This window comes from Salinimicrobium oceani (genome assembly GCF_012037645.1).
Window position 1 is genome coordinate 57,672 of record NZ_JAAVJR010000002.1, and the last position, 115,343, is coordinate 173,014.

Below are 115,343 nucleotides of genomic sequence, written 5' to 3' on the forward strand. Positions count from 1 at the left end.
CCAGCTTTGTGTCTTCATAACTAAACCAGGAGCCGCTCTTTTTGATGATCTCGTAATCAACCCCAATGTCAATGATCTCGCCAATTTTTGACACACCTTCTCCGTACATAATATCGAACTCGGCGGTCTTAAATGGTGGCGCAACTTTGTTCTTTACTACCTTCACTCGTGTTTTATTTCCCTGAACTTCGCTATTGCTGTCCTTGATCTGAGTTGAACGACGAATGTCAAGACGTATAGAAGCATAGAATTTTAATGCATTCCCACCGGTAGTAGTTTCAGGATTTCCGAACATTACTCCTATCTTTTCTCTCAATTGGTTGATGAAGATCACAGTACAATGGGTTTTGCTAATTGAAGCAGTAAGCTTTCTTAGGGCTTGTGACATAAGGCGGGCGTGTAATCCCATTTTTGAGTCCCCCATTTCTCCTTCGATCTCACTCTTTGGAGTCAAAGCAGCAACAGAGTCCACAACTATAATATCAATGGCTCCCGAACGGATAAGGTTATCTGCGATCTCCAGCGCCTGCTCTCCATTGTCGGGTTGAGAGATGATTAGGTTTTCAAGGTCGATCCCTAATTTTTCAGCATAAAAACGGTCGAAAGCGTGTTCTGCATCAATAAAGGCTGCGATTCCACCTGCTTTCTGTGCTTCGGCTATAGCGTGTAAGGTAAGTGTGGTTTTTCCTGAAGATTCTGGTCCATAGATCTCTATTACCCTTCCTCTTGGATATCCTCCCACTCCCAGGGCAAGATCAAGACCCAAAGATCCGCTTGGTATAACATCTACATCGATGACGCTCTGGTCACTCATCTTCATCACGGTGCCCTTTCCATAGGTTTTATCCATTTTGTCAAGGGTGAGTTTGAGGGCTTTTAATTTAGCTTCTCTTTCTTTCTCGTTGCTCATTTAATTCGGCTTCTTTTATATGATAGTGCTGCTAAAATACTATAAGTTTTTATATGTGCTAAATTAAATACGCAACCTTTTCAGCTTTTGTGCATCTACTTAGTAAACCAACTATTACTATATGAAATTTTTAAAGCGAAATATTATTTTGAGTATTTCCGGTAGTTCTGCGGTAGTCAATTTGAGCTGCAGCTGCCGAATGGACGGCGGCTAACGTTATTCTTATTTTTAGTTGAAGAATTAAAAGTATTAATAACGAATTAGCCGTTCGAAAAAAATGCCCCGATATTACATCCGGGCATTTTTTCATTTAAAGCTTTATCTTTGCGCAAAATTCTTTAACCTTAAATCATTAGTATAGCATGCAACTGTACAATAAATTAAGCGCTAAAGAAAGGGAAGCATTACTTGAGGAAGCTGGGGAAGACCGGCTTACGCTCTCTTTCTACCAATACGCAAAAATTGGAAATCCGGAACTTTTCCGCAATCACCTCTTTATAGCCTGGGATCAAATGGAAGTTCTGGGAAGGATCTACGTTGCCCATGAAGGGATCAATGCCCAGCTCTCGGTTCCTGCCAGGAACTTTGGAAGATTCAAGAACTTTCTTGACGGCATTTATTTTCTTGAAAATGTTAGGCTTAATATTGCCATCGAACATGATATCAAGTCCTTCCTTAAACTGAAGGTCAAGGTTCGGGATAAGATCCTGGCCGATGGTCTTAACGATGCAACTTTTGATGTGACCAACAAAGGAGTTCATGTCGATGCTCAAAAGTTCAATGAGCTTATAGAGGATCCAAACACTATTCTGGTAGACATGCGTAATCATTATGAGAGCGAAATCGGCCATTTTAAAGGCGCCATGACTCCCGATGTGGATACGTTTAGAGATAGTCTTGACATCATTGAAAAGGATATAAAGGATCACAAGGAAGACAAAAACCTCGTGATGTACTGTACCGGCGGAATTCGTTGTGAAAAAGCCAGTGCGTATTATAAGCACAAAGGTTTTAAGAAAGTGTATCAGCTAAAAGGCGGGATCATTGAGTATGCCAGGCAGGTAGAAAACCTTAAACTTGAAAATAAATTTCTGGGCAAGAACTTTGTTTTTGATCACCGCAGGGGAGAACGAATAAGTGAAGATATTGTTTCTAACTGTCACCAGTGTGGAAAGCCCTGTGATACCCATGTGAATTGTGCAAATGAAGCCTGTCACCTTTTGTTTATACAATGTGAGGAATGTTCACAGGAGATGAACACCTGTTGCTCAGCCCAGTGTAAGGAAATAGCCGCCTTGCCGTATGAGGAGCAAAAGGCACTGCGCAAGGGCAAAGGAAACAGCAATAAGATCTTTAAAAAAGGCAGATCTGAAGTACTTAAGTACAAGAATTGACAATTAGTTTCTCAAGAGTGCGTTCCATAAATAATGGTATATTTACCTCAATTGATTTAATTAAGACACAATTCGGGAACAGAGTTTTCTGCGCCTAGAATTTCAATATATATAATATGGGATGTAGTAGTTGTGCTACCGGCAAGGACGGTCAGCCAAAAGGATGTAAGAATAATGGAACCTGCGGGACCGATGGCTGTAACAAGCTTTCTGTCTTTGACTGGTTATCGAATATGGAACTTCCGCAGGGAATGGAGCCATTTAATATAGTGGAAGTGCGTTTTAAGAACGGGCGGAAACAATTTTTTAGAAATACAGAAAATCTTAGCCTTAGCATTGGAGACGTAGTTGCGACTGAGGCTGCTCCTGGGCATGACGTAGGTGTGATCTCACTGGTGGGTGAACTTGTGCGGGTGCAAATGAAGAAGAAAAAGGTACGCCAGGACAGTGCCGAAGTACTTAAGATCTATCGGAAAGCAACCCAACGAGATATAGATATCTGGCAGGAAGCCAGAGATCGTGAGGACAAAATGAAAGTCCGTGCCCGTGAAATTGCCATTCGTCTCAATCTTCAAATGAAGATAAGTGATATCGAATTTCAAGGCGACGCATCTAAAGCTACCTTTTATTATACTGCTGAAGAGCGGGTAGATTTCAGGCAGCTCATCAAAGAATTTGCGAGAGAGTTCAATACCCGAATTGAAATGCGTCAAATTGGCTTCAGGCAGGAGGCGGCACGTCTTGGCGGAATTGGTTCCTGCGGAAGAGAATTATGTTGTTCCACCTGGCTCACCGACTTCCGAAGTGTAAATACTTCCGCAGCAAGGTATCAGCAACTTTCACTTAATCCTCAGAAACTTGCCGGCCAATGTGGAAAATTGAAGTGCTGCCTTAATTATGAGCTGGATACGTACCTGGATGCTTTAAAGGATTTCCCGAAAACAGAGGTGAAACTTTACACTAAAAAGGGTACGGCCGTTTGTCAGAAGACCGATATTTTTAAAGGTTTACTTTGGTATGCCTACGAAGGTGACTGGAGCAACTGGCACACCCTTACAGTAGAACAGGCCAATAAGATCATAAAAGCGAATTCCAAAAAGGAACCTGTAAACAGTCTAGAGGAATTTGCGGTAGAATTACAGCAGGAGTCAAAACCAGATTATCACAATGTAGTGGGGCAGGACAGTCTTACCCGATTTGATAATAAAGGAAGCGGGAAGAAAAAGAAAAAGAACAAGCGCAAAAAGAAAAAGCCACAGAAGAATGGATAAGAGGTCTCTGTTTTTCCTCTTTTTGGGAGTCCTGTGTTTGATGTCTTGCGATGAAACGAGGGTTTATGATGATTACAGATCGTTGCCTGGAGAATGGCATCGGGATTCGCTGGTGCAGTTCAAATTTAATGCGCCAGACACTGTGAAGCCGTATAACCTCTTTCTTAATGTAAGGAACAATTTCAATTACGATTTCAGCAATATTTATTTGATCACAGAACTTAATTTTCCAAATGGAAAAGTAATAAGTGATACCCTGCAGTATCAAATGGCTGCACCTTCCGGAGAATGGCTTGGCACAGGCTTTGGTGATGTTAAGGAAAGCAAGCTCTGGTATAAGGAGCAAATTAAATTTACCGAAGAGGGAGAGTACATGGTTACAGTGCAGCAGGCTATGAGGAAGCGCGACAGTATTCATGGGATTACAAGTTTAGAGGGAATTACCGAAGTAGGTTTTAGAATAGAAGACATTAAACAACAGGAATAGTAGATGGCAAAAACATCTGATAAAACAAAAAAAGAGGCCGAAAAAAGAAGAGATTACGGCCGTTATAAATCTTGGTTCTGGACCGTTTTCGCGCTGGGAATTTCAGCTATTGTGCTCCTCTTCTTATTAGCGAGCTGGGGAGTTTTTGGAACCATGCCTACCTTTGAAGAACTGGAAAATCCTGAGACGAATCTCGCAACAGAGATCTTTTCATCAGATGGTGAGACCCTGGGAAAATATTACAATGAGAACAGAACTCCGGTAAAATATGAGGACTTGCCTCAACATTTGATAGAGGCGCTTATTGCCACAGAGGATGAGCGTTTTTATGAACATTCGGGAATTGATGCGAAAGGTACAGTTCGTGCCGCCGTTTACCTGGGGAAAAGAGGAGGGGCGAGTACTATTACACAACAGCTTGCCAAGCTTCTTTTTACCGAGAACGCCTCTAAAAATCCGGCTGCGAGGGTACTTCAGAAATTTAAGGAATGGATCATTGCCACCCGATTGGAGCGGCAGTATACTAAAGAGGAGATCATTACCATGTACCTCAATAAATACGACTTCCTTTACCAGGCAGTGGGGGTTAGATCGGCTGCCAAGATCTATTTCGATAAAGAGCCTAAAGATCTCAATGTGGAAGAGGCAGCAGTACTTGTAGCCATGTTGAAAAATCCTATTTTGTACAACCCCCAAAAAGAGCAATTTAAAGACAATGCTTTACAGCGTCGTAATGTTGTGCTTAGCCAGATGGAGGTCAATGATTACATTACTGAAGAAGAAAAGGATTCTTTACAGCAGCTGCCTTTAAATATCGAATTTTCTCCTCAGGGCCACGACGAAGGAGTAGCAACCTACTTCCGGGTGTATTTACAGGGCTTTATGAAAGACTGGATCGAAAAAAATCCGAAGCCAGATGGTGGTAAATACAACATCTACCGCGACGGACTTAAGATCTACACAAGCATAGACAGCAGAATGCAACAATATGCAGAAGAAGCTGTTGAAATGCACATCTCTCACCTTCAGAAAGAATTTGACAGGCAGAACAAGAATAATAAGACGGCTCCCTTTAGAGACATCACTGCTGAAGAACGCAACAATATCATCAATGATGCGATGCGCCGAAGTGAACGCTGGAGGATCCTTAAGGAACAGGGACTCTCAAATGAAGAGATTGCTGAATCTTTCAATAAAAAGACCCAGATGCAGGTCTTTTCATGGAAAGGGAATAAGGATACGATCATGACGCCTCGGGATTCCATTATTTATTATAAGTCCTTTCTACAGGCAGGAATGATGTCCATGACCCCGCAAACAGGAGAAGTAAAGGCCTGGGTGGGAGGTACCAACTTTAAACACTTTAAATACGATCACGTTAAGCAAGGAAAAAGACAGGTGGGATCCACCTTTAAGCCTTTTGTTTATGCTACTGCCATAGACCAGTTACACCTTTCTCCCTGCGATACTTTGCCACGAAGTCTGCACACCATAGAGGCGGGCAAACACGGCAACCAGAATGACTGGACACCTAAGAACAGTGATGGAGAATACAATGGCATGGTGAGTCTAAAGAAAGGTTTAGCCGAATCTGTAAATACGGTTACGGCGCGTCTTATAGATCGCACCGGGCCAAAACCGGTAATTGACCTGATAGGAAAGCTGGGAATTGATACCAGGAACATACCCGAGGTGCCTTCTATTGCACTTGGTACGGCAGACCTGAGCGTGTTTGAAATGGTTTCAGCTTATAGCACTTTTGTAAATGAAGGAGTTTATGTGAAACCAGTAATTGTGAACAGGATAGAAGATAAGAATGGCACGATCCTTTACCAGCATGTGCCCGAAACCAGAGATGTGCTCAGCAAGGAGGCAGCCTATGTAACCGTAAATCTTCTGGAAGGAGTGACTCAGTACGGTTCTGGTCAGCGTCTTCGTGGAACCTGGGCAACCGGGGCAGACCATTATAAGCGCGCTGTCACTGGTTATCCATACGATTTTGACCGAAATGAGATCCCTATTGCGGGTAAAACCGGAACAACCCAAAATCAAAGTGATGGTTGGTTCATGGGAATGGTGCCTAATCTAACAACGGGAGTCTGGGTTGGTGCCGAAGATCGATCTGTACACTTTCCAAACATCACTTATGGCCAGGGAGCAACAATGGCTTTACCCATTTGGGGTATTTATATGAAAAAGGTATACGCCGATAAGCAGTTGAATGTTGCGAAAGGAGCTTTCCCAAGACCTGAAGTAGTGACTATAAAAACAGATTGCAGCTCATATGGTAAAGCCGGCATGGATGGTGAAAACGATCTTCCCGACGAACTTGACTTCTAAAATCAGGTTTTAAAAGAAATTCCACGGCCCTTTGCATTGCATAGGGCCTTTATTTTTTTGTATTTTTCGGAATAAAACTACCAACAATGATCAACAAAACTGTAAAGGATGTTTCTGAGGCCCTGGAAGGGGTGCATGACGGCATGACCTTCATGCTGGGAGGCTTCGGATTGAGCGGAATACCCGAAAATGCCATTTCTGAACTTGTTCGTCTTAACCTGAGAAATCTTACTTGTATCTCAAATAATGCCGGAGTAGACGACTTTGGGCTGGGCCTGTTACTTCAGAAGAAACAGATCGATAAAATGGTATCTTCCTATGTAGGAGAAAATGCCGAATTCGAGCGGCAAATGCTTAGCGGAGAGCTGGAGGTGGAACTTACACCCCAGGGAACATTGGCAGCCAAATGCCAGGCAGCACAACAAGGTTTTCCTGCTATTTACACTCCGGCAGGTTATGGTACAGAGGTAGCAGAAGGCAAGGAAACGCGTGAATTCAATGGAAAAATGTACGTCCTGGAAGAAGCATACAAGGCAGATTTTGCCTTTGTCAAAGCTTGGAAAGGAGACAAAGCAGGAAACCTTATTTTTAAAGGTACAGCTCGTAATTTTAATCCTGTGATGTGTGGTGCGGCGACAATTACAGTAGCCGAAGTAGAAGAGCTGGTGGAGCCGGGGGAACTAGATCCCAATCAAATTCATATCCCGGGAATATTTGTACAGAGGATCTTTCAGGGGAAAGATTATGAAAAGAGAATTGAACAGAGAACAGTAAGACAAAAGAACCAATAGATGGCACTCGACAAAAACGGAATCGCAAAACGCATTGCACAAGAAGTAAAGGATGGCTACTACGTCAATCTTGGAATAGGTATACCAACGCTTGTTGCCAATTTCGTCCGCGATGATATAGAAGTTGAATTTCAAAGCGAGAATGGGATCCTGGGCATGGGGCCCTTTCCTTTTGACGGAGAAGAAGATCCTGACCTCATAAATGCCGGGAAACAGACGATTACTGCTCTTCCGGGAGCCAGCTTTTTTGATTCAGCAATGAGCTTCGGGATGATAAGAGGTCAGCATGTGGATCTCACTATTCTTGGCGCCATGGAAGTGGCAGAAAACGGAGATATCGCTAACTGGAAGATTCCCGGGAAAATGGTAAAAGGTATGGGCGGAGCCATGGATCTTGTGGCAAGTGCAGAAAATATTATTGTAGCCATGATGCATACTAACAGGGAAGGAGAATCAAAATTGCTTAAGCGGTGTACTCTGCCTTTGACCGGCGTTGGCTGTGTAACAAAGATCGTTACTAATCTTGCTGTTCTTGAAGTTACCGAAAAAGGTTTTAAGCTGCTAGAAAGAGCTCCCGGAGTAAGCGTGGAAGAAATAAAAGAAGCTACCGAGGGTACCTTGATCGTAGAAGGAGAAATTCCTGAAATGAAACTATAAAAGAAAGACCTCCAAGGTTTTCAAAACCTTGGAGGTCTATTTTTTCATATATGCTTCAGACCTACAAGATCTACAAAAGAACTTGCAGGGCCCGAATTAATCCAGGATCGAAGTGGAATTCTTTTCAAGGTTCACCAGGAAATCCAGGGCTTCATTGAGAGGGATGACCTTCCCCCGGGAATTGACCTGTGAAAAATATTTATGCCATCCCGCTTCGTCGATTCCTTTTTCAAATTCCTCAACCGCTTCAAGCGATGGCAGTTTCCAGATCGCCATATATCTGTAATCACTTCTGTAAGGAGTATGTTCATCGTTCATGGCCCAGCCTACGTTCTCAATGCCGCCACGGCTCATTTCTGTAATCGCATTATTCACTTTGTTCATATAGGCACGGCGATCTTCTTTAGAAAGATCCATCCATTCTTTAGTCACGTTCCATTGTTCAACATATAAATACATAACTGGCTTATTTTGTTAGACATTGATGCTTCAAAAAGGTCATTTTTAGCTGATATTTTTGATGCTCTTTTAATAAATATACTAAAATTTTGAAAAGCAGCAGGATAAATAACAATTCCTTAAGGAAGCTTAGACAGATCTTATCTCTTCCTGTTCCAGTAACGGTTCCTGTCTTAGTCTCAACACTACTTGTGCGATAGCAACAACATCACGTTCACAGTATTTGATGATACGATCAAGATCATTTTCTTCATAGAAAACATTCCTGACTTCACTCCCGTCAATGTCCTCTTTAGGAGAAGGCACACCTAATACTTTACAAAGGAGTTTTAGGGAAGTAAAATGTTTGTAGTCGCCGAATTTCCACAGTTCCAATGTATCGAGATGAGGTATTTCCCATGGTTTTTTTCCGAAGAAGTTAAGTTTGTTGGGGAGCTCGATGCTGTGAATAAGCATTCTGCGGGCGATGTATGGAAAATCAAATTCTTTTCCATTGTGGGCACAGAGCAAATGCTGCGGTCGACCAAAATGAGTATCCAGAAGATCCTTGAATTGCTGCAAAAGGCTCTTCTCATCTCCGTGAAAAGTGGTGGTTCTAAATGTTCTTTTTTCACCGGAATAAGCAAAATGCCCTACAGAGATACATACGATCTTACCAAACTCTGCCCAAATGCCGGCTCTGTCATAAAATTCGGCAGCGGTCAACTGCTCTTTTCGCTGATACTGCGTCTTAGCTTCCCAGAGCTTTTGCATTTCGTCTGAAAGATCATTAAAATCTGAATTTTCAGGAACTGTTTCAATGTCGAGAAACAGCACGTTCTTTAGAGCTATTTTTTTAATCATCCTTCCGAAGCATTTTTAACACCTCCTCAATGTAGAAATAAAAATCTTTGGGATGCTCCTTGTCCCCCGGAATTTTGCCTCCTTCATGTCCCAGCCTCACAATGATCACCTCTTCCTGCGGAAGTACAATGACATATTGGCCTAAGATCCCCCGGAAGTAGAAAACATCTCTTCCCTTTACTTTTTCCAGCCATATTCCCAGTCCGTAATGTGGATAATCTTCAAGTTGAGGCCTTTTCGATGCCTCGATAAAAGCAGAATCCAGTAGTTGTCGGCCGTTCCATTTCCCGTGATCTTTGTAAAGTTTTCCGAGACGTGCGAAATCCCGGGCATTTGAAGCAATACAGCAATAAGCCTTTTCCATTCCGCTTTCTTCACTATCCAGCTGCCACAGCGCATTGTTCTCCATGCCCATTGGTTTCCAGAAGCCTGTGCTCAGATATTCAGAAATGCTCTGTCCGGTAGCTTTTTCCAGAACCATTGCCAACAGCTGACTGTTCCCGCTCAGGTATTCGAATTCTTCACCGGGTTGATCTACTACTTCCAGATCCAAAATAAGTTCCCTGATATCGTCATCCAGATAGGCCCGAACGGTCATCGAAAAGGGATTGTAATAATTCTCATCCCAGTTGAGTCCCGAAGACATCGAGGCCAGGTGGCGAAGGCTAAGACGTTCATCGAACTGCGGAAAATAATGTGCGACTGGTTGATCAAGATCGGTAATATAACCTTCAAAAATGGCTTTTCCGAGGAGCATTGCCACCACGCTCTTGGCCATTGAAAAGGAGTTGGTAAGGGAATGAGGGCCGTAATCTTCGGCATAATTCTCATACCAGATACTGTCATTTTTAATAATAAGAAATGCAACCGTTCCTGCTGCTTTATTTTTTTTCTGAAGTGCCTGGGGTATCTCTGCTAAATTATAGTCTGAATGTTTTGGCCAGGGCTGAGGCTCTCCGGCTTCAATAGTGCGGGTGTCGAAATTCACATGATCGTCGATGTGAGCAGTAGTGTATCCCTGAAGATAAGTGGTACGTATTCCCTTAAAAATATAATCGAAATCAAAAAGAAAGATCAGCGTAACAGCCAGAGCTAAAAATATAATGGTTCCAAAAATGCCTTTTTTGACACCTCTCATAGCGCAAGGCTTTGTTGTTTTTCCATTTGCTCGTGTTCAAGCAGCCATTTCTTACGCCACAAGCCACCGGCATACCCCGTAAGGGAGCCATCGCTGCCAATAATTCTATGGCAGGGAATGAGGATCCATAACGGATTCTTTCCATTTGCTGCGGCGACAGCTCTTATCGCTAACGGATTCCCGAAGTCGTTAGAAAGTTCCTTGTATGAGCTGGTTCTTCCGTAGGTAACTTTCTGTAGCAACTGCCACACTTTTTTTTGAAAATCTGTTCCTTCTGGATTGAGTCTAAGATCGAACTCTTTTCGTTCCCCTTTAAAATATTGCTCCAGCTGGGCTATTGCTTCAGTAAGTTGCGGCGCTGGATGAGGTGTGGGTTCCAAGGCTTCATCAGTAAGGGTTAACCTGGAGATCCCCAGATCATTCCCTTCTAAAATAGCATTTCCAAGAGGAGTTTTTATTATTACCCTATTCGTTTTCATCTTCCTTATCCTGTTTTAAAAGGCCTAATTTCTGAGCTCTTTTTTCCCAGTTGCGGCGAGCGAGGATCTGCATATCTTCCACATTGTCACTTTCATCCATGATCTCCAGTCCCATCAAAGTTTCAATAATATCTTCCATGGTGACAAGACCTACGGTGTTACCATATTGGTCAATTACCATTGCCAAATGTGTTCTTTGCTGAATAAACTTTTCGAAGAGCTCGGGGATTGGAGTTTCTTCAGAAGTCATTAGGATCTCTCTTTTCAGAGTTTTTAATTGTTCAGGCCCTTTTTCGTCCAGCATTTCTTCAAGCACTTCATCTTTCAGAATAAAGCCGGTGATATTGTTGTGTTTTTTGTCATAGAGGGGAATTCTGGAAAATTTGAGATTTCGGTTTTCCCTGTAGAATTCTTCAATGGTGGTATTTTCATTTTCAGTAACCGCGACAGAAAAAGGGGTCATTACGTCTTTCGTTTTTACCTTTTTAAAGAGCAGCATATTTTTGATGACCGTTGTTTCTTGCTCTTCAAATACTCCTTCTTCCTCGGCAACATCGGTAATTGCCATAAATTCTTCCCTGCTCATTGACCCTACATGCGCCGATTTACCAATAAGCCGGGTTGTGAGCAGCATGAGGTAAAGAATACCTGTATACTTCAGCGGAAACACAAAGAGCTTTAAAGATTGTGCTGTGAAGTTGCCAAGAGTTTTCCAGTAGGTCGCTCCAATGGTCTTTGGAATGATCTCAGAAATAATAAGGATCGCCATGGTCATAATGGCTGAAACTATGCCTACAGCATTGCCGCCATCTCCATACACTTTTTCGGCCTGTACTCCTACGAGGATCGCACCAACGGTATGGGCAATGGTGTTGATGGTCAAAATAGCTATAAGCGGTTTATCTACGTCCTTCTTAAAATTGGCCAGGGTGCGGGCATAACTTTTTCCTTCTCTGATTTTGATCTTTAAAAAGGAAGGTGTGATGCTGAGAAGGGAGGCCTCCAGAATTGAACACATGAAGGAGAAGAAAATTGAAACAACAGCATATAAGATTAATAATTCCATTTTCTGGCTTTGCTTTTAATGATTTAAATTAAAACATGATGGCAACAAGGTCGTCTTCGGTGATCCTGCTGAAGTATTCCTCAAGATCGAACTGCTTCAATACACTCCTGATCTCTTCTTCATTGTGTTTTGTATTCTTCAGGGCTTGTTCAATAGGAGAAATGTCACGAATATGGAAAAAGTCGCCTGTGATCTTCACTTCCTGAATTACCCCGTTCGCCACGTTCATATTCATTTCTACAGTTCCTCCCGTGGTGCGCGCTCCCTGTCTAAAATTATAGTCGGGAGAATATCCAAAATTCCATTCCCAGGTGCTGTACTTGTCATCTCTTATCTTCTGGATTGCGGCGAGATCTTCTTCGGTGAACTCGTACATACGGGCATCGGGGAAGCTGGAAGTTATATAATTCATCACCTTATCGGTAAACTCATCCAGACTTATCTTTTTGGGCAGGTGATCGCTGATATTAGTAACTCTGTTGGGAACAGATTTCACACCTCTGTCCTTATATTTCAGCGGATTTATTTTAAGGGCACCACTAATATCTTTCATTTCAGAAGAAAAAAGCAAGGTTCCGTGATGCAGCACCTTATTCTTAAAAACATGTTCTGCATTTCCTGAAAATTTCTTGCCCTCAATGGTGAGATCATTTCGTCCTTCAAATTTTGCATTGACACCCAGCTCTTTTAAAACTTCAATTATGGGTTTGGTGTAGCGTTCAAAATCAATCATTTCATAGCTGTCACCAGTGCGGGTAAAGGAGAAATTGAGATTTCCCAAATCGTGAAATACCGCGCCACCACCCGAAAGTCTTCTCACCACCTTTATTCCCCGTTCCTTAACGTATTCATGATTGATCTCGGCTTGGGTATTTTGATGCTTTCCTACAATAATTGCATTGTCATTTCGCCACAACATAAAGCAATCTTCCTTGAGGTGCTTAAAAATATATTCATCTGTTGCGATGTTGAAGAACGCGTCTGTAGAATGATGTTTGATGCAAAGCATATTGCTGGTTTATTCTTTCAAAAATAAGAAAGCATATATGGAAAGTTCCCAAAAGAGGATTAATTCTTAGGATATTCCGGTAAAAAACACCGTTTTTCTTACAGAAGTGACGATTTGATGTATCTTGTGTGCACTTATTATTTTTATTTAAGATCAACAAATTCACTTGCCATGAAAAAAATACTGCTTAGCGCCTTTTTAATGTTGCTTTTTAACTCTTCAGCCATTTCACAGGATACAATAACCGCTGAAGACTATAAACAGGCTACCCAATTTTTGTATTTTAATACATATTCGCTGGTAGACAGAGCTAATGTTCGGCCGGTGTGGTTGGAAGACGGACGTTTCTGGTATCGCGTAAACACTCCCGAGGGTGCAGAATATGTTCTGGTAGATCCAAAAACCGGAAAGAAGGAAACTGCCAGATCAAAGGAAGAACTTATTCCTAAGGAAGAAAATGAGACGCAGGATATTTCTCGAAATGAAGTACTGTCACCCGATGGAAATAAGGTTGTTTATATCAAGGACTGGAATCTTTGGCTGCGTAACCTGGAGACCGGAGAGGAAAAGCAACTGACAACAGATGGTGAGGAGAATTTTGGATATGCTACAGACAATGCCGGGTGGCGCAAAAGTGATCGTCCCATTGTTCTTTGGTCTCCAGATTCCAAAAAAGTAGCAACCTATAAGCAGGATCAAAGACACATAAGTGACATGTACCTGGTAGAGACAAAGGTAGGGGCGCCAAACCTGCAACAATGGAAATATCCACTTCCGGAAGACGAAAAGGTGATCCAGATCCAAAGGGTGATCGTAGAAGTTGACACCCCAAGAGTCGTTGAGTTACAGGTAGCACCAGATCCACGCAGAGGTACCCTGTGTGATGATATTTCCTGCAGTGGCGCATTCGACGATAATTACTGGAACGAAGATGCTACGGCACTTGCGTTCGTTTCGACATCCCGTGATCATAAGGAAGCAAAATTGCGCATAGCAAACGCAGAAACCGGGGAGGTAAGGGAAGTTTTTAATGAAGTCGTAAAGACACAGTTCGAATCCGGGCAGGGGAGCATCAACTGGAAATATCTACCTAATAGCAAGGAAATTATCTGGTATTCAGAAAGAGATGGCTGGGGCCATCTTTATCTCTATGACCTAACCTCCGGAAAACTTAAGCACCAGATCACCAAAGGAGATTTTGTAGTGACAGAGCTTTTACATGTAGACGAAAAAAACAGAGAGCTCTATTTTATGGCTAATGGCCGGGAAGAGGGAAGAGATCCTTATTTCTCGCACCTCTATAAAATAGGTTTTAATGGAAAATCTTTGAAGCTGCTCACTCCCGAAAATGCAAATCATAACATCTATTTTTCATCAGACCACAAGTTTTTCGTGGACAGCTATTCTACACCCACAACGCCTCCTGTAGCTGTTTTGCGCAACACCAATGGAAAAGAAATTGCAGTATTGGAAAGAGGTGATATTTCCAGGCTAAAGGCCAGAGGCTGGAAAGCACCACAGCCTATTACGGTTAAATCTGCAGATGGGCAGTGGGATTTGCATGGTTTAATGTTTACTCCTACTCATTTAGATGAAAATAAAAAATATCCGGTTGTAAATTATGTGTATCCCGGGCCGCAGGGAGGAAGTGTTGGCAGTAGAAATTTTTCGGCAGCCCGCAGTGATCATCAGGCATTAGCCGAACTCGGGTTTATAGTTATTCTTATTGACGGTTCCTGTAATCCCGGTCGTTCGAAAGCCTTTCACGATGCCTGCTACGGAGATATTTCAGGTAACACCTTAGAAGATCAAAAAGCAGGAATTCGGCAACTGACTGAAAAATACCCTTACATCGATGCTGAAAAAGTTGGGATCTGGGGACATTCCGGAGGTGGATTTGCAGCCGCTGCGGCCCTGTTCCGTCACCCGGATTTCTATTCCGTGGGAATTGCAGAATCAGGTAATCATGACAATCGCAACTATGAGGATGATTGGGGAGAAAGATATATCGGACTCATGACTATGGGGCAAGACGGAGTGGATAGTTACACGAAACAGGCGAACCAGATGTATGCAGAAAACCTGGAGGGAAAATTACTCCTTGCTCACGGGGGCCTTGATGATAACGTTCCTCCTTATAATACTTATCTCGTGGTTGATGCCTTAATTAAGGCTAATAAAGATTTTGACCTCATCATTTTTCCTAACGCCCGGCATGGTTTCGGCAAGGATTCCTACTACATGATGCGTCGTCGCTGGGATTATTTCGTGGAGCATCTATTAGGCGCCACTCCGCCAAAGAATTTTGAAATAGAACCTGTGAAATAGTACTAGACCTGCGAGGTTTCCAAGACCTCGTAGGTCTAGAAATGGTAAACCGATAGAGGCGCGATTATTCGCGCCTCTATCATTATATTAGGTTGCGTCTGACACGCGATTATTCGCGTCTCTATCCCTTGCGGGTTTTTTTTCCCACTTCCTCTTTCCAGTCCTTCCCAACTGCCGAAAGATATTCTGAATAGTTCCAGGTATCGAGGCTCGATTGGAGTTGGGGATCTTTATGGGCAACATAAGTTTCATCCTCGGGCGTAGAGGTGACCTGAAGTCCGCAGCTGCGAAGCATCGAGAGAATTCCCTGATGGTTTGGCGCCCACCAGTTGGTAGGATCTCCTGCAAGTTTATGCTCAATAAATGCCATTTTTGGCCAGGCATCTTTTTTCATGATCTCGCGCTTGTGGAATTCCACATCTTCAGGGATCTCCATTTCTTCGGTCCCCGGAAGAGAAAGCGTTTGGAAGACCATCATTTTTTTCACTTTTTGAGACAGTATATCCATCGCAAGCATTGGATACCGCAAATGATAAAATACGCCCATGAACCAAATGAGGTCGAATTGTTCTTCGCTGTGCGCCAGGTCATATACCTGCATCTGCTCAAACCTGATCTTATCATCTAGACCAAATTGCTTAGCCGTCCATTTTGCCTGTTTCAGGTAATGTTCATCCAGATCTATTCCCAGAACTTCTGCACCGCGTTTGGCCAATTCCAAAGAATAGAATCCTGCATTGCAGCCAATATCCAGCACCTTCCAGCCCGTGAGGTCTTCGGGAATTGCAGTTTTGATTTTCTCCCATTTGAACTTCGGAAAATCGCCTAAAAAATGGTCAGGTGCGGTGGTATTCCCGTCGGGAAGATGAATATTGTGAAACCAGGGAGCTAGTTCTTGAATTTCGGCTTGAGTAGACATATTTAAACTTTTTCTGAAGGCTGGCGCACCTCCTTTACATAATTCACTAATTCTTTTGCTCTTGCTGCTGCGGTATGGGATTTCATCACCTTTTGCCGGGCTCTTTCTCCAATTTGTTCTCTTTCTTCTGAAGAAATATTTCTGAAGTAATCTTCTACTTCTGAACTATTGCGGGCGATAAGAATTTCCTTTCCCTGTTCGAAAATGCTGTGAATACCATCCCAGTAATCTGAAATGATTGGCACACCACAGGCAGCAGCTTCGAACAGCCTTACGCTGGGAGAATATCCGGCTTTGATCATATCCTGCCGGGTGACATTCAGGGTGAATTCCTGGAAGTTATAAAATTTTCGGTGTTCTGCTGGGGGCAGGTGGTGAATACGCTCCACATTTGAAGACCAGCTGTAACTTTCCGGGTACTGCGGACCTGCGACTACAAATTTTTCCGAAGGGAAATGAGCCGCGGGTTTATTCAGGAGAGATTCCACGGTAGGTTGGCGGTCGTCGCTGTAAGTTCCCAGGTAACCAAGTTTCCACTGTTTCTCGCGAGTTTCGGGAAAGTAAAGATCGGGGTCTACCGAACAGTAGAGCGCTCTTGCCATAGGCGAACCGTAATGTTCTTCCAAATGCTTTAAGATGGGACCTCCCGAAAATGACAAATAAAGGTCATATTTTGAAATGATCTCAGGGTCGAGGTATTCATGATCATCCCGTTCCAGTTTTGCTAAAGTGACCGGAGTATCTATATCGTAAAAAGCCGCAACTCCGTTTGCAGTATCAATTGCCCAATTTCCGACTTCCACACCCTGCTGCACATAGGAACCAACAATTACTACATCGGCTTCAGCAACCTCTTTTGCATAATCGGTTTTTAGCTCTTCATTTGTTTTGTACAAGCCTAGTTTGCAGAAACTGGGTTTTGGCATATCGCGGTGCGGGGAATACCAGGGCACATCTTTTTCCAGGAAAAGAATATCATGCCCCAGGTTATTAAGTTCCTTAAGCAATGCCCTGTAGGTAGTTGCATGGCCATTACCCCAGGAAGAAGTTACTGAAAGTCCTATGATCACAAATTTCATGGGCTATTGATTTTGTTCTACAGAATTAGGTTGAGGTTCTAGTTTTTCAGAGATCACGGACTCCAGGAGTTCTGCGCGATGGTCGTACGTATGTGCAGCCAGCACTTTTTTATACGCAGCTTTACCTATTTCCTCGGCTTTTTCAGAAGTTAGTTCGTTAAGGATGCTTTCCACTTCTTTTCCATCTTTGGCAACGAGGATCTCTTTTCCGGGTTCAAAAAAGGTTTCTATGCCCTTCCAGTAATCTGTAATAAGACAAGCCCCGGCTCCGGCAGCCTCAAAGACACGTGTAGCAGGGGAAAAGCCATATTTGGCCATACTGTCCCGGCTAATGTTCAAAACAGCCTTAGGAGTGCAGTTAAAAGCATTATGATCTTTGGTGTAGACATGGCCTACATCTTCAATATTTTTGGGCATGGATTTATCTCCCCAGCCGCTGCCGCCCAGGATAAATTTTTCCTCCGGAAGATTTCCTGCAGGTCTTATGAAGAATTCTTCCACCCTCGTCTCTCTGTCTGGCAACCTGTTTCCCAAAAAGGCAAGACTGCCCTCGAAGTTTTTCTGGGGTTCTACAGGAAAATGGGTGTCTGTATCCAGGGCGTTGTAAATCGGAATACATTTTTTTGCACCGTTTCGTTCGTAGGCGTCTATTACCGGCTGTCCGCCACCATAAGTAAGCACAAAATCATACTTTGGAACAAGAGCATTAAAAGGATCTGAAGGATTGGACTCAATTCTGTCTAAAGTTGCCGGTGCGTCAACGTCCCAGAAGATGACGAGATTGTCATCTTTTTTAAGCTGCACTACGGCATCTTCCAGAAAATCGTCAAAAGCACCTACGCCGCTGGCTTTGATGATCACATCTGCTTCCGAAGCTTCTCTGAGGAGTGCTCTCAAAGTCACCTGATCTTCTGGATAAACTTTTACCGAACACCATTCGGGGTCATCTATATCCCTGTGTTTTTGCCGCTCGTAAATATCGGGTTCGTAAAATGTCACTTCGTGCCCCATTTTATGGAGCGACTTTACTATTCCGCGGTAGTAGGTCGCAGCTCCGTTCCAATACGCCGAAACTATACTGGATCCAAAAAAGGCAATTTTCAGGTTTTTTTTCATGCTTCCAGGGTTTTATGATGGATGGGATAGATCTTATCTTCTGCCATTTTAAGTTCTGTAAGAATGTTTTCAAGAGCATCCACTCTATGTGCACAGGTGTGCCTCTCAAGGATGGTTTTACGACCGTTTTTTGAAAGACTTTGGGCAAGGTGGGCGCTTTTCAGGACCTCGGCGATCTTGTAGCCCATGTCATTTCCATCTTTTGCAATAAGGTAATCTTCTCCCGGAGTGAAAAGATTTTCTGCATCATCCCAGGGGGAGCAAATTAGTGGTATACCGCAAGATAAGGCTTCAAATGGCCGGATAGTAGGGATACCCGGTAACATTTGAACGTAGGGCCTTCTTGGTACGTGTACTGTCACTTTATATTTTGAAAAGACTTCGGGAACCTTGTAGTTTGGAAGCCAGCCGCCGTATTCAATTCCGGCATCTGCCAGGGCTTTTTTAGCTTTTTCCGGATATCGAACACCATAGACCTTTGCTTTTATTCCCAGTTCCTTCACAGGGTTGATAAGAAATTCCATGAGTTCTTCTGTCCTTTCCCCATCACCCCAGTTTCCAATCCAAACCAGGTCTCCTTCCTTCTCTTCGTCGCGGTTTGGGTTGAAAAAATCTGCATCTGCCGCTTCATGCCAGGTCCAGACATTTTTCACCCAGTTCTTTTCCTGATAGATCTTTTTGATCACCTCCCCAAAAACAAGAGCGCCATCGTAGTGTGAAAAATCAAATTTTTTCATCTCATTTTCAGCAGAAACAGCACGATGATGGGTATCGTGAAATAGCAATTTGAACCCGAATTTTTCCTTTTGTTCTCCTATTTGGGCAATAAGTTCTGGCTCATTCCACTCATGAACAATAACAAGGTCGGCGTCTCCAAGTATATTTCTGTAGTTTAATTTCTTCTCAGGATTGTAAAACTGCGGATTGAGGGAAGGATAATACTGCCGGAATTCATCCAGGCGCTCTGCCCCGTGGTCTTTTAAAAGATTCTGCAGGCTCCAGCCACCTTCGGGCTCATACACGTCAACGTCATGTCCCCTTTGCTGCAGCTCTTTTACAATTCCTCTTAGAAAATGCGCATTCCCATGATTCCAATCAGAATACAGGGAATGGTAAAACATCACTACTTTCATATACTCATTAATTTTTGTTCCTTTTCCATTACTTCCTGGTACAGTTGATGGTAACCTGCACCCATTTTTTCTGCGGAAAATCTCGTGGCTCGATCCTTTGCCTTTTCGGAAAGTTCCTTCAGAAATGCCGGGCTCTCAAGTAGCCTTAGAATGGTTTTTTCGGCTTCAGCTTCATCTTCGGGACTAAAGAAAAGTGCGACATCCTGCCATAATTCTTTGAGGGTATCGAGATCACTCAAAACGAGTGCGCAACCATTTGCTGCAGCCTCCAGTATCGCCAATCCAAAAGGTTCATAACGCGTGGGACTAACAAAAATACTGGCGCGCTCCATCCAGTCCTTTACTTCGGAAGGGGATAATTTTCCCAGGAATTTGACATTTTTGAGACTGCATTCCTGGCCTGTGCTGGGGTTTACAGATTCCCCTGCCACGTAAACCGGCCACGGAAGTTTTTCAGCAATATTTGACAGTAACGGAAGATTCTTAGCCTCATCCCACATCCTGCCCATACACAAGATGAATTCCTCTTTTGGCTTGGCACTTGTTGAAGAAAAACTTCTTCCATTGTGAATTACTTTAATTTCTGAAGTGAAGCCATGGGTTTTTTGAGCTTTATTCAAAATTGCCTGCGTTGGACCTACAACAATATCAGAAGCCTGCAGTGATTCTTTGACAATGCGGGTATATTGATCCCATTCTTGCGGGGCAGCCTTTCCTTTTACGGCCTGCCACCAGGTTTGCACACAGGAGTGAAAAACGGTGACCACTGGAGCGGTCCAGTCCTCTTCAACATGCGCGTAATTATTAAGATGTACCACATCTGGCTGAACCGTGCTGTAAATGCAATTGATCCATTTTCGAGATTGCGCCACATCCTGCCACGGATTTTCCATCCATTCCAGCTTGTAATCGCTCTTGTATAAGGTAACATTAGAGATGCTCTCGGCTTCGACCTGTTGTGCAGGCGAAGGCCAGCCTCCCATTGCTACCAGGTGCACCTGTAGGCCATATTGCTTCAGCGCTTTGCAGAGCTCAAGGGAATACACCCAAACTCCACCTACCGTGTCGGTAGTCATCAAAACTTTCATATTCTTATCTTCCATAGATGCGGTCAATTACTTCTGCTGTTCTTATTAACTCGGTCGCCGTTTTTTCGTCGAAGCCGTTATTTTTGATCATATTTTCTACCCATACCACTCCGGCGCGGCCACTCCATTCATCTGGCGGGGTAACAAGTGTTTCGGTTTGTGTGCCGTGATATTTCTCTGCCTTAAAATCATAAAAGGACCCGTTGATATTTTTAAATGAAGCTCCTCCTTTTGTTCCGTAGAAAGTAGCTTCTATAATGGCATCTTTCCCTGCGGAAACGTGCCAGGAACATTCGAGATTGATCACCTGCTCTTTATCTGAAGTCATCGAAACGCTGGCGAAATCTTCTACATGTTCTTCAAAAGAAGTTAGCCGTTGTCCTTTGTGATAGAGTTTGCTGCTAACTTCAGAGATATTTGGGAAATCAAGGCTCCAAAGAGCCAGGTCCACGAGGTGAATTCCCAGGTCCATGACGCAACCGCCGCCAGAGCGTTTGATGTCGTAGAACCATTTTTTATCGGGACCGTAGGCGTTGTGAAACTTAAGATCGACGGCAAAGACATCTCCAATTTCCCCTTTTTGGATGGTATCATAGACTGCTTTGAAAGCTTTTGTATAGCGATAGGAGAGGTCTACGGCAAGTAGTTTATCTGCTTCCCTGGAAGCCTGCACCACCTGCTTTACTTCTTCGGCAGTGCGACCAAGCGGTTTCTGGCAGAAGACGGCTTTTCCGCTCTTTAAGGCCTGCATACTTTGTTCAGCATGCATCGCGCTTGGAGTGGCGATGACAATTCCGTCGAGTTCTTCTTCAGAAAAAAGCGCTTCGGGAGAGGTCTTTAAAATGGCATTTTTGGCACTCTTTAATGCAGCATCTGAATTTTCGGGATTGGGTTCTGTGATCGCAGCGGCTTTGGCATTAGTGTGGTTAAGTATAGCTTCCATGCGGTTGCGACCTATCCAGCCAACTCCCAGAAAACCGAGTGATAATTCCTTCTTTGTTGGTTGAGTTGCGATCATGTTAGTTGACAATTAATGCTTTAATAAATCCGTCGGGTCTTTCGGTGAGGTGTTGATATGCCTGTTCCATTTCTTCGAGGGAAAACTGGTGAGTGAACAGTGGGTACGGGTCCATTTTTCCTTGTTCCACAGCTTCCACTGCCGCCTTGATCCCATTGATATACTGTTGTGGATCTCTCTCGTGAGCGCTTATCATGTCAATTCCTCTCCAGTTCAACATTTGCACATTGACGCTTCGCATCCCGTCTTGATGAAACCCGGCAACAATAAGCTTACCTCTGGTACCAGTGAGTTCAATAGAGAGATTTAGGGGCCATTCTTTTCCTGTGCATTCTATCACTCTTTCACATAAACTTCCACCGGTGATGTCCTTCACTTTTTCAATGATCTTATAATGATCATCCATCTCAACAAGGTGATCTGCACCGGCCTCTTTTGCAGTGGTAAGGGAGAATTCTCTTCGTGATACTGCTATGACTTCTGCGCCTGCAGATTTTGCCAGCTGTACCAGGAGGATGCCTAAAAATCCACTGCCAACAATAGCCACTTTTTGCCCTTTTTGAATATCGCTGCGCTCAAAAATATTCATTGCACAACCTAAGGGCTCGCCGGGAAATGGTTTCCCTTTTAAAAGATCAGGCAACTTCACCACGTTTTCCTGTTTCGCGATATCATGAGTAGCATAGGCATTGTAAGTTAGAGCCGTAACTCTATCTCCTTCTTGCAGATCTACTACTTCCGGTCCAACGGCATCTATGACTCCCCAGCCTTCATGACCAGGTTCGCCCGCAGGAGTAGGATAATTGAACCAGTCCCTGCCTTCCCATACCGGAATGTTTGATGCACATACTCCGCTGCCCTCCAGCTTAATACGCACCTCTCCTTCTTTAGGTTCAGGTAAATCGATTTCCTTTACGGCAACTTTCCGGGGCCCTTGCAAAACGGCTGCTTTTCCTAACGTGACTTCTTCAGGCGACTGAGTTTTTTCCTGTAGCGTTTCGGCTGCTCTCATATGGCAATCTTTTTTTCAGGGGTTAAAGTTTCGGGCAGTTCAATATTTCGGTTCTCACAAAGCCATCGTAATAATTTCTCTACCCCTTCTTCAACATCATGTTTAGGACTCCAGCCTGTGGCTTCCTTGAACTTATTGGTGTTGGATACGTAATAGAATTGATCACCGGTACGCCAGTCTTCAAAGCTTATGTCCATTTCTTTCCCGGCTTTGTCTTTAATAATATGCAGGATCTCTAAAAGACTTACTGTGTTTTCTGGTCCTCCGCCAATATTGAAGACCTGTCCGGTAAGCTTTTCAATGTTCTTGTGCGCAAGTTGGAAAGCGTCTATAAGGTCATTCACAAAAAGTATGTCTCTCACCTGTTTTCCGTTTCCGTAGATGGTGACCGGCCTGTTTTCAAGTGCGCTAATGAGGAAATGTGCTACCCAGCCCTGGTCTTCTGTTCCAAACTGGTGGGGACCATAGATGCAGCTCATTCTAAATACGACCGTTTTAAGACCGTAAGTGCGAGAATAGTCAAGTATGTATTGATCTGCAGCACCTTTTGAACAACCATAGGGGCTGTGAAAATCCAGAGGGATCTTTTCGTTGATCCCGTATTTTTTCATCTTGGCATCTTCCGGATAATACCTGGTTTCTTTTTCCAGCATTTGTACATCCTGAAGATTCCCATATACCTTATTGGTTGAGGTAAAGATAAGCGGGGGCTGATGTTTGGATTTTCTTATGGCCTCAAGGAGATGAAAGGTTCCGCTTATGTTGACATTGAAATCATGTATTGGATTGGTAACCGATGAGGTCACCGCGACCTGAGCGCAAAGATGAAAGATTTCCGAAGCATTATTGACACATTGCTGCAGTATTCTGCTTTCATTTATGTCGGAGATCTGAACTATAAGTTTTTCCCCGTATTCCTTTTGCAACCATTGAAGGTTTTCCTCGACACCATCCCTGAAAAGGCTGTCGTAGATCATTACCCGTTTTCCCTCTGCAAGGAATCTTGAAGCGAGATTTGTGCCTATGAATCCTGCACCTCCGGTAATGAGCGTATATTTTTCCTGTTCCTGTATCTTGTACTGTTTTTTAATGTAATCCTGTTGATGTATACCTTCAACACCATCTTTTTCGAGAAGCTTGTAAAGGAGTTTTTTAGTGCCATCGGTCTTTTTAAGGCCAAAGTGATACTCCCTTTCATCAAGATGGAAACCTCCAACAGTAGAGTTTTTTGGATCCAGATCTTTTAAAGAATACCAGTAGATCCTTTGGGTGTTGGCGTTTAAAACATTTTTGAATTCCTGATATTGTTTTACTTCATCATCCTGCCAGGTCGAAAATCCGACTTCAGAGATCCATATCTCCTGATGGTATCCAAACTTGTCAAGAACTTCCCTGATACTTTGAATATTAACCTCCCAGCCTTTCCACTGCTGGTCAAATACATGAGGAAAACCGTGAATCCCAATAGCGTCAATACAGTCCAGAACTTTCTGTTCTATCATCATTTGCAGCCAGTTGGGATCGATAGGGCTCATTCCTCCAAGCAGGGTCTTTTTTCCCCTTTTTTGAGCCCAATGCGCTGCCATTCCTATCATTGTCGAAAATTTATTCCAGGAATAATCAAGGGTGAAGTCATATTCTACTTTGTTGTTAGGCTCGTTCCACAGTTCTACCCATTCGAAGTATTTTCCATACCTCGTGATCATTTCATCTATGAAATCTGCATAGGCCTTCAAATCTTTTGGAGGTGCCGAAGTTTTAGCCATTTCTCCTATGGATGGGGGAGTATAAAGGAAGCAAGGCAGAATTTCAACATGAGGATCCAGCTCTGCGAACAACCAGTCATACCATTCTTTAGTTCCTTCCACGTACCAGTCTGCCCATGAAATTCCTGTTCGCAGATGCTTAATTCCAAGTTTGTTAAAATCTTCTATGGCACTTCTTACTTCATCATACTCACCAGGCCTAAACCATTCAAGAATACCAAGAGCCGGAGAAGTTTCATTTGTATTTTTGATTTCTTTCATAGCAGTTCTTTTAAACGGTTAGACCTCTTGAGGACAATTCATTACTGGCTTTGCTCACATTGTCTGTTGCGATTTGAGTTTTAAGCCACTCGGCCAGCTCATACAAACCATCTTCGAATTTAACTTCAGGTTTAAATCCGAGGAGTTTTTCAGTTTTTTCAGTGTCGGCAAAACAATGTCTAATGTCGCCCACACGATATTTTCCGGTGACTTCAGCTTTCAGGTTTTCTCTTCCCATCACTTCTGCGAGTTTATCGGCAATTTCAAGGATGCTGTATTTATTTCCGCTGCCAACATTAAAGACTTCTCCGTCGGCTTCAGGTTTTTCCATTGCAAGTCTTATAGCTCTAGCCACATCTTTTACATGGATGAAATCCCTCTTTTGCTTTCCATCCTCAAAGATCATTGGCGGATTGTTATTCAGAAGGCGGGAAGCGAATATTGCAAGCACTCCGGTGTAGGGGTTGGAGAGTGCCTGCCGGGTCCCGTAAACATTAAAGAACCTCAAAGCTGTTGTAGGAATATTGTATGCTTTACCTGTAATAAGACTCAGCCGTTCCTGATCATATTTGGAAAGAGCATATACAGATGAGAGATTTGGAATCTTGGTTTCGGGGGTGGGAACAGGTTCCAATTCTTTACCATCTTCATCGTACATCTCCCACTGGCCTTTTTTAAGATCGGAGAGTTTTCTTTCACAATCCATTCTTTTCGCGCCCTGGTCATTCAAATACAAGCCTTCGCCATAGATGCTCATGCTTGAGGCGGTAACCAGCTTTTCAACCGGCTTGTCCATCAGAGCCTCCATTAGAACGGCCGTTCCCAGATTATTAACCTCTGTATAATCCTTTATTTGATACATGCTCTGACCTACACCTACCATTGCAGCGAGGTGAATTACGGCATCGACACCCTGTAAGGCCTTTTCCACTGCGGTTTTGTCCCTTACATCTCCAATTTGAAGTTCTACATCTGGATGTAAGTATTCGGGGCGGGATGCGTTTTTTCCATGCACCTGCTCAGAAAGATTATCCAGGGCCCGTACCTGGTAACCTTTATTCAAAAGTTCATCTGCAAGATGTGATCCTATAAATCCTGCTCCTCCGGTGATTAATACTTTTTTCTGCATCAAATAAGTTTTTGGTTGGTTAGAATTGTTGTAAAGTTGGCCTGGTTATGATCTTGTTTATGCTGGTTCCAAGTTTCTTGTTGAGGGCATACCAGACATCTTCTGCAATCTCTTCGGGAGAAATGGCTCCCATTCCCATTTCCTCTACAGAAGTGTGTCCCGAGATTTGATGTTCGTAAAAAGCAGTATCTACAATTCCTGGACTAACTACCGTAACATTCAAATGAGGCAACGTTTCCAGCCTTAGCGTTTCTGCTATGACTTCAAGTGCTGTTTTTGAAGCAGCATAAACGCCACCGTATGGATGCGGCTGATTTGCAGCTACTGAGGAAATAAAAACAACATTTCCTTTCTTTTGTGACAGCATGTGAGGCGTAAATGCACGTATTGTTCTAAGGGCTCCCAGCAGATTAGTATCCAGGATCTCCTTCCATTTCTCGGGGTCTCCTTCAGTTAACTTTTCCTGAATGCCTCTTCCCGCATTAAGAATGAGAAATTCGGGATGACCAAAATTTTTGATAGTCCAATCATAAAGCTCATTAATATCATCTCCATTACTTACATTGCAGGCTTTAAAGACAATACCTTCAGGTGTAGACGTAGGTTTAGCAACGTCTGCCACTAATGCAGTGAGACCTTCGTGCGCCAGCTTTTTAGCGATAGCAAAGCCTATTCCGCTGCTTCCGCCGGTTATTAGAGCAATTCTGGAAGATTTGTTCTTACTCATGCTGTTTTTTTGGTCTTTTTATCTGAAAGATTCAGATGAGATTTCTACAGGTTTTTAAGTGGGGGAGAGGGGGAAAAACCTGCGGAAAAAAAACGGCAAAGTTAACCTGCCGCTTCGTTTTCAAATTTAATGGAGCAGGCTGTGAAATTGTATTAAAACAAGCCTAAAACATTCTTAAACCCCTCAATTTTACTGGTATTTTGAGAAGGGAGCAGCAACAGGAACAGGTTGAAAAGCTGTGAGAGATTTCTTAATAATTGCAGTGATAGCAAAGGGTAGATGATGCTCCTAAAAAACAAAACAGGAGTTTCACCTCCTGTTTGTATTAAATTGGTTTAAGAAAAGTTTATGACTGTGAATATTTTTGAAGGATCTTTTGCCATTTTACGGCATTGTCAAGGCGGTCACTTTTTTGCGTGACAGGATCTTCTTCTTCGGCATAAAACACGAGGGTTTTATTTTTGCCGTCACTACTTTTCATCTGCAGGGAAATTTCTCGAATTTCATCTACGTTTTGCGTGACATATCCATCTTCATCGGTCTTCAAAAGTTCGATTTTTGATACCTTTTCCAGGTCCATTACCTGAAGTTCTGATTCCCTGCCCGATTTTAGGAGGAAAAACTTTTTTGCCAATATATCCAGTCCTAAGGAAAGGCCATTGATGTTTTCTGTCTCGTGTAAATTATATCCTTGCTGAAGTGCCAAAAAGGCCATTTTCTTTGCTCTTTTTTTCTCCTGAAAAGATTGAGTATAAACCAGGTAACCAACGGGAGCTATGAATAAAATCAATAGTCCCAAACCCATTAGGGTTGATGCTGTATCCATTTTTTTAATATTTTTAATTGTGATTTATGTGAACTTTATACTGCAGAAGTCTGCCAGGTCCTGAAATCACAAGAAAAAATGCTTCGGAAATAAATATTGTGCAATTGATTTGCGCAGATCGCGGATTAGAAAAGCAAATGCAGGCAGAGTGTGAACGTCCAGCCTTATCCCTGTTAGATCAACGGATGAGGTTGCGGAAAATGCTCTCTCCGAAAAATCCGAAATCTCCTGAAATGGATTTTCCCGAGAGGCAAAAAGATTCGAATGAACGGCTTTAAAACTTTCAGAAGAAAGGGGAAGCTCCTCCTTAACCTCGTCAGCAGTAAAATTGAACGCCGTTGCCTCACTTAAATTTAAGAAAGCGAAGAGGAGTAATAAGTATTTTCCGAAGGTTTTCATCTGCTGCTGCTGATAAATTTAATCAAAAAGCAGGCCGCTTATAACAATTTAACAGCATCCTTCGCAAAATAACTTGCGATCATATGTGCCCCAGCTCTTTTGATGGCAGTGAGCTGTTCCAGCATGACTGCATCATGATCCAACCAGCCTTTTTGGGCTGCAGCTTTCAGCATAGAATACTCGCCGCTTACCTGGTACACCGCGACCGGCACGCTGACTGCATTTTTGATCTCCCTTACGATATCCAGGTAACAAAGACCCGGTTTTACCATAACAATATCGGCCCCTTCTTCGATATCCTGCAGGGTTTCTTTAATGGCTTCTTCCCGGTTAGCAGGATCCATTTGATAAGTCTTCTTATCTCCGAATCCGGGTGCCGAATCAAGGGCATCACGAAAAGGTCCGTAAAAGGCGGATGCGTATTTGGCGCTGTAACTCATGATCCCTGAGTTAACATAACCTTCCTGTTCAAGCAATTCCCGAATTGCTTTTACGCGACCATCCATCATGTCGCTGGGAGCAACAAAATCTGCTCCTGCCTGCACGTGCGAAAGTGACATTTTTGCGAGTACTTCTTTTGTCGCATCATTAATGATCTGCCCGTTCTCTACAATTCCGTCGTGGCCATAAGAGGAATAGGGGTCGAGAGCAACGTCGGTCATTACCAGCATTTCCGGGACTGCATCTTTAATGGTTTTCACGGCACGTTGCATAAGACCTTCCGCATTAAGAGCTTCCGTTCCTTTGTTATTTTTCAGATTATCCGCAACTTTCCCGAAAACCAAAACTGACTTTAAACCGAGATCCCAAAGTTCCTTTACTTCCTTTTTGAGAAGGTCGAGGCTGTACCTGTAGTAGTTGGGCATGGAGGCGATCTCTTCCTTTACATTCTGGCCTTCCACTACAAAAAGAGGCACTATAAAGTCATTGGGAGTAATAATAGTTTCCCTTACCAGGCTTCTTATTGCTTCGTTTGTTCTAAGTCTTCTGTTTCGTATGAGCATAATCGTCTATTCTGTATTCGGGGTTCAAAGTTCAAGATTATTTTGTTCATCAAAAAGATATTGAGGCTTATATTCCACCTCATAAAGTTTTAGGAATTTCTCATATTCTTCTCTAAAGCTATTCTTCTTATGATGCTCTTTCTGGTGTTCAATGTAATTTATGGCGGAGCTTAAATGTGAATGGCTGAGACTAAAAGCTCCAAAGCCTTGCTGCCACTCGAATCTTCCATTAATCCAGCTTTTTTCATTTATGAACCGGGAGGAATTGGATTTAATGTCTCTGACCAAATCTGATAAAGCTATGTCAGGTTTGATCCCTACTAAAAGGTGCACATGATCTGCTACACCATTAATCCGGATTAATTTCTGTCCTTTGTTTTTGATGATTCCGGTAATGAAAGAAAAAAGTTCAGCCTCCCATTTTGTGGAAATCAGGTTTTGTCTGCCTTTTACAGCAAATATAATGTGAAGGTATATCTTTGAATATGTATCAGCCATTTAATGACGCTCCTCTGGAGCTCTTTTATTGTTGGGGATTAAACATTTCTATAAATATAACGCTCCTCCGGAGCTAATTGCAAATTCTAAAATTCTCTTTCGTGCAACTCTCAAACATCAATTAAAGAAGAAGTAGAATCTATCTGAGCCTCAGAGAGGCGACATATTTATAGCAATGAATAACCAAGTCCTATTGAGCTCCAGAGGAGCGATATATTATATATTAAATTTTATTTTCATTTTTAATGATCCCGGTAATGAAATAGAAGAGTTTAGCAATTTTTATGACGCTCCTCTGGAGCTCTTTTAATCTCGGGGATCAAACATTTCTAAATATAACGCTCCTCCGGAGCTAATTGCAAATTCTAAAATTCTCTTTCGTGCAACTCTCAAACATCAATTAAAGAAGAAGTAGAATCTATCTGAGCCTCAGAGAGGCGACATATTTATAGCAATGAATAACCAAATCCTATTGAGCTCCAGAGGAGCGATATATTAAATCCACGACCGTGGTTGCCTCAACACCTCCACCAACTTCTCCTCCTCACTTCCCGGTTCGGGATGATGATCATAAACCCATTGTACATGGGGAGGGAGGCTCATCAAAATACTCTCGATCCTGCCGTTGGTCTTTAATCCAAATAAGGTGCCTTTGTCGTGCACCAAATTGAATTCTACATATCGGCCTCTCCTAATTTCCTGCCAGTTGCGCTGCTTCGGACTGTAAGAAAGATCCTTTCTTTTCTCTATAATTGGAAGATAGGCCTCAAGAAAACTGTCTCCAACATCTGTGACAAAATCGTACCACGCCTCTTCATCCACTCCTTCGGAAGGTCTCAGGTAATCAAAGAATAATCCGCCAACCCCGCGGGCTTCGTCACGGTGTGCATTCCAGAAATACTCGTCACACCTCTCTTTAAAATCGGGGTAAAAAGATGGATCATGCCGGTCACAAGCTGACTTGCAAATTTGATGGAAATGTTTCGCATCCTCCTCAAAAAGGTAATATGGAGTTAGATCTTGTCCGCCACCAAACCAGCTGTCTACTGTTGTTCCGTCCTTGTCATACATCTCAAAATAGCGCCAGTTGGCATGAACGGTGGGAACCATTGGATTCTTGGGATGGATAACAAGGCTCAGGCCACAGGCAAAAAAATCTACATCTCCAACGCCGAAGTGCTTCTGCATAGCAGGGGCAAGAGGACCATGGACCTTCGAAATATTTACTCCTCCTTTTTCAAAAACGGCTCCATTTTCTATGACCCTGGTACGGCCACCTCCACCTTCTTCCCGGCGCCACAGGTCCTCTTTAAAAACGGCCTCGCCGTCAATGGCTTCAAGATTAGCAGTGATCCTGTCTTGCAGATCCTGAATGTATGAGTAAAATTTCTCTTTCATTGGTTTCTTCTTACTTCGTCAATAAAAACCAGGTTTGTCATTACTTCCTCAGTTTCTTTCAAAGACGTGATTTTTACTGCTTCCTTTGTTCTTAGTTGTAGAAGAGGTACAATATCTATCTCTTTGTCAAAGCTACTGGAAAATAATTCTCTACCTATCCTGTTGTTATGCAGGTCCATAGCCTTTGCTAATGCTGAATTTGGCGATAACCGCTCATGCAGGTCGGTGATCTTTTTGCTCCAGATTAGGGCTTTTTCAACTGATCCTGCTACAGGCAAACAAAAATTGCAGATCAGGTAATTCCACAGGGCATGTCGAAAGGCATTGGTCCTGTTATCTTCATGATGCAGCGTCCCATATAATTGGTTACAGATCTTAACCGTTCTGTTAGTCGCCTTGTAAGTAGGAAAAAGGTAAAGCGGATGTTTTAAAAATATCCCGCTAAGAACAGCCAGCTCTTTATATTTCAGGCTTGCTATTCTTTTACCTACCGCCACCTTTTACGAAGCTTTATATTCCTTAACTGCTTCTACAAAAGCGATCGCATTTTTCACCGGAATATCAGGGAGGATTCCGTGTCCTAAATTCACTACATATCTGTCCTTCCCGAATTCATTGATCATTTGGTGTACCATCGTCTTTATTTCTGAAGGAGGAGAATACAACCTGCTCGGATCAAAATTCCCCTGAAGCGTTATATTTCCACCCGTTAGCTTCCTCGCCATTTGTGGGGAACAGGTCCAATCCACACCCAGGGCAGAAGCTCCCGATTGCGCCATTTTATCCAAAGCAAACCAACAGCCTTTCCCAAATGCAATGACTGGAATTTCCGATTTTAGAGCATCTATGATCTGCTGAATGTATTTCCACGAGAACTCCTGGTAATCTTCCGGAGAAAGCATTCCTCCCCACGAATCAAAGATCTGCACCGCATCTACTCCGGCTTCAACTTTAGCGTTTAGGTAGGCAATAGTGGTATCTGTGATCTTTTGGAGCAGCGTATGAGCTGCCTGCGGATTCGTAAAACAAAATTTCTTGGCAATATCAAAATTTTTGGAACCCTGTCCCTGGACAGCGTAACACAGAATTGTCCACGGAGAACCGGCAAAACCTATCAAAGGAACTTCATCGTTGAGTTCCTTTTTCGTCATTTTTATGGCCTCCATTACGTATCCCAGTGTTTCATGAACATCGGGCACAATCACCTTTTCAACATCGGCAGAGGTTCTCACCGGATTTGGCAGCCACGGACCGAGTCCGGGTTTCATCTGCACCTCGATGTTCATCGCCTGCGGAACTACCAGAATGTCACTAAAAAGAATAGCAGCATCTGTCCCTACCTGGTGAATTGGCATTACGGTGATTTCAGTAGCCAGTTCCGGGGTGCGACATCGGGTAAAGAAATCATACTTATCCTTAAGCTTCATAAAATCGGGCAGGTAGCGTCCCGCCTGTCTCATCATCCATACCGGCGGACGTTCCACCGTTTCGCCTTTTAAAGCTCTAAGAAAAAGATCGTTTTTTATCATGTTGTTTTATTCTAATGTTAGTTCTTCAGAGAGAGAAATACTGCGATTCTCATGTGATTTCTGAAAATTTTCGTTGCCTCCAAAAAGTTCAGAAATTTCTTCAGATTTTACAATTTTTGATACGTCGTTAATACTTTCCTGATAAGAAGAAAATCTATAGGTTTTAAAAGCTTTCCCAAAATGTATTTCGGGGTTCAAATTTACGTAGATTATCAGTTGTTTCAGGTATTTTTCGTCAGCTACCTTTATTCTTTTAAAATGCTTTTCGAACAAACTGCCGGTTCTATGCTCTGCTTTGTTATAAGCCTTGGCATATGAGTTAAAGAAATTTGAAAAACCCTGAGTGACTTCTTTGGGATCTAAATATACTCGTATCACTACGTGAAAATGATTTTGAAGTAAGCAGTAAGCAAACGTTGACCCTTTTTGGCTTAAGTACTTCTGGTACAACTGAAGAAAGTAGCGCTTATTTTCATCATTAGAAAAAATATTTGATCTGTTTATCCCTCTATTATAGATGTGATAAAAATGATCTTTTTCTAATGTTTCCAGCTTCATACTTTTATGTCATCAGACCTGCAAGGTCTTTTTTCGACCTTTTAGGTCTAAATTATTTTATAACAGACCTACAAGGTTGTGAAAACCTTGCAGGTCGGGTCATTTACTACGTAAATGTTTTCACCACCTGCACGAGCACGTTCTCAATAGAAGGAGTGGAGGCAATGATGATATTGTTGGTATAATTTTTAGCTTCTGATGCTGTTGTTGTTCCAATACAGAAAGCTATGCTGCCCCTTAGATCGTTTAGGGAACCGTAACTTCTTACTGCGCTCGGGCTAAAGAACAGCACTCCATCAAAGATACGATCAATTTTTTTCGGCTGCGTTTGAGTGTCATAGACTTCGACTTCAGTGAAATTAATACCTGCTGATGTCAATCGCTCCGGAAGCTCTGTATGTCTTTTTTTTCCGCAGAAAAATAGAAACTCATCATTCTTGTGGTTGCTTATGATCTCTGACGCCAGATCTGCTCCGTAATTTGCCATTTTTGACACCCTGAAGCCATTACTTTCCAGAAAAGCTGCTGTTTTTTCCCCCACACAGAAGATTTTTTTCTCCCGAATCTCTTTTTCTAATGGATGCTCCAGAAGTGCAAAAACAGCATTTTTACTCGTAAAAATTATATTTTCCGGAAGCTGTTTTATTTGAAATCCAATTGGCTGGACTTTAATGAAATTGGCTTCTACCAGTCCAATCCCCCTGTTGAGGAGTAATTCCCGCTGGCCCGAAGTCAATTTCTTAGTAGAAAGCACAGTCGCCGTCTTGCCTCCTCGTGGAGTTTGTTTTGAAAGTCTGTCGCTTTCTTTAGATCTTGACAATTGGTTATGGAAGGTTTGTGAGCGGTTAGCCCTTGGTGTTGTTCACAGCTTGTTTTATTTCCCGCATAAGTTCTGCGCCACCTGCTTCAAGAACTTCTTTTGCGCATGCCCTGCCAAAGCTTTCATGTTCAGAAATGGGAATTTCTTTCTCCACTCCAATTCTCTGTTGCCCGTCAAGACTAAAGAGAGCAGCTTTAAAGTGAATAATTTCGCCTTCAATAGTCGCCAGAGCACCAATGGGTGCTGTACAACCGCCTTCCAGTACGCGTAAAAACTCCCTTTCAATATGCACACAAATGGCTGTAGCTTCGTGGTTGAGAGCTGATAGTGCATTTCGACAAAAATCATCCTCCTCTTTTGCTACAACTAACATCGCTCCTTGTGCAGGAGCCGGGATCATCCATTTTAGATCAATAAAAGAATCGGGTTTCAGGTTTATTCGCTCCAGGCCTGCGGCAGCGAAGATGGCACCGTTCCAGTTATTGTCTTTTAGCTTTTGAAGACGCGTGTTTACATTGCCTCTTAGATCTACAATTTCATGATGGGGATATTTATGCAACCATTGAGCCTGTCGTCTTAGACTGCCCGTTGCAACTATCCCTTCTTCATTGAGAAAATCGGTGCCTTTGTGAACTAAAATGTCCTGTGTATTTGCCCTTTTTAAGATCGCAGCTTCTACAATTCCTTTTGGTAGTGCCGTTGGCACATCTTTCATTGAATGCACTGCAATGTCAATTTGATCGGTGATCATTGCGACATCAAGGGTTTTTGTGAAAATACCTGTGATCCCAAATTCGTAAAGTGGCTTGTCGAGCACCAGATCACCCTGAGATTTTACCGGGATCAATTCCGTCTTATGCCCTAGCTTTTCAAGAGCGTTTTTTACGGCATTGGCCTGCCAAAGCGCCAGTTCGCTGTCGCGTGTTCCTATGCGTATGACCTTGCTCATCTCTTGACAGGCTGTTCCAGTTGAAATACCTTCTGAATTAATTCCAGGCTTTCATCTGTAGAATTTGAATCCCCTTTAAGATGGTTTGCAAATTGATTCATGATCTTCTGAATAATGCGATCGCCAAGAATTTCAGCTTGCTGGTCATTAAAGTCAGAGATCTTTTTGCGCTGAAAATCTACTTCGGCATCTTTCATTGCCCGAAGTTTTTTCTTCAGTGCCTTAATTGTAGGTGCAAATTTCCGGGTTTCAAGCCAGGAATTAAATTCTGTTTCTGCTTCAGCAATTATTTTTTGAGCATGTGGAATGGCTGCTTTTCTGCGCTCCAGAGTTTCATCTGTGATCTGGGAAAGATGGTCCAGGTGAATTACCGAAACTCCCGGAAGCTCCTGCACTTCATTCGAAACATTCTTAGGGATAGAAAGGTCCAGGATCAACAGATCTTTTTTATTATAAATAAGATCTTTGGTGATGGTAGGGTGTTGCGCACCGGTAGCCACAATTAGAATATCTGCCTGTCTTATCTCGGCTTGAAGATCGGCATAATCCTTAACCGTAAGGTTGAATTTCCCTGCAACTTTCTCTGCCTTATCCTTAGTACGGTTAATAAGTGTAATATGGTTGTTCCTGGTATGTTTTACCAGATTTTCACAGGTGTTTCGGCCAATTTTTCCTGTTCCGAAGAGCAGGATATTCTGATCGGCCGGATTCTGAAAATTCCTTAGAATGTACTGAACTGAGGCAAAACTTACCGAAGTAGCCCCCGATGAAATTTCTGTTTCATTCTTTATACGCTTGCTCGCCTGGATCACAGCATTCACTAACCTCTCAAAAAAGGGATTTGCAACACCTGCTTCCTTAGACTGATAAAATGCGAGCTTTAACTGACTAATTATCTCAAAGTCTCCCAGGATCTGGCTGTCAAGACCGGTCCCTACCCGAAACATATGAGAGATAGCATCTTTATTCTTATATACGTAGGCTACCTTTTCAAATTCCTCAACCGTGCCATGCGTATGTTCGCAAAGTAATTTTATGAGCTGAAAAGGATGCTGGGCAAATCCATAGATCTCTGTACGGTTACAGGTAGAAGTAACAAGTAGGCCATCAATCCCTTCATTTCTTGCCTGCTCAAGCAAGTTTTTCTTTCCGGTTTCGTCAAGACTAAAATGTCCCCTTATCTCTGCATCGGCTTTCTTATAACTTAGCCCAATCGTATAAAAATGTTTTCCTCTTGAAATATTGTAATCTTCCATGTACCTGATTAGGAATTCAACTGCCAAAATTAAGATAACGTTAAATCAAAAAACAACGCTCAAAGTACATTTTTTGTCGCTGCACGTGATTTTATCCCATAAACTGATCGATATCATATTTTTCAGCTAATTTTGCCTATTGAATCTAACAAGTCGTCCTATTTGTTTAGAACAAATCTAAATAGAAGATCGTTGTAATCTCAAGAAGCTATGGAAGAAAATGTCGCTCAAGGTGCCTTCGAAAAATCTAAACTGGAAGAGGGATTCTATCTGCTGAAATTCCAGAATCCGTCCAGGCAGCCGCTGAAGGTGCAGCGAAACATCAACAGCAATTTTATTCAGTTTCACTTTTCCGGAAAAGGGGAAGGCAGATTCTTCTTTAACAATGGCAGCTATAAAATTCCTTTGCTGGAAGAAAATGCACTGCTGCTTTACAACCCCAAAAGAGATTTACCCATTGACCTGGAGCTGCAGCCGCAAAGCTGGGTGATCTCCATTGTCATTTCCATAAAGAAATTTCACGCCCTGTTTTCTGATGAAGCTGGCTACATCAGCTTTTTGAATCTCGAAAACAGGGATAAACAATATTATAAGGACACGCCCCTCTCGCCGGGAATGGTCATTGTGCTTAATCAGGTTTTTAATTATAATGTAATTCCCACAATTAAGAATTTATATTATAAAGCAAAGGCCTATGAGCTGCTCAGCCTGTATTTCAATAGATCTGAAGAGCCCGATGTAGAACAATGTCCTTTTTTGAGTGATGAGGAAAATGTGTTGAAAATAAGAAAAGCAAAGGACCTTGTGATCGCAAACATGGCCGAACCGCCTTCGTTGCAGGAGCTTTCAAGGGAAATTGGCCTTAGCCTTAAAAAGCTGAAGGAAGGGTTTAAGCAGATCTACGGCGACTCTGTGTATAGTTTTCTTTTCGATTATAAAATGGAATATGCGAGGAAACTTCTGGATTCGGGGGAATATAATGTCAATGAAGTCGGTTTGAAGGTTGGCTATAGTACCTCCAGCCATTTTATTGCTGCTTTCAGGAAAAAATTTGGAACTACTCCCAAAAAATACCTGATGTCGCTTACTTCGGAAGCCTGATCTATAGGTTCCCTCAATGGAACCATCATTCTAAAGCTTTCCGAAGCATTTTCAGCCGAACTTATTAATTGTATTTTTGAAGCAAATTTAAAAGATGAGCAAAGGAGTTTTACTTGTCAATCTTGGTTCTCCCGACAGTACAGATCCAAAAGATGTAAAGAAATATCTCGATGAATTCTTAATGGATGAAAGGGTGATAGATGTGCCTTACTGGGCCCGTACCCTTTTAGTAAGAGGAATTATTCTCAACACCAGGCCAAAGAAATCGGCCGAGGCTTATGAGAAGATCTGGTGGGAAGAGGGCTCTCCTCTTATCGTACTTTCTGAAAGGCTTCAGGAGAAAGTGGATGAATTAACTTCTGTGCCAATTGCCCTTGCCATGCGCTACGGTAAGCCCTCCATAAAAAGCGGACTTCAGGAACTGCAGGACAAGGGCGTTGATGAGGTGCTCATTTTTCCGCTATATCCGCAGTTTGCAATGGCGACTACCGAAACAATCCTGGTGCTGGCTGAAGAACTTCGGAAAAAGCATTTTCCGCAGATGACTTTTACTTCGGTTCCTGCGTTCTACAATCATGCAGATTATATTCGGGTGTTGGGTACAAGTATATCTGAATCTTTGAAAGGAGTGGATTTCGATCATCTTTTATTCTCTTATCATGGGGTTCCAAAAAGGCATATCAGGAAGAGCGATATCACTAAATCCCATTGTACAATAGATGGCAGTTGTTGCCAAACACCTTCTGCTGCGCATCAATTCTGCTACCGCCACCAGTGTTATGAGACCACAAAATTAGTAGCCGAATACCTGGGGCTTGAAAAAGGTAAATATTCAGTATCCTTTCAGTCAAGACTCGGTTTCGATCCCTGGTTGCAGCCTTACACAGACCGAACGATCGAGAGAAAAGGACTTGAAGGGGTGAAGAACCTTGCTATTGTTACTCCGGCTTTCGTTTCAGATTGTCTTGAGACCTTAGAAGAGATCGCGATGGAAGGGAAAGAGATCTTTGAAGAGGTAGGAGGAGAAAAATTCACTGTGGTGCCTTGCCTTAATGATCGTGAGGATTGGGTGAAGGTTCTGGCACGCTGGATCGATGAATGGGCTCACCAAAATGTTGCTGTATAATCCCATTTTTGACACCTCTTCAAAATGCAGTTTTCTGTATCTTTGTTAGGATATGGAAAAGGAGAGGCTTAAGTTGGGACTTTTAGAGAAGATCATTAACTGTGATGATGCTTCCGTTTTGAAGAGGGTGGAGGAGATTTTGCTTGACTATTCGTCTAAAGCTTCAGAAGCAGGAGAGGAATATATTTCTAGTAAAATGGCTGCACTTTCAGAAGAATTGAACATTTCGCCAGAGCAAGAGGAGGAGTTAACCAGACGCTACAGGGATTACCTCGAAGGAAAGACCGAAGGCGTCAGCTGGGAAGATGTGAGACAGAATATTAAAGACTTGTATGGCTTCTGAAGTTGATTTTCGGAAAGAAGCACAGAAAGATTTAATAGAAGCGTACCTCTGGTATGAGAAGAAACAAAAAGGATTAGGAGAAAGGTTCGTTCGGGAGGTTGAAAACGGTGTTAAATTCATTAGGCAGAACCCTGAAGCTTTTCCCAGAAAGAAAAATGGCTTCAGAGAATTCCCTCTAAAAATTTTTCCTTACCTCATGATCTATGTTCTGGCACAAAAAAAGATTACAATTCTTGCCATTTTTAACACTCGCCTCAATCCAGATAAAAAACCTTCAGCATAAAATTGGAATACTACAATTACATCAAGGCCCTTCATCTCATCTTTGTGATCACCTGGTTCGCCGGACTTTTTTACATTCCGAGACTATTTATTTATCACATAGAAGCTTCAGAAAAACCGGAACCCGAAAAGAGCATTTTAAGCACCCAATTAAAGTTGATGACCAAAAGATTGTGGTACATCATTACCTGGCCTTCCGCAGTTCTTGCAACAATTTTTGCCGTTTGGCTTTTAATTCTTGCTCCAGTTTGGCTGCAAATGCCATGGATGCATGTAAAACTTGCTTTTGTTCTTCTGCTGTTCGCATATCATTTTAAAACTCATCACATTTTTAATCAGCTTCAAAAAGATAGGGTCACCTGGACCTCAAATCAAATGAGGTTATGGAATGAAGTTTCAACCCTTATCTTATTTGCCGTTGTATTTCTGGTAATTCTTCGGGATGCGTTGAACTGGATCTACGGGGTGGTGGGGATATTTCTTCTTGCAGCAATGCTCATGCTGGGAATTAAGGTCTATAAGCGTCTGCGATCTAAAAATCCCGATCTTTAGGAATGGTTTAATAATTGTAGCTATTTTGCCACTTTAAAATAAGGCTTTTGAAATTCTCATTAAGAACCCGAATCTTTCTTTCAATGATCCTGCTGGTCTTACTGGCATCGATCCTTATTGGCGGGATCACAGTGCTGCAGTACAAGAAAGAAGCCCAGGAGTATCATCGGGAGCGGCTTGAGCGTAAGGAGGAAGCCATTCGGGAAAACATCAAATTTGTGGTTGAAAGTACAACCTACGAGGTTTCTGAAGATTTTGTATACCTTATTTTAAAGGAAGATGACAAGATCCATGAGATCTCACAGGTGCACAATATGCCCATCAATGTTTACAGCCTTCAGGGGGATCTTATTCTTAAATCCAATCAATCCTTCTTTCCAGATACCACAGATCTAAGACTCGACAGGAGTGTAGTTGAGGAGCTCGCCACTTCCTCTCAAAAAAGGGTTTTAAGGCAAACCGTCAAGAATGATAAACGCTTTCAGTCTTCATATACTTATATCACAGACAATAAATTCAGGCCTCTCGCTATTCTGAATCTGCCGTATCTGGAAGATGATTTCTTTATTACCCGAGATCTCAGGAATTTCCTTATTCGGCTTACAGAGGTTTACCTGTTCATGTTGGTACTCGCAATTTTGCTGGCCTATTTTCTTTCCAAGTACATTACGAGAAGCCTCAAGACAATTTCAGAAAAGATTCATCAAACCCGCCTCGATAAGAAGAATCAGAAGATCGAAATAGGCAATGTAAGTGAGGAGATCTTCACCCTGGTAACTGCATACAATTCGATGATCGATGACCTGGAGGAGAGCGCTGTCAAACTTGCTACCAGCGAGAGAGAGCAGGCATGGCGCGAAATGGCAAAACAGGTAGCTCATGAGATCAAAAATCCGCTTACGCCTATGCGCTTGAGTGTACAGAGTTTCCAAAGAAAATTTGATCCCAATGATCCTCAAATGCAGCAAAAGGTAGATGAATTCAGCGATACCTTGATCACCCAGATAGATACGATGAGTTCAATTGCTTCGGCATTTTCAAACTTTGCCAAGATGCCGGCGCAACAAAATGAAACCCTTAATGTTCCTAAAATAGTAAAACTGGCACTTGATATTTTTAATGAAGATTATATCATGTTCTCTTCGGAAAAGGAAGAGATCATAGCGAAATTTGACCGCACCCAGTTGATACGTGTGGTGACAAACCTCGTCAAAAATGCAGTGCAGGCTGTGGCTCTAGAAGAAAAACCGGCGGTGTTGGTGACAGTGACCGAAGAGGAAGGCCGGGCGTGTTTAACGGTTTCAGACAATGGCGTGGGTATTTCTGAAGAAAACAAATCCATGATCTTTGAGCCAAAATTCACTACAAAATCGAGTGGAATGGGACTAGGGCTCGCCATGGTGAAAAATATTGTTGAAAGCTGTGGCGGGAGCATCACCTTTACCTCTAAATTAAATAAAGGCACTATCTTTAAAGTACTTTTTCCAAAATAAGACCTATGAATTTCGAAAATATTCTGTTTGAAGAAAACGACCACATTGCGTACATTACTATAAACAGGCCTTCTAAGCTAAATGCTTTGAACAAGGCCACTATAAATGAGCTGCACGAGGCTTTTGTATCTGCCGAAGAAGATTCAGATATTAAAGTGATCATCCTCACCGGAAGTGGAGAAAAAGCTTTCGTAGCTGGTGCCGATATCAGTGAATTCGCCGATTTTTCTGCGGAAGAAGGCAAACGCCTGGCTGCCGAAGGACAGGAAAAATTATTTGATCTGGTAGAAAACCTTTCTAAGCCTGTAATTGCAGCCATTAACGGCTTTGCTCTTGGTGGCGGACTCGAACTCGCGATGGCCGCACATTTTAGAATTGCCAGTGACAATGCCCGCATGGGTTTACCTGAGGTTTCTCTGGGAGTGATCCCTGGTTATGGAGGAACACAAAGGTTGCCTCAGCTTGTAGGAAAAGGAAGAGCGATGGAAATGATCATGACAGCTGGAATGATCGATGCGAGACAGGCACTGGAGTATCAACTAGTGAACCATGTTACAACGCCTGAAGAACTAATACCTCTGGCAGAGAAAATTGCCGGCAAGATCCTCAATAATTCTTCTGTAGCAATTGGAGCAGCTATTAAGGCGGTAAATTCAAGTTTTAGAAATGACGTCAATGGCTATGAAGTGGAAATCGAGGCCTTTGGTCAATCTTTTGGTACCGAAGATTTTAAAGAAGGCACTTCAGCTTTCTTAAGTAAACGAAAAGCTAATTTTCCCGGGAAGTAAATTATTTGGATATTTTCCTAATTAAAGGAAAAATTCCTATTTTTGTTCCTCATGGAGAGGAGCGATTATATCAAAGGAAGAGGCGCACAGCATCAGGTCAAGAACAGGTTTGATGCTTTGGAATATGAGATGAGGGATGATTTCCTCAATTATTGTGCGGCTGAAGGGGATGAGGCAAGCTCCTCTAAAACTTCCTTTTTAGACACCTTTCCGAAGACCATTGTGAATAAAGTAACCAGCCCGGATGTTGGGCTGGAATATTCCCTTAATCCATACCAGGGCTGTGAACACGGTTGTGTTTACTGCTATGCCCGAAATTCCCATGAATACTGGGGTTACGGCGCAGGCCTGGATTTTGAGCAGAAGATCCTGGTAAAGCGTAATGCGGTGGAATTGCTGGAACAGAAGCTGCGCAGCAAAAGCTGGAAAGCTGCTCCTATTGTACTTTCGGGCAATACAGATTGTTATCAGCCTGTAGAAAGGAAGCTGGAAATTACCAGAAAATTGCTTCAGACTTTTCTAAAGTATCGGCACCCGGTAGGGATCATAACGAAGAACGCTCTCATTCAGCGGGATCTTGATCTTCTTCAGGAACTGGCAAAAGATAATCTTGTGCGGGTTAATCTATCGATTACTTCGCTGGATGAGCGCACACGGCAATTGCTGGAACCCCGTACTGCCAGTATTAAGAAAAGGCTGGAAACTCTGGAAGTTCTCTCTGCTAAAGGTGTACCTGTAAGTGTGATGATGGCTCCCATTATTCCTTCCATCAATAGCCACGAGATCTTACCGCTGGTCAAGGAAATTTCAGAAAGAGGCGCTTGTGGAGTAGGATATACAGTGGTTAGGCTCAACGGAGCAATAGGTGAGGTTTTTTCTGCTTGGATTAGGAAGGCAATGCCGGGCCGGGCCGAAAAAGTACTTCATCAAATCGCAGAGTGCCATAATGGAAATTTGAATGACAGTCGCTTTGGAGCGCGAATGAAAGGGGAAGGCAATATCGCCGACCAGGTGGCGCAGCAATTTGCAATTGCCCGAAAACTTTACTTAAAGGATAAGGAAAGACCGCTGCTGAACTGTGATCTTCATGAGCAGTATAAGGATGGGCAAATGAAGCTGTTCTAAAAATCCCATTTTTGAGCATCTAAACCCCACTCCTTATAGAACTGCCGAAGGAAAAGTTCCATAAACGCATGTCTTTCTTCTGCAAGTTGTCTTCCTGTTTCGGTATTCATGCGATCTTTCAGCAGGAAAAGCTTCTCGTAAAAATGATTTATAGTTGGCGCTGTAGAAGCTTTATATTCTTCTTTTGTCATGTTGAGGTTAGGCTTGACGTGGGGATCAAAGATCGCTCTGCCTTTAAAGCCTCCGTAATTAAAGGTGCGGGCAATGCCAATGGCTCCAAGTGCGTCCAGTCTGTCGGCATCCTGTACAACCTGGAGTTCTAAAGAATTAAAGGTCGAAACTTCATTTCCGCCTTTGAAGGAGATCCAGGTGATGATTTGCTCTACATGTTCAATGATATCGGCGGGCACCTGTTTTTCTTTCAGGAAGTTTCTTGCCACCTGGGGACCAACAGATTCATCTCCATTGTGGAATTTATAGTCGGCAATATCATGAAGTAAGGCACCTAATTCTACCACGAAAAGATCAACCTTTTCTCCGGCAGCTATGTCACGTGCATTCTTAAATACGCGTTCAATATGAAACCAGTCGTGTCCTCCTTCGGCATTTGCAAGACGTTGCTGTACAAAAGCAATAGTATCGTGAATTATCTGTGTTTTGTTCATGAAATTGATGGCGCGTTTTTAATGTATATCTGCCGTAATAGTTCTTTCTACCAAGGCAACCATTGCCGCCGGGTCTTCAGCGTTTGCGGGGATAGGTTCATGCACTTTTAGCATCAGGTGAACTCCAATTCCCATAGGGAAACTGCCATAGCGAAAAAGCTTCCAGCTATTATTAATGGTTACAGGTACTACAACGGCATTGGGCATTTTTTTAATAAGTAGCTGAAGGCCTTGAACTGCAAACTTTTTTGGAGCGCCGGTGCGGCTTCGGGTACCTTCAGGAAAGATCACTGCAGAGCGGTTATTCTTATTCAGATAATCTGCGAATTTACTCATTGCTACCAGGGATTCTCGCCCTTTCGTGCGGTCGATAAGTAGATTTCCGCCATGTCTTAAATTATACGAAATACTGGGAATCCCTTTTCCCAGCTCTTTTTTGCTCACAAACTTGGGATGGTGTTTCCGCATATGCCAAATGATGGGCGGGATATCATACATACCCTGGTGATTGGCTACAAAAATGCAGGGCTTTTCGGTGGGAAGCTGATGAGGATTTTCAAAGGAGTAGCGGGTGCCAAGAATATTTAGACAACGCAACAGGAAAAAGTTGAAAATGTCCACACTGGTCTTGTGAGCCTGGTAACCTCCCAGTTTTAGACTTAACCATTGTATGGGGTGGAAAACCAGCAGGTTGATGAAAAAGAAGAAGTAAAAAACTACCGAAAGCGGGTAGGAAAGGATCTTTTTTAAAGTTTTCATTTTCGCTTGCTTGCAAGAGGCTGCAATTTCTGTAATTAATTCCTGCCGTGCAACATTAGAAGATTTCTGCCACTTTCAGGTATTGCTCTGGTTATTTCTAAAATAAAGGCAAAAAAAAAGAGCAGTCAAAAATGACATTTTTGACTGCTCTTTTTTTTGGTTCTTAGCTGCTTAGCAGAATTCGTTGTAAGCTTCTGTAAGATTATCAGCTATAATCTCTGCAGGACGCCCTTCAATGTGGTGTCTCTCGAGCATGTGTACCAGTTCGCCATCTCTAAACAAGGCCATAGATGGGGAAGAGGGAGGGAAAGGCACCATGTAATCCCGTGCTTTTTCTGTTGCTTCTCTATCTACTCCTGCAAATACAGTTACCAGGTGATCTGGTCTTTTGCTGTTTTGCAGACTCATTCTTGCTGCAGGTCGTGCATTTGCTGCGGCACAGCCACATACAGAATTTACAACTACAAGGGTTGTACCTTTTCTGGAAATTGCCTCATCAACCTGTGCTTCGGTTTGTAATTCTTCAAACCCAATGCTCGTTAGATCTTCTCGCATTGGCTTCACTAATTCCGGTGGATACATATATCAATTTTTTATTGTTAGAACTAAAGATGCAAAGATACCAAATTAAACTAAGAGCGTAAATTTTAGGCAGATGTACCGAAGGTCATGGAAATCAATGCCTATTTGCCAGGGTAAATGCTATCTTTGCAACCCAAAGTTCCTAAAATGATTAAGTGGTTCGCCGCCTTTGTCGGCCTTATGTTTTATGGATATCGTGGTGCTATCCTAGGTTTTATTATAGGAAGTCTCATTGACTCTCTTACCTCCTCCCGCGGCGGATTCAAGATCTTTTCTGAAGAAGAGCGAGTTACCCCCGGAGATTTTGAATTGCATTTGCTGACACTTTCTGCTATTGTGATCAAAGCCGACGGTAAGGTGAGTCAGCAGGAGATGGACTACGTGCGGAATTATTTTGTGCAGGCCTACGGAAAGGAACGTGCAAATGCCGTTTTCCGAACCTTTAACGATGTTGTTAAGGACCGACAGCTGGATGAGCGCCGAATTTCACAATTTTTAGCTGCTCGCACTCAGTATGCTGCAAGATTGCAGATCGTTCATTTTCTTTTCAGCATTGCGAATGCCGACGGCAGTGTGAGTCAGGCTGAAGCAGGCAAAATAAGGCAAATTGCTGGCTATCTTCGGATAGGGGTGAAGGACTATGAGAGCTTGCATGCCATGTTCTTCAAGACCACAGATAACGCATATAAGATCCTGGAGATCGAAAAATCTGCAACCGATGCTGAAGTGAAAAAGGCATACAGAGAAATGGCCAAAAAGTACCATCCCGATAAGTTACAGCACATGGATGAGGCCTACCGGAAAGGAGCTGAAGAAAAATTCAGAAAAGTGCAGGAGGCTTACGAGCAAATTCAGAAGGAGCGTGGATTATAGGTCTCAAAAAAGGTGTTTTCTAAAGTAATTTATTTCCGAATTTTAAGCCAATGAATGCAGTTCTGGGCCTTGACGGGCCATAGACGTAATTCGCATCCCTGTCCACCCCACGATCAAAATCCTGCTGATATTCATTCAAGATATTTTGAATCCCAAGATTCAGTTCCAGCTGGAAATCTTTTTGCAATTCAAAAGTGTAAGCGGTCTTGAAATTGATCTCCACGAAATCTTCAGTTTTTTCAAGTCGGTCGTTGGCGATATATCCCGCCAGGTGCGGTACGTACATACTACCGGTGTAAACGCCCGATAAGTTGTTCTGCCAGTTCTTTACAGGAGCGTACGTAAGAATGAAATTTCCGTAGATGTTGGGAGATTTGAAGAAATTTTCGGCATTTTTGAGAGGTACTTCAGGATCATTACTAAATTTTACCGGAGTATCGTACTGCGCTTTCTGAAAGGTTCCTCCCAATTGCAGGATCCAATCTGGATTTGGCGCAAAAACCGCATCGAGGTTGATTCCGTAGACATCGGCACCCTCGCCATTGCTTTTTTCAAAGACAGTTTCAGAAACTCTCTCGAGGATAAACGGATTTTGGAGCCGGGTGTAAAAACCTTCGAAAGTAAGCCTGTAATTTTCATCTAGAGTAGTTTTACTCCATTCGGCAGAAGCGAGATAACTATGAGATGTTTCGGAAATGAGGTCTTCAGAGAACTGCACGAGACTCACCTCTCCTGCAGCGATCCTGGCGTGGATGTCTTCAGTAAAAACCTGTGGCGCTCTAAAACCTTTTGCGTAGCTGGTGCGAAACTGTAAATGCTCACTTGCAGCATAGAGCAGATTAACTCGCGGATTAAAAATGAAATTTTCTTCTGCTGCGTTGTGGAGATCTGCCCGCAACCCACCCAGCACTTTTATTTTTTCTGTCGCTTGCCATTCCTGCTGGGCATAGATACCTAGAATATTCAGGTTCTGGTCGATGAAGGCATTATAACCTGGTTTGCTGTCGGTCATGCGATTGTTTTTGAGTTCGCTTCCAAACGTCAATGTCGCAGGTGATCCAAAAAAGTTTTCCTGATCCAGGGAAAACTGAGAGCCGAGGAGATATGTTTTGTCTTGAGAAGTTCCATAACCTCTTAAACTTTCTTCTAAGGTTTCAGCTCTTCCGCCATAGAAATTATTATTGCTGGATAATTGGGCGCTGCTGTATAAGGAATACCTGAAACTGCCATTTTTGGAGAAGCTTTCGTAGGTGAGGCCACCGCCCAGAACATCACTTGCAATTTGTTCGGTGATTTCAGCTTCAAACGGCTTAAGCTCCAGCTGACTTCCGCCGCGGCGAAATTCATAGATCGTATGGAAGTCAAGACTTAATTTGCTTCTGTCATTAGGTGTCAAAAATGACTTAAACCCGAAGGTTTTATTTTCTACCTGGGTGAGTTCAGTAAAACCATCATCATTGTGATCGTATGGCTGGCGGTCTCTGAACATTCCATAAACGTTGAACCCCGCGTTATAGCTATCGGTGAGAACGGTGCCATTGAAGGTTACCGCTTGATCGGTGCTCCCGGCATTTATGGCGGCAAGATTACCGGCTACTTCAAAATAATCTTCAGTCGGGACCTTAGTAATAATATTTATTGTTCCCGCGATGGCATTCGACCCATAAAGAGCTGAACCGCCGCCGCGTACCACCTCTATCCTTTCAATTGCATTCGCCGGGATCTGGTCCAGGCCATATACGCCATTGAGGGCGCTAAAAATTGGTCGGCTGTCAATGAGGATCTGGGAATAGGCGCCATCCAGTCCGTTCATTCGCACCTGCGAGAAGCCGCAATTCTGGCAGTTCGTTTCCATTCTCAGCCCGGGTTGAAAATTGAGTCCTTCGCTTAGGCTTATGGACTGGGTGGCCTTAAATTCTTTAGCTGAAGTTACTGAGACGATCACAGGAGCAGTATGTCGAAGCTGGCCGTTTCGGCTCGCAGAAATTACCACCTGGTCCAGCCCTGTTATGTCTTCCTGTAGGGAGAAATCCATTTTTAGAGGCTCGGAATTTAAAATGTCCAGGTGGTGTCTCTGAGTTTTATAACCTACTGCCTGGAGAATAAGCTCATGGTGTCCAAAAGGCGCCTGCAAAGTATATTCTCCTTGCTTATTGGTAGTTGTTCCTGTCTCTGTACCCTCCAGATAGATATTTACAAAAGCCACAGGTTGATCTCCCGAGGTGATTTTTCCTGAAATCTTCACGGTCTGACTATGAACAGCAAGGCCACAGCACAAAAAAAGGTTTAGCATGATCAACTTCACAACGTATATTTTTTACAAAGGTAAAAACAATTTTTAGATAAGTCTAAAAATTGTTTATGAAGGATAAAAAATGTATTTTTGATGCGTAAAAACTAACGTGCATGTTCAGTCTTTCTGAAGAGAATTATTTAAAGGCAATCTTTCACCTGGAAAAAAAGTATTCCGGAGGAGTCAGTACTAATGCCCTGGCCGAGGAAATGGAAACTAAAGCTTCTTCTGTCACCGATATGGTGAAGAAGCTTTCAGATAAAAAACTGGTAAAATACCGCAAATATCAGGGCGTGCAGCTAAGTGATATTGGAAAGAAGACGGCTGTGGAGGTGATTCGGAAGCATAGGCTCTGGGAAGTGTTTCTGGTGGAAAAACTGAATTTCAGCTGGGATGAGGTCCACGACATTGCCGAGCAACTGGAGCATATTAAATCAGAAAAGCTTACCGATGAGCTGGACAAGTTTCTGGGCCATCCCAAAAGAGATCCTCATGGAGACCCTATTCCAGATGCCGAGGGAAATTTCAGGATTGCCAATAAAATGCTGCTGGCCGACCTAAAGGAAGGACATGCCGGGATCTGTGTGGGGGTAAAAGATTCTTCTACAGAATTCCTGAGATATCTTGATAAGAACGAGATCACCCTGGGAAAGACCATTAAAGTGGTGCAGCGGGAAGAGTATGACGAGTCTGTCCTAATAGAGATAGGGCAAAGTGAGCTACGTGTTTCCAAGACCATTTCAAATAACCTTTTTGTAAAACCTACCGAATAATGAATAATATCATCGCATACTTCGAATCTTTGGATCCTGTATTGGCAGCTTTTTTAGCTACTCTTTTTACCTGGGGACTTACAGCCCTGGGAGCCTCGCTGGTATTTTTATTTAAAAAGATGAATAGGGCATTATTCGACGGCATGCTGGGCTTTACGGGTGGTGTCATGGTCGCAGCGAGTTTCTGGAGCCTGCTAGCCCCCGGCATTGAAATGAGCGAAGGAGAAGGATTCGTAAAAGTGATCCCTGCCGTAGTAGGCTTTGGGTTAGGCGCCTTCTTCATCTTTGGCCTGGATAAAATACTTCCGCACTTGCACGTAAATTTTAAAATGGCCGACAAGGAAGGGGTGAAGACTCCCTGGCATAAATCTGTTCTTCTCACCCTGGCAATTACCATGCACAATATTCCCGAAGGCCTTGCTATAGGAGTCCTTTTTGGTGGGGCTGCAATGGGACTTGAAGGCGCCAGTATTGGTGGGGCCGTTGCACTCGCAATGGGTATTGGTTTACAGAACTTCCCCGAAGGATTCGCGGTAGCCATGCCATTAAGAGGGCAGGGGATGAGCCGCTGGAAGAGCTGGAACTATGGTCAGCTTTCTGCAATAGTGGAACCCATTGCAGCTGTTCTTGGTGCGTGGGCCGTAATGACCTTTGAACCTATTCTGCCCTATGCGCTGTGTTTTGCTGCCGGGGCAATGATCTTTGTGGTAGTAGAGGAAGTAATACCGGAGGCTCAACAGGATCGTTTTACCGATATTGCCACTATGGGATTTATTGGCGGATTTATGGTGATGATGACCCTGGACGTTGGGCTGGGATAGACATTGAAGATCCGGCTATTTCTGCAGCCCGTCATCTTCAGCTGAATGATCTGCTGGTGTGAATTTAGTGGCAGCTGCCACATCCTGTTCCGCAGGATTTGCCGCTTTCCTTTTTGCTTCCGAAGATGAACTTGGGCTTATAGACAAACTTTGTGAACATGTATCCTACTGCAAGTGCAAAGGTGATAAAGACCAGTATTTCCTGAAATAATTCCATAGTTATTTTAATAGCTGAAAAGCAAATAGCGCTGCAATATAGGCTATCACTGTCATTGTTATTAATTGCAACACCGGCCATTTCCAGGTGTTGGTTTCCCGCTTCACAATAGCGAGTGTGCTCATACATTGCATGGCAAAGGCATAAAATAAAAGCAGGCTTACACCGCTGGCTAAAGTAAACAAGGGGCCGCCAAGAATATGATTCGTTTCTGACGCCATTCTCGATTTTATGGTCTCTTCTTCGTCACTTCCTACGCTGTAGATCGTAGCCAGAGTTCCAACAAATACTTCCCGTGCCGCAAAGGAACTCACTATAGCAATTCCAATTTTCCAATCATAACCTAAAGGAGCAACAGCAGGCTCTATGGCTTTTCCGATATTCCCAATATAGGAGTGCTGAAGTTTATATGAGGCAACCAGTTCATTTATTTCGGCTTCGGGAAGATAGGTGTCGCTGTATTTGGCTTCCACAATCTCCCGGGCGTTACTAAAATCATCTCCCGGACCATAACTTGCCAGTACCCAAAGAATAATAGAAATGGCTAGAATGATCTTTCCTGCCCCCAGTACAAAGGCTTTTGTCTTCTCAACCACATTGATCCCCACGTTTTTGAGCATAGGAACCTTGTAGTTTGGCATTTCCACTACAAAATAAGATTTGCTCTTAATATTGATGATCTTATGCAGTACCCAGGCAGAAAATATAGCCATCCCAAAGCCTAGCATGTAAAGCAACATGAGGGTAAGGCCCTGCAGATTAAAGCCCATAAAGGAACGTTCGGGAATCACCAGGGCAATGATGATGAGATAAACAGGAAGCCTGGCAGAGCAGGTCGTGAAAGGAACTACCAGAATAGTGATAAGTCTTTCTTTCCAATCTTCAATATTCCTTGATGCCATGACTGCAGGAATAGCACAGGCAGTTCCCGAGACCAGGGGCACAACACTTTTACCGCTCAAGCCGAATCTTCTCATAATGCGATCCATCAAAAAAACTACGCGACTCATATAACCACTTTCTTCAAGAATGGAAATGAAGAGAAAGAGAAAAGCAATTTGAGGTATAAAAATTACTATACCTCCAAGGCCGGGGATGATCCCTTCAGAAATAAGGTTCGTAAACGGGCCCGCGGGTAAGGTGGAATTTGCAAACTCACTTAAGCTCGCAAAACTCGCATCAATAAAATCCATAGGATAGCTCGACCAGTCATAGATCGCCTGGAAGATCAACAATAAAATAGCGAAGAATATGAGATAGCCCCATACTTTGTGAGTAAGGATCCTGTCCATTCCTGCCCTTAATCCCTTGGCGGCATTAGCATCAACGGTCATGGTTTGCTTTAAGACCGAATTGATGAACTGATAGCGCAAAATCGTTTCCTTCTGCTGCATTTTTTTCAAGGCTGCAACATCTTTGGTAACAAAATCCTCCCTGTTGCCCAGGCTATTTCGGTTGACATTTCCAAAATTGACATCCTGGGTGATGACCAGCCAAAGTTTGTATAAGGACTGGTTGGGAAAGGCGTTGCGAAGACGGTTAAAGTACTCCGGATCCATGGATGAAGCATGCAAACAAGGCTCTGTAGAAATATGCCTGTAGTTTACAATGTGTTCTTTAAGTTCGTTGATCCCTGTATTTTTTCGGGCACTTACAAGAACCACACGAGTTTTGAGCTGTTTTTCAAGGGCAGGAACGTCAATGCTGATTCCCTTGCGCTCCATACGGTCGGCCATGTTAATTACGAGGATCGTAGGGATTTCAAGATCTTTGATCTGGGTAAAAAGGAGCAGATTACGCTTTAAATTTTCCACATCACTTACCACTACGGCAACATCTGGATAATCCTTGTCATTTTTATTCAGCAGCAGTTCGATGACCACATTCTCATCGAGAGAGGAGGCATTAAGGCTGTAGGTGCCGGGAAGATCAAGGATGTGAGCTTTGATGTTCTTGGGAAGCTTACATATTCCTTCTTTCTTCTCAACCGTAATTCCGGGATAATTCCCAACTTGTTGATTCAACCCTGTAAGCTGATTAAATACCGATGTCTTTCCGGTATTTGGATTGCCAATGAGTGCTACATTTAATTGTTTGGCCATGATTAGGGTAGAATTTCTATTTCGATATGCAGAGCAGTCTCTTTTCGAATCGCAAGATGACTTCCGTTAATGTTGAGGTACAAAGGATCTCGAAAGGGTGCCGTTTGCACCAGTTCCACCTCATTGCCTGGCAAACATCCCATTTCAAGAAGCTTTAGCGGAATAATTTCTGCTGAAAAACTTTTGATGACCCCGCGCTGGCCCCTCTTTAGATCGGCAATTGTCTTGCTCAAAGTTTATTTAGATTGATTTTAAACAAGGCAAAAATAAGGCAAAATCCACGATTAGAAAAACCTGAACTCACAAAAGAGCAGTTATTTAAACTTTAACTGATAAGGATCAGATCTACCGATACTCCTTTTTCAGCACTTCAATATCTTCTAAAAGCTGTGTTATGGCATTGGGGCTGGTGCCGTCATAGAAGCCTCTAATTCTGCGCTCTTTATCCACCAGCACAAAATTTTCGGTATGGATCATGTCGAAGGTTCCGCCGTCTCCGTCGCTTTTTGCCGCGAGATAGGATTTGCGGGCGAGATCATAGATCTCTTTTTTGTCGCCGGTCACGAGGTTCCATTTTTCGTCTATGACACCTTTTTCATCGGCATATTTTCGCAGTACCGGTACGCTGTCATAATTTGGAATAACAGTATGAGAAAGTAACAGTACTTCCCTGTCCTCTTTGATCTTTTGCTGGATCTTCAGCATATGATCTGTCATTATGGGACAAATTGTTTGACAGGTGGTGAAAAAGAAATCGGCTACATAGATCTTGTCCTGATAAAAATCCTGGGTGATGGTATCCCCATTTTGGTTGAAGAGCCTGAAATCTTTTATTTTGTGATATTTCCTTACCTCTTGCATGGTAGAGTCTACCAACTCGTTATTGACCATATCGGGTTGGTAAACCGGCAATCTCTTTTCAGGTTTCAGAATATTATAAATGATGACAATGATGATCGCCGAAAGTACGAACAGGAAAATTCCGAAAAATTTGTATTTGGCGAAAAACTGGAGCATAACATTTAATTTGGGACAAAAATACAATTCTGCAGCCCAATTTTGAATATTGCCAGCTATGAAAAATACCTGATCCTGAAGCAGCTCAATTTTTAAACTTTTTTGAGAACCTTTAAAAGTTTACTTTTGTGCGATTTTAATTTACCCAAGATTGTTATGGATCCTTTTTTTATAAAAGCACTTCAATTAATACTTAGTTTATCAATTCTCATCATACTTCATGAACTCGGTCATTTTATTCCGGCAAAGATGTTTGGGATAAAGGTGGAAAAGTTTTTCCTGTTTTTTGATGTGAAATTTGCCCTTTTCAAGAAGAAAATAGGAGATACCGTTTATGGATTAGGTTGGTTGCCGTTGGGAGGTTACGTGAAGATCTCCGGGATGATCGATGAGAGCATGGACCGTGAGCAAATGGCACAACCGGCCAAACCATGGGAGTTTAGAAGCAAACCTGCATGGCAGCGGCTTATCGTCATGGTTGGCGGGGTAACGGTGAATATCGTACTCGGATTCTTCATCTATATGATGGTAGTTTTCACCTGGGGCAGCCCATATATTGCTCCCGAAGATATGCCCAATGGTTTTGCAGTTGACGATACTTTTAAGGAATACGGCTTTAGAGATGGAGACAAAGTGCTTGCAGTCAATGGAGACGACCTCAAGAACAGTATAGACATCAACAAATATCTTTTTTTAAGAGATGTAAAGAGTATAACAGTTGAACATCAGGATGGCCAGAGAGAAACCATCCAGGTGCCCGAAGATGTTGGTTCGCAAATGTTCGAGCAGGGAGTGATGCAACCTTTTGTTCCTATGGCTCTGCCAATACTGGATTCTGTAGTTTCTGGCAGTCCTGCAGATCTTGCCGGCCTTAAGAAAGGAGACAGGATCATTTCCATCAATGATATTGAAGTGGGATACTGGCATCAGCTAACGCGTAAAGTGGATGAAAGCAAAGGTGAAGAGCTAAGACTGGTTTACAGCCGCGGAGGAGATTTTGAAAGCGTGGAGCTGGACAGCGATAAGGCTGCAGTTCTAAAAGATCATCTTAAGACCATATCGATAACACCCAATGAAGAAGGAGATCTTGGGGTTTACGTGAATACGAAATCGTCTATTAAGGTAAGCAGGGAGTATTATTCGTTCAGCGAGAGCATTGCAAAAGGATTTGACCTTGCCTACTGGACCCTGCATGATTATGTGGCTCAATTCAAATACGTTTTCACCAAAAAAGGAGCGACTCAGGTAGGTGGTTTTGGCGCTATTGGCGGGCTTTTCCCCGATGCGTGGAACTGGCAGGCCTTCTGGATGACCACAGCTTTTATCTCCATCATCCTCGCCTTTATGAACATTCTGCCTATCCCGGCATTAGATGGAGGCCACGTGGTGTTCCTGCTCTATGAAATGGTAACAGGTAGAAAACCGAACGAGAAGTTCATGGAATACGCTCAACTTGCAGGCTTTGTGATCTTGATCGCTTTGGTTTTATTCGCTAACGGAAATGATATCTATCGCTGGTTGTTTGATTAACCTTTGCGTATTTAAGAATTTTTAAGGCTGAAGACATTTCTTCAGCCTTTTCTATTTTTTGAAATCATGTCCACAGAATTATGCTGCGGAATACCTTCGGAAAATGACCTTTTTGGCAGGTATTATTCGGCTCGATTACCAATTAAACATTACGCCGGAAATTCTATCGAAGCTTTCGTTGAAAAGGCTACTGTGGAAAATTCACCAGCCGGAAAGAAAATCACAACGGTTGAAACCGCGAAAAAGATACGCTTCAAAAATGCCATTTTTGAAGCCTTATTTTGAGGTTGCTCCAGAGAAGATCTTGTAAAGCTGAATTGTTTAGTCGCTGGCTCCGGCTGAAATAATCAGGTATAAAGAGCGGTTTTTGAAGAATTGACTCTCCTTGCCAATAGGGTCCAATAAAAAATGCCATCATAAAGATGGCATTTTATTAGAAGCTCCTCCTCTTGGGCTCGAACCAAGGACCCTCTGATTAACAGTCAGATGCTCTAACCAACTGAGCTAAGGAGGAATTTCAATATGTCTTCAGTGTATTTTTAAAAGGTCACTAACACCCTTTTTTTGCTCCTCCTCTTGGGCTCCCCTCGACTTCGCTCGGGATAAACTTCTCGCCCAATAGAATTGACCTTCAATTTTTGCTCCTCCTCTTGGGCTCGAACCAAGGACCCTCTGATTAACAGTCAGATGCTCTAACCAACTGAGCTAAGGAGGAATATTGCAACCAATTTTGCGGTTGCAAATATAATCTAATTTTTAATTTTCCCTAAATATTCTTCAAAAAAGTAACACGGAATATTTCCGGAATTTATTTCTCTAAGCTTGGGGGTTTCTAGCTTTCTTCTCCCAGTTCCACAGCCCTGTCAAAAGCGGCATATGCGGCATCCTTGATCAATTCCTTTACATTATTATCATCCATGGAATCTAAGGCTGCGCGGGTCGTACCTCCTTTTGAGGCCACTCTGTCCATCCAAAGCGTGGGGGAGAGATCGTTTTGGTTAAATAACTCAACAGCCCCTTCAAAGGTCTGGCTCACTAGCACCCGGGAATCATTTTCTGAAAAGCCCATTTTTAAGGCTGCTTCAAGCATGGAATTCATAAAGTAAAAAACATAAGCCGGTCCACTTCCTGAAATTCCCGTAGAGGCATCAATGAAATTCTGGTTTTTCACATGTATGGATTCTCCAGTAGTATCCAGAAGGTTTCGAATCATCAAAAGTTCCACCCTTGAAACTTCCTTGGATTCTGTATAAGAAGTCACTCCTTTTCCTACCTGTGCCGGCAGGTTAGGCATCGCCCTAACCACTTTTCTAATTCCCAGCCCATTTTGGATACTGCTTATGGTGACTCCTGCCATAAGGGAAACTGCAATTTGTTCGTTATTCATCATCGGCTTCATGCGCTCGAACAATTCTTCACTGTGGTAAGGTTTTACTGCCAGGAAGATCACATCTGCCTCGGGCAGGGCATCTTCAAGTTTTTCATGGACATCGAACATGCCCATTTCCTTAAGCGCCACAATCTTGTCTGGTGACACATCGTAAACCATTAATTTTCTTCGGTTCAAATAAGTTGAAGAGGCCATCCCTTCTGCATAGGTGAGACCCATATTTCCTGCTCCAATAACTAACACTTTCATTTTCTTCTATATTTTGATTCTTATTGTGCAAAGACTGTACGGGACCCTAAGTTTTTAATAATTATTTTAATTCGCAAACGAGGTTTGAGGTAAATAGTTGTAATTCAGTGGTATAGTGATAATTTTTAAAAATTAGTTTTCCGACAATTCGTCAAAAACCCGAAAATGTGTCAGGGTTTCAGAATTCTTCCGAAGCATATTTTTAGGTTAATTGATATATTTGGGAAAACTGAACTAAAACTAAATCCATGAAGAAAATTTCCGGAATGTTACTTTTTTGCCTGCTTTTGGCGGGAAATATTGCAGTAGCACAAGACGATCCCGTTATTCAAAACATCGTTGAAGAGGCCGAAGAAAACTCCAGCCTTGAGCAGCTAGCTCATCAACTGCTTGACAGCATAGGCCCGCGTCTTGTGGGAACGCCACAAATGAACAATGCGCATAACTGGGCAGTAAAGAAATTTGAGAGCTGGGGCATTCCTGCCGAGAAAGAGAAGTGGGGAGAATGGCGTGGCTGGGAACGCGGTATTACTCATATTGATATGATCACGCCCCGGGTGCAGACGCTGGAAGGAAGGCAACTTGCATGGAGCCCTTCAACAGGGAAGAAGCCTGTAACTGCAGAGGTGATCACCTTGCCCGAAACAGTTTCAGATTCTATGGCATTTCAACGTTGGCTGCCAAATGTAAAAGGGAAATTCGTTCTTATTTCGATGAAAGAACCAACTGGAAGGCCAGATTATAACTGGGAAGAATTTGCAACAGCAGCTTCTTTTGCAAAGATGAAGCAAGAGCGGCAGGAGCAGACTGAGGCCTGGAGGAATAAATTCCGAAGCATGGGTTACAATTCCAGAACTTTACCTGCGGCGCTCGAGAAAGCGGGTGCGGTGGGAGTAGTCACTTCAAACTGGTCCGATGGTTTTGGAGTGAACAAAATATTTGCGGCATATACTAAAAAGGTTCCCACGCTGGATCTTGCGCTTGAAGATTACACGATGCTCTATAGATTAGCCGAAAATGGAAGTAAGCCAAAGATACGTGTGACTGCGGAATCAAAGGAGCTTGGGACGGTACCCACTTTTAATACCATTGCCACCATTAAAGGAACAGAACTACCTGAAGAATATGTAATTCTTTCTGCTCATTTCGATTCCTGGGATGGAGCAACAGGCGCTACAGACAATGGTACAGGTACTATTGTAATGATGGAAGCAGCAAGGATTCTCAAGAAACATTATCCAAACCCAAAAAGGACGATTATCGTTGGGCTATGGGGAAGCGAAGAGCAGGGCCTTAATGGTTCCCGGGCTTTTGTAGAAGATCATCCGGAAATAGTGAAAAATGTACAGGCGGTATTTAACCAGGACAACGGAACAGGGAGAGTGGTGAATATTTCGGGAAATGGTTTCTTACATGCCTACGATTATCTTGGAGACTGGTTATCTAAGGTACCAGATACAGTTGCGAGCCATGTGGAGACTAATTTTCCTGGCAGACCCGGGCGTGGTGGGTCAGATTATGCCTCATTTTTGGCGGCAGGAGCACCGGCATTTAATTTGAGCGCACTTAACTGGTCGTATTGGAATTACACCTGGCATACCAACCGCGATACTTATGATAAGATCGTTTTTGATGATGTTCGGAATAATGTGATCCTTACCGCTGTGCTTGCCTATATGGCCAGCGAGGATGACGAAAAAACTTCCAGGGAACAAATTAAATTGCCAAACAATCCAAGAACAGGAGAGCCTCAAACCTGGCCCGAAGCTAGATCTCCTAACCGCAAAGGAGGAATGGATTAAGTCACGATTTTCATCGCAATAAGATCATTGCGGAAGAAGGTTTTTAATTATTAAGCTGCAGAAAGACTCCTGCCACTTCGGTGGCAAAAATGAGAACTTTCTGCAGTTTTTTTGTGCACTTTCCTCAAGCCTGAAAATTTTCCAGCCTCAGGTGTGAGAGTTATAAGGAGATAAAACAAGCTATAACCAGGGTCTCTAAAAAGGGATTTTTCAGGGGGTTTTATTTGATGTTAAGCCGCCTCTTTCCTTCTGCTACTTCCTTGCTTGCGCGGGCGTAAAGAGTGTTATCGCCGTCGGAGAGTACTTGGGTCAAAGCTTCCATTTCTTTCAGGTATTTTCGGGCGAAACCGGTATCATTCTTTACGATGTCCATCGTATTGTCAATGACATCGGCAAGTTTAATGGTCTTCGCCTCCCGGCTCATTCCTGCCTGTCTTTCTACCTCTTTCTGTTTCCTGGCTTTCCTGTTGAGGTGAGGATAATTCTGCTTCATGTATTCGTCGGTGAGTTCGGCCACCAGGGCTGCAACTTTATCGCCGAATTGCTCCCTTATTTCCTCTATTTCTATTGCAGTATCTTCAACTACATCGTGAAGATATGCCGCGCAGATCATTTCAGAAGTATGAGGAACTGTTTTGACAATTCCTGCAACCCGTTTGGGATGTTCAATATATGCTTCGTCAGAATACTTTCGCATTTGTCCGTCATGAGCCCGGCTTGCAAATTCCAATGCTTCGTCTTCCATTTTTATTCTGAAGTTAAGAATTCTGCCGAAGTCATAAAAGAGAAAAAGGCTGCAAAATATGCAGCCTCAAAAATGTCATTTTTAGAACCTATTTATTGAGAGGAGCTCCCACAGGTACCGCGCAGTCATGGCCTGGTTCTCCATGTGGCGGATTCACAGTTGGGGTTTGATCAACCCTCACCGGAGAAACCGAAGTAGCAGGTAGCTGACTGGTGGGCGTAGGATTTGCCGTGGTGCCGGCAGTGCCATTAAGAGGAGCGCCTACAGGAAGATCACACCTGTGACCGGGCAATCCATGTGCCGGATTCACCTTTACATCTGCAGCGGTGGCATCTTGTGCTGTGTTTTCGGTGGTTTGCTGAGTTTCATTGTTGGCATCTGTTGACTTTTCAGTGTCGTTACACGCAACGCTGAAGGTGATTCCTATAGCAAGTGCGATCAAATTCAGTTTTTTCATAGCTTTCTATTTTGTAAGTGATTCAAGTTCTTCTTCAGAGATTTTAAGGAGTCCAGAGGCAGGAAGTCGTTTTGTCATTTCCTTCCAGTTTTCATCCTGCTTAAATATAGCTTTAAAAAGGGGTTTTGCTTCTTCCATTCTTCCGCTGTTCGCAAGAGCTACAGCTGTCCAGTATTTCATTTCGAGATTTTCTGGAAAAAGCTTCATGGCGTTGCCATACTCTTCCAGGGCTTTTTCCACGTTCTCTTCTTCCATCGCCAGGTCTCCGCGATTCATGTATTCATAGGCGCGGGCAACCTTCAGCAGGCGCTCCAGTTCGACAAGCGGTTCTGCGTGATCATCAACGCGCAGATCTATCTTCTTTTCTTCCCACGGATTCTCAACCTTTTCGGCACCTACAACTATGAGGGCTGCAGATTGTTTTCCGCGGATATCGCCACCTTCGGCTTCGGCTGCTTTCATCGCCATAAGTACACGCTCAGCAAGCGGAAGCTCTGCATTTTCCTGAAAAGCCTTCGCCATTGCAGGAACTACAGTATTTTTAAGCATCATATTGGCCTGTACAGAAAAATTCTGCCCTGTCAAATGAGCAGCTGCTTCCACACACCTATCTCCGGTGTGGGCTGCGGTCTCGCCTTCAGCATTCAAAAATGCCACCTGCCGGTATGCTTTTCCTTCATCTTGAGAAAGGAGCTGGGCGAGGGCTTCAGACGGAGATTTTCCCTGCTCCATAAGCTTAAGTCCGTTTGGCCCGTATGCCGGATTGACAAAGGACTGGGTTGCGACTACACCGACTCCCGACTTACCCCAGGAAACAATGGAGCCAACAGAAAACCAATGGCTCTGAACGCCCACGGCCATTTCGCCAGTATTGGCATCTCTGGCCACAATAGAATAAGTATGTGCAAAAGCATCTTTAGAAATATTTGTTTTTTCTACAGAGTTTTGGGCAAACGCAGCGGTGCACAGAAGCAACAACAGGAAAGGCAGGGACTTCTTCATAGATTTAATTTTATTAAAAGTAAGAAATATTCCTAAATCTGGTTCCTGTCTTTTTCGCCGAAAATTTAGACCTAATCAATTCGAAAGTTGTTGGAAGTTTTTAAATTTGCCCCTCCCGGCCTCGTAGTTCAATGGATAGAATAGAAGTTTCCTAAACTTTAGATCTAGGTTCGATTCCTGGCGAGGCTACAAACCTCACAAACCCTGATGCACTGCAGCAGGGTTTTTTTGTTCCGGGTATAGCCTACGCCTATAAAGATTCCCGTATTAACCGCCTCATTTCCTTTCCACATCGCGATTAGGTAATCGATTGCATAAGAATAATATTACAAGTCTTAAAATTTCGGGTTTGATTCTTCTCTTTTCCAGCAAAACCGAGGTTAAACTGCATGGTAATTTCATTTATTAAGAAAAGATTAAATTTAGTTCCCAAAGGATTATTAATTTTTCTTATCTAAAAATTTGTTTTATTGATTCTTTTCTCTAGGTTTGTGTAATCGATTACATTGCAGAATTGATAATGAATCTTTAGTTAAATTCTGAGCTTGAAAAAATTCTGTCATTTTTTGAGCCGCAATTGATAAGTTCATTATCTAACCCTACTTTTTAGTTTTTCTTTTTCTCTAAATCTGCAGCAAAAAAGGAAATTAATCGCTTTACTGCGAAAACGTTTGAGTGAAATAGCGGGAGGTAAAAACCTGCAAAATGATTAAAACTAAACCAAATTATCTTGTACTATGAATTTTAAACTAAATGAGCTGTCTTCGCGGGTATCTCTATTCTTACTTGGTTTTTTTCTTCTGCTGGGAGCAGAAGCAATTGCCCAGGAGGGTATCACTGTTAGCGGTACAGTTGTAGACGCGCAAACCCAGGAGCCTCTTCCGGGGGTGAACATTGTTGAAAAGGGTACTTCTAATGGTACGATGACAAACTTTGACGGTGAATACTCTATAGAGGTCTCAGGACCTAATGCTGTTCTGGTATACAGCTTCATGGGTTTTCGGGCTCAGGAAGTGAATGTGAATGGAAGAAACAGCATTAGAGTTGGATTAGAATTAGATCAAAACGCTCTTGATGAGGTTGTAGTTGTAGGATATGGTACAGCCAGAAGGTCTGACCTTACCGGTTCGGTAGTTTCTATCTCGGGTGATAAGCTGGATGAACAAGCCAGGGCCAGTGTTGCCGAAACTCTTACGGGAAGACTTCCCGGGGTGCAGGTATTGTCTACTGAAGGTTCGCCAGATGCCGAAATTAATATTAGAATTAGGGGGAATGGTTCTTTAACTCAGGACAGTTCTCCTTTAATTATTGTTGATGGTTTTCCCGTAGCAAGTATGGGTGATATCAGCCCTACAGATATTGCCAGTATTTCGGTTCTGAAAGATGCATCTTCTACTGCGATTTATGGGTCCAGAGGAGCTAACGGGGTAATCATCATCACCACCAAAGATGGTATTAGCGGAAAAATAAGTGTGAGCGTGAATGCCTTTCACGGTTTTCAAAAGATCGCCAATACCCTGGACGTGCTAAGTCCCGAAGACTTTGTTAAGTGGCAATATGAATATGCCTTGTTAGACGATCCTGAAAACATAGATTCTTTCGAAAATTACTTCGGACTATGGCAGGACTACGACCTGTATGAGGGTCAGGAAGGAAATAACTGGCAAAAGCAGATCTACGGAAATATGGGCGAGGTACAAAGTCATGATATCTCCATTAGAGGAGGATCTGAAAAGGCCAGCTACAACTTTAACTATGCACATTATGATGTAAGCACGATCATGATCGGATCTGCTTACCAAAGGGATAACCTGTCATTAGCTCTTAAGAGTCAGGCAGGAGATAAGGTTGATCTTTCCTTCACTGTAAGATATTCAGATACTGAGATCGATGGAGGAGGAACAAATGAGCAGAATGAAATTTCATCTGCAGATTCCAGGTTAAAGTATAGCGTGCAATATTCGCCAATTCCAATTTCTGGTCTTACTACTACCAATACAGATGAGGCTCTAGCAGGATATTTGGTTAATCCTTTTATTGCAACTTCCGATAACCAAAGGCAGCAACTAAGGAAAAATTACAATATGCTGGGAAGCTTTGGATGGGAAATTCTGGATAACCTGAGATTCCAATCCGACTTCGGTCTTGATTACCGAATTGAGCAGGATTATCGTTACTACGGAAGGTCAACATATTATTCAAGAAACAGACCATCTGCCGATAACCAGGGCTTACCTTCTTTGGTATATGAGGATCGCAAGAGAGAGAGCTTTAGAAATGCCAACACGCTTAATTACGATTTTCAGGAATTCCTTGGAGAAGATCACAACCTGAAGTTACTTCTTGGACAGGAGATGATCTTTACCAGTGACAATGAAGAAACTGCAGAAATACAGGGATTCCCTAAAGATTTTGATTTCGAGACTACTCGAAAGTTAACAACTCAGGGGACGCCCCAATCTGTTGATAATTTCTACAGACCTGACGATAAACTTTTATCTTTCTTTGGTCGTATCAATTATGACTTCAGAAATAAATATTTACTTACCGCCACTTTCAGAGCCGATGGTTCCAGTAAATTTCTTGGAGACAATCGCTGGGGGTACTTCCCTTCTGCAGCAGTTGCCTGGAAGATCAATGAAGAAGATTTTCTTCAGGATGTGGACTGGCTGAATGCATTAAAGTTGAGACTGAGTTATGGAGAAGCAGGGAATAACAATATTCCTGCAGGGCAAACAGTGCAGAGTTTCCAATCTAATACTACTACTTACCTTAATGGAATACCTACCTACTGGTCTGCATCAAGAGTTCTTGCAAATCCAGATCTTAAGTGGGAGACCACAGTTACGCAAAACGCCGGTCTGGATTTCGAGGTAATGAATGGATTATTAAGAGGTAGTGTTGAAGCATATAAGAATGTTACAACAGATCTGCTTCTTGCCTTTAGAACGCCTGGATCTGGATATGAGTTCCAGTATCGTAACCTGGGAGAGATCCAAAATACGGGTATTGAAGGATCGATCAACCTAAATCCAATCATGGAAGAGGATTATGGGCTTAGTTTCGCCTTGAACATGTCGGCAAACAGAAACAAGATCAACTCCTTAGGTTCCTTAGAGAATTATCAGGATTATTCCGGCTGGGCATCTTCAGAAATTGGAAGTGACTATGCTGTATGGGTTGGACAACCTGTAGGGGCCATGTATGGTTATAGAAATGACGGTCGCTACGAAGTTTCAGACTTTGATTTCGATCCGGTGACAAGTACTTATACCCTTAAAGAAGGAGTAGTGGATAACAGCAATGTTATTGGTACAGTTATGCCAGGATCTCTTAAATTAAAGGATATTAATGGAGATGGAGTGGTTGACATAAGTGACAACTCTATTATAGGAGATGCTAACCCAGATTTTACGGGAGGTTTCGTGATTGACGCTAACGCTTACGGTTTTGATTTCTCTGCTGCTTTTAACTTCAGCGTAGGGAATGATGTTTACAACGCCAACAAGGTTCAATTCACAACAGCTAATGAAAACGGGCAGTATCGAAACCTGAGCACTGCTATGGCAGATGGAAACAGGTGGACAAACCTTAATCCGCAAACAGGTCAACTTATTACCGATCCTCAGGCCCTAGCAGCTGCAAATGCTAATACTACAATGTGGTCTCCTTACATGCGTAATTATGTATTCAGCGATTGGGCTGTAGAAGATGGATCTTTCCTTAGATTAAATACGCTTACTTTAGGTTACACTTTGCCAAATTCCTTAGTTTCCAGAGCTAATCTTACGAAACTAAGACTTTACACTACGGCAAGTAATGTGTTTATCCTTACCGATTATTCTGGTCTTGACCCCGAAGTATCAACCAGAAGAAAAACTCCTCTTACACCGGGAGTTGATTATTCACCGTTTCCAAGAAGCAGACAAGTGGTATTTGGGGTAAACCTTAATTTTTAAAAATTTAGATGAAAATGAAAAACTTAGTAAAAATCTGTTCGGTACTTCTCCTTACATGCACAATGGTATCCTGTGAGGAAGAATTTATAGATGGAGATTTTTTGGATGCTCCGGCAAAATCCACTCTTGATGAATCTACGATCTTTTCTACCGTAGATTTAGCAAAGGGAGCTGTAGATGGTATTTTGGAGCCAATGGGGCAGACGAATTCCTATCGTGGTCGTTTTATTCCGTATTACGGGTTTAATACAGATGTGGAATATAATTATAGTGCAGGGGATGAAGGCACAGATGCAGACCTAGTATATTACGATGCGAAGCCAAGTAACTCCCGAATGAATACAGACAATAACGCCTGGGCAATGATGTACCAGGGAATTGAACGTGCCAATATCGTGATTCGCGGGTTGAGAAATTACGGGAACCCAGAACCAGGTACTGAGTTCGGACAGCTCCTGGGAGCTGCACTTACCTACAGAGCGGTATATTATGCCGATCTTATGAAGGCCTGGGGTGATGTACCTGCGCGTTTTGAGCCAATAACTTCTGAGACACTTTACTTACCTAAAACCAGTCGTGATACCATTTATAAAAAGCTTATTGCCGACTTGGGAGAAGCTTCTACTTTGGTAGCATGGCCCAATGAATCGGCTGCTACCACATCGGTAGAGCGCATCAACAAAGCTTTTGTTAAAGGTTTCAGAGCCAGGCTGGCATTAGTGGCTGCCGGGTATCAGCAATATCCTGACGGGATTAGAAGAAGCAACGACCCCGATCTTTCAGTTGAAAAAATGTACAGACTGGCACTTGATGAAGCCAGGTCTGTCATTACAAGTGGAAGAGCGCATCTTGAACCTTCTTTTGAAGGCTTCTGGAGAAAATATAACAGTGAGAACACAAATGCAGGTGGAGAATCCCTCTGGGAAATCCCATTTGCTGATGGCCGTGGGAGGGTATTATTTTCCTTCGCAGTACGTCACCGCAGCGTAGACCAGTTTACAGGGCAGCCAAGGGGTGGTACTGCAGGTCCTTCTCCAACAGTTTATTATGACTTTGATGAAGATGATACAAGGAGAGATGTTACCGCTGTTCCTTACCAATGGGGAGCTGCTGTAGACGGAATTGCACAGCAGGAACTAACTGGAATTGACATGTGGTACTTCGGAAAGTACAGATATGAATGGATGGATCGTTATGTGACTTCAACCAATGATGATGGGGTGAACCTTATTTACATGAGATATGCTGAAGTTCTTTTAACAGCTGCTGAAGCCGCGAATGAATTAGAAGGCCCTGGAGCAGCAGCCCCATACCTTAAGGAAATTCGTCGCAGAGCTTTCCCGTCTGAACTTCATGCAGAAAAAGTAGATGCTTATGTAGATGCACTCAATTCTAAGGAAGAAATGTTCAAAGCCATTGTTGAGGAATATAAGTATGAATATACAGGGGAAATGGATAGAAAAATGGACCTTATTCGTTGGAACCTGCTTGGTGAAAAATTAGACGAAGAAAGACAGGAGCTGGAAAACCTTGAAAACAGGACCGGTGATTATGCCAATGTACCAACCACACTTTATTACAAGTATGAGGACGATGGATATACTCTTGATATCTATGGGTTGAACAGAGGGGAAACTGGAAATCCAGGACCAGAGTACTCTGCACATCCATGGGACCAGCCACTTGAAGAAATTCAGAATACCCTTTACAAACCGGGTGTAGACCCAGATGCAAAACAATTCTGGCCAATATGGCAGGTTTTCATAGACGCAAGTAATGGTCAGTTAGTAAACGATTACGGATACTAGAACCTAATAAAACAGAACAATTTATAAGTTATGAGAGTAAGAGATATCTTTAAAAGTTTACTAATAGCTCTTCTGGTTGCAGTCACTGTTACGGCCTGCGACTATGATAAAGAGCTTATCGAAGATCTTCCGGTAGAGCGAGAGTTTGCACCGGTGAACTTAAGAGCATTCGTTAGAAACCAGGTAAATGTTGAATTGAACTGGACACCTAATGAAAATGCTACCAGTTACATCGTGGAGTTTGCCGATGGACCCACTTTCGACAACATAGTTCACACCCTGGAAGTAAGTCAGGATGAGCTGCCGGTACTTGTGCCTCTTGAAAGTGAGACTTTTTATTCCATCAGGGTGAAAGCCATAAGTGACAGAGGACTTGACGACTCGTCGTGGGCCACTACTACAGCACAAACCCTTACCGAGCAGATCTATATCGACGGAATAGATGGCGATATCAAAGCCAAGGAGGCAACAGTAAGATGGGTTCCGAACAGTGAGGTGACCGAAATCTCCCTTACTCCGGGTGATATTACTCACACGATCACGGCCGAAGAAAAAGCCAGTGGAATTGCTACTATTACCGGTCTAACATCAGAAACTGAATACACTGCATTGCTTCTGAATGGGACTCGTATAAGAGGTGTAAAAACCTTTACTACAGGAATTGACATTGGAGATGGAAAACTGATCACTCCCGAAGATGATCTTCTGCAGGCCATCGCAGATGCTGAATCTGGTGATATTCTTGTACTCGAGCCAGGAGATTACACTGCACAGACCAGCACTATTACTTTAGATAAATCGCTAACCATACGAGGCCTAAGAAGTTATGATAAGCCTAAGCTCCAGTTGAATTTTGAACTTGTTGCCGGGGCCGAAGATGTTGCCTTAATTGATCTTGACCTTATGGGAATGGGCGAAGGCTCCTCAGAACTTCAGGATGTAGTGAGGTTTACAGGCGCTGGAAATTTCAATTCCCTGTTAATTAGCGGTAGTAATATCCACGATTATTCTCGTTCCTTCATCGCAGGTAACGAGACCGATGCGATCTTGCAAACCTTAACTGTTGAGAACAGTATCATTCATGACATCTTTACTTCGGGAGGGGATTTCATAGATTTCCGTAATTCTGATGTGCTCAACCTTAATCTGATAAATAATACTTTCTACAATGTTGCTCCAGGTAGAGATTTCATAAGAATGGATGCCAGCGGTACTTCTAATAATACCGGAGTAACGGCTAATATTCTGGTTGACAGCAATACGCTCTATGGCGTGGCAAACAGCGACAGTAGAAGATTATTTTATGTACGTTTTGTATCTAACGACATTACGGTAAGAAATACCTTAATAGTAAATACAGAATCTGAAGGTTATGCAGACAGAGAAGGTGTTGATGAATCTCCAACGTTCAGTAATAATAATTACTTCAACGCACCAGGATTCTATGATGCCAACCAGTACATTTTCGACAACAGTAGTTACACGACCTTAGATCCAGGTTTTGTGGATCCATCAACTGGAGATTTCACAGTTACCAATCAAACAATAATTGATAATAAGGTGGGAGACCCTCGCTGGAGATAGAAATGTTAGGAACTATATAAATAAAAAAAGGGTATGCATCGCAAAGAAGCACACCCTTTTTTTATTCACTTAAAGCAGGTGTAACCTCTCAAAAATGTCATTTTCAACTGTCAATTTGAATCTGATGCTTATTAAAAAAGGCAGCAAATAATTTCTTGAATAAAGAAGCACAATATTATCCTCCAACCGGGATATGGTACCAATTAAAATATAAATCTTTTATGGAATGATGAAACGACTACACTTTTTAAGCCTCTTCCTCTTTTGGGGAATCTTCACGGGGTATTCGCAATCTAATCTACCCGATGTCTGGGACTTTGGCGCAACACAGCTCGAGGAATCCCAGTTCAATAACCAGTTATCTGAAGATATTATCAACTCCTGGTATGATGCATCTATCACTCCGGGTACTGCCGGTATTAATTTGCCAAACTTCACTGCTGGTGACCTTAGCTTTACCGGAGGTGGAAGTGACCGCCTGCGCACAAGCAATACCAATTTGACCCGGTATGATGAGAATATTGATGAACATGAAGATTTTAAAGGAAGGGTCTACATCAATTCTTCGGGAGCTACGGGAAGATATTTTAGTCTTGTTCTGGATACCTATGATGAGGTAACAATTTTTGCACTAACGCAAAATGGTACCGGAAACATTCACTTCCAGAATGCTGCAGATCCCGAACTACAGGACGACATAGTTGCCGTAGGGGAAGAGATCACTGAGTTAAGTTTTACAGCAAAGACTGCAGGTACCTATCGCATCTATGACGATACAGATAAACCGAGTTATTTCAGGATCGTTAGACAAAGCGCGACTTTTGCTACCGTAAGCGGTACGGTGGATGTTGCTGCAGCATCAGATATCCCTTCGGAATATTCTTTTGTTTTCACTAACGAGAACGGAGATTCCTGGACTACTTCTGCTTCTGAAGGAACATATACTATAGACCTGCCAGCAGGGTACACCTATGATATCACCCTTGAAGGAGCTGAAGGTTATTCTATCGCCGGCAGTACCAACTTAGAGGTTACAGAAAATACCTCCTTAAATCTTGCAGTTCAAAAAGACGGCGCTACAGGAAATGGATTACCCGATGTATGGGATTTTGGCGCTACGCAACTGGATGACACACAATTCAATAACCAGTTATCTGAAGATATTATCAACTCCTGGTATGATGCATCAATCGCTCCAGGTACTTCAGGCATCAATCTACCAGACTTTACTGCGGGAGATCTGAGTTTTACCGGAGGTGGAAGCGACCGCCTGCGAACCAGCAACACGAACCTCACCCGCTATGATGAAAACATTGATGAGCATGAGGATTTTAAGGGTAGGGTCTATATCAATTCCTCGGGAGCGACGGGAAGATATTTCAGTCTCACCCTTGACGCCTATGATGAGGTAACCGTTTTTGCTCTTACCCAAAATGGTACAGGAAATATCCATTTTGTAAACGCTGCAAATCCAGAACTTCAGGATGACGTAGTTGCCGTAGGGGAAGAAATTACGGAATTAACTTTTACTGCAAAATCTGCAGGTACATATCATATTTATGATGATACAGATAAACCGAGCTACTTCAGGATAGTTAGACAAAGCGCAACCTTTGCTACCGTAAGTGGTAATGTGGATGTTGCTGCAGCATCAGACATTCCTTCCGGTTATAGTATAGTTTTCACCAATGAGAACGGAGACTCCTGGAGTACTTCTGCTTCTGAAGGAACCTACACTATTGAGTTGCCTGCAGGATACACTTATGATATTGCTCTTGAAGGAGCCGACGGTTACTCAATAACAGGTAGCGATAACCTGGAGGTGACAGAAAATACTGCTTTAAATCTTTTAGTTCAAAAAGATGGAGCCACAGGGAATGGACTGCCCGATGTATGGGATTTTGGCGCAACCCAGCTTGATCAAGCCCAGTTCAACAATCAGCTAACAGTAGAGGTGATCAACTCCTGGTATGATGCGGCTATCGCTCCGGGAACTTCAGGCATTAACCTGCCCGATTTTACTGCTGGTGATCTTAGCTTTACCGGAGGTGGAAGTGACCGCCTGCGAACCAGCAATACCAGCCTCACCCGCTATGATGAGAACATTGATGAATATGAAGATTTTAAAGGAAGGGTTTATATCAATTCTTCCGGAGCTACAGGAAGATACTTCAGCCTTCAGCTAAATGAGGACGATGAGGTGACTCTTTGGACACTTTCACAAAATGGCAATGGAAACATACATTTTGAGAATGTCACCGATCCAGATCTGCAAAATGATGTAGTAGCTGTGGGCGAAGAGCTTTCAGAAGTGAAATTCATGGCAAAAGCCACCGGGACCTATCACATCTATGATGATACAGATAAGCCAAGTTATTTCAGGATTGTGCGCAAAAGTGCCACCTATACTACAGTAACTGGGGACGTGAACGTTGCAGAAGCTGAAGGTTTACCTTCAGATTATAAGATTGTCTTCACTAACGAACTTGGAAAGACCTGGAAACTTGCTTTAGCCGATGGAGGATCCTATAGTGTAGTTCTTCCTGTTGGATATCAATATGAAGTTTCTTTGGAAGGAGCTGAAGGTTATTCCATTGGCAGTAACGAAAGCCTGGAAGTATCAGAAGACACTTCTGCATTTAACATCAGTATAGTTAAAGATCTGGTTTATGTAGAAGGACTTCCAGATGTCTGGGATTTTGGAGCAACCTTACTGGATGAGTCTCAGTACAACAATATGTTGAATGAAGCCAGAATCAACTCCTGGTATGATGAATCTATAACTCCGGGAAGTGCAGGCAATACTCTGCCAGATTTCACTGCCGGCGATCTTAACTTTACGGGCGGCGGGAGTGATCGTCTGCGAACCAGTAATACTAACCTTACTCGCTATGATGAAAATATAGACGATTACGAGGACTATAAAGGAAGGGTTTATATCAATTCCAGAGGGGCGACAAATAGATTTATGAGTCTGGAGCTACAGGAAGATGATAAAGTGACCCTTTGGGTGCTTGGCCAGGATGGAAATGGAGAACTTCATTTCGAAAATGTTGCAAATCCAGAATTACAAAATGACGTGGTAAGTGTTGGAGGTGAACTTCAGGAAGTGAATTTCGTTGCAAGGGCAACAGGAACATACCACATCTATGACACGGCTGATAAACCTAGTTATTTCAGGATCATAAGAAAATCTGCAACTTACGGGGCTTTATCCGGAAACGTAGATCTTACAGATGCTCCAGGGATTCCTGATGATTATTCCCTGGTATTCTCCATTGAGGAAGGAAAAACCTGGAATGTTGTACCTACAGATGGTGCATACCAGGCCGAACTTCCTATGGACTTCGAATACCATATTTCTCTTGCAGGAGCTGACGGATATGTCATCTCAAATGGTGCATCCTTAAATTTCAACGGAGACACTGCAACTCATGACATCACTGTTGAGAAGGTAGAGATCTATACGGTAACAGGATCAGTTCTTGGTCTGGGTGAAAAAATAAGCGACTTGAGCTTGACCTTCACTCCGGCTCCAGGTACCGATGCGTTATACGTGCCACAACCTGTAATTGATACAGACGCGGGTACATATACTGTAAAGCTTGAACCAGGTGTTCAGTACAGTATTGAGAGTGAAGGCGTGGAAGGATATTTTATTCCTGACAATACTCTCGAGATCACAGAAGAAACTACCGCAGATATCATTTTTGAAGCAGAACCGCTTGGACCCTATGGAGATATTGATGAAGACGGAGTTTTAAATGGCGAGGATAATTGTATGTCCACTCCAAATCCAGATCAGGCAGATGTGAATGAGAACGGCGTGGGAGATGTATGTGAGGATGATGATGAAGATGGGATCATCAATTATGAAGATAATTGTCCCGACACTCCCGAAGGTGCAGTGGTAGATGTATTTGGTTGTGAAGTGTTCAGCCTGGCGGCAGATAACTTTAGCCTTTCTGTTCAGGAAGTAAGTTGTAATGGTACCGGCGACGGTGCAATCAACATCAGCGCTGCAAATTTAGATTACACTTACAACGTTTCGGTTGTGGGAGCAGCAGCAGGTTCAGCCGTTCTTTCGGCTTCCAATGATTTCTCAGCAAGTCTTGAAGGTCTTCCGGCAGGAAGCTACAGGGTATGTGTTACTGTTGAAGGTAACGATAGCTATGAACAGTGTTTTAGCGTTACTATTGAGGGACCAACTCCATTGGCTGCTTATTCAACTGTGAATTATGCCAACAACACCATGAGCCTGTCTTTGGATGGAGCTAGTCAATACACCATTGAGCTTAACGGAAAAGTCATTACCACGTCAAATTCTAAAGTGGTGCTTGAACTTAAAACCGGTATGAACAGGTTTAGCGTAACAACAGATTCTGAATGTCAGGGTTCTTACCAGGATGAAGTTTTCCTTTCTGAAGAAGTAGTTCTTTATCCAAACCCTACAATGGGTGATCTTAGAGCCTATATCAACGGGATAGATGGTGAAATAAACGTTTCTATAATGGACACCCGCGGACAGAAATACATGTCTAAGAAAATGGATATCCCTTCAAACAGAATAATTGAGCTGAACCTTACAGAATATAGAGAGGGAGTTTACTTCCTGCTTTTAAAATCTGCTTCGGTGAATAAAACTCTAAAAGTGATCAAATCATGAAAAATTTAAAAAGTATATATAACATCAAAATCCAGCGGCTCCTTATCCTATTCTTAGGAGCGCTGGCCATATCCTGCTCCAGTGATGACGATGCTCAGGTAGTCACCAGTGCAGTACCGGGAGTTGCCAGCCTTGTACTTCCACAGGACAATACCGAATGTGAAATTGGCGATGTAGTGGCAAACATGGCAGAGGTAGCTTTTGAATGGAACGAGGCTGTCGATACAGAGCGATATGACCTCATCATTACAAATGCAGTCACACAGGAAGTAACACAGAGATTAAATCTTGCTACCACTTCCCTTATTGTAAGACTTGAAAGAGGTAATCCTTACACCTGGAAAGTGATCTCAAAAAATAGTGGAGAAGAAACTACAGCTTCAGAATCTTATAAATTCTATGTTGCTGGGGAACCAGGATCTAATAATGTACCATTCCCTGCCAGCCTGGTAGCACCTGCCTCTGGAACTACGGTTTCTCCGGTTGACGGGAAGATCACCATGGAGTGGGAAGCAGCTTCAACAGATACCGATGGAGATGCCCTTACCTATACCTTATTTCTTGACACTGTAGATGGAGACCAGGAACCGCCTGAAGAAAGAAAAGGTCTTACCGTGACTTCCATGGACGTAGAAGTTGCTCCAAACAGCACTTACTTCTGGCACGTTGAAACCACCGATGGGAAGAACACTGCAATTAGCAATACCTATACCTTTAAAACAGGTGATAATACCTCCTCTGTTCAGGGGCAGGTGGTTAGTACTTCCCAGGAGATCTTAGATGCCATCGCAGCTGCCAGTCCCGGCGACAACATCTACATTCGTGGGGGAGAATATGTTTTTGATACGACCATAAAGATCAATACCAGTGGTAGTGAAGGAAATATGATCTCCTTATTAGCACATCCTCTGGATGAGACGCGACCAAAATTTGACTTCTCGTCAATGACCGAAAATTCTTCCAACAGAGGAATAGAACTTGGCGGCAGCTTCTGGCACATCAAAGGAATAGATGTTTTTAAAGCCGGCGATAACGGAATGCTCATCACAGGTCATAACAACCTTATCGAGTTCTCGACTTTTTCTGAATGTTCCGATACCGGACTTCAGCTTGGAAGCGGGGCGTCCAACAATACAATCCTGAATTCTGATTCCTTCTTCAATGCCGATTCAACTCTTGAAAATGCCGATGGCTTTGCAAGTAAATTGGATGTGGGAACCGGTAACAAGTTCGTTGGTTGCCGTGCCTGGCAAAACCTCGATGATGGCTGGGATGGTTATCTAAGAAATGCCGATAATGTCACTACTATTCATGAGAACTGCTGGTCCATCCAAAACGGATATTTAAAAGACGGCACTGTAAGTGGAGGAGATGGAAACGGGTTCAAAACTGGTGGAAGTGATAATAAGGATCTTAAACACAATGCGATCTACATAAGATCTATTGCCGTAGGAAACAGGTTTGATGGTTTTGATCACAATAGCAACAGGGGAGAGGTCACCCTCTATAACTGTTCTGCATATGACAACGGCACCAATTATGGCTTTGGCAGCACTAATCCGCTTGACAAACTAACCATTAAGAACAGCAACGTTCTCGGTGCTGTAGGAAGTATCAATGCAACTACTTTGGATGTGACCAATAACAGCTGGATGGAAGGAATTGAATCTTCTGTAGCTGATTTTGTGAGTATTGATTATTCTGCACTTACAGGTCCCAGAAAAGCAGATGGTAGCCTTCCCGATGTAGACTTTTTTCACCTGGAAGCAGATAGTGATATGATCGACGCGGGAGTAGATGTTGGTCTGCCATTTAACGGCGCAGCACCAGATCTTGGAGCATTTGAATTTTAAGCTTTAATACCTGCCGGAAAGTCATTGGCTTCCCGGTAGATTGTTTGACAGCCAATACCTGATAGGCACTTTACACTCCTTAATAATAAGAGTTATTGTGCCTATCAGATTTATTTGTGAGAAAGAAAAAACGGCGGCAAAGACCTCATTGAGGTTTCTTGAACAGCAGCCAAAAATTGAAAGAGGTCAGGCCCATAACTTGAAATAGAAGGGGACAAAGTGACTTCGGCAGAATGAAAAGGAAAACACCCTATGCACAAAACTTTATTAAAAAATTTAAGTCTTCTTCTTTTAACTATTCTTGCTACTGCTGCCACAGCACAGTCGCAACAACTGGCTTTTCCTTCAGCCGAAGGATTTGGCCGGTATGCCACAGGTGGCAGGGGAGGCATTGTCTATACGGTAACTAATCTCAACGATACAGGAGAAGGCAGCCTTAGAAAAGGCATTTTAAAGGATGGTCCCCGCACTATTGTCTTTGCAGTTTCGGGTACCATTGAACTTGAAAGGCCCCTGGATATCAACAAAGGAGATCTTACCATTGCAGGTCAAACTGCTCCAGGGCAAGGGATCACTATCAAGGGCTATCCTGTAGCTGTAAAGGATGATAATGTGATCATTCGTTACATGCGCTTCAGGATGGGAGACATCAAAGGAACGGCCGATGATTCCTTTAAAGGAAGGGATGTCAAAAATGTCATTTTAGACCACTGTTCTATCAGCTGGGCTACAGATGAAAATGCCTCTTTTTACCAGAACAAGGATTTCACCATGCAGTGGTGTATCATTTCTGAAGCTTTAAACAGCTCGGTACATTCCAAGGGAGATCACGGTTACGGCGGAATATGGGGTGGTGAAAATGTAAGTTTTCATCACAATTTAATTGCAAATAACTACAGCAGGAATCCACGCTTCAGCGGTTCCAAGACTACTGAAAATCTGGAAGGCGAATTTGTTGATTTCAGAAATAATGTGATCTACAATTGGGCAGATAACAGTATTTACGGGGGTGAGAACGGCCGCTATAATATTGTTAACAACTACTTCAAACCCGGTCCTGCGACAGAAGATAAGGAAAGGATAGTCGAACCTTATGATCCCTTCGGAAAATTCTACGTGCACGGAAATTATGTGGAAGGTTCAAAAGAGGTTTCAGAAAATAACTGGAACGGCGGCGTGCAGGGTGATGATCCTGAAGCTGCTCGGGTAAATGAGCCTTTCAGCTTCGATAAAAATGTAGAAACTCATGATGCCAGAAAAGCCTTTGACCTGGTGTTGAAAAATGCCGGTGACAGCCGTAATCGTGATGCAGTAGATATCAGGATCATTAACGAAACCAGGAGCGGAAAAGCCACCTATGGCAACGGGATCATTGATTCCCAGGAACAGGTGGGTGGTTGGCCAAAATTGAAAGCTGGCACTGCACCAAAAGATTCCGATGAAGACGGCATGCCCGATGCATGGGAAAAAGCAAAAGGTCTGAATCCTGCTAAAAATGATGCTTCGGGACATACATTAGACAAAGCTTATACTAATCTTGAGGTTTACTTGAACGAATTGGTTGATGGAAAGTCTGGCATTGCTGCTAAAAATTCATCTTCTTACGATTTTATTGTGGCGGCCGATGGTACAGCCGACTTCATGACCGTTCAGGAAGCGATCAATGCCGTTCCCGATTTCCGGAAAAACCGGACAAGGATCTTTATCAAGTCGGGAACATATAAGGAAAAACTGGTATTACCGGCTTCTAAGACAAATGTCACCTTCATTGGCGAGGACCTGGAAAAGACTATACTCACCTACGACGATTTTGCTCAAAAACTGAATGAATTCGGGGAAGAGATAGGGACAACAGGCTCTACTTCCTTCTATGTTTTTGGAGATGGTTTTCACGCAAGCAATATCACTTTTGAAAATAGTGCTGGTCCCATTGGGCAGGCAGTGGCCGTAAGAATTGATGGCGATAAGGTCATTTTTGACACCTGTAGATTTCTTGGCTTTCAGGATACCTTGTACCCTCATGGCAAGAACAGCAGGCAATATTACCGCAACTGCTATATAGAAGGTACTACAGATTTTATTTTTGGATGGTCTACAGCAGTATTCGAAAATTGCGAGATCTATTCAAAAGAAGAAGGACATTACATCACAGCAGCTTCCACAGAAGAAGGTACCGACCACGGTTTTGTTTTTCTGAATTGCAATTTGACCGGGAATGCTCCGGCAGGATCAGTTTATCTGGGTCGGCCATGGAGACCTTTTGCCCAAACAGTTTTTATTAATACTAAAATGGGCGAACATATTAAAAAAGAAGGCTGGCATAACTGGAATAAACCCCATGCTGAACAGAGCGTTTTCTATGCGGAAAGCAACAACAGCGGTCCCGGCTATACCCCTTCAAAAAGGGTAAAATGGGCAAAAATTCTTAGTCCGGAAGAAGCAGAGAAATACACAGTAAAAAATATTCTGGCAGGATCGGATAGCTGGGATCCTTCCACAATCGAAATATTATAATTCAAATAGAAAATGAAGCAATTTATAAAACCTGGATTTTACCTTTTTTCAATTTTCACCCTTTTGACCGGGTGCAAAGGAGCTGAAGAAAATAAGCTTGCCACAGCAGGTACCGTAGAAGAGCAGCTTAAATATTCCACCTGGATGGCCGACTCAGAAATTAAGAGAAACCCAAAAGGCTGGACGCTGGACTTTAATGAGAAGCCAAAATGGGAATACACTCATGGTCTTATCATGACTTCCATGGAGAAGCTGCATGATAAAACGGGAGAGGAAAAATACCTGGATTATATCAAGAATTTTGCTGAGTTCATGATCAATGAAGAAGGCGTGATCAAAACCTATAAACAATCTGATTACAATATTGACAGGGTGCAGGGAGGCAGATTTCTGATAGGCCTGTATGAAGAAACCGGAGAGGAAAGATACCAAAAGGCAGTTGAAATCCTGAGAGATCAAATGCGGGAGCATCCAAGGACCTCTGAGGGTGGATTCTGGCACAAGAAGATCTATCCTTATCAAATGTGGCTTGATGGTTTGTACATGGGTTCACCATTTCTTGCCCGCTACGCCGCAACCTTTGATGAACCTGAACTTTTTGACGATGTAGCTAATCAATTCGCACTGGTCAATAAGTATCACTATAGCGAAGATTCAGGTCTTTTCCATCACGCCTGGGATGAAAGCCGGGAGCAGCGCTGGGCAGATCCTGAGACAGGTCTTTCTTCCAATTACTGGGGAAGAAGTATCGGCTGGTTCGCTATGGCCGTTGTAGATGTACTGGATTTCCTTCCGCAAGATCACCCCGAAAGACAAAACATTATCAATATTGCCCAGAAACTCGCAGCTGGTATAGTTAGATATCAGGATGAGGAAACGGGAGTGTGGTATCAGGTAGTGGATCAGGGCGAAAGAGAAGGCAACTATTTAGAGGCTTCCGCATCGAGTATGTTTGCATATTTCCTTCTGAAAGGAGTGGATGAGGGTTACCTCGATACAAAATACCGCGACGCAGGAATTAAAGCCTATGAAGGGATTTTAGAACAGTTCATTGAGGAAAACGAGGATGGCACTATCAGCCTTACAGATGTGAATGGAGTCGCTGGTTTGGGTGGAGATCCATATCGGGACGGTTCTTATGAATATTATATCAATGAGATCATTAGAGACAATGATCCAAAAGGAGTGGGACCTTTCATCCTGGCCTCCTTAGAATACGAAGAGTTGAACCAACAATAATTATTACATGAAACTTAATCAAGCTTTATTACTTGGCCTTTTAACTCTGGGAGTGGGCTGTAAGGAGAATAATGATGAAAAATCCCGCCTTATTCCTGAAAGCGATGAGGTAGCGCAGAAGACCTATGCTGAAATTTCTGTAAAGACCGGCGGACAGTGGGAAGGCCGGGAATACGTAGGGGGCACTTTTGAAAATGTTGAGGAGCTAACACTTCCAGCCGAGCATACAGATCATTCCTACTACATAAAGTATGAAGGCTCGGGCTGGGAAAACGCGCAGGTGGGATACAGGTTGTACCTCGACTGGAGAAATGCTATTGATGTCTTCGGAAAAAAGACAGACACCATGGTATTAGCTGCAGTGGGACAGGATGGATTTGACTCCTATCACGAAGCGGCTCCCTGGGGAATGGATATTTTAAAAGCCGGGAAATCCCTGGGGATTGGTAGCTACGGAAGGTTTATGAATGATACGGTAGCGCATTTCAGAAGTGTTGGTAATACTTACGCTCAGATTTCTAATGCTGAAGCTTCTTCCGAAGTGAAAATTGAATACACAGATTGGGTGACAGGAAATGATACAGTTGATCTGGTTTCCACTCTTACAATTTTTCCGGAAGGAAGATATACCAAAGCGACTCTTGATCTTTCTGAACCCCTTGCAGGTTTAACTACGGGGATTGTAAAAGCTGAAAATATCGAGCTGCTTCAGAAGCAAAGTGAAGGTGGAGAATGGGCCTATATCGCTACCTATGGCGCTCAGACCTTAGTAAATGAGGAGGACAAACTTGGAATGGCCTTATTCTATAAACCTGAAGAGGTGAAGGAAGTAAAGGAAGGGCCGCATGACCACCTGGTGATCTTCCACGAAACCGCCGACCCCGTGACCTATTATTTCCTTGCCGCCTGGGAGCAGGAGCCGGGAGGAATAACGACTAAAGATGCTTTTCTCGCTGAACTTGACGAACATCTGAATACATTACGAAACTCAGGAAAACTGGAATAAAGTGAAGCGCACAGAGATATTTATAGGGATAGCCGTTTTTTTCATTTTTGCAGGAGCAACTGCAATTGCCCAGGAAAAGGAAAACTTTATTTCTGAAGTCTGGGTGGCCGACCAGGGAGATGGTACCTATAAGAACCCTGTTCTTCATGCAGATTATTCAGATCCCGATGTTGTGCGGGTTGGTGATGATTTCTATATGACTTCATCGTCTTTCAATTCGGCACCGGCTTTGCCGATTTTACATTCCAAAGACCTTGTTAACTGGAAGCTTATTGGTCATGCATTAGACCGACAGGTGCCTGACGAACATTTCAGCACCCCCCAGCATGGAAATGGGGTTTGGGCACCTGCTTTCCGTTACCACGAGGGAGAATACTACATCTATTGGGGAGATCCCGATTTTGGGATCTATTTGGTAAAAACTGATGAACCCGCCGGCGAATGGGAAGAGCCTGTTCTTGTTGAAGCAGGAAAAGGACTTATTGATCCTGCGCCGCTTTGGGACGAAGATGGCAAGGCATATTTATCTCACGCCTTTGCAGGAAGTCGGGCAGGAATTAAAAGTGTTCTGGTGGTGAAGCCCATGAACTGGGAAGGAACAAAAACTACAGGATCAGGAAGAATTGTATTTGACGGACATGAAGATCACCCAACGGTAGAGGGAACTAAATTCTATAAAAAAGATGGCTATTATTACATTTTTGCCCCTGCAGGCGGCGTGTCCACAGGATGGCAGTTAATACTTCGATCCAAAGATCCCTATGGGCCTTACGAGGAGCATGTTTCTTTGGCGCAGGGAAATACAGATATTAATGGCCCGCATCAGGGTGCCTGGATCGAACTTGAAAATGGGGAAGATTGGTTCATACATTTTCAGGATAAGGAGGCGTACGGGCGAATTGTGCACCTGCAGCCTATGACCTGGAAGAACGGTTGGCCTACAATGGGAGAAGATAAGGATGGAGACGGCACTGGACAGCCGGTAATGTCTTTCCGTAAACCGAATGTTGGCAAGACTTATCCAATAGTGACGCCACAAGATTCAGATGAATTCAGCGGAAATGATATTGGGCACCAATGGCAGTGGCAGGCAAATCCTGAAACCACCTGGGCGTTCACAAATCCGGCAAAAGGGCAGCTGCGCCTGTACACTCAGTTACTTCCGGAAGGCGCTAAAAACCTCTGGGATGCTCCAAACCTGCTGTTACAGAAGTTTCCGGCAGAAGAATTTACCACTACTACAAAACTGACTTTTAATCCGAACAAAGATCTCGAAAATGAAAAAGCCGGACTCGTGGTGATGGGAAGATCTTATGCCTATGTGGCTTTGGAAAGCCGAAAAGATGGGATCTATTTGGTCTTTGCTAAATCTAAAAATGCCGATGAAGGCAATCCTGAAGAAAAGAAACAGCTGAAAAAGCTATCTGGAAAGGATGTGTATTTCAGAGTAGAAGTTGACAAAAATGCCGAATGCACCTTCAGCTATAGTGAAGACGGAAAAACCTTCACCGAAGTAAAAGAAGATTTTACAGCCAGAGAAGGAAAGTGGGTCGGCGCAAAAGTGGGAATCTTTGCCACCAAAGAGAAAAAGATCAACGATTCGGGTTATTCCGATTTCGATTGGTTCAGGTTTTCGAAAAAATAATCTGTTTAAAATAGCTTTTAAAAAAGCAGTAACATAAAAATACATCATGGCATTAAAGCCTTATTTTTTACTGGTCTTAATGATCCCTTTCCTGTTACTTCAGCAGGACGAGGTGGTAAAAATCTACTTGATTGGAGATTCCACCATGGCCGATTATAGTGACAACTATGATCCGGGTAAAGATTATATGAAAACCAGGTATCCCATTACAGGTTGGGGGCAGGTGTTTCAGGAAACATTAGATTCAGCGGGATTGAAGCCTTTGTCTCATCTCATTGGCTCAAATGCTGCCCTTGTAGATAACAGGGCGCGTGGGGGCCGCAGTACCCGGACATTTTTTGAGGAGGGAAGATGGGCGTCTGTTTACAAAGATCTTAAAAAAGGAGATCTGGTACTCATGCAGTTTGGGCACAATGACGCGGCCGAAAATAAACTTGAACGCTTTGTAAATATTCAGGGGTACAAGGAATATCTGCGGCTATATGTAACGCAGACCCGTCAAAAAGGTGCAATTCCTGTCATTCTCACTCCGGTGAATCGCAATTATCCCTGGGAAAACGGAGCCTTACAAAATGTTCACGGAGAATATTACACGGCAGCTGTAGAAGTGGCCAGGGAGCTGGATGTATATCTTGTTGATCTAACCCAGCGTTCGTTGAAGCACTTCACTGAAAAGGGAAAAGATAATGTAACGGCAAATTACTTCATGAACTTTGGCCCCGGAAAATATGAAGCTTATCCTGAAGGCAGCAGCGATAATACACACTTTCAACCTGAAGGAGCCAGAGCCGTAGCACGCCTGGTATATGAAGGTCTGGAGGAGCTAAATGAGAGTATGCAAAATAAGCAGTCTCAAAAATGACATTTTTGAAGCCTAATATTTTATGCCTTTACAGAGGATTTTAACGCTTAGGAAAACCTTTTCGCTGAAAAAATTCTATATTTGTGTAATCGATTGCACAAATGCAAAGGCAGCAGAAATACGGGATTGAAACATAGGCTTTTCAAGCTCGGATGAAAATAAAGTAGAACAGCAAAAATAATCGGAATGACAAATTCAGAATTACGTTACGCACATCACCCAAATGATGTCAAAAGATATACTACTCAGGAGTTAAGGGAGCATTTTCTTATCCCCGAACTTTTCAAAAATGATGAGATCAACCTTACCTATTCCATGTATGACCGATTTATTGTAGGTGGTGCTTTTCCGGTAGATAAAGATCTGCAGTTAGAAACCATAGATGATCTCAAAGCCGAAAATTTTCTTGATCGCAGGGAACTTGGGGTGATCAACGTAGGAGGTGCAGGTGTGGTAGAAGTTGACGGGCAGGATTATGAACTCAACCACAAGGAAGCGCTTTATGTAGGAAAAGGCACCAAAAATGTCATTTTCAAGAGGAAAGCTGGGGAACAGCCAATTTTTTATCTGAATTCTGCTCCTGCTCATAAAGAATTTCCGACGAAAAAAGTTGGAAAAGAAGATGCAGAAGTAGTTCACTTGGGTGATGAAAAATATGCTAATAAGCGCATTTTGAACAAGCTAATTGTGAACAGTATAGTAGAGACCTGTCAGTTACAAATGGGGATGACCGAACTTGTGGCAGGGAATGTATGGAACACGATGCCTCCACACACTCATGCCCGCCGCATGGAAGCCTATTTCTATTTTGATCTTGAAGAAGGACAAACCATCAGTCACTTTATGGGTCAGCCAGATGAGACTAGGCACATTTTCATGAAGAACCATCAGGCAGTCCTTTCTCCGGAATGGTCTATTCACGCGGGTGCCGGTACCTCCAACTACACTTTTATCTGGGGAATGGCAGGTGAGAATCTGGACTACGGCGATATGGACAAGGTAGATCCCGATAACCTGAAGTAATGATGGAGCTATTCGATCTAACAGGAAAAACGGCATTAGTTACAGGATGTAACCGCGGAATTGGCTTCGCAATGGCACAAGGCCTGGCAGAAGCCGGCGCAGATATTATAGGAGTTTCGACCAGTCTAAAGGCAGAAGGTTCAGATATAGAAAAAGCAGTGAAAGCTGCGGGAAGAAAATTCTCCGCCTATCAATGTGATTTTTCAGACAGAAAAAGCCTTTATGCTTTTATTGAAAAAGTAAAATCTGAAAACCCGACGATAGATATCCTGGTGAACAACGCCGGAACTATCATGAGGAAACCTGCCGCCGAACATCCGGACGATTATTGGGACAAAGTCATTGAAGTCAATCAAAATTCTCAGTTCATTTTAACCCGGGAGATCGGGAAAGAAATGATCAAAAGAGGAAGTGGGAAAATAATTTTTACAGCCTCCCTTCTCACTTTCCAGGGCGGGATCACCGTCCCCGGCTATGCTGCCTCTAAGGGCGCAGTTGGACAGCTCGTAAAGGCTTTTTCCAATGAATGGGCTTCAAAAGGAGTGCAGATCAACGCAATTGCACCAGGTTACATTGCTACAGATAATACTGCCGCTTTACGGGATGATGAGGAAAGGAGCACCTCGATCCTTAGTAGAATTCCGGCAGGACGATGGGGGCAACCAGAAGATTTTAAAGGCCCTGTTGTTTTCCTGGCTTCCAAAGCGAGTGACTACATGAATGGCTCTGTTGTATTAGTAGATGGTGGCTGGATGGGCCGCTAACTACGCGAATTTGAATAAAACATAAAGCATGAAATCCAACAAATTTATTACCGAAGATTTTTTACTGCACAATCAGCAGGCAAAGGATCTCTATAACAATTATGCTAAGGAGCAGCCTATAATAGACTACCATAATCATCTTTCCCCTAAAGAAATTGCAGAAGACCGGCAGTTCGACAATATTACACAGGTGTGGATCGCTGGCGATCACTACAAGTGGCGCGCCATGCGTACCATGGGAGTGGACGAAAAATATATTACCGGGGATGCTACAGATAAGGAGAAATTCATGGCCTGGGCAAAGACGGTACCGCACACCCTTCGGAATCCTCTTTTTCACTGGACGCACCTGGAGCTGCAAAGATACTTCGGAATTGATGAGCTCTTGAACGAAGCATCTGCCGAAAGGATCTACGATGCGGTGAATGAGAAGCTAAAACAACCGGAATATTCCTGCCGGGGGCTTCTGAAGAAAATGGGAGTGGAAACTCTTTGTACTACCGAAGATCCTGTAGATTCTCTGAAATATCATCAACAGCTGGCAAAAAGTGACTTCGAAATAAAGGTAAGTACAGCTTTTCGTCCCGATAAAGCAGTTTTAATTGATGCTCCCACATTCAATGCTTATATAGATCAATTAACAGATGTTGCAGAAACTCCAATTGAGACATATAAGGACCTTCAGGAGGTATTGAGAAAAAGGATCGAATTCTTTCATGAGAACGGCTGCAGGCTTTGTGACCACGGATTGAATTCCATCTCCTTCGAAGATTATTCTGAAGAAGAGATTGCAGCTATCTTCTCAAAAAAGAGAAATGGAGAAGAAATTTCTCCTCTGGAAGTAGAGAAGTTTAAAACTGCTATTCTCGTATTTCTGGGAGAGACTTACCAGGAATTTGGATGGGTTCAACAATTTCACCTGGGAGCGCTTAGAAACAACAATAAGCGCATGCTCGAAAAACTTGGGCCAGATACAGGTTGGGATTCCATAGGAGATTACACCCAGGCCGAAAAGATCTCTCAGTTCCTTAATCACCTGGACGGGAAAGATAAACTGGCCAAAACGATCTTGTATAATCTCAATCCCGCAGATAATGCTGTATTTGCCAGCATGATAGGTAATTTCAATGATGGAAGTATCAAAGGAAAAGTGCAATTTGGTTCCGGATGGTGGTTTTTAGATCAGAAGCAGGGAATTATAGATCAGCTTGACGCGCTTTCCAATATGGGGCTGGTAAGTGTGTTCATTGGAATGCTTACCGATTCCAGGAGTTTCCTTTCTTTTCCTCGTCACGAATATTTCAGAAGAGTGCTGTGTAATTTATTTGGAGAGGAAATGGCGAAGGGAGAGTTGCCAGATGATCTTGAAATGGTTGGAAAGACCATTGCAAACATTAGTTACAATAATGCTAAGGAATATTTTGACTTTTAAACCAGCTTCACCTTTTTAAAGGTTGCATGCTGAAATATGGATTTTAAATAAACAAGAACAATGAAAAAAGTAGTCACTTTTGGAGAAATAATGTTACGTCTGGCGCCGCAGGAGCATCTCAGGTTTTCACAGGCCAGTAGTTTTGATGTGGTTTATGGAGGCGGGGAATCTAATGTTGCCGTTTCCCTTGCCAATTATGGGGTGCCGGTTGATTTTGTAACCCGTTTACCGAAGAATGATATTGGAGAATGTGCATTAATGGAGATGCGCAAAAGAAATGTTGGTACAGATAAGATCATCTTTGGCGGAGATCGTCTGGGGATCTATTTCCTTGAAACCGGGGCAGTGAGTCGTGGGAGTAAAGTGGTTTATGACCGTGCTCATTCTGCCATGTCAGAGATTGAAAAGGGAATGGTAGACTGGGATGAGGTTTTTGAAGGGGCAGGTTGGTTTCACTGGACCGGGATCACCCCGGCTATTTCCCAGGGAGCAGCCGATGCCTGTCTTGAAGCTGTAAAGGCTGCAAGTGCAAAAGGAATTACTATCTCGACAGATCTTAACTACCGCGCCAAGCTCTGGAAATACGGAGTAGAGCCAGAAGCGATCATGACCGAACTTACATCCTATTGTGATATTATCCTTGGGAATGAAGAAGATGCCGAGAAGCACTTCGGAATTAAACCGGAAGGTCTTGACATTACTACCCAGGGAGAGCATGTAAAAGCTGAAGCTTTTCTTTCAGTTTGCCAGCAAATGATGGAGAAGTTTCCGAATGCGAAGAAGGTAATTACTACACTTAGAGGATCACTTTCCGCTTCCCATAATACATGGGCTGGAGTTCTTTATGATGGGGAAACCATGTTCAAGTCTCCTGAATATAACATTACACACATCGTGGACAGAGTAGGAGGAGGAGATTCCTTCATGGCAGGATTGATCTATGGCTTGCTTAAATACCCTGAAGATGACCAGAACGCGCTGAACTTTGCGGTAGCTGCATCAGCATTGAAACACACCATCAAAGGAGATGCGAATCTGGTGACCATAGATGAGGTGAAGAAATTAATGGGCGGTGACGCTTCAGGGCGTGTAGCCCGATAAAAAGATATAGCTATGGCTCAATATTCAAGAATAGAAGTAGCATCGGTAATGAAAGAACAAGGGATGGTGCCTTTGTTCTTTCATTCAGATGTAGAACTAGCAAAAAACATACTCAAAGCCTGTTATGACGGTGGCTCTCGTTTAATGGAGTTCACCAGTCGCGGGGATTTTGCTTTCGAGGTTTTTGGAGAACTCAACAAATATGCGATAAAGGAACTTCCGGGAATGATCCTGGGAGTAGGCTCTGTGACAGATGCTGCAGCTGCTTCCCTTTACATGCAGCTGGGAGCAAATTTCATTGTAACTCCAGTTTTAAGAGAAGACATTGCAGTGGTTTGTAACCGCCGGAAGGTACTTTGGTCTCCAGGCTGTGGTTCGCTGACAGAAATTGCCCGGGCCGAAGAGCTGGGCTGTGAAATTGTGAAGCTGTTTCCCGGAGGCACCTACGGTCCTAACTTCGTAAAAGGGATCAAAGGTCCGCAACCATGGACCAGCATCATGCCTACGGGAGGCGTTTCTCCTACAGAGGAAAACCTGAAAGGCTGGTTTGATGCGGGCGTGACCTGTGTGGGCATGGGCTCCAAACTTATCTCTAAAGAGGTGATCGCTAATAAAGATTTTTCCGGTCTTGAGAAGATAGTACGGGAGACTTTAGCGCTCATCAAAAGTTTAAGAAAATAAATAAAAGAGGCATCCTTCGGAATTCTTTTTCCTGAAGGATGCTTTTCTGGATATGATGCAGGGAGAAACTTCAGAAACGGGAAAGATCGTCACCTTTGGTGAGGTTCTGATGCGTTTATCTCCCTCAGATAACCGAAAGCTGTTACAGGCGAATCATCTGGATTTCTTCTTTGGTGGAACCGAAATGAACGTAGCTGCGTCACTTGCACATATGGGCGTGGAGGTGGAGCATGTAACTAATGTTTCCAATGATATCGTGGGGGAGGCCGCAGTGGCCACGCTTCGCAAGTACGGGATCGGAATATCGGCTGTCAAAAAGGTGAATTTTCCCCTGGGTTTATATTTTCTGGAAGTGGGCTCAGCCATGCGCTCGAGCCAGGTTGCCTACAACAGGCTTAACAGCTCCTTTGCGAATATAGATCCGCAGCAGGTAGATTGGGAAAAGATCCTGGAGAAATGCAGCCTTTTACATTGGAGCGGGATCTCTCCCGGGGTTTCTGAAGGCGCTTATGAAACCCTTAAGGCGGGACTGGAAAGGGCCGGTCAGAAAGGGGTGATGGTCACTGCCGATCCTGCTTACAGAAGTAACCTCTGGAAGTACGGCAGGAGCAGCAGGGAGATATTGAGTGGGCTTATCGCCCTTTCGACCATCTTCATTGGTGGAGTCAATGAGATCAATGAGCTTTTGGAAACAGAATATACTTCAGATGAAGCAGGTTTTATTGCAGCCAGTAAAGCCTTGCTTAAAAAATTTCCGAAGATCACTAAGGTATTTGACAAGGTGAGAACGAGCGTGGATGCATCATGGCAAAAGGTTTATGGCCGGGCATGGAATGGCAATGCTTTTCTTTCTACCTCTCAACTTGAGATCACCAGCGTGGTAGACCGAATAGGTACAGGTGATGCTTTTGCGGCAGGGCTGCTGTACGGGCTGCAGCATTTTAACGAGCAGGAGGCACTTAACTTTGCAAATGCGGCCTGCGCCTTAAAGCATACGCACATGGGAGATGTGAACTTAGTAAGTGTTGAAGAGATACAGGAAGTTGCGCAGGGCAAAACAGATGGAAGAATCAAAAGATAATGGAATTGTTTAAGAACAGAAATAAAATTAGAAGATGAAACAAAACAGATGGAAGAAATATTTCTTTGGAAGTGCTTCTCTTCTACTGCTGCTTACGGTCGTAGGCTGCCAGGAAATTATAAGTGACACAAAAGTCATCAAACTGGGGCATGGTCTTGATACCTCACATCCGGTTCACAAGGCCATGGTCTATATGAAGGAGCGACTCCATGAGAAATCTGGCGGCTCCATGTCCATAGATATTTACCCTAATCAACAACTGGGTTCTGAAAGAGAGTCGCTCGAGCTGTTACAAATAGGAAGCCTGGGAATGACAAAAGTGTCTACCGGAGTTTTGGAAAATTTTGTTCCAAAGCTACGGGTATTCGGTCTCCCGTTCCTATTCCGGGACAGGGAGCATAGATTTTCTGCACTGGAAGGTGAAATAGGGGAAGCCCTGCTTGATGACGGTCTTGATAAACGTCTTAAAGGTCTTACTTTCTACGATGCTGGGAGCAGGAGTTTTTATACAAAAACTCCCATTGAAACTCCCGAAGATCTTCAGGGTTTGAAACTGCGGGTTATGGAGAGTAATACTGCCATCAATATGGTGAAGCAGCTGGGAGGTTCTCCCACTCCAATTTCATGGGGCGAACTCTATACCGCTCTTCAACAGGGAATAGTCGATGGGGCCGAAAATAATCTGCCTAGCTTCTACCTATCCCGGCACTATGAAGTTTGCAAGTACTATCTCGTAGATGAGCATACAGCCCTACCAGATATTCTCCTTATTAGCACCCTAATATGGGATGAACTTTCTGAACAGGAAAGAAAGTGGTTAAAAGAAGCAGCCCGCGAATCATCTGAATTTGAAAAAGTGATCTGGAGGGAAGCAGAACTTGAGGCTCTTGAAGCCATTCAGGAGGCAGGAGTGACAGTGACTTATCCAGATAAGGACAAGTTTCGGGAAAAGGTCACTGCCATGTATGACGAATTTTCGGAGGATCCGGAAATGAAGAAATTAATCGACGCTATTCAATCCACCAAATAGAATGAAACTAATTATAGACAAGATTCTCGGGATCTTTCTCGTCTTTTTGATGAGCCTTATGGTTTTTGCGGTGACCTGGCAGGTATTCTCCAGGTATGCACTGCAATCTTCAAGTTCCTTTACAGAAGAAGTAGCGCGATATCTTTTGATCTGGATAGGCCTTTTAGGCGCGGCATATATATCTGGCCAAAGGCAGCATCTTTCCATTGATATTCTGGGTCCAAAGCTCAAAGAAAGCAATAGGATCAAGTTGAGAAGTGCAATTAATGTACTTATTATTGGCTTCAGTTTTTTCGTGCTTATTATTGGAGGCAGCAACCTGGTATATGTGAATTATCTTCTGGGCCAGACTTCTGCTGCGCTTAATATCCCGCTGGGAACTATTTATCTGGCCCTCCCAATTAGTGGAGCGCTGGTGATCGTATATAAAATCATTGAATTGCTCAACCCTAAAAAGTATCTGGTATGATTGTGGAAATTTTAATACTTGTTGTTTCTTTCCTGATCCTACTCAGTATCGGAGTTCCGGTAGCCTGGTCTATTGGGATCTCCTGTGTGCTTACACTCCTGGCTTCTCTTGATTCTATGGCTGCTTTTACTACAGTAGCGCAAAGAATGGCCACGGGGCTTGACAGTTTTTCCCTGCTCGCCATTCCCTTTTTTATTCTGGCAGGTCAGATCATGAACCAGGGCGGGATTGCAACGCGGCTCATAAATTTTGCTAAATCCCTTATAGGAGGATTGCCGGGAGGCTTGATCTACGTCAATGTCATTGCAGCCATGCTCTTCGGGGCGATTTCAGGTTCGGCAGTTGCAGCGGCTTCAGCCATTGGCGGAATTTTAGGTCCGCGAATGGAAGAAGAGAATTATTCCAAGGAATTTGGAGCGGCCATCAATGTTACAGCCTCTACTACAGGATTGGTGATACCACCTTCCAATGTGTTGATCGTTTATTCCCTGGCGAGTGGAGGAGTTTCAATTGCAGCTCTTTTTCTCGCGGGATACATTCCGGGGATCCTTATGGGGCTCGCACTTATGCTTACCGCAGCCTTCTGGATCAAAAAGAAAAAATATCCTGCGGGAGAAAAAAGCAGTTTGAAAACTGTCGCCTGGTCATTCCTGGACGCTTTACCAAGTTTGTTTTTACTTGTAGTGGTCATTGGCGGAATAGTTTCAGGAATTTTTACTGCGACAGAGGCTTCAGCGATTGCCGTTCTGTACACCTTTGTACTCGCCTTGATCTACAAGGAGCTCTCCAGGAAAAAGCTTTACCACATATTTTTAAGTTCTGTAGGTACCACAGCGATCGTCATGCTGTTGATCGCTACCTCCATGAGCATGTCATGGGTAATGTCTTTTGAGAATATTCCGCAGTCGGTTAGTGAAGTATTACTGGGATTAAGTGATAATAAGTTTGTGATTTTGCTAATTATCAACCTGCTGTTGCTCTTTGTAGGAACTTTTATGGACATGACTCCCGCTATCCTCATTTTTACTCCCATTTTCCTCCCTGTGATGCAAAGTCTGGGAGTTGATCCAGTGCATTTTGGGATCATCATGGTAATGAACCTGTGCGTGGGTCTTTGTACTCCTCCGGTAGGATCGGTGTTATTTATTGGAGTAAGTGTTGCAAAAACTACTATTCAGAAAGTGATAAAACCTCTACTGCCTTTGTACGTGGTAATGGCCATTGTTTTACTGCTGGTCACTTTTATCCCGGAGATCAGCACATGGCTGCCTTCGCTCTTTGAATAGATTATAATTGAATAAAAAGAATGATTATGGAAAGATTAAACAGGAAAAATAGTGGCTTTCAGGAAAAGTTGCCAATAAAGATACTTCAGTTTGGAGAGGGAAATTTTTTACGTGCCTTTGTCGATTTTTTAATAGATAAATTGAATACAGAGGCCGACTTCAATGCAGGTGTTGCCGTTGTACAACCTATAGATGCAGGTCTTGTTGATATGTTGAACGAACAGGATGGTCTTTACAACCTGTTTATGAGAGGCGTTAAGAACGGAAAGGAAATTCAGGAGAAAAGGACGATAAGCTGTATTCAGAAAGCTATCAATCCTTATCGCAACTATGATGATTACCTGGAGCTGGCTACAGAAGAACAGCTGGAATTTCTCATTTCTAACACCACAGAAGCCGGAATTGCCTTTGATGAATTGGACAGGCTTGAAAAGCTGCCACATAACAGTTTTCCGGCCAAGGTGACTGCTTTGCTTTGGAAGAGGTACCAGCACTTTAATGGCGCGGAAGATAAGGGATTAAGCATAATTCCTTGTGAGCTCATTAATTATAATGCCGACAATCTCAAAAAGATCATTCTGCAATATGTGGAACTCTGGAACCTGGATAGCGGCTTTAAAACCTGGATCGAGCAGCACAACAGCTTCCATAACACTTTGGTCGACAGAATCGTTCCGGGATACCCACGAGCTGAAATTGACGCATATCAAAGTCAGTTACAGTTTGAAGATAAGCTCATCGTTACTGCCGAAGTTTTTCTGCTTTGGGTGATTGAAGGCGGGGAAGATCTGAAGGCAAAACTACCTTTTGACAAGATCGATGAGAACGTACTTATAGTCGATGATATCCAGCCATATCGCACCCGTAAGGTAAGGATCCTCAACGGTGCACATACCACAATGGTACCTTTTGCACTTTTAAGCGGAAAGGAAACCGTCAAAGAAACTGTAGATGATGCTTTCACCGGAAAGTTTGTCAAAAATGCCATTTTTGAAGAGATCAATCCCACCCTTGATCTTGCTGAAGAAGAACTTGATTCTTTTGCGGCTGAAGTGCTGGACCGCTTCAGAAATCCTTTTATAAAACATCAGCTGGCGAGCATTGCACTTAATTCGGTTTCTAAGTTCAAGGTAAGGGTGTTGCCCAGCTTGCTTGAATTTCAGGAAAGAAGATCAGAATTGCCTGTACGCCTGACTTTTGCTTTTGCATGCTTGATAAGATTCTATAAAGGAGAATGGCAGGGCAGGCAATTACCAGTTCAGGATGATGTCCAGATCACAGAATTCTTTAAAGAAACCTGGACACTGGGAACTGCAGAGGCAGTTGTGGAAAAGGTGCTTTCCAGGAGAGAATACTGGGACCAGGATCTCACTACCGTACCAGAATTGAAAGACCAATTGATCATTGCTCTCGAGGAGCTTGAAGACAAGGGCGTAGAAGAAGGGTTTCGTTCCTTTCAGGAAAAAATTAATGTGAAAAGCTAAGAAGAATGGAGACGAAAATAATTAAAGTTCATCCCGAAGATAATGTTGCTGTGGCGCTGGCCGATCTATGGAAAGGTGAAAACCTGTCCCTTGGAGATTTAAACCTGGAAGTACTAACAGATGTTGCTGCAAAGCATAAAATAAGTCTGGTGGACCTCAAGGAGGGAGACAGGATCTATATGTACGGAGTGCTGGTGGGAACTGCAACTCAGCTTATAAGAAAAGGAGAAGTTTTAACTGTTAATAACGTAAAGCATCAGGCTGCCCAGGCTCATAAAAAAACAGAAACTACAGGATGGAATGCCCCCGATGTTTCCAAATGGAAGCACAGGACCTTTAATGGGTACCATCGACCAGATGGTCAGGTTGGCACCAAAAATGTCTGGTTGTTCTTTCCGCTGGTGTTTTGTGAGAACAGGAATATCGAATTGCTAAAGGAGGTTTTTGAGAAGGAACTTTCTTTCAGGAAGCCTTCAAAGGAGCAACTTTTACTGCGCCGCCTTATCCAGGGAGAAGATAGCACCTCAGCCGTTTCTGTTGAAGAAGAGGAGAACGAGATCTTTGATAATATTGAAGTTAAATTTATCACCCATCAGGGAGGTTGCGGTGGTATAAGACAGGATTCTGCTTCGCTGGCAAGGCTTTTGGCGGGTTACGTCAATAATCCCAATGTGGCTGGGGCCACTGTGCTGAGCCTGGGCTGCCAGAATCTTCAGATAGATATCTTTAAAAAGGCACTGGAGAGAATAAATTTCAACACAGCAAAGCCGGTTTTACTTTTTGAACAGCAACAACTGGGTACCGTAGATGAAATGATGAGTAAGATCATTAGTGAATCTTACGCGGCTATAAGGGAAGCGAATGAGATTCGTCGAAAACCGGCATCTATTTCAAAAATCAAACTCGGCCTTGAATGCGGAGGGTCTGATGGTTTTTCCGGAATTTCTGCAAACCCGGCATTAGGATATGCGTCAGATTTGCTTTCGGCAGTTGGAGGTTCTCCTATTCTTTCTGAATTTCCGGAGCTGTGCGGCATTGAACAGGAATTGATCAATCGCTGTGTGAACGACGAGCTGGCCGAAAGGTTCCTCGAGTTGACCCGAGCTTTTGAAAAGTCGGCCATTGATGCAGGATCTGGTTTTGACATGAATCCATCGCCTGGAAACATTAAGGATGGACTAATTACTGATGCCATGAAATCGGCTGGAGCGGCTAAAAAAGGAGGAACATCCCCAATTCAGGATGTGCTGGATTACGGAGATTATGTCACCAAACCCGGATTAAACCTGCTTTGTACTCCCGGCAATGACGTGGAAAGTACTACGGCAATGGTAGGGGCAGGAGCTAATGTGGTTGTTTTCACTACAGGTTTAGGTACTCCAACTGGAAATCCTGTTGCCCCTGTTATTAAGGTTTCTTCCAATACTATCCTGGCGCGGCGTATGCCCGACATTATCGACATTGACGCCGGCGGAGTGATCAAAGCTGAGAAAACCATCGAGGAGATGGGAGAAGAGATCCTGGAGTTCATCATTAAAGTGGCTGATGGAGAAATTATCACCAAAGCTGAAGCGCTAAATCAGGACGATTTTATACCGTGGAAAAGAGGGGTGTCGTTATAGACACCCTTTGTTTTTACATGAGAATTATTCCCCTGCTACCTTAAGAAGGCTGCGATCTGAGGAATTTCTAACCATGAGCTCGGGAGATAAGACCACCTTCTTTTCAATGGTTAGTTTCTCTGTACTGTCTACCTGCTCGAGAAAGACCTGGGCTGCAATTTTGCCCATTCTAAGAGGCGTTTGGTCTACAGAACTTATTGGCATTTCCATGTACTTCGTAAAAGGTTCATTACTAAAGCCCGAAATGCAGAAATCTTCGGGGATCCTCACGCCCATTTTACGCAGTTCCTGTATCGCACCCAAAGCGGTATAATCACTGGCCGAAAATACTCCGTCTGGTTTCTCTTTAAGCTCCCACATCTTTCTTGCTGCTGCAGCGCCAGATTCAATACTACTCAGCGTTCTAAAAACGTAGTCTGGATTGGGCTTAAAACCATGTTCCTTAAGAGCACTAAGGTATCCTTCATGCCTGTTCTTGTAGATCTCCAGGTTAAGATCTCCTGCAAAATGAGCAATGCGCCTGCATCCCTGGGAAATAAGATGGCTCGTTGCCATATATCCCGCTTTAAAGTCATCTATAACTACCGAACTCACTCCCGGTACATCCATTTTTCTGTCAAAAAAGACCAGACATTTTCCCTCTTTTAAAACCTTTTTAAAATGTTCTGTATTGTTGGTCGATTTTGAGATGGACATAAAGATCCCGTCCACCTGCGTGTTGAGCAGCGTATTGATCTGTTCGATCTCCGTTTCCATTTGTTCATGCGTCTGGCAAATGATCACGTGGTACCCATGAGGTCCCAGTTCTTCTTCTATCCCGCGAATAATGGAGGAGAAAAAATTTCGGTTGATATAAGGAACTATGACTCCCACGTTCTTGCTTTTTCCGCTTTTCAAAGCCTGGGCAAGTCTGTTTTGCTTATAGTTCATTTCTTTTGCTGCGGCAAAGACCAATTCCCTAGTTTTTATACTGATCTTCGGATTATTGTTGAGCGCCCTTGAAACTGTAGCGGCACTTATATTCAGCTTTTTTGAAATATCATAGATGGTAACCTTACCGTTTTCTTTCATGAGAAATGATTGGGATTATGCAACAAGTTGCATAACAAAGATATCAAAAAATTGTCTTTAGGCGAGGCAAAATATTAACATCCTATGATTTATATCAGCATAATCCGGGAATATTCATAAAACCTAAGACAGAATTAAATTGTAATTCAAAAATAATTAGGCTCAGAGGCTTGGTGAAACCGGAAAAAATCTGTTAATTTAGTGCAATCGATTACATGTACCAGACGTTATAACAACAAATAAAATCCTTTATAGAATGAAAGTCAGTTTAAAATTTGCCTGTGGATTCCTAATGTGCCTGTTGGTCCTATCCTGCAAAAATCAGAGTGAACCGGTTGCTTCCGAAGAAACCGCAACAGATCTCAGTTTTGATGATCCGTGGAAGCAGGCAGATGAGATCGTAAAGAATATCAAGATCCCCCAATTTAGGGACGAGGTTTTCAATATTATGGATTATGGTGCAACTGCCAGCGCTACGACCAGTAGTTCTGCAGCGTTTAAAGCTGCTATAGATGCATGTGCCAATGCCGGAGGAGGGAAAGTTCTTGTTCCTAAGGGAGTATATCTAACCGGACCCATTCACTTAAAAAGTAATGTCAATTTGCACCTCGAGGAGGAAGCCGAAGTGAGATTTTCAACGAATACCAGCGATTATCTGCCTGTGGTGCATACTTCTTATGAAGGCATGGAATTCATGAACTACTCCCCTCTTATCTACGCCTATCAGCAAAAGAACATTGCAGTCACCGGAAAGGGCACCTTTAATGGTCAGGCTGGAAATGACAGCTGGTGGCCCTGGAGTGGAAAAGAGGAATATGGCTATAAGGAGGGAGACGTAAGGCAGCATGATGATGCCAATCTGCCTAGACTTAGTGAAATGGTTGAAAAGGGAACTCCGGTGGAGGAAAGAGTTTTTGGGGAAGGACATCAGTTTCGACCTACTTTCTTTGAACCTTTTGAGTGTGAGAATGTTTTGATAGAAGGCGTGACCTTTAGAAACGCACCGTTTTGGGTAATGCACCCCATAAAATCAAACAACGTAACGGTTAAGGATGTGAGCGTAATAAGCCACGGTCCAAATAACGATGGCTGTAACCCCGAGTACAGCAAAAATGTTCATATTACAGGCTGTCTTTTTGATACGGGAGATGACTGTATTGCCATTAAATCTGGCCGTGATAATGACGGCCGAAGAGTTGGAATTAGCAGTGAAAATATTGTAGTGGAGAATTGCACCATGAAAGATGGTCACGGCGGTGTTGTAATGGGTAGTGAGATCTCTGGTGGCGTAAGAAATGTATATGTGCGAAATAATACCATGAACAGTCCTAACCTTGATCGTGCCATAAGGATCAAAACCAACACGAGGAGAGGTGGTACCATAGAAAACATCTTTGTGAAAGACCTTAAGGTTGGGCAGGTGAAGGAAGCAGTTTTGAAGATCAATACCCATTATGCAATTTATGGAAATCAGGAAGGGGAATTTATGCCGGTGATCCGCAATATTTTTCTAGAGAATGTTGAGGTTGAAAACGGCGGAGAATACGGCATCCTCATAAGAGGAAGAGAAGAATCGCCAGTGACAAACGTCAAGCTGAAGAACGTTACTATTAAAAATGCTGAAGTACCGCTTAAAGTTGAGCACTGCGAGCCTATCGTGTTCGAAAATACAGTGATCAATGGGAAAAAGTATTAATCTCTGATCTGAATTCATGCGCATTTTTTCCCCCGAAAGAAAATTCCTGGTATTGCTGTACCTTCTTGCAACGTCTTGTGGCCCGACCCCGCAGGACGTTGAAATTTGGAGCCTCGACAACACACAGGAAATAGGGGGAAATGCACTTGAGGTCGTTGGAAATCCTGAAGTCGCTCCTGGAAATGACTATCTCGTATTTGACGGGGAGCAGGATGGTTTGTTGATCGATGCAAATCCTGTTGCTGAAATGCAAGCCTTTACAATAGAAGTGGATTTTATGCCAGGTGAGGGTTTTCCGGAGCAAAGGGAACAACGATTTCTTCATATTCAGGATCCTGAAGATGAGAGCAGACGAATCCTGCTTGAACTTCGCCTCAACGACAAGCAGGAGTGGTATGGGGACTGGTTCATAAGATCTGAAGACGAAAGCCTTACCTTAATGGATTCTACCAAAACTCATCCTGTTAATGAATGGTACACCATGAGCCTGGTGTACAGGAACGGCAAAGTTCGGGGGCTGGTGAACGGGAAAGAAGAAGTTTCCGGAGATTTCAAGTACCTGCCCATTAATGGAAACGCAAAAACTTCAGTGGGAACGCGAATGGACAGGCGGTCGTGGTTCAAAGGCGCGATAAGGGAAATCCGCTTTAAGCCACTCGCTAACTCAGAATAGTACAAGGTCGAGTTATAAATACCAGAACATACTTTGGCAAAAAGTAAAAATATGACCCTTCAAAAATGCCTTTTTTCGGCCCTCTTATTTTTCAGCTTTCTTCCGGCATTACTGGCACAGAAAAAGGAAGTGAAGCCTTATACTATTGAAACCACTTTTGAAAAGCTGAAAAAGGATTATCCTTTCATTTCCCCTGTTGCACTGGAATCTTTCAACCAGATCGAAACCCGGGAAGATCTTATCTATAAAACAACTGCTGAAAAAGACCTGACTGCAGATGTTTATCTTCCGAGATCTGAAAAAGGAGAGAGATTTCCGGCTGTGCTGCTTATCCATGGAGGCGGGTGGCTCACCGGAAGTAAGGAGAACCTTCAGCCCCTGGCACAGCAATTAGCTGTAAATGGCTATGTTGCGATTACAGCTTCTTATCGCCTGGGAACTGAGGCCGTCTATCCTGCCGGCGTGCTGGACCTAAAGGATGCTGTAAAATGGATGAAAGAAAATGCGGCAGATTTCCATATAGATCCAGAGAAAATTGCAGTTCTCGGCGCTTCAGCAGGAGGGCATCTTGCAACGCTGGTAGGAGTCACTTCTAATTCGGAGATCTATACCTCCCAAAAATCAGATTTTTCAGATGAAGTTCAGGCTATTGTAAACATTGATGGCATTGTTTCCTTTGTTCATCCCGACGCTGAAGAAGGCTGGATGGCCGCAACCTGGCTTGGGAGCACAAAAGCCGAAGGTCCTGAGACCTGGAAAGAGGCTTCCCCGCTGGAATATGTAGATGAGCAAAGCCCTCCTAGCTTATTCATTAATAGCTCTTATCCCCGGTTTCATGCGGGGCGGGATGAAATGACCAGTCTCCTCAACAAGCATCACATTTACCACGAGGTACATACCCTTGAGAAAACGCCTCACGCGTTCTGGCTTGTTCACCCCTGGTTTAAAGAAACAGTCCGGCTCACCACAAATTTCCTGGACAGGATCTTTAAAAATTCTTCTTCCGCAAGGAAGAAGTACAGGGAGATCCTGGTGTCGCAAAAGGGAGATGGAGATTTCACAAGCATTCAGGAGGCGATAGATTCCACTCGTGATCTTGGACCCGGAGAAGTAGTGATCAAAATAAAGGCAGGTGTTTACAACGAGAAACTGGAGATCCCCTCATGGAAACATCAGCTGACTCTTATTGGCGAAGACAGGAAAAGAACGATCATTCGTAACGACGATTTTTCGGGGAAGATTGATCCCCAAAATAAGAAAAAACATTCCACATTTACTTCTTACACAGTTCTGGTAAGAGGAAATGACATTAAGCTGGAAAATCTTACAATCCAGAACACCAGCTGTGGCGAGGGACAGGCCGTGGCTTTACATGTGGAAGGCGATCGGTTTGTCATTAAAAATGCCGATATTCTGGGGTACCAGGACACGCTTTACACCGCAACCGAAGGGAGCAGGCAATTATATCTCAACTGTTTTATTGAAGGCACTACCGATTTTATTTTTGGGGAAGCCACCGCAGTTTTCAAGAACTGTACAATTAAAAGTTTGAAAGATTCCTTTATTACCGCTGCAGCAACACCACAAAATCAGGAGTTTGGATATGTATTTCTGGATTGCAATTTTATTGCGGCCAAAGGAGTTGACGAGGTTTATCTTGGGAGGCCATGGCGACCCTATGCAAAGACTGTTTTGATCAATTCGCAACTTGGCCCGCATATACTTCCGGAAGGCTGGGACCCATGGACTGGAGATAAGATGTTTCCGAATAAGCAACGCACGGCCTATTATGCCGAGTACAACAGTAGTGGACCTGGAGCTTCGCCTGAAACACGGGCTGCATGGACACATCAATTATCAAAGGAAGAAGCTGAAAGATTTAATCTCAAGCATATCTTCAGCAGCAAGAAGGATTGGTACTGGGCAGCAAATGAGATGGGCGACCAGAGTTCCAGCAACTTCTGAAGCCTTGACGAAAAAAGGAACTTAAGATAAATAACCGGGCTTCGTCGCCCAAAAAATATTAGTTTTCAAAAAATGAAAAATCTGATGCTGTTCTTTATGATCTGTTGTTCTATCGCTATAAAGGCCCAGGAAAAACCGACCATTTTTCTCATTGGCGACTCAACGATGTCCAATAAGAAGGATCCCGATAAAAACCCTGAACATGGCTGGGGGCAGGTGCTTCCGGAACTGATGTCTTCTCAGCTAAAAATTGAAAATCATGCTGTGAATGGACGCAGCAGCAGGAGTTTCATTTCCGAAGGAAAATGGGAGGCTGTAAAGAGGGAGTTAAAACCCGGAGATTTCGTGTTCATTCAGTTTGGACATAATGACCAGAAAGTTAATGACCCTGCGAGGTACACCAATCCTTTCACGCAATATAGAAGAAACCTGGAGGAGTTTGTACAAGAAACCCGTGCCAAGGGAGCTACTCCTGTACTTTTCACTTCTATTGTTCGGCGTAACTTCAATGAGGACGGGGTGCTGATAGATACACATGGGCAGTATCCACTGGTGGTAAAAATGGTGGCCAATGACCTTGATGTGCCATTTATTGATCTTCAGTTAAAGACCGAACAACTGGAGATCTCCTATGGCCCTCAGGAATCGAAACAGCTGCATCTTCACCTGGAGCCGGGGGAAGATCCGTACGAACCTAAGGGTGTAAGCGATGACACTCATCTTTCGAAAAAAGGTGCTATTCTCGTTGCGAGTCTGGCCCTTCAGGAAATCGCGAAGAAGGAGCTCGGGTTAAAGGAATTTATTGATCCTGAAATTCTTTCCCAGGAGATCATCATACAGGTTCCGGTTGGAGCGGTAGAATATTCAGAAAAAGTTCCGTGGAGAAAAGCTCTGCTACAGGAAGAAGAATGGTATAAGACTAAGGAAGCACAGCGAATTGCCGATAATGTGTTGCTTTACCAGCACACAAACGGTGGCTGGTATAAGAATATTGACATGGCCAATGAGCTAAGCCCAAAGGAGAAGGAAGAATTGCAAAAAGCCAGTGCCGAAGATCTTGGGACTACCATTGATAACGGCGCTACTCATACCCAGTTAAAATATCTGGCAAAAGTCTATACCGCTACCGGAAAAGAGGTGTATAAAAAGGCATTTTTGAAGGGTATTGATTTTCTGCTCGAGGCACAATACAGCAATGGAGGCTGGCCACAGTTTTACCCAATTCGCAAAGGATATTACGAGCATATCACCTACAACGACGGTGCTATGATAGGAGTGATGCGTTTACTGCGAGCCATTGCAAAAAATGAGGCACCGTACACTTTTGTAGATAACGTCCTGCAGAAAAAAGCAAGGCAGGCAGTAGATAAAGGCCTCGAAATCATCCTGGCTACCCAGGTGAAAGTAGATGGCAAACTCACTGCCTGGGGTGCACAGCACGATAAGGAGACTCTACAGCCGGCAAAAGCCCGGGCTTATGAACTACCATCTTTAAGCGGAAAAGAAAGTGCAGAGATACTAAAATATCTAATGGAACTGGAAGATCCTTCCGAAGAAGTGAAGAAGGCTGTGCGAAGTGCTGCACGATGGTTTGAAGAGGCGAAAGTGATGGGGAAAAAGGTAAAGTGGTTCAAAGATCCAAATCTTCCCGAAGGTCGTGATCGGGTATTGATTGAAGATCCCGAAGGCGGACCTTTATGGGGGCGATTTACCGAGATAGGGACCAACAGGCCAATGTTCATTGGGCGTGACGGTATTATTAAATATAAGCTGCACGAAATAGAACATGAACGCCGAACCAACTATAGCTATATCGATAATTATGCAGAAGATCTTCTCAAGGAAGATTATCCCCGGTGGGAGAAAAAATATAGCCCTCAAAAATGACAAAAAGAAAGCATTTTTTTAAGGAAGCTGAAAATGGATGGGAACCAGCCGGAGAAGGAATTTCACGGCAAATCACTGGTTACAATCCGCAGCTAATGATCGTAAAAGTAAAATTCGAAAAAGGCGCAGTGGGTGATGTTCATGATCATTTGCACTCCCAGGGCACTGTTGTGGCTTCAGGAAAGTTCAGGATCACTATTGACGGAATTTCTGAAGTTCTTGAATCAGGTGATGCATTCTTTGTTCCACCTCGTGCCAAACACGGCGCTGAATGCCTCGAAAAAGGAATATTAATAGACAGCTTTAGTCCCGTACGGGAAGACTTTTTAAAGTAAAAATATGAAAAGAATTATTCTACTGTGGGCGATATTGATAGGATTCAGCGCCCAGGCTCAGCTCAGCGAAAGTGAGAGAAAGGCGGCGATTCAGGAGATCGTGGACAGGATACAGGTTCCGGTAATTCCTGAGTATAGCGTTTCATTAACCGAGTTTGGAGGGAAAGGCGATTCTGTATCAGACAATAGAAAAGCTTTTGAAAAAGGCATGCAGGCCCTGAAGAAAAAGAATGGCGGTACTCTCGTCGTTCCACGGGGAGTGTACACAGTAAATGGTCCCATTCATTTTGTGAGCAGCGTGAATCTTCATTTGGAGGAAGGAGCCAAAATAAGATTTGGATCCAATCCTGAAGATTACCCGCTGGTCCTCACGAGTTGGGAAGGAACCATGCTGTATAATTACAGTCCGCTTATCTATGGCTACGGACTTTCAAATGTGGCGATCACCGGGAAAGGAACTATAGATGGAGAAGGGGGAGGAGCCTGGGCCGCATGGAAACAGCTCGAGGATAAGGATAAACAGGTTAGTCGGGATATGAACCATCAGGGTGTGCCTTTGAAGCAAAGGAAATTCGGAAAAGGTCATTATCTGCGGCCGCAAATGATCCAGTTTTTTGAAACGGAGAACATTCTTTTAGAAGACATTACCATAGAAGATGCTCCCTTCTGGTGTGTACACCTGCTTAAATCCCGAAGCGCGACCGTACGTCGCCTGAAATTTGACGCTCATAATTTCAATAATGATGGGATCGATGCCGAATATGCCAGTGATATTCTCATTGAGGAGGTGAAATTTGACAATGGCGATGATAATATCGCCATTAAGGCAGGAAGAGATAATGAAGGTCGCGCCAATGCCGCTACGCCTTCAGAGAATATAGTAATACGGAATAACCTGCTCAAAGGGCTGCATGGAGTGGTAATTGGCAGTGAAATGTCGGCAGGAGTTCAAAACGTGTATGTTGAGAACAACCAGGCCTGGGGTTACCTCAAACGGGGAATTTACTTCAAGACCAATCCTGACAGGGGCGGGTACATTAGAAATATTCACATCAACAATATTGCACTTCAAACAGTAGAAGACTGTTTTTACATCACAGCAAATTACCATGGCGAAGGTGAAGGCTTCAATTCGAAGATCTCAGATGTTTTTATCACCAATGTGAGCTGTGAAGAAGCTACAGGGACTGCCGTGGTGATACAGGGATTTGAGGAAAGCAAGGTAGAGAACGTAAAGCTAACCAATGTAAAGGTGAACAAGACCAGGAACGCAACTTCCATAACCAACACCAAAAATGTCATTTTTGACGAGGTAATCATAGGCGAAGAAGCCACGGTACCTACTTCGGTTTCAGGTAAGGAATAGGAAAGACTTGACATTTAGTACCGGAACAATCTAAAATTCCCGTGCTTTCAGCTTTGACAGGGAAAGAAATGGTCTTAACTTTAAATGAACAAATTTAAAACTATGGTCTTCGAACAAAGCTGGAGGTGGTACGGGCCTCATGACCCGGTAAATTTACAGGCGATAAAGCAGGCTGGAGCAAACGGGATTGTCACTGCTTTACATCACATTCCCGTGGGTGAGGTTTGGAGCATGGAGGAAATTGAAAAAAGAAAGGCACTGCTGGCTCAAAGCAATGAAAAGGATGCATTCCCATTACATTGGAATGTGGTGGAGAGCCTTCCGGTACATGAACACATAAAACAGGGAAAAGAGGACAGGGACGCGCTTATCGAAAATTATAAGCAAAGTCTGCGGCATCTTGCTGCCTGTGGGATTACCCGGGTTTGCTATAATTTCATGCCGGTACTCGACTGGCTCCGCACCAATGTGCACTATAAGTTGGCAGATGGAAGTACGGCCCTGCTTCATGATCTTGAAGATCTTATCATCTTTGATCTGTTCATTCTGAAAAGAGCGCATGCTGAAGCCGATTATGATGCTGAATTGGTTGCAAAAGCGAAAGAAAGATATCCCAGAATGCCCGAAAAAGAGCTGGCAAGGCTGGAGGAAAGTCTGCTTATGGCCCTTCCGGGAGATAAAAAAGGCTTTACTCTGAAAAAACTGCGGAAGGGGCTACAGGATTACAACAGAATTTCAGCTGAACAATTGCGTGAAAATCTGGTTTACTTCCTGAAAGAGGTCGTCCCTGTTGCCGAGGAGGTGGGAGTGAATCTTGCCATTCACCCAGATGATCCGCCATGGCCGGTACTGGGGCTGCCGCGGGTAGTAAGCACAGCGGCCGATCTTGATCATCTTTTTGAAAAAGTTCCGTCCACAGCCAATGGTCTTACATTTTGCAGCGGAAGTTTTGGAGCTTCAGAAGAGAATGACCTGCCCGGAATTATCAGAAAATATTATGATAGGATACATTTTGTCCATCTAAGATCTGTACAAAGGGAAGGGAACTCGAGGTTCTATGAAGCCAATCATTTGGAAGGAAGTGCGGAAATGTACAAACTGGTACGCACTTTTTATGAGTGTCAAAAAGGGCAAAAAGCTGCGCCAATTCCCATGCGACCAGATCACGGGCATCAAATGCTAGATGACCTGGAGAAGACAACCTATCCAGGATATTCCGCAATTGGGAGATTAAGGGGGCTTGCAGAATTGCGCGGCCTTGAAATGGGAATAGTACATTCCCTTTAAAAAACATCAGGAGGAATGAATAATTTAAGAGATAAGACAGCGGTAGTAACGGGAGGAAACGGAGTTTTAGGAGGTGCAATAGCCATGGGCCTGGCTGCCGAGGGCGTGAAAGTGGGGATCCTGGGAAGAAGCCAGGATACTGTGGACTCCCGAGTAAAGGAAATAGAAGAGAAAGGTGGAAGAGCAATTTCCCTGGTGGCCGATGTTCTTGACAGAGAACAATTAGTGGCCGCAAAAGAAAAAATTGAATCCGTCTTTGGAAAGGTGGATATTCTGGTAAATGCTGCCGGTGGGAATCAACCGGGAGCAACCATTACACCCAATCAGAGTTTTTTCGACCTGGATCTTGATGCGCTCGAACAGGTGAATCAATTGAATTATAAAGGAACTGTACTGCCATCTTTGGTCTTTGCAAAAGGCATGGTGGAGCAGAAGAAAGGGAGCATTATTAATATCTCTTCTCTTGCTGCCAGTAAAGCCCTTACGCGGGTGATGGGATACTCGGCAGCAAAGTCGGCAGTAGATAATTTTACCCGGTGGCTTGCTGTAGAGCTGGCGCAGAAATACGGAGACGGTATCCGGGTAAACGCCATTGCTCCTGGCTTTTTCATTGGAGACCAGAACCGGGATCTGTTATTGAATGACGATGATTCTCTTACCTCCCGGGGTGAGACCATTGTAAAACAAACTCCAATGAAGCGGTTTGGGAAACCAGAAGAACTGCAGGGTGCAGCTATCTGGCTTGCAGGAGATGCATCTTCCTTTGTGACAGGAACAGTCATCGCCGTAGATGGTGGTTTTGGTGCATTTAGCGGAGTTTAATACTTGATTATGAAAGAAATCGGAAAATATTCATTTGGAGTTGGGGATAGATTTGGAAAAGAAGGTACTGCACAGTTACAGGCAGTCCTGGAGGTGTGGAAAGCAGGGGGAGAAGTGACGCCGGTTTGGAACAAATCTCACCGGGAGCATTCCACTGTTGGAACAAAACCTCGCAGTCTCAGGGATGAAGCAGATGAGGCAGTGAAAGACCTGCATTTCGACAATCCGTATTTTGTAGATGCAGATCATATCAATTTCAATACAGTAGATCCCTTTATTCCGGTTAGCGATTTCTTTACCATAGATGTGGCCGAATTTATTGGTAAGCCCGCTCCCACACAGGAGGAAGAGCGATTCCTTTCCTTTTTTAAACGGTATTCCGGCGAATTGAAGATCCCTGGAATTGCTCATAAATTTCAGATCTCCCGGACTCATCTAAGGGAGATGCTCGATACTTTTTTACTAGCAGCTAAAAATGCGGGGGAAGTATATTCCTATATCAGGAAAAACAGGGAGAAGAATTTCCATGTTGAGGTTTCTATGGATGAAGTGGAAGAAGCCCAATCTCCCGCAGAACTCTTTTTCATTCTTTCTGCATTAGCTTTTTACAAAGTTCCGGTTAATACTATTGCCCCGAAATTTACAGGACGATTCAACAAAGGAGTGGATTATGAAGGAGATATCGATAAATTTTCAAAAGAATTCGAGGAAGATCTACTGGTGTTAAAATATGCCATAAGGGAATTTGATCTCCCGGCAAATCTAAAGCTGAGCGTACACACTGGGAGTGACAAATTTTCTCTTTATCCCGTGATTAATTCGCTTATTAAAAAACACGATGCTGGTTTGCATCTTAAAACGGCGGGAACAACCTGGCTGGAAGAGTTGCTGGGACTTGCAGAAAGCGAGGGAGAAGGATTTACCTTTTGTACAGCTCTTTATAACGAGGCCCTGGAGCGTTACGAGGAACTCACCCGTGATTATGCTTCGGTTCTCTCCATTGATCAAAAAATATTACCAGCACCAGATTCCTTTAGATCTGGAGCCAGCTTTGCTGCTGCGCTGCGACATGAGCAGGAGTCTTCAGAATACAACCCACATTTTAGGCAGCTTCTGCATTGCGCCTATAAAATAGCGGCAGAAAAAGAAGCAAACTTTTTTCCCCTTTTAGAGAGGTATAGAGAAAGGATAGCTGCAAACGTAACAGACAATCTCTTTAGAAAACATCTCAAGCCGCTATTCCTTTAGAGGATCATTTTTTCCTTTTTTTCAGATTTACTACTGCAGAATTCTTTCCTGTCAAAAGGTTTTAGTTTTATTAATAATTTAGCTGTAAAAGCTTAAGGTTTAGTGAAATAACCTCCAATTAACATTTTTAGGTTCTAAAAATGATATCTTCATATGTAAACCAAAAAAAGAGAGAATATGAAACGGAAAAACATTTATTTGACAGCACTAATGGTTCTGTTGACTTTCATGAGCGGTTCCCTTATGGCCCAGACTGAGAAGGAAAACAAAAAAGAAACCAAAGAAGAAATTGTCGATGTAGATGAGAGGGAAGCACTTAAAAATGATGCTCAAAAAGCCCTGGACAATTTCAAATCCAAAGATGCCGAACTTCAGAATCATCTTGATTCGGCTGCAGGTTATGCCATCTTTCCAAATGTTGGAAAAGGGGCGTGGATCTTAGGTGGCGCTGCAGGTAACGGAATTGTATATGAAAATGGTCAGGTTGTAGGATATACCGAGCTAAGACAGATCGATATTGGATTCCAGATTGGCGGACAAGCCTTTAGTGAACTTATAATTTTTAAAGATCAGGCTGCACTTGATAATTTCAAGCAAGGTAACTTCGAATTCGAAGGAAGTGCATCTGCAGTGATCTGGGATAAAGGTAAAGGCAAAGCCATTCAGTTTGAAGATGGAGTGGGTGTTGCTTTGATGCCTAAAGCTGGATTGATGGCAGGTATTTCTGTAGGCGGTCAGGAATTTGATTTCCGTGCCGTTCAGGAATAAGCTCCAAAAATGACATTTTAGAAGCCGGATCTTTTGATCCGGTTTTTTTTATGTTCTTTTTTTGCTGACTACAATTACAGAGTACTGCAAGTTGCAATTATGCACCCTGTCCCATCTGCTGCATGAGTCCGCCGTCCATCACATAGGTGGATCCGGTGACGTAGTCGGAATCAGATGAGGCGAGAAAAACTGCAACCTTAGCGATCTCTTCGGGGCGCCCTGCCCGCTTCATTGGAATATGCTGTACCTGTTCCTCCCTGGCACTCTTATCATCTATAGCTTCCTGATTCATGGGCGTAAGGATCATTCCCGGAGCAATATTATTGACATTGATCCCTTCTTCGGCCAGTTCAAGAGCAAGTACGCGGGTAAAGTTTCGCACCGCACCTTTAGATGCACAATATTCTGCCGTTCCCGCTGCAGGGATCTCCTCGTGTACCGAGCTCACATTAATGATCTTTCCTTTTTGTTTCGCCTTGCGCAGTTCTTTTATGAATCTTCGGGTACAGAAAAATGTGCCGTAAAGGTTAGTTTTGATTGCTCTGTCCCAGTTTTCTGTGGGCATTTCGGCTACTTTGATGCCCTGTCCGTTAATTGCAGCGTTGTTCATGAGAATATCGAGCCTCCCAAATGCCTGCAGGCTGCGGTCAAACATTTCTTCCACCTCCTTTTCTTCGGAAATATCTACCTGGATCACAATTCCTTTTCTGCCTTCTGCTTTTATCTTCTGAAGCGTTTCCTGTGCTCCTTCTTCGTCTGAATGGTAGGTGACCACCACATCTGCCCCTTCTTTTGCAAACGCTATTGCCGATGCCTGTCCTATTCCGGAATCAGATCCAGTGATCAATGCAACTTTTCCCTCGAGCTTCTTCATTATTACCGTTTTGTGCATATTAAACTACTGACTAATGCCCTGAAAATGAGTTAACAAAAAGATAATTTCAGCAGGTATTCAAAATTAATATTTAAAATTCAGCATTACGCTAATCCTGTTCCCATCCCCGCCGTGATAAAGGCCAATGTTCCCTGTTAGTGCAAGGCCTGCACTTATCCAAACCGAGCCTCCATAGTTGCTGTGCCATTGATCTGAATTTTCTTCAGGAAGCCAAACTCTTCCGTAGTCAAAGCCGGCAGTAACACCGTAAACGAAGGGCAGGAAGTTATTTTCCCAAAGGCCTAAAGCAGTTCTCAGATCGGTGCTGTGGTAAAAGGCCTGTTTTCCATTGAACCTGTGATTCCTGTATCCTCTAAGGCTTCTGTTGCCGCCCAGGGTTGCGGCATGATAGATCTCATAATTGTCTCCAAAGATGGCCTCCCCGCCAATCTTGGTTGCAAAAACAGCATAACCACTGGGAATAAGTGGGTAGTTGAGGGAAATGTAAGGTTCTACGTAGCCAAATTCATTACCGGCGCCATCGATGCTTTTCTTGTATCCAGCGGTAACGCCCAGATCTGAGCCAAGACTTGGAAAAGCCTTTCGGTTCTTACTATAGAACCTATAGCTGCTCTCGGCCCCGGCATATAATTGGGTGTCAAAAATGTCATTTTCGGGAGGAAATACTTCAGCTAAAAAATTGTCGGTCTCATATTCAACCTTAAATGATTCTATAAGAACTCTAAAATCGAATCCACTTCCCCCTTCATTGCGCCAGATAAGAGCAGGTGAAAAATTCCATTTTTGGATCTTGAGGCGGTTATATTTTTTGTCTACTGCATCGGGAAAATATGGTGCTTCACTGCCACTTCCGAAGTAATTGAGGGTATAATTGGGGCTTGTGTAGCGCGCCGTAAGACCAAAATTCCAGTTATAGAAAAGATGAGCGAATTCTCCCTGATATCTAATGGAGAACCCGTTGGTGTCGAAATAATAATTTGCAAGCAGTTCATGCTGGGCCGAAAAGGGATTATTGACGAGGCCATATTTTGTCCAAACCGTTTTAGCACCCAGTGTAAAGCCGGCGTCTGTTTCAAAATTGACGTAAGGCAACACCTTAAAGGTGCTGTATTTGAATTTCTTGTAATAAAAATTATTGATCTCGTAAGAATCTACCAGCAACTTTCGGGCAGCCGGCTGCAGGATCTCATTTTCGGAACTTTTGAAGTCATATAATTTGACGTCTCTCTTGTTTTCAAAATTGTAGGTATCTGTACCCGGACCGCCTAAGATTCGAAGCAGTACATGATCATCGCCAGGTCCTGTCACAGTGAAGGTGTCGTCGCCAGCCATCCCATAGATCCATACCTCATTTGTTGTTTTAGAATCGTAATGATATCGCGCAATTTCCTTCCCGTCTACAGCTTTAATGATCTCAGTCTTTCCATTCGCCTTTCGTTCAAACGTAAAGGTTTCATCTTCATCTGTGCCTGTGAGGATGGTGAATTGTTGCAGATGCTTAAAATAATCGGCAGCTATTTTCTGAAGATTTTCCCGGCGGCCTTTCAATTTCTGTTTGATCTCTTCTATGCTCTGGTCCTGTGCTTCCTGTGGTAATTCGGCAAAGGCAGATGCTATTACTTCGTCTGTAATGGTTTTCTGAATAAAAGCTGCCTGTTCCTGCCATTGTTCCCAGCTGCTGCCAGAAAGAAACTGCAGGTCCAGGGAATATCCCGACCAGTTGAACCAGGCGACATCATCAATGTCTTCATCGAAGGTCTGCATCTTTCTCAACCGAGGTTCAGCAAACTTGAGGAGCCTTATAAGTGGACCATCGTACCGGGAGAATGACTGGTCCCTGTCGCGGGGAATGGGTACGTATTTTTTCTTGCCATCCTCTTCATATTCTGCCCAGCGCCAGTTATCCTGGTGCCGGTCCCAATCGCCAATGAGCATATCAAAAAGACGGGCTTTGATATATTCCTCTTGTACTACTTCGGCCTGCGGATCTTCCCGTAGTTCCTCCAGCAGGTCGAAGGTGCTAATGATCTCCTGTGGGTTCTCAAATTGAGCAAAAGATTTGTTTTCACTGCCGGCATGTGCCTGTAACTCATAAAGTTCATCCCCGTATTCATCATTGTGAATTCCCAGTCCCGGCTGCCGCGGCACATAATAGATCTCAGGTTTAATGTGCGGGAGGTCAAGTGCTTCAGAAAAATTGTCCAAAGCGAATTTTGCATAAGGATGGGACGTAGTGAAATAATCTAGTACCAGCCTTTCGGGAAAGGTGTTGTTGATTCTGTCACCTATATAAGAAGTAGGAAGAAGATCTGCCTGAATATAATTGCCAGGACTTTTGCGCAGCGCCCTTAGGGTAAATTCATGATCATCTTCATTGATGAACCTTATGGAGCGCGATTGCTGTCCTCCACCTTCTTTTATGGGTTTTAGACCGCCGTAGATGGTGTCCAGTAATAACACAGGCACTTCAATTTTTTGGTCATAAACATCCCTGTAATGCTTTCCCCAGAGGAACCTGAAGATGCCGCTCTTTTCTGTTTCTTCTGAAGTGTAGATGGATGCAGCGTAGGTATCGCCTAGATCCTTCCATTCTTTTCCTTCGAGATCGATCCTGGTATGCTGCTCTCCCGGAATAATGGTGTGAAAAATTGAGGCTGTAGATTCCCTGTTCACCTTAAAAAAATGCAGGTCGGAATTGCCATTTTTGAATACCCTAAGTTTTGCGAAGCCTGGCTCTTCAGAAGCAAAATGCTCATCCTTTAAAGCCTTTGCCGAAGCAGTTTCTCCTGCGGTAGCACTAATCACCTGCGGATTACGCTCGTTAGTAAGGAATTGAAGATTTGCATGATTTCCAGAGACAAAGATGACATCATCAAACTGGCTCGCGAGCGTTTCAATCGTCTTTCTTAACTCTGTATACACTGGGTTTTCAAAGTTCTGTCTGGAAAAAGGGAAAACCCGGGAGAAGAAACCGGGTGTTGATGAGCTCATAACCGGATGGTGCATGACGAGGATCTTTACCTTCCCAAAATTGTCTTTAAGAGCATCTTTTATTTCTATGAAAAATCGTTCTTTAGTCCTGATGTCGCATTCCACATTGAACTCGCTGTTTTGATCCCAGTCTTCAAGATACCATTGTGAATCTATGGTGATAAGGGCTACATTGTCATTGATCTCGATGTCTTCAACAGGGCAGCCATCATCGGGTAAGAACTGGCCGTTGCTGCGATCCTGTAAAAAGCTTTCCAGATCATCAAGGCTTTGAGGGGCAGATTTGTTCCATTCATTTTCACCTGGAGTATAAATAATATTCCCATTAAAATCGCTGAGCGGAACCAATAATTCCTTCTGAAGAAAATTCTCTATTTCCTCTCTTTTGGAGTCTTTATGAAGATAGCCATTTTCGGGCGTTATATTTCCCGGAAGCAGGAGCGTTGCCGTGGAGTCATGTTTTGAGGCAGCCACAATGCTCTTTAGGATGGCCGAAGTATTTTTATGAGCTCCAGAGCCTGTATTTGAGATGATGTAAAAAGTGTGAGCTATGCCTGTGGTATCTGATTTTTTTTCCTGGGCATGCAGCGGGAGAAAGGAAAAAAGTGTCAGAAAGAGGAGTGAAATAAAGAGCCGGGGAAAAAGGTTAGGGCATAAATTTCCGTTGGTCATATAAATTTTGAATTTATTTTTTGAGCTGGTCGTAGCTAACTGCCACGCCAAATGTTCCAATTTCAGAAAAAATGCTCTGATCTGGCCTGTCTTTAACCAGTTTATAACACTTTAAGGAAAAACGCAGGAGTTCCAAAAATGATGATTGGAATCGTAATTACTGAATTGCCTGAAGTAAAAGAAGGGACAATAAACAGGTATTAGCGTTAGATGACCTTGGCATTCGTGAAAAGGCCTTCCGGGATTGAGGTTACAGGCAAGTATATAAGCTCTTTAGGAGTATCAGAAAAAAATCGGCAGTCTAAAAATTTTCTTAAAAACAAATTGCAGCTATATTTGTTTTGCACCCCAAAAACCAGATTTTTCCGTGGGAAAGATATTGTCGTTTATTTTTCTTCTTTTAAGTGCTCTGGCTAGTAGTCAGGAGTTGCCGCCGGTGACAAATTTCAGTCCCAGTGAATATGGCGCGGGGAATCAAAACTGGATGATCTCACAGGGCGGGAATAAACACATATATGTCGCAAATAATTCTGGCCTGCTTCAATTCGATGGCGAGCACTGGAATCTTTATGAGGTGCCCGGGGCAACTGCAATTCGTTCGGTGCTGGCTTCGGGAGGAAATATCTACACGGGCTCCTACATGGAATTTGGCTACTGGCGTGAGCGGGAAAATGGTCGTCTCCGCTATTTTTCTTTAAAGGATTCAGTAAAAACAGGATTGATCGATGGGGAGCAGTTTTGGGATATTAAGGAGGTTGAAGATCATGTGATCTTTCAAAGCCATCAGCGACTTTATAGTTTTAATAAGAACACTGGTAAGGTAACCACTATTGTTACTGAAAAGAACATTTCCAATCTTTTCAGGGTTCGGGAAAAGATCTATTATCAGGTAGCAGAAAAAGGACTTTTTCTAATTGAAGATGGAGTAGGAGTACCTTTTGTATCTCAGGAGAAAATTCAGAATAAGCCAATTATCGGGTTATTTCCTTACGCCAGCGATAAAATACTGGCGGTTACACGGGATGATGGTGTTTTTATAATTACGGGAAATCAATGGCAGCCATTGGCAATTGAGAATTATCCCATGTCGGTAAGTTTTTTTTCTGCTCTTTATCTTAAAGATGGTTCTTTGGCATTGGGAAGTATTGGTAACGGTCTTTACCTGCTAAATCTTGAAGGTCAGTTCAAATTTCATCTACAGCAGCCTTCGCTGCTCAACAATACGCTCCTAGCCCTTCTTGAAGATGAAGAAGGTAACATCTGGGGGGGTCTTGACAATGGAATAGCTGTAATAAACAAGGAAAGTCCCTTTCAGCTTTTTGTAGATACTTTTGGTAAAATCGGGACTGTATATTGCAGCGAGGTCCTGGACGGGATCATGTATTTGGGAACAAATCAAGGTCTGTATTATAAGAAGGCTGATACTAATGAGCAGTATCAGTTAGTTCCAGGCACTACGGGACAGGTTTGGAGCCTCAATCATCTAAATGGCGCGCTGTATGCCGGCCACGATAGAGGGACATTTAAAATTCAAGGTGCAAGTGCTGCTCTCATCTGGGACGGGTTGGGTACCTGGACGGTCAAGCGCATTGGCCCCGGAATTCTACAAGGCCATTACAACGGAATGAGTTTCATTCCAGACAGCTCTGCTACTTCAAAGGCCAATTATTTAAAGGATTTTGATCTTTCAGTACAACATATGATCGTGGAGAATGATTCCATTATCTGGATGAGCCATTATCACCGAGGCATTTTTCGGCTGGAACTTGACAGGAACTATACAAGGGTTGAACAAATAGAGAATTTCGGAATTTCAGGAAAGACCGGCCTCGGCCCGGAGATCTTCAAATTTGAAAACGAGATCTATTTCTCGACCGAGGATGCGGTATACAAGTATGATAAAAGTTTGAATAAATTCATTAATGACAATGAGCTCAACAGGGTAAGCCGGCGCAATAAAAGGATAAGTGGGGTGAGCCAGGTACTTGATGACGGAACCTGGTGGTCATTTGGGAAGGACCATCTTTATTATGTGAAAAGAGATCCCTTTGAACAAAAGGTCATAGCAAGAAGTATCCCTTTACCCTTGGACCATCGAAACATTAGCAAGGGATTTGAGAACATTTCATTGATAGGTAAGAACAGGTATCTGGTAGGTTCTAATGGCGGGTATATAGAGTTTTCCTTACCCCTTGAAAAACTGTCATCTGGAGAAATTCAACTTACCACCGTCGAAACCTCCTCCAAAAGGATCAATTCCTCGTATCAACCCACAACAGCAGGAAAACTTGAGCTGCATAGCGAAGTGAATAACATAAACTTTGGATTTAGCGTTCCAAATTACCAGTACCTCTCAAAAAGTGAATATAGTTACAGGCTTCTTAATTACTCGTCATCCTGGTCTCCCTGGGAGCCAACAGCCTTTGCGCGCTTTGAGAACCTGGCTTCGGGGGATTATGAGTTCCAGGTAAAAGGGAGAGTGAATAACAGGGAGACCGAGGTGATCACTTATAAGTTCTCTATTGCCAAACCGTGGCATTATAGCAATCTTGCAATGATCTCTTATTTCTTATTATTCATTGCGGGTATCCTAGTTATCCATTACACCTATAGAAGGCGACATAAAAGGATCATAGAAGAGAGAGAGAAGAATTTCAAAATGAAGAATCTTGAGGCAGAACAAGAGATCATAAGGCTTCAAAAAGAACACCTTGAAAAGGACATGGCCGAAAAAAACGGACAACTGGCGGCTTCTACCATGTCTATTATCAAAAAGAACGAGTTCTTGTCTACGCTTAAGGAAGATCTAAAAGGAGCAGATAACCCAGAGGTGAAAAAGGTGATCAAGACCATCGATAGGGAATTAAGGGAGGAGGATAACTGGAAAATGTTCAAAGAAGCATTTAAGAATGCCGATAAGGAATTTTTTGAGAAGATCAAGTCCAGGCATCCCGAGCTTACGTCAAATGATCTTAGGCTCTGTGCGTACTTAAGACTGAATTTGACTTCTAAGGAGATTGCACCTTTAGTAAACATCTCTGTAAAGAGTGTAGAGATCAAACGATATCGATTGAGAAAGAAGATGAATTTGCCGCGCGAAACGAATTTAACAGACTATATTATGAGTTTGTAGCCTTTACAAACCCAGAATTTACCCCTACATTACCTCTACATTTCTAATAATAAATACATTTTTATCTTTTTTTTAAGCTCCCTTATTAGGGGATGTGCAATGATAACTCCCCTGTAAACGGGTCTTTCCGGATATCTTTACATTCAACTTGATGCATGTAGATTTTTTGTAAAGGCGCATTTTAAGAGTTCCTTTCTTTTACTTGATAAATTGGTAACACAATTTTAACAACGAATAACTTTCTAATTTGCCTATTCCATTATTTGACCCATTGCGAATTTCCTATCAATGAATTCGCAATCGATTTCGATTAGGGATATGGTTTTTTGAACAACGCCTTTAATTTAAACTTAAATGCACCAACAACTAAATTCAACATTCAATGAAAATTAAAAATTATTTAGTGATGTTATTCTGTTTTGTTCTGAGTTCAGCCTTGGCTCAAACAAAAGAAATAACAGGTACCGTAGTAGATGACAGTGGTATTCCGCTCCCGGGAGCCAATGTCATTATTAAAGGTACCACAACCGGAACCCTGACAGACTTTGATGGAAAATTCGCCATAGAGGCTGCGCCGGAAGATGTTCTCGTTTTTTCTTATATAGGATATGAGACTATCGAGGCCCTGGTGGGTGACAAGCAGGATCTAGTGATCACGCTGGCACCTAATACCGCATCTCTTGATGAAGTAGTCGTTGTAGGTTACGGTACTCAAAAGAAAAGTGTAACAACTGGAGCAATATCTTCAGTAAAAGCTGAAGAGCTTGAGGCGGTACCTAATGGACGTATCGAACAGGCCTTGCAAGGTCGTGTTTCCGGGGTAACTATCGCCCAGAACTCAGGACAACCTGGTTCCTCGGCCACAGTAAGGGTGAGAGGTTTAACCACTTTTGACACCTATGGAGGGAACAGTCCTTTATGGGTTGTGGATGGTGTGATCGTAGACTCAGGAGGTATTGGATATCTTAACCAGCAGGACATCGAATCGATCGAAGTTTTGAAAGATGCAGCATCTCTTGCCATTTATGGAGCAAGAGCAGCATCGGGAGTTATTCTCGTAACTACCAAAAAAGGTAAGAAAGGTCTTATGAATATGAATTATACCGGTTACTACGGAGTATCTGCTCCAGAGAAAACGGTAGATCTATTGAATGCAAGCCAGTATGCAGCTTTAATGAATGAAAAATCTGTAGCTGCCGGAGGAAATATTCTTTACCCCGATCTTTCTGTATTTGGAACAGGAACAGACTGGCAAAATGCCATTTTTAACGACAGTGCAATGAGAGAGTCGCACGAATTTAGCCTGAGTGGTGGTAACGATGTTTCCACTTTTTATGCTTCTTTCGGATTGTTAGATACAGAGGGGATAGTAACTACAGCTATTTCTCAGTATCAAAAGAAGAGTCTTCGATTGAACTCTACACATAAATTTTCTGATATGTTTACCGTAGGTCAGACTTTCGGATATACGCATCAGAAGAACACAGGTTTGGGAAATACCAACAGTGAATATGGTGGACCCTTAAGCTCGGCGCTTAACCTTGATCCTATTACTCCCCTGGTTGAGACAGATCCTGCTGTAGCTAATTCCACGCCATATCTTGGGAATCCGGTATTCAGAGATGCTAACGGAAATCCTTATGGAATTTCAGGTGCAGTTGGACAGGAAATGACCAACCCT

97 protein-coding genes and 3 tRNA genes (2 of these 100 cut by a window edge) are annotated in these 115,343 nt (G+C 43.2%); 55 read left to right on the forward strand and 45 right to left on the reverse strand.

The genetic code is table 11. The features are described 5' to 3' along the window. A protein-coding gene (recA, locus tag HC175_RS03795; protein ID WP_168137194.1) for a recombinase RecA crosses the window boundary here: on the reverse strand, nt 1-910 show its 5' portion. It extends 104 nt beyond the left edge of the window; 910 of the gene's 1,014 nt are visible here — the first part of the coding sequence; its start codon is at nt 908-910; its stop codon lies beyond the left edge, outside the window. A gap of 362 nt (nt 911-1,272) precedes the next feature. Here recA and trhO point away from each other — a divergent pair, with 362 nt between their 5' ends. The 6 genes from trhO to HC175_RS03825 all read left to right on the forward strand — a co-directional run bounded on the left by trhO (nt 1,273) and on the right by HC175_RS03825 (nt 7,850). Next, complete coding sequence (gene trhO, locus HC175_RS03800) at nt 1,273-2,304, forward strand: oxygen-dependent tRNA uridine(34) hydroxylase TrhO (RefSeq protein ID WP_168137195.1); 1,032 nt, start codon at nt 1,273-1,275, stop codon at nt 2,302-2,304. A 116-nt stretch (nt 2,305-2,420) separates the two neighbouring features. Then, nucleotides 2,421-3,575, forward strand: a complete 1,155-nt coding sequence (locus tag HC175_RS03805) for a PSP1 domain-containing protein (RefSeq protein WP_168137196.1) — start codon at nt 2,421-2,423, stop codon at nt 3,573-3,575. After that, the gene (locus HC175_RS03810; RefSeq protein ID WP_168137197.1) at nt 3,568-4,062 is read left to right on the forward strand and encodes a gliding motility lipoprotein GldH; all 495 of its coding nucleotides are present in this window, start codon (nt 3,568-3,570) and stop codon (nt 4,060-4,062) included. The genes HC175_RS03805 and HC175_RS03810 overlap by 8 nt, the downstream gene beginning before the upstream one ends. A gap of 3 nt (nt 4,063-4,065) precedes the next feature. Beyond that, nucleotides 4,066-6,402, forward strand: coding sequence for a penicillin-binding protein 1A (locus HC175_RS03815; protein WP_168137198.1), 2,337 nt, complete (start codon nt 4,066-4,068; stop codon nt 6,400-6,402). Nucleotides 6,403-6,488: 86 nt separating this feature from the next. Then, nucleotides 6,489-7,193: a CoA transferase subunit A gene (locus tag HC175_RS03820; protein WP_168137199.1), complete on the forward strand. Its 705-nt coding sequence runs from the start codon at nt 6,489-6,491 to the stop codon at nt 7,191-7,193. After that, the gene (locus tag HC175_RS03825) at nt 7,194-7,850 is read left to right on the forward strand and encodes a CoA transferase subunit B (RefSeq protein ID WP_168137200.1); all 657 of its coding nucleotides are present in this window, start codon (nt 7,194-7,196) and stop codon (nt 7,848-7,850) included. A 96-nt stretch (nt 7,851-7,946) separates the two neighbouring features. On the opposite strand, the gene HC175_RS03830 is transcribed toward HC175_RS03825, so the two are convergent. From HC175_RS03830 to HC175_RS03855, 6 genes are all read right to left on the reverse strand, one after another. Next, complete coding sequence (locus tag HC175_RS03830; RefSeq protein WP_168137201.1) at nt 7,947-8,309, reverse strand: DUF6616 family protein; 363 nt, start codon at nt 8,307-8,309, stop codon at nt 7,947-7,949. A gap of 129 nt (nt 8,310-8,438) precedes the next feature. After that, nucleotides 8,439-9,152, reverse strand: a complete 714-nt coding sequence (locus tag HC175_RS03835) for a 3'-5' exonuclease (protein WP_168137202.1) — start codon at nt 9,150-9,152, stop codon at nt 8,439-8,441. Beyond that, nucleotides 9,145-10,290 carry a serine hydrolase domain-containing protein gene (locus HC175_RS03840; RefSeq protein ID WP_168137203.1) on the reverse strand — a complete coding sequence of 382 codons (1,146 nt, stop codon included), beginning with the start codon at nt 10,288-10,290 and terminating at the stop codon, nt 9,145-9,147. The genes HC175_RS03835 and HC175_RS03840 overlap by 8 nt, the downstream gene beginning before the upstream one ends. Further along, entirely contained in the window at nt 10,287-10,769 is a 483-nt protein-coding gene (locus tag HC175_RS03845) for a methylated-DNA--[protein]-cysteine S-methyltransferase (protein ID WP_168137204.1), read from the reverse strand. The genes HC175_RS03840 and HC175_RS03845 overlap by 4 nt, the downstream gene beginning before the upstream one ends. Continuing rightward, nucleotides 10,756-11,835, reverse strand: coding sequence for a CNNM domain-containing protein (locus HC175_RS03850; RefSeq protein WP_168137205.1), 1,080 nt, complete (start codon nt 11,833-11,835; stop codon nt 10,756-10,758). The genes HC175_RS03845 and HC175_RS03850 overlap by 14 nt, the downstream gene beginning before the upstream one ends. 28 nt (nt 11,836-11,863) lie before the next feature. Beyond that, nucleotides 11,864-12,844 (reverse strand): lipoate--protein ligase, encoded by a 981-nt coding sequence (locus HC175_RS03855; RefSeq protein ID WP_168137206.1) that lies wholly within the window; start codon nt 12,842-12,844, stop codon nt 11,864-11,866. 171 nt (nt 12,845-13,015) lie between these two features. On the opposite strand from HC175_RS03855, the gene HC175_RS03860 reads away from it, so the two are divergent. Next, nucleotides 13,016-15,172, forward strand: a complete 2,157-nt coding sequence (locus HC175_RS03860; protein WP_168137207.1) for a S9 family peptidase — start codon at nt 13,016-13,018, stop codon at nt 15,170-15,172. 121 nt (nt 15,173-15,293) lie between these two features. Here HC175_RS03860 and HC175_RS03865 read toward each other — a convergent pair whose 3' ends face one another. The 21 genes from HC175_RS03865 to hemA all read right to left on the reverse strand — a co-directional run bounded on the left by HC175_RS03865 (nt 15,294) and on the right by hemA (nt 35,657). Then, entirely contained in the window at nt 15,294-16,091 is a 798-nt protein-coding gene (locus tag HC175_RS03865) for a TIGR04290 family methyltransferase (RefSeq protein WP_168137208.1), read from the reverse strand. 2 nt (nt 16,092-16,093) lie between these two features. After that, nucleotides 16,094-17,170, reverse strand: a complete 1,077-nt coding sequence (locus HC175_RS03870; RefSeq protein ID WP_168137209.1) for a CgeB family protein — start codon at nt 17,168-17,170, stop codon at nt 16,094-16,096. Nucleotides 17,171-17,173: 3 nt separating this feature from the next. Further along, complete coding sequence (locus HC175_RS03875) at nt 17,174-18,286, reverse strand: CgeB family protein (protein ID WP_168137210.1); 1,113 nt, start codon at nt 18,284-18,286, stop codon at nt 17,174-17,176. Then, a complete protein-coding gene (locus HC175_RS03880) occupies nt 18,283-19,419 on the reverse strand; it encodes a CgeB family protein (RefSeq protein ID WP_168137211.1) in 1,137 nt (378 codons plus the stop codon). The genes HC175_RS03875 and HC175_RS03880 overlap by 4 nt, the downstream gene beginning before the upstream one ends. After that, the gene (locus HC175_RS03885) at nt 19,416-20,507 is read right to left on the reverse strand and encodes a glycosyltransferase family 4 protein (protein WP_209309922.1); all 1,092 of its coding nucleotides are present in this window, start codon (nt 20,505-20,507) and stop codon (nt 19,416-19,418) included. Before HC175_RS03885 ends, HC175_RS03880 begins: the two co-directional genes overlap by 4 nt. Before the next feature lie 4 nt (nt 20,508-20,511). Beyond that, entirely contained in the window at nt 20,512-21,525 is a 1,014-nt protein-coding gene (locus HC175_RS03890) for a Gfo/Idh/MocA family protein (protein WP_168137213.1), read from the reverse strand. A 1-nt stretch (nt 21,526) separates the two neighbouring features. Next, on the reverse strand, nt 21,527-22,537 hold the full coding sequence (locus HC175_RS03895; RefSeq protein WP_168137214.1) for an MDR/zinc-dependent alcohol dehydrogenase-like family protein: 1,011 nt from the start codon (nt 22,535-22,537) through the stop codon (nt 21,527-21,529). Beyond that, nucleotides 22,534-24,564, reverse strand: coding sequence for a GDP-mannose 4,6-dehydratase (locus tag HC175_RS03900; protein WP_168137215.1), 2,031 nt, complete (start codon nt 24,562-24,564; stop codon nt 22,534-22,536). Before HC175_RS03900 ends, HC175_RS03895 begins: the two co-directional genes overlap by 4 nt. Before the next feature lie 10 nt (nt 24,565-24,574). Beyond that, on the reverse strand, nt 24,575-25,693 hold the full coding sequence (locus HC175_RS03905; RefSeq protein ID WP_168137216.1) for an SDR family NAD(P)-dependent oxidoreductase: 1,119 nt from the start codon (nt 25,691-25,693) through the stop codon (nt 24,575-24,577). A 19-nt stretch (nt 25,694-25,712) separates the two neighbouring features. Further along, entirely contained in the window at nt 25,713-26,420 is a 708-nt protein-coding gene (locus HC175_RS03910) for an SDR family oxidoreductase (protein ID WP_168137217.1), read from the reverse strand. 346 nt (nt 26,421-26,766) lie between these two features. After that, nucleotides 26,767-27,246, reverse strand: a complete 480-nt coding sequence (locus HC175_RS03915) for a hypothetical protein (RefSeq protein WP_168137218.1) — start codon at nt 27,244-27,246, stop codon at nt 26,767-26,769. Between the two features lie 66 nt (nt 27,247-27,312). After that, a complete protein-coding gene (locus HC175_RS03920; RefSeq protein WP_168137219.1) occupies nt 27,313-27,645 on the reverse strand; it encodes a hypothetical protein in 333 nt (110 codons plus the stop codon). 38 nt (nt 27,646-27,683) lie between these two features. Further along, entirely contained in the window at nt 27,684-28,649 is a 966-nt protein-coding gene (gene hemB / locus HC175_RS03925) for a porphobilinogen synthase (protein WP_168137220.1), read from the reverse strand. A 24-nt stretch (nt 28,650-28,673) separates the two neighbouring features. Further along, nucleotides 28,674-29,147, reverse strand: a complete 474-nt coding sequence (tnpA, locus tag HC175_RS03930) for an IS200/IS605 family transposase (protein ID WP_168137221.1) — start codon at nt 29,145-29,147, stop codon at nt 28,674-28,676. A gap of 495 nt (nt 29,148-29,642) precedes the next feature. Next, the gene (gene hemF / locus HC175_RS03935) at nt 29,643-30,545 is read right to left on the reverse strand and encodes an oxygen-dependent coproporphyrinogen oxidase (protein WP_168137222.1); all 903 of its coding nucleotides are present in this window, start codon (nt 30,543-30,545) and stop codon (nt 29,643-29,645) included. Continuing rightward, complete coding sequence (locus HC175_RS03940; protein WP_209309923.1) at nt 30,542-31,042, reverse strand: DUF6973 domain-containing protein; 501 nt, start codon at nt 31,040-31,042, stop codon at nt 30,542-30,544. Before HC175_RS03940 ends, hemF begins: the two co-directional genes overlap by 4 nt. 3 nt (nt 31,043-31,045) lie before the next feature. Continuing rightward, nucleotides 31,046-32,074: a uroporphyrinogen decarboxylase gene (gene hemE, locus HC175_RS03945; RefSeq protein WP_168137223.1), complete on the reverse strand. Its 1,029-nt coding sequence runs from the start codon at nt 32,072-32,074 to the stop codon at nt 31,046-31,048. Nucleotides 32,075-32,080: 6 nt separating this feature from the next. Continuing rightward, the gene (locus tag HC175_RS03950; protein ID WP_168137224.1) at nt 32,081-32,632 is read right to left on the reverse strand and encodes a hypothetical protein; all 552 of its coding nucleotides are present in this window, start codon (nt 32,630-32,632) and stop codon (nt 32,081-32,083) included. 106 nt (nt 32,633-32,738) lie between these two features. Next, nucleotides 32,739-33,452: a uroporphyrinogen-III synthase gene (locus HC175_RS03955; protein WP_168137225.1), complete on the reverse strand. Its 714-nt coding sequence runs from the start codon at nt 33,450-33,452 to the stop codon at nt 32,739-32,741. Between the two features lie 25 nt (nt 33,453-33,477). Further along, nucleotides 33,478-34,401, reverse strand: coding sequence for a hydroxymethylbilane synthase (gene hemC, locus HC175_RS03960; RefSeq protein WP_168137226.1), 924 nt, complete (start codon nt 34,399-34,401; stop codon nt 33,478-33,480). Further along, nucleotides 34,398-35,657, reverse strand: coding sequence for a glutamyl-tRNA reductase (gene hemA, locus HC175_RS03965; RefSeq protein WP_168137537.1), 1,260 nt, complete (start codon nt 35,655-35,657; stop codon nt 34,398-34,400). Before hemA ends, hemC begins: the two co-directional genes overlap by 4 nt. A 210-nt stretch (nt 35,658-35,867) precedes the next feature. Between hemA and HC175_RS03970 the strand changes: the two genes are divergently transcribed. The 8 genes from HC175_RS03970 to HC175_RS04005 all read left to right on the forward strand — a co-directional run bounded on the left by HC175_RS03970 (nt 35,868) and on the right by HC175_RS04005 (nt 42,467). Beyond that, nucleotides 35,868-36,758, forward strand: coding sequence for an AraC family transcriptional regulator (locus HC175_RS03970; protein ID WP_168137227.1), 891 nt, complete (start codon nt 35,868-35,870; stop codon nt 36,756-36,758). Between the two features lie 94 nt (nt 36,759-36,852). After that, the gene (gene hemH, locus HC175_RS03975) at nt 36,853-37,884 is read left to right on the forward strand and encodes a ferrochelatase (protein WP_168137228.1); all 1,032 of its coding nucleotides are present in this window, start codon (nt 36,853-36,855) and stop codon (nt 37,882-37,884) included. Between the two features lie 52 nt (nt 37,885-37,936). Beyond that, nucleotides 37,937-38,227 (forward strand): addiction module protein, encoded by a 291-nt coding sequence (locus tag HC175_RS03980; RefSeq protein WP_168137229.1) that lies wholly within the window; start codon nt 37,937-37,939, stop codon nt 38,225-38,227. Continuing rightward, complete coding sequence (locus HC175_RS03985) at nt 38,217-38,510, forward strand: type II toxin-antitoxin system RelE/ParE family toxin (protein WP_168137230.1); 294 nt, start codon at nt 38,217-38,219, stop codon at nt 38,508-38,510. Before HC175_RS03980 ends, HC175_RS03985 begins: the two co-directional genes overlap by 11 nt. 2 nt (nt 38,511-38,512) lie before the next feature. Beyond that, nucleotides 38,513-39,061 carry a CopD family protein gene (locus HC175_RS03990; RefSeq protein ID WP_168137231.1) on the forward strand — a complete coding sequence of 183 codons (549 nt, stop codon included), beginning with the start codon at nt 38,513-38,515 and terminating at the stop codon, nt 39,059-39,061. A 38-nt stretch (nt 39,062-39,099) separates the two neighbouring features. Then, nucleotides 39,100-40,554 (forward strand): sensor histidine kinase, encoded by a 1,455-nt coding sequence (locus tag HC175_RS03995; protein WP_317172098.1) that lies wholly within the window; start codon nt 39,100-39,102, stop codon nt 40,552-40,554. Nucleotides 40,555-40,559: 5 nt separating this feature from the next. Beyond that, nucleotides 40,560-41,342: an enoyl-CoA hydratase/isomerase family protein gene (locus HC175_RS04000; protein ID WP_168137232.1), complete on the forward strand. Its 783-nt coding sequence runs from the start codon at nt 40,560-40,562 to the stop codon at nt 41,340-41,342. Nucleotides 41,343-41,393: 51 nt separating this feature from the next. Beyond that, nucleotides 41,394-42,467 (forward strand): PA0069 family radical SAM protein, encoded by a 1,074-nt coding sequence (locus HC175_RS04005; protein ID WP_168137539.1) that lies wholly within the window; start codon nt 41,394-41,396, stop codon nt 42,465-42,467. Here the strand turns inward: HC175_RS04005 and HC175_RS04010 are convergent. The 3 genes from HC175_RS04010 to HC175_RS04020 form a co-directional block, all read right to left on the reverse strand. Continuing rightward, nucleotides 42,464-43,132: an HD domain-containing protein gene (locus tag HC175_RS04010; RefSeq protein WP_168137233.1), complete on the reverse strand. Its 669-nt coding sequence runs from the start codon at nt 43,130-43,132 to the stop codon at nt 42,464-42,466. The genes HC175_RS04005 and HC175_RS04010 overlap by 4 nt on opposite strands. A gap of 18 nt (nt 43,133-43,150) precedes the next feature. Next, complete coding sequence (locus HC175_RS04015) at nt 43,151-43,891, reverse strand: lysophospholipid acyltransferase family protein (protein WP_168137234.1); 741 nt, start codon at nt 43,889-43,891, stop codon at nt 43,151-43,153. 171 nt (nt 43,892-44,062) lie between these two features. Next, the gene (locus tag HC175_RS04020; RefSeq protein WP_168137235.1) at nt 44,063-44,473 is read right to left on the reverse strand and encodes a BrxA/BrxB family bacilliredoxin; all 411 of its coding nucleotides are present in this window, start codon (nt 44,471-44,473) and stop codon (nt 44,063-44,065) included. Between the two features lie 147 nt (nt 44,474-44,620). Here HC175_RS04020 and HC175_RS04025 point away from each other — a divergent pair, with 147 nt between their 5' ends. Further along, the gene (locus HC175_RS04025) at nt 44,621-45,346 is read left to right on the forward strand and encodes a TerB family tellurite resistance protein (RefSeq protein ID WP_168137236.1); all 726 of its coding nucleotides are present in this window, start codon (nt 44,621-44,623) and stop codon (nt 45,344-45,346) included. A 19-nt stretch (nt 45,347-45,365) separates the two neighbouring features. Here the strand turns inward: HC175_RS04025 and HC175_RS04030 are convergent, their stop codons facing one another. Further along, complete coding sequence (locus HC175_RS04030) at nt 45,366-47,651, reverse strand: TonB-dependent receptor (protein WP_317172080.1); 2,286 nt, start codon at nt 47,649-47,651, stop codon at nt 45,366-45,368. A 101-nt stretch (nt 47,652-47,752) separates the two neighbouring features. Between HC175_RS04030 and HC175_RS04035 the strand changes: the two genes are divergently transcribed. Next, nucleotides 47,753-48,412: a metal-dependent transcriptional regulator gene (locus HC175_RS04035; RefSeq protein WP_168137237.1), complete on the forward strand. Its 660-nt coding sequence runs from the start codon at nt 47,753-47,755 to the stop codon at nt 48,410-48,412. Beyond that, nucleotides 48,412-49,233: a ZIP family metal transporter gene (locus HC175_RS04040; RefSeq protein ID WP_168137238.1), complete on the forward strand. Its 822-nt coding sequence runs from the start codon at nt 48,412-48,414 to the stop codon at nt 49,231-49,233. The genes HC175_RS04035 and HC175_RS04040 overlap by 1 nt, the downstream gene beginning before the upstream one ends. Before the next feature lie 64 nt (nt 49,234-49,297). Here the strand turns inward: HC175_RS04040 and HC175_RS04045 are convergent, their stop codons facing one another. The 4 genes from HC175_RS04045 to HC175_RS04060 form a co-directional block, all read right to left on the reverse strand. Then, on the reverse strand, nt 49,298-49,450 hold the full coding sequence (locus HC175_RS04045) for a FeoB-associated Cys-rich membrane protein (RefSeq protein WP_168137239.1): 153 nt from the start codon (nt 49,448-49,450) through the stop codon (nt 49,298-49,300). 2 nt (nt 49,451-49,452) lie between these two features. Further along, nucleotides 49,453-51,552, reverse strand: a complete 2,100-nt coding sequence (gene feoB, locus HC175_RS04050) for a ferrous iron transport protein B (RefSeq protein ID WP_168137240.1) — start codon at nt 51,550-51,552, stop codon at nt 49,453-49,455. Between the two features lie 2 nt (nt 51,553-51,554). Continuing rightward, nucleotides 51,555-51,785: a FeoA family protein gene (locus HC175_RS04055; RefSeq protein ID WP_168137241.1), complete on the reverse strand. Its 231-nt coding sequence runs from the start codon at nt 51,783-51,785 to the stop codon at nt 51,555-51,557. A 112-nt stretch (nt 51,786-51,897) separates the two neighbouring features. Beyond that, entirely contained in the window at nt 51,898-52,569 is a 672-nt protein-coding gene (locus tag HC175_RS04060) for an SCO family protein (RefSeq protein WP_168137242.1), read from the reverse strand. A gap of 156 nt (nt 52,570-52,725) precedes the next feature. On the opposite strand from HC175_RS04060, the gene rseP reads away from it, so the two are divergent. Both rseP and HC175_RS04070 read left to right on the forward strand, forming a co-directional pair. Beyond that, nucleotides 52,726-54,099: an RIP metalloprotease RseP gene (gene rseP, locus HC175_RS04065; RefSeq protein ID WP_168137243.1), complete on the forward strand. Its 1,374-nt coding sequence runs from the start codon at nt 52,726-52,728 to the stop codon at nt 54,097-54,099. A gap of 66 nt (nt 54,100-54,165) precedes the next feature. After that, on the forward strand, nt 54,166-54,384 hold the full coding sequence (locus HC175_RS04070) for a hypothetical protein (RefSeq protein WP_168137244.1): 219 nt from the start codon (nt 54,166-54,168) through the stop codon (nt 54,382-54,384). 155 nt (nt 54,385-54,539) lie between these two features. Here HC175_RS04070 and HC175_RS04075 read toward each other — a convergent pair. The 3 genes from HC175_RS04075 to proC form a co-directional block, all read right to left on the reverse strand. After that, nucleotides 54,540-54,613 (reverse strand) — tRNA-Asn (locus tag HC175_RS04075). Between the two features lie 127 nt (nt 54,614-54,740). Beyond that, nucleotides 54,741-54,814 (reverse strand) — tRNA-Asn (locus tag HC175_RS04080). Between the two features lie 117 nt (nt 54,815-54,931). Continuing rightward, the gene (gene proC, locus HC175_RS04085; RefSeq protein ID WP_168137245.1) at nt 54,932-55,738 is read right to left on the reverse strand and encodes a pyrroline-5-carboxylate reductase; all 807 of its coding nucleotides are present in this window, start codon (nt 55,736-55,738) and stop codon (nt 54,932-54,934) included. A gap of 248 nt (nt 55,739-55,986) precedes the next feature. Here proC and HC175_RS04090 point away from each other — a divergent pair, with 248 nt between their 5' ends. After that, nucleotides 55,987-57,540 carry a M20/M25/M40 family metallo-hydrolase gene (locus HC175_RS04090; protein ID WP_168137246.1) on the forward strand — a complete coding sequence of 518 codons (1,554 nt, stop codon included), beginning with the start codon at nt 55,987-55,989 and terminating at the stop codon, nt 57,538-57,540. A 220-nt stretch (nt 57,541-57,760) separates the two neighbouring features. On the opposite strand, the gene HC175_RS04095 is transcribed toward HC175_RS04090, so the two are convergent. The 3 genes from HC175_RS04095 to HC175_RS04105 all read right to left on the reverse strand — a co-directional run bounded on the left by HC175_RS04095 (nt 57,761) and on the right by HC175_RS04105 (nt 59,744). After that, complete coding sequence (locus tag HC175_RS04095) at nt 57,761-58,285, reverse strand: HD domain-containing protein (protein WP_168137247.1); 525 nt, start codon at nt 58,283-58,285, stop codon at nt 57,761-57,763. 88 nt (nt 58,286-58,373) lie between these two features. Continuing rightward, nucleotides 58,374-58,742: a hypothetical protein gene (locus HC175_RS04100; RefSeq protein WP_168137248.1), complete on the reverse strand. Its 369-nt coding sequence runs from the start codon at nt 58,740-58,742 to the stop codon at nt 58,374-58,376. Between the two features lie 6 nt (nt 58,743-58,748). Beyond that, entirely contained in the window at nt 58,749-59,744 is a 996-nt protein-coding gene (locus HC175_RS04105) for a DUF1028 domain-containing protein (RefSeq protein WP_168137249.1), read from the reverse strand. A 117-nt stretch (nt 59,745-59,861) separates the two neighbouring features. Here HC175_RS04105 and HC175_RS04110 point away from each other — a divergent pair. From HC175_RS04110 to HC175_RS04215, 22 genes are all read left to right on the forward strand, one after another. Further along, a tRNA-Arg gene (locus HC175_RS04110) sits at nt 59,862-59,933 on the forward strand. 548 nt (nt 59,934-60,481) lie between these two features. Next, complete coding sequence (locus tag HC175_RS04115) at nt 60,482-63,703, forward strand: SusC/RagA family TonB-linked outer membrane protein (protein ID WP_168137250.1); 3,222 nt, start codon at nt 60,482-60,484, stop codon at nt 63,701-63,703. 14 nt (nt 63,704-63,717) lie between these two features. After that, a complete protein-coding gene (locus HC175_RS04120; RefSeq protein ID WP_168137251.1) occupies nt 63,718-65,511 on the forward strand; it encodes a RagB/SusD family nutrient uptake outer membrane protein in 1,794 nt (597 codons plus the stop codon). Between the two features lie 30 nt (nt 65,512-65,541). Beyond that, entirely contained in the window at nt 65,542-67,095 is a 1,554-nt protein-coding gene (locus tag HC175_RS04125; protein WP_168137252.1) for a DUF5123 domain-containing protein, read from the forward strand. Nucleotides 67,096-67,321: 226 nt separating this feature from the next. After that, a complete protein-coding gene (locus HC175_RS04130; protein ID WP_168137253.1) occupies nt 67,322-71,761 on the forward strand; it encodes a thrombospondin type 3 repeat-containing protein in 4,440 nt (1,479 codons plus the stop codon). Beyond that, entirely contained in the window at nt 71,758-73,614 is a 1,857-nt protein-coding gene (locus HC175_RS04135; protein WP_168137254.1) for a right-handed parallel beta-helix repeat-containing protein, read from the forward strand. The genes HC175_RS04130 and HC175_RS04135 overlap by 4 nt, the downstream gene beginning before the upstream one ends. A 252-nt stretch (nt 73,615-73,866) precedes the next feature. After that, nucleotides 73,867-76,128 carry a pectinesterase family protein gene (locus HC175_RS04140; protein ID WP_168137255.1) on the forward strand — a complete coding sequence of 754 codons (2,262 nt, stop codon included), beginning with the start codon at nt 73,867-73,869 and terminating at the stop codon, nt 76,126-76,128. A 12-nt stretch (nt 76,129-76,140) separates the two neighbouring features. Beyond that, nucleotides 76,141-77,367 carry a glycoside hydrolase family 88/105 protein gene (locus HC175_RS04145; protein WP_209309924.1) on the forward strand — a complete coding sequence of 409 codons (1,227 nt, stop codon included), beginning with the start codon at nt 76,141-76,143 and terminating at the stop codon, nt 77,365-77,367. Between the two features lie 7 nt (nt 77,368-77,374). Next, the gene (locus HC175_RS04150; RefSeq protein WP_168137256.1) at nt 77,375-78,373 is read left to right on the forward strand and encodes a DUF4861 family protein; all 999 of its coding nucleotides are present in this window, start codon (nt 77,375-77,377) and stop codon (nt 78,371-78,373) included. 1 nt (nt 78,374) lies between these two features. Further along, nucleotides 78,375-80,018, forward strand: a complete 1,644-nt coding sequence (locus tag HC175_RS04155; RefSeq protein ID WP_317172081.1) for a glycoside hydrolase family 43 protein — start codon at nt 78,375-78,377, stop codon at nt 80,016-80,018. 46 nt (nt 80,019-80,064) lie between these two features. Beyond that, a complete protein-coding gene (locus HC175_RS04160) occupies nt 80,065-80,880 on the forward strand; it encodes a rhamnogalacturonan acetylesterase (RefSeq protein WP_168137257.1) in 816 nt (271 codons plus the stop codon). Between the two features lie 186 nt (nt 80,881-81,066). Continuing rightward, on the forward strand, nt 81,067-81,903 hold the full coding sequence (kduI, locus tag HC175_RS04165; RefSeq protein ID WP_168137258.1) for a 5-dehydro-4-deoxy-D-glucuronate isomerase: 837 nt from the start codon (nt 81,067-81,069) through the stop codon (nt 81,901-81,903). Beyond that, a complete protein-coding gene (locus HC175_RS04170; protein WP_168137259.1) occupies nt 81,903-82,667 on the forward strand; it encodes an SDR family NAD(P)-dependent oxidoreductase in 765 nt (254 codons plus the stop codon). The genes kduI and HC175_RS04170 overlap by 1 nt, the downstream gene beginning before the upstream one ends. A gap of 28 nt (nt 82,668-82,695) precedes the next feature. Continuing rightward, the gene (gene uxaC, locus HC175_RS04175; protein ID WP_168137260.1) at nt 82,696-84,099 is read left to right on the forward strand and encodes a glucuronate isomerase; all 1,404 of its coding nucleotides are present in this window, start codon (nt 82,696-82,698) and stop codon (nt 84,097-84,099) included. A gap of 60 nt (nt 84,100-84,159) precedes the next feature. Next, nucleotides 84,160-85,200: a sugar kinase gene (locus HC175_RS04180; protein WP_168137261.1), complete on the forward strand. Its 1,041-nt coding sequence runs from the start codon at nt 84,160-84,162 to the stop codon at nt 85,198-85,200. A gap of 12 nt (nt 85,201-85,212) precedes the next feature. Then, nucleotides 85,213-85,881 carry a bifunctional 4-hydroxy-2-oxoglutarate aldolase/2-dehydro-3-deoxy-phosphogluconate aldolase gene (locus HC175_RS04185; protein WP_168137262.1) on the forward strand — a complete coding sequence of 223 codons (669 nt, stop codon included), beginning with the start codon at nt 85,213-85,215 and terminating at the stop codon, nt 85,879-85,881. A 52-nt stretch (nt 85,882-85,933) separates the two neighbouring features. Beyond that, nucleotides 85,934-86,962 carry a sugar kinase gene (locus tag HC175_RS04190; protein WP_235942516.1) on the forward strand — a complete coding sequence of 343 codons (1,029 nt, stop codon included), beginning with the start codon at nt 85,934-85,936 and terminating at the stop codon, nt 86,960-86,962. Nucleotides 86,963-86,996: 34 nt separating this feature from the next. Continuing rightward, nucleotides 86,997-87,992, forward strand: a complete 996-nt coding sequence (locus HC175_RS04195; protein ID WP_168137263.1) for a TRAP transporter substrate-binding protein — start codon at nt 86,997-86,999, stop codon at nt 87,990-87,992. 1 nt (nt 87,993) lies between these two features. Continuing rightward, nucleotides 87,994-88,461: a TRAP transporter small permease gene (locus HC175_RS04200; protein WP_168137264.1), complete on the forward strand. Its 468-nt coding sequence runs from the start codon at nt 87,994-87,996 to the stop codon at nt 88,459-88,461. After that, entirely contained in the window at nt 88,458-89,747 is a 1,290-nt protein-coding gene (locus HC175_RS04205; protein WP_168137265.1) for a TRAP transporter large permease, read from the forward strand. Before HC175_RS04200 ends, HC175_RS04205 begins: the two co-directional genes overlap by 4 nt. 26 nt (nt 89,748-89,773) lie before the next feature. Then, nucleotides 89,774-91,231: a tagaturonate reductase gene (locus HC175_RS04210; protein ID WP_168137266.1), complete on the forward strand. Its 1,458-nt coding sequence runs from the start codon at nt 89,774-89,776 to the stop codon at nt 91,229-91,231. A 5-nt stretch (nt 91,232-91,236) separates the two neighbouring features. Further along, nucleotides 91,237-92,853 carry a UxaA family hydrolase gene (locus HC175_RS04215; RefSeq protein ID WP_168137267.1) on the forward strand — a complete coding sequence of 539 codons (1,617 nt, stop codon included), beginning with the start codon at nt 91,237-91,239 and terminating at the stop codon, nt 92,851-92,853. 24 nt (nt 92,854-92,877) lie between these two features. On the opposite strand, the gene HC175_RS04220 is transcribed toward HC175_RS04215, so the two are convergent. Then, complete coding sequence (locus tag HC175_RS04220) at nt 92,878-93,924, reverse strand: LacI family DNA-binding transcriptional regulator (protein WP_168137268.1); 1,047 nt, start codon at nt 93,922-93,924, stop codon at nt 92,878-92,880. Nucleotides 93,925-94,180: 256 nt separating this feature from the next. Here HC175_RS04220 and HC175_RS04225 point away from each other — a divergent pair, with 256 nt between their 5' ends. The 10 genes from HC175_RS04225 to HC175_RS04270 all read left to right on the forward strand — a co-directional run bounded on the left by HC175_RS04225 (nt 94,181) and on the right by HC175_RS04270 (nt 105,971). Continuing rightward, nucleotides 94,181-95,620, forward strand: a complete 1,440-nt coding sequence (locus HC175_RS04225; protein WP_168137269.1) for a glycoside hydrolase family 28 protein — start codon at nt 94,181-94,183, stop codon at nt 95,618-95,620. Nucleotides 95,621-95,636: 16 nt separating this feature from the next. After that, nucleotides 95,637-96,293: a LamG domain-containing protein gene (locus tag HC175_RS04230; protein ID WP_168137270.1), complete on the forward strand. Its 657-nt coding sequence runs from the start codon at nt 95,637-95,639 to the stop codon at nt 96,291-96,293. A 51-nt stretch (nt 96,294-96,344) separates the two neighbouring features. Further along, nucleotides 96,345-98,258 carry a pectinesterase family protein gene (locus tag HC175_RS24115; protein WP_168137271.1) on the forward strand — a complete coding sequence of 638 codons (1,914 nt, stop codon included), beginning with the start codon at nt 96,345-96,347 and terminating at the stop codon, nt 98,256-98,258. A 72-nt stretch (nt 98,259-98,330) separates the two neighbouring features. Beyond that, complete coding sequence (gene pelA, locus HC175_RS24680; protein WP_168137272.1) at nt 98,331-100,145, forward strand: pectate lyase; 1,815 nt, start codon at nt 98,331-98,333, stop codon at nt 100,143-100,145. After that, entirely contained in the window at nt 100,142-100,480 is a 339-nt protein-coding gene (locus tag HC175_RS04245) for a cupin domain-containing protein (protein WP_168137273.1), read from the forward strand. The genes pelA and HC175_RS04245 overlap by 4 nt, the downstream gene beginning before the upstream one ends. Before the next feature lie 4 nt (nt 100,481-100,484). Next, entirely contained in the window at nt 100,485-101,846 is a 1,362-nt protein-coding gene (locus HC175_RS04250) for a glycoside hydrolase family 28 protein (protein ID WP_168137274.1), read from the forward strand. An 84-nt stretch (nt 101,847-101,930) separates the two neighbouring features. Beyond that, nucleotides 101,931-103,133 carry a mannonate dehydratase gene (gene uxuA / locus HC175_RS04255; protein WP_235942517.1) on the forward strand — a complete coding sequence of 401 codons (1,203 nt, stop codon included), beginning with the start codon at nt 101,931-101,933 and terminating at the stop codon, nt 103,131-103,133. 15 nt (nt 103,134-103,148) lie between these two features. Next, nucleotides 103,149-103,955 carry an SDR family oxidoreductase gene (locus HC175_RS04260; RefSeq protein ID WP_168137275.1) on the forward strand — a complete coding sequence of 269 codons (807 nt, stop codon included), beginning with the start codon at nt 103,149-103,151 and terminating at the stop codon, nt 103,953-103,955. 9 nt (nt 103,956-103,964) lie between these two features. Further along, nucleotides 103,965-105,203 (forward strand): tagaturonate epimerase family protein, encoded by a 1,239-nt coding sequence (locus tag HC175_RS04265; RefSeq protein WP_168137276.1) that lies wholly within the window; start codon nt 103,965-103,967, stop codon nt 105,201-105,203. Nucleotides 105,204-105,380: 177 nt separating this feature from the next. After that, the gene (locus HC175_RS04270; RefSeq protein WP_168137277.1) at nt 105,381-105,971 is read left to right on the forward strand and encodes a lipid-binding SYLF domain-containing protein; all 591 of its coding nucleotides are present in this window, start codon (nt 105,381-105,383) and stop codon (nt 105,969-105,971) included. A gap of 97 nt (nt 105,972-106,068) precedes the next feature. Here the strand turns inward: HC175_RS04270 and HC175_RS04275 are convergent, their stop codons facing one another. Both HC175_RS04275 and HC175_RS04280 read right to left on the reverse strand, forming a co-directional pair. Beyond that, nucleotides 106,069-106,845, reverse strand: coding sequence for an SDR family NAD(P)-dependent oxidoreductase (locus HC175_RS04275; protein WP_209309925.1), 777 nt, complete (start codon nt 106,843-106,845; stop codon nt 106,069-106,071). An 84-nt stretch (nt 106,846-106,929) separates the two neighbouring features. Further along, on the reverse strand, nt 106,930-110,529 hold the full coding sequence (locus tag HC175_RS04280; RefSeq protein ID WP_168137278.1) for a metallophosphatase: 3,600 nt from the start codon (nt 110,527-110,529) through the stop codon (nt 106,930-106,932). 367 nt (nt 110,530-110,896) lie between these two features. Between HC175_RS04280 and HC175_RS24685 the strand changes: the two genes are divergently transcribed. Then, complete coding sequence (locus HC175_RS24685; RefSeq protein ID WP_168137279.1) at nt 110,897-113,662, forward strand: helix-turn-helix and ligand-binding sensor domain-containing protein; 2,766 nt, start codon at nt 110,897-110,899, stop codon at nt 113,660-113,662. Nucleotides 113,663-114,044: 382 nt separating this feature from the next. Then, nucleotides 114,045-115,343, forward strand: the 5' end (the start) of a protein-coding gene (locus HC175_RS04290; RefSeq protein WP_168137280.1) for a SusC/RagA family TonB-linked outer membrane protein. 1,815 nt of this gene lie beyond the right edge of the window; the window shows 1,299 of its 3,114 coding nt (coding positions 1-1,299); the start codon lies at nt 114,045-114,047; the stop codon falls past the right edge of the window.

Excerpts from the sequence above, each read along its gene's own strand:
- trhO (WP_168137195.1), top strand. The coding sequence starts at position 1,273 with ATGCAACTGTACAATAAATTAAGCGCTAAAGAAAGGGAAGCATTACTT.
- HC175_RS03805 (WP_168137196.1), top strand. The coding sequence starts at position 2,421 with ATGGGATGTAGTAGTTGTGCTACCGGCAAGGACGGTCAGCCAAAAGGA.
- HC175_RS03810 (WP_168137197.1), top strand. The coding sequence starts at position 3,568 with ATGGATAAGAGGTCTCTGTTTTTCCTCTTTTTGGGAGTCCTGTGTTTG.
- HC175_RS03815 (WP_168137198.1), top strand. The coding sequence starts at position 4,066 with ATGGCAAAAACATCTGATAAAACAAAAAAAGAGGCCGAAAAAAGAAGA.
- HC175_RS03820 (WP_168137199.1), top strand. The coding sequence starts at position 6,489 with ATGATCAACAAAACTGTAAAGGATGTTTCTGAGGCCCTGGAAGGGGTG.
- HC175_RS03825 (WP_168137200.1), top strand. The coding sequence starts at position 7,194 with ATGGCACTCGACAAAAACGGAATCGCAAAACGCATTGCACAAGAAGTA.
- HC175_RS03830 (WP_168137201.1), bottom strand. The coding sequence starts at position 8,309 with ATGTATTTATATGTTGAACAATGGAACGTGACTAAAGAATGGATGGAT.
- HC175_RS03835 (WP_168137202.1), bottom strand. The coding sequence starts at position 9,152 with ATGATTAAAAAAATAGCTCTAAAGAACGTGCTGTTTCTCGACATTGAA.
- HC175_RS03840 (WP_168137203.1), bottom strand. The coding sequence starts at position 10,290 with ATGAGAGGTGTCAAAAAAGGCATTTTTGGAACCATTATATTTTTAGCT.
- HC175_RS03845 (WP_168137204.1), bottom strand. The coding sequence starts at position 10,769 with ATGAAAACGAATAGGGTAATAATAAAAACTCCTCTTGGAAATGCTATT.
- HC175_RS03850 (WP_168137205.1), bottom strand. The coding sequence starts at position 11,835 with ATGGAATTATTAATCTTATATGCTGTTGTTTCAATTTTCTTCTCCTTC.
- HC175_RS03855 (WP_168137206.1), bottom strand. The coding sequence starts at position 12,844 with ATGCTTTGCATCAAACATCATTCTACAGACGCGTTCTTCAACATCGCA.
- HC175_RS03860 (WP_168137207.1), top strand. The coding sequence starts at position 13,016 with ATGAAAAAAATACTGCTTAGCGCCTTTTTAATGTTGCTTTTTAACTCT.
- HC175_RS03865 (WP_168137208.1), bottom strand. The coding sequence starts at position 16,091 with ATGTCTACTCAAGCCGAAATTCAAGAACTAGCTCCCTGGTTTCACAAT.
- HC175_RS03870 (WP_168137209.1), bottom strand. The coding sequence starts at position 17,170 with ATGAAATTTGTGATCATAGGACTTTCAGTAACTTCTTCCTGGGGTAAT.
- HC175_RS03875 (WP_168137210.1), bottom strand. The coding sequence starts at position 18,286 with ATGAAAAAAAACCTGAAAATTGCCTTTTTTGGATCCAGTATAGTTTCG.
- HC175_RS03880 (WP_168137211.1), bottom strand. The coding sequence starts at position 19,419 with ATGAAAGTAGTGATGTTTTACCATTCCCTGTATTCTGATTGGAATCAT.
- HC175_RS03885 (WP_209309922.1), bottom strand. The coding sequence starts at position 20,507 with ATGAAAGTTTTGATGACTACCGACACGGTAGGTGGAGTTTGGGTGTAT.
- HC175_RS03890 (WP_168137213.1), bottom strand. The coding sequence starts at position 21,525 with ATGATCGCAACTCAACCAACAAAGAAGGAATTATCACTCGGTTTTCTG.
- HC175_RS03895 (WP_168137214.1), bottom strand. The coding sequence starts at position 22,537 with ATGAGAGCAGCCGAAACGCTACAGGAAAAAACTCAGTCGCCTGAAGAA.
- HC175_RS03900 (WP_168137215.1), bottom strand. The coding sequence starts at position 24,564 with ATGAAAGAAATCAAAAATACAAATGAAACTTCTCCGGCTCTTGGTATT.
- HC175_RS03905 (WP_168137216.1), bottom strand. The coding sequence starts at position 25,693 with ATGCAGAAAAAAGTATTAATCACCGGAGGAGCAGGATTTATAGGATCA.
- HC175_RS03910 (WP_168137217.1), bottom strand. The coding sequence starts at position 26,420 with ATGAGTAAGAACAAATCTTCCAGAATTGCTCTAATAACCGGCGGAAGC.
- HC175_RS03915 (WP_168137218.1), bottom strand. The coding sequence starts at position 27,246 with ATGGATACAGCATCAACCCTAATGGGTTTGGGACTATTGATTTTATTC.
- HC175_RS03920 (WP_168137219.1), bottom strand. The coding sequence starts at position 27,645 with ATGAAAACCTTCGGAAAATACTTATTACTCCTCTTCGCTTTCTTAAAT.
- hemB (WP_168137220.1), bottom strand. The coding sequence starts at position 28,649 with ATGCTCATACGAAACAGAAGACTTAGAACAAACGAAGCAATAAGAAGC.
- tnpA (WP_168137221.1), bottom strand. The coding sequence starts at position 29,147 with ATGGCTGATACATATTCAAAGATATACCTTCACATTATATTTGCTGTA.
- hemF (WP_168137222.1), bottom strand. The coding sequence starts at position 30,545 with ATGAAAGAGAAATTTTACTCATACATTCAGGATCTGCAAGACAGGATC.
- hemE (WP_168137223.1), bottom strand. The coding sequence starts at position 32,074 with ATGATAAAAAACGATCTTTTTCTTAGAGCTTTAAAAGGCGAAACGGTG.
- HC175_RS03950 (WP_168137224.1), bottom strand. The coding sequence starts at position 32,632 with ATGAAGCTGGAAACATTAGAAAAAGATCATTTTTATCACATCTATAAT.
- hemC (WP_168137226.1), bottom strand. The coding sequence starts at position 34,401 with ATGAGCAAGGTCATACGCATAGGAACACGCGACAGCGAACTGGCGCTT.
- hemA (WP_168137537.1), bottom strand. The coding sequence starts at position 35,657 with ATGGAAGATTACAATATTTCAAGAGGAAAACATTTTTATACGATTGGG.
- HC175_RS03970 (WP_168137227.1), top strand. The coding sequence starts at position 35,868 with ATGGAAGAAAATGTCGCTCAAGGTGCCTTCGAAAAATCTAAACTGGAA.
- hemH (WP_168137228.1), top strand. The coding sequence starts at position 36,853 with ATGAGCAAAGGAGTTTTACTTGTCAATCTTGGTTCTCCCGACAGTACA.
- HC175_RS03980 (WP_168137229.1), top strand. The coding sequence starts at position 37,937 with ATGGAAAAGGAGAGGCTTAAGTTGGGACTTTTAGAGAAGATCATTAAC.
- HC175_RS03985 (WP_168137230.1), top strand. The coding sequence starts at position 38,217 with ATGGCTTCTGAAGTTGATTTTCGGAAAGAAGCACAGAAAGATTTAATA.
- HC175_RS04000 (WP_168137232.1), top strand. The coding sequence starts at position 40,560 with ATGAATTTCGAAAATATTCTGTTTGAAGAAAACGACCACATTGCGTAC.
- HC175_RS04005 (WP_168137539.1), top strand. The coding sequence starts at position 41,394 with ATGGAGAGGAGCGATTATATCAAAGGAAGAGGCGCACAGCATCAGGTC.
- HC175_RS04010 (WP_168137233.1), bottom strand. The coding sequence starts at position 43,132 with ATGAACAAAACACAGATAATTCACGATACTATTGCTTTTGTACAGCAA.
- HC175_RS04015 (WP_168137234.1), bottom strand. The coding sequence starts at position 43,891 with ATGAAAACTTTAAAAAAGATCCTTTCCTACCCGCTTTCGGTAGTTTTT.
- HC175_RS04020 (WP_168137235.1), bottom strand. The coding sequence starts at position 44,473 with ATGTATCCACCGGAATTAGTGAAGCCAATGCGAGAAGATCTAACGAGC.
- HC175_RS04025 (WP_168137236.1), top strand. The coding sequence starts at position 44,621 with ATGATTAAGTGGTTCGCCGCCTTTGTCGGCCTTATGTTTTATGGATAT.
- HC175_RS04035 (WP_168137237.1), top strand. The coding sequence starts at position 47,753 with ATGTTCAGTCTTTCTGAAGAGAATTATTTAAAGGCAATCTTTCACCTG.
- HC175_RS04040 (WP_168137238.1), top strand. The coding sequence starts at position 48,412 with ATGAATAATATCATCGCATACTTCGAATCTTTGGATCCTGTATTGGCA.
- HC175_RS04045 (WP_168137239.1), bottom strand. The coding sequence starts at position 49,450 with ATGGAATTATTTCAGGAAATACTGGTCTTTATCACCTTTGCACTTGCA.
- feoB (WP_168137240.1), bottom strand. The coding sequence starts at position 51,552 with ATGGCCAAACAATTAAATGTAGCACTCATTGGCAATCCAAATACCGGA.
- HC175_RS04060 (WP_168137242.1), bottom strand. The coding sequence starts at position 52,569 with ATGCTCCAGTTTTTCGCCAAATACAAATTTTTCGGAATTTTCCTGTTC.
- rseP (WP_168137243.1), top strand. The coding sequence starts at position 52,726 with ATGGATCCTTTTTTTATAAAAGCACTTCAATTAATACTTAGTTTATCA.
- HC175_RS04070 (WP_168137244.1), top strand. The coding sequence starts at position 54,166 with ATGTCCACAGAATTATGCTGCGGAATACCTTCGGAAAATGACCTTTTT.
- proC (WP_168137245.1), bottom strand. The coding sequence starts at position 55,738 with ATGAAAGTGTTAGTTATTGGAGCAGGAAATATGGGTCTCACCTATGCA.
- HC175_RS04090 (WP_168137246.1), top strand. The coding sequence starts at position 55,987 with ATGAAGAAAATTTCCGGAATGTTACTTTTTTGCCTGCTTTTGGCGGGA.
- HC175_RS04095 (WP_168137247.1), bottom strand. The coding sequence starts at position 58,285 with ATGGAAGACGAAGCATTGGAATTTGCAAGCCGGGCTCATGACGGACAA.
- HC175_RS04100 (WP_168137248.1), bottom strand. The coding sequence starts at position 58,742 with ATGAAAAAACTGAATTTGATCGCACTTGCTATAGGAATCACCTTCAGC.
- HC175_RS04105 (WP_168137249.1), bottom strand. The coding sequence starts at position 59,744 with ATGAAGAAGTCCCTGCCTTTCCTGTTGTTGCTTCTGTGCACCGCTGCG.
- HC175_RS04115 (WP_168137250.1), top strand. The coding sequence starts at position 60,482 with ATGAATTTTAAACTAAATGAGCTGTCTTCGCGGGTATCTCTATTCTTA.
- HC175_RS04120 (WP_168137251.1), top strand. The coding sequence starts at position 63,718 with ATGAAAAACTTAGTAAAAATCTGTTCGGTACTTCTCCTTACATGCACA.
- HC175_RS04125 (WP_168137252.1), top strand. The coding sequence starts at position 65,542 with ATGAGAGTAAGAGATATCTTTAAAAGTTTACTAATAGCTCTTCTGGTT.
- HC175_RS04130 (WP_168137253.1), top strand. The coding sequence starts at position 67,322 with ATGATGAAACGACTACACTTTTTAAGCCTCTTCCTCTTTTGGGGAATC.
- HC175_RS04135 (WP_168137254.1), top strand. The coding sequence starts at position 71,758 with ATGAAAAATTTAAAAAGTATATATAACATCAAAATCCAGCGGCTCCTT.
- HC175_RS04140 (WP_168137255.1), top strand. The coding sequence starts at position 73,867 with ATGCACAAAACTTTATTAAAAAATTTAAGTCTTCTTCTTTTAACTATT.
- HC175_RS04145 (WP_209309924.1), top strand. The coding sequence starts at position 76,141 with ATGAAGCAATTTATAAAACCTGGATTTTACCTTTTTTCAATTTTCACC.
- HC175_RS04150 (WP_168137256.1), top strand. The coding sequence starts at position 77,375 with ATGAAACTTAATCAAGCTTTATTACTTGGCCTTTTAACTCTGGGAGTG.
- HC175_RS04160 (WP_168137257.1), top strand. The coding sequence starts at position 80,065 with ATGGCATTAAAGCCTTATTTTTTACTGGTCTTAATGATCCCTTTCCTG.
- kduI (WP_168137258.1), top strand. The coding sequence starts at position 81,067 with ATGACAAATTCAGAATTACGTTACGCACATCACCCAAATGATGTCAAA.
- HC175_RS04170 (WP_168137259.1), top strand. The coding sequence starts at position 81,903 with ATGATGGAGCTATTCGATCTAACAGGAAAAACGGCATTAGTTACAGGA.
- uxaC (WP_168137260.1), top strand. The coding sequence starts at position 82,696 with ATGAAATCCAACAAATTTATTACCGAAGATTTTTTACTGCACAATCAG.
- HC175_RS04180 (WP_168137261.1), top strand. The coding sequence starts at position 84,160 with ATGAAAAAAGTAGTCACTTTTGGAGAAATAATGTTACGTCTGGCGCCG.
- HC175_RS04185 (WP_168137262.1), top strand. The coding sequence starts at position 85,213 with ATGGCTCAATATTCAAGAATAGAAGTAGCATCGGTAATGAAAGAACAA.
- HC175_RS04190 (WP_235942516.1), top strand. The coding sequence starts at position 85,934 with ATGATGCAGGGAGAAACTTCAGAAACGGGAAAGATCGTCACCTTTGGT.
- HC175_RS04195 (WP_168137263.1), top strand. The coding sequence starts at position 86,997 with ATGAAACAAAACAGATGGAAGAAATATTTCTTTGGAAGTGCTTCTCTT.
- HC175_RS04200 (WP_168137264.1), top strand. The coding sequence starts at position 87,994 with ATGAAACTAATTATAGACAAGATTCTCGGGATCTTTCTCGTCTTTTTG.
- HC175_RS04205 (WP_168137265.1), top strand. The coding sequence starts at position 88,458 with ATGATTGTGGAAATTTTAATACTTGTTGTTTCTTTCCTGATCCTACTC.
- HC175_RS04210 (WP_168137266.1), top strand. The coding sequence starts at position 89,774 with ATGGAAAGATTAAACAGGAAAAATAGTGGCTTTCAGGAAAAGTTGCCA.
- HC175_RS04215 (WP_168137267.1), top strand. The coding sequence starts at position 91,237 with ATGGAGACGAAAATAATTAAAGTTCATCCCGAAGATAATGTTGCTGTG.
- HC175_RS04220 (WP_168137268.1), bottom strand. The coding sequence starts at position 93,924 with ATGAAAGAAAACGGTAAGGTTACCATCTATGATATTTCAAAAAAGCTG.
- HC175_RS04225 (WP_168137269.1), top strand. The coding sequence starts at position 94,181 with ATGAAAGTCAGTTTAAAATTTGCCTGTGGATTCCTAATGTGCCTGTTG.
- HC175_RS04230 (WP_168137270.1), top strand. The coding sequence starts at position 95,637 with ATGCGCATTTTTTCCCCCGAAAGAAAATTCCTGGTATTGCTGTACCTT.
- HC175_RS24115 (WP_168137271.1), top strand. The coding sequence starts at position 96,345 with ATGACCCTTCAAAAATGCCTTTTTTCGGCCCTCTTATTTTTCAGCTTT.
- pelA (WP_168137272.1), top strand. The coding sequence starts at position 98,331 with ATGAAAAATCTGATGCTGTTCTTTATGATCTGTTGTTCTATCGCTATA.
- HC175_RS04245 (WP_168137273.1), top strand. The coding sequence starts at position 100,142 with ATGACAAAAAGAAAGCATTTTTTTAAGGAAGCTGAAAATGGATGGGAA.
- HC175_RS04250 (WP_168137274.1), top strand. The coding sequence starts at position 100,485 with ATGAAAAGAATTATTCTACTGTGGGCGATATTGATAGGATTCAGCGCC.
- uxuA (WP_235942517.1), top strand. The coding sequence starts at position 101,931 with ATGAACAAATTTAAAACTATGGTCTTCGAACAAAGCTGGAGGTGGTAC.
- HC175_RS04260 (WP_168137275.1), top strand. The coding sequence starts at position 103,149 with ATGAATAATTTAAGAGATAAGACAGCGGTAGTAACGGGAGGAAACGGA.
- HC175_RS04265 (WP_168137276.1), top strand. The coding sequence starts at position 103,965 with ATGAAAGAAATCGGAAAATATTCATTTGGAGTTGGGGATAGATTTGGA.
- HC175_RS04270 (WP_168137277.1), top strand. The coding sequence starts at position 105,381 with ATGAAACGGAAAAACATTTATTTGACAGCACTAATGGTTCTGTTGACT.
- HC175_RS04275 (WP_209309925.1), bottom strand. The coding sequence starts at position 106,845 with ATGAAGAAGCTCGAGGGAAAAGTTGCATTGATCACTGGATCTGATTCC.
- HC175_RS04280 (WP_168137278.1), bottom strand. The coding sequence starts at position 110,529 with ATGACCAACGGAAATTTATGCCCTAACCTTTTTCCCCGGCTCTTTATT.